Origin of the sequence: Streptomyces sp. NBC_00249 (assembly GCF_026342355.1) — a bacterium.
Classification (GTDB): Bacteria; Actinomycetota; Actinomycetes; order Streptomycetales; family Streptomycetaceae; genus Streptomyces.
The window spans coordinates 452,375-562,100 of record NZ_JAPEMV010000001.1 but is presented as its reverse complement, the minus strand read 5'-3'; the positions used below and the strand labels follow the sequence as shown (position 1 = coordinate 562,100).

111 protein-coding genes, 1 tRNA gene and 1 riboswitch (2 of these 113 cut by a window edge) are annotated in these 109,726 nt (G+C 74.0%); of the genes, 67 read left to right on the top strand and 45 right to left on the bottom strand.

Annotated features, from left to right (window positions below):
* From OOK31_RS02660 to OOK31_RS02630, 7 genes are all read left to right on the top strand, one after another.
* Window positions 1-39, top strand: the 3' portion of a protein-coding gene (locus OOK31_RS02660) for an alpha-ketoglutarate-dependent dioxygenase AlkB (RefSeq protein WP_267010681.1). 588 nt of this gene lie to the left of the window's left edge; the window shows 39 of its 627 coding nt (coding positions 589-627); its start codon lies off the left edge, out of view; it ends in the stop codon at window positions 37-39.
* Window positions 40-73: 34 nt separating this feature from the next.
* Complete coding sequence (locus OOK31_RS02655; RefSeq protein ID WP_267010680.1) at window positions 74-1,015, top strand: tellurite resistance/C4-dicarboxylate transporter family protein; 942 nt, start codon at window positions 74-76, stop codon at window positions 1,013-1,015.
* Between the two features lie 23 nt (window positions 1,016-1,038).
* Complete coding sequence (locus OOK31_RS02650; protein WP_267010679.1) at window positions 1,039-1,473, top strand: VOC family protein; 435 nt, start codon at window positions 1,039-1,041, stop codon at window positions 1,471-1,473.
* A 48-nt stretch (window positions 1,474-1,521) separates the two neighbouring features.
* Window positions 1,522-2,229 (top strand): epimerase, encoded by a 708-nt coding sequence (locus OOK31_RS02645; protein WP_267010678.1) that lies wholly within the window; start codon window positions 1,522-1,524, stop codon window positions 2,227-2,229.
* Between the two features lie 62 nt (window positions 2,230-2,291).
* Window positions 2,292-3,500, top strand: coding sequence for an RNA ligase (locus OOK31_RS02640; RefSeq protein ID WP_267010677.1), 1,209 nt, complete (start codon window positions 2,292-2,294; stop codon window positions 3,498-3,500).
* 3 nt (window positions 3,501-3,503) lie between these two features.
* A complete protein-coding gene (locus tag OOK31_RS02635) occupies window positions 3,504-4,460 on the top strand; it encodes an AAA family ATPase (RefSeq protein ID WP_267010676.1) in 957 nt (318 codons plus the stop codon).
* 5 nt (window positions 4,461-4,465) lie between these two features.
* Window positions 4,466-4,837 (top strand): NTP pyrophosphohydrolase, encoded by a 372-nt coding sequence (locus tag OOK31_RS02630; protein WP_267010675.1) that lies wholly within the window; start codon window positions 4,466-4,468, stop codon window positions 4,835-4,837.
* A 19-nt stretch (window positions 4,838-4,856) separates the two neighbouring features.
* On the opposite strand, the gene OOK31_RS02625 is transcribed toward OOK31_RS02630, so the two are convergent.
* Window positions 4,857-5,360: an SH3 domain-containing protein gene (locus OOK31_RS02625; protein WP_267010674.1), complete on the bottom strand. Its 504-nt coding sequence runs from the start codon at window positions 5,358-5,360 to the stop codon at window positions 4,857-4,859.
* 259 nt (window positions 5,361-5,619) lie between these two features.
* Between OOK31_RS02625 and OOK31_RS02620 the strand changes: the two genes are divergently transcribed.
* Entirely contained in the window at window positions 5,620-5,853 is a 234-nt protein-coding gene (locus tag OOK31_RS02620) for a DUF397 domain-containing protein (protein ID WP_267010673.1), read from the top strand.
* 90 nt (window positions 5,854-5,943) lie between these two features.
* Entirely contained in the window at window positions 5,944-6,864 is a 921-nt protein-coding gene (locus OOK31_RS02615; RefSeq protein ID WP_267010672.1) for a helix-turn-helix transcriptional regulator, read from the top strand.
* A 15-nt stretch (window positions 6,865-6,879) separates the two neighbouring features.
* Here OOK31_RS02615 and OOK31_RS02610 read toward each other — a convergent pair whose 3' ends face one another.
* Complete coding sequence (locus OOK31_RS02610) at window positions 6,880-7,701, bottom strand: SAM-dependent methyltransferase (protein WP_267010671.1); 822 nt, start codon at window positions 7,699-7,701, stop codon at window positions 6,880-6,882.
* Between the two features lie 143 nt (window positions 7,702-7,844).
* Here OOK31_RS02610 and OOK31_RS02605 point away from each other — a divergent pair, with 143 nt between their 5' ends.
* Both OOK31_RS02605 and OOK31_RS02600 read left to right on the top strand, forming a co-directional pair.
* Window positions 7,845-8,219 carry a YbjQ family protein gene (locus OOK31_RS02605; protein ID WP_267010670.1) on the top strand — a complete coding sequence of 125 codons (375 nt, stop codon included), beginning with the start codon at window positions 7,845-7,847 and terminating at the stop codon, window positions 8,217-8,219.
* Between the two features lie 73 nt (window positions 8,220-8,292).
* Window positions 8,293-8,922: a bifunctional 2-polyprenyl-6-hydroxyphenol methylase/3-demethylubiquinol 3-O-methyltransferase UbiG gene (locus OOK31_RS02600; RefSeq protein ID WP_267010669.1), complete on the top strand. Its 630-nt coding sequence runs from the start codon at window positions 8,293-8,295 to the stop codon at window positions 8,920-8,922.
* On the opposite strand, the gene OOK31_RS02595 is transcribed toward OOK31_RS02600, so the two are convergent.
* Window positions 8,901-9,881 (bottom strand): EamA family transporter, encoded by a 981-nt coding sequence (locus tag OOK31_RS02595; RefSeq protein WP_267010668.1) that lies wholly within the window; start codon window positions 9,879-9,881, stop codon window positions 8,901-8,903. The genes OOK31_RS02600 and OOK31_RS02595 overlap by 22 nt on opposite strands.
* A 29-nt stretch (window positions 9,882-9,910) precedes the next feature.
* On the opposite strand from OOK31_RS02595, the gene OOK31_RS02590 reads away from it, so the two are divergent.
* From OOK31_RS02590 to OOK31_RS02575, 4 genes are all read left to right on the top strand, one after another.
* Entirely contained in the window at window positions 9,911-11,389 is a 1,479-nt protein-coding gene (locus OOK31_RS02590; RefSeq protein ID WP_267010667.1) for a PLP-dependent aminotransferase family protein, read from the top strand.
* A gap of 351 nt (window positions 11,390-11,740) precedes the next feature.
* Complete coding sequence (locus tag OOK31_RS02585; protein WP_267010666.1) at window positions 11,741-12,658, top strand: nitroreductase/quinone reductase family protein; 918 nt, start codon at window positions 11,741-11,743, stop codon at window positions 12,656-12,658.
* Window positions 12,659-12,817: 159 nt separating this feature from the next.
* On the top strand, window positions 12,818-13,327 hold the full coding sequence (locus tag OOK31_RS02580; RefSeq protein WP_267010665.1) for an LAETG motif-containing sortase-dependent surface protein: 510 nt from the start codon (window positions 12,818-12,820) through the stop codon (window positions 13,325-13,327).
* Between the two features lie 8 nt (window positions 13,328-13,335).
* Complete coding sequence (locus OOK31_RS02575) at window positions 13,336-14,007, top strand: RNA polymerase sigma factor (RefSeq protein WP_267010664.1); 672 nt, start codon at window positions 13,336-13,338, stop codon at window positions 14,005-14,007.
* A 241-nt stretch (window positions 14,008-14,248) separates the two neighbouring features.
* Here OOK31_RS02575 and OOK31_RS02570 read toward each other — a convergent pair whose 3' ends face one another.
* Both OOK31_RS02570 and OOK31_RS02565 read right to left on the bottom strand, forming a co-directional pair.
* Complete coding sequence (locus OOK31_RS02570; protein ID WP_267010663.1) at window positions 14,249-14,497, bottom strand: hypothetical protein; 249 nt, start codon at window positions 14,495-14,497, stop codon at window positions 14,249-14,251.
* A gap of 66 nt (window positions 14,498-14,563) precedes the next feature.
* Window positions 14,564-15,913: an AMP-binding protein gene (locus tag OOK31_RS02565; protein ID WP_267010662.1), complete on the bottom strand. Its 1,350-nt coding sequence runs from the start codon at window positions 15,911-15,913 to the stop codon at window positions 14,564-14,566.
* A gap of 146 nt (window positions 15,914-16,059) precedes the next feature.
* On the opposite strand from OOK31_RS02565, the gene OOK31_RS02560 reads away from it, so the two are divergent.
* Together OOK31_RS02560 and OOK31_RS02555 are read left to right on the top strand one after the other, a co-directional pair.
* Window positions 16,060-16,554, top strand: a complete 495-nt coding sequence (locus OOK31_RS02560) for a MarR family winged helix-turn-helix transcriptional regulator (protein ID WP_267010661.1) — start codon at window positions 16,060-16,062, stop codon at window positions 16,552-16,554.
* Window positions 16,551-17,018 carry a MarR family transcriptional regulator gene (locus OOK31_RS02555; RefSeq protein WP_267010660.1) on the top strand — a complete coding sequence of 156 codons (468 nt, stop codon included), beginning with the start codon at window positions 16,551-16,553 and terminating at the stop codon, window positions 17,016-17,018. The genes OOK31_RS02560 and OOK31_RS02555 overlap by 4 nt, the downstream gene beginning before the upstream one ends.
* 86 nt (window positions 17,019-17,104) lie before the next feature.
* Here the strand turns inward: OOK31_RS02555 and OOK31_RS02550 are convergent, their stop codons facing one another.
* Window positions 17,105-17,566 (bottom strand): MarR family winged helix-turn-helix transcriptional regulator, encoded by a 462-nt coding sequence (locus tag OOK31_RS02550; protein ID WP_267010659.1) that lies wholly within the window; start codon window positions 17,564-17,566, stop codon window positions 17,105-17,107.
* 208 nt (window positions 17,567-17,774) lie between these two features.
* On the opposite strand from OOK31_RS02550, the gene OOK31_RS02545 reads away from it, so the two are divergent.
* The 3 genes from OOK31_RS02545 (at window position 17,775) to OOK31_RS02535 (ending at window position 21,185) form a co-directional block, all read left to right on the top strand.
* Entirely contained in the window at window positions 17,775-18,980 is a 1,206-nt protein-coding gene (locus OOK31_RS02545; protein WP_267010658.1) for an MFS transporter, read from the top strand.
* A gap of 33 nt (window positions 18,981-19,013) precedes the next feature.
* The gene (locus OOK31_RS02540; RefSeq protein WP_267010657.1) at window positions 19,014-19,457 is read left to right on the top strand and encodes a heme-binding protein; all 444 of its coding nucleotides are present in this window, start codon (window positions 19,014-19,016) and stop codon (window positions 19,455-19,457) included.
* A 75-nt stretch (window positions 19,458-19,532) separates the two neighbouring features.
* Window positions 19,533-21,185: a glycoside hydrolase family 20 protein gene (locus OOK31_RS02535; RefSeq protein ID WP_267010656.1), complete on the top strand. Its 1,653-nt coding sequence runs from the start codon at window positions 19,533-19,535 to the stop codon at window positions 21,183-21,185.
* 33 nt (window positions 21,186-21,218) lie between these two features.
* On the opposite strand, the gene OOK31_RS02530 is transcribed toward OOK31_RS02535, so the two are convergent.
* Window positions 21,219-22,037, bottom strand: a complete 819-nt coding sequence (locus OOK31_RS02530) for an endonuclease I family protein (protein WP_267010655.1) — start codon at window positions 22,035-22,037, stop codon at window positions 21,219-21,221.
* 218 nt (window positions 22,038-22,255) lie between these two features.
* Here OOK31_RS02530 and OOK31_RS02525 point away from each other — a divergent pair, with 218 nt between their 5' ends.
* Both OOK31_RS02525 and OOK31_RS02520 read left to right on the top strand, forming a co-directional pair.
* On the top strand, window positions 22,256-22,822 hold the full coding sequence (locus tag OOK31_RS02525; protein ID WP_267010654.1) for a DJ-1/PfpI family protein: 567 nt from the start codon (window positions 22,256-22,258) through the stop codon (window positions 22,820-22,822).
* 174 nt (window positions 22,823-22,996) lie between these two features.
* Complete coding sequence (locus tag OOK31_RS02520; RefSeq protein ID WP_267010653.1) at window positions 22,997-23,959, top strand: SMP-30/gluconolactonase/LRE family protein; 963 nt, start codon at window positions 22,997-22,999, stop codon at window positions 23,957-23,959.
* Here OOK31_RS02520 and OOK31_RS02515 read toward each other — a convergent pair.
* Window positions 23,943-24,755, bottom strand: coding sequence for a glutamate ABC transporter substrate-binding protein (locus tag OOK31_RS02515; protein WP_267010652.1), 813 nt, complete (start codon window positions 24,753-24,755; stop codon window positions 23,943-23,945). The two genes, OOK31_RS02520 and OOK31_RS02515, sit on opposite strands and share 17 nt — an antisense overlap.
* Before the next feature lie 219 nt (window positions 24,756-24,974).
* On the opposite strand from OOK31_RS02515, the gene OOK31_RS02510 reads away from it, so the two are divergent.
* Window positions 24,975-26,075, top strand: coding sequence for a hypothetical protein (locus OOK31_RS02510; RefSeq protein WP_267010651.1), 1,101 nt, complete (start codon window positions 24,975-24,977; stop codon window positions 26,073-26,075).
* 117 nt (window positions 26,076-26,192) lie between these two features.
* Window positions 26,193-26,738, top strand: coding sequence for a TerD family protein (locus tag OOK31_RS02505; protein WP_267010650.1), 546 nt, complete (start codon window positions 26,193-26,195; stop codon window positions 26,736-26,738).
* A gap of 202 nt (window positions 26,739-26,940) precedes the next feature.
* Here the strand turns inward: OOK31_RS02505 and OOK31_RS02500 are convergent, their stop codons facing one another.
* The gene (locus tag OOK31_RS02500; protein ID WP_267010649.1) at window positions 26,941-27,567 is read right to left on the bottom strand and encodes a TetR/AcrR family transcriptional regulator; all 627 of its coding nucleotides are present in this window, start codon (window positions 27,565-27,567) and stop codon (window positions 26,941-26,943) included.
* Between the two features lie 209 nt (window positions 27,568-27,776).
* Here OOK31_RS02500 and OOK31_RS02495 point away from each other — a divergent pair, with 209 nt between their 5' ends.
* The 7 genes from OOK31_RS02495 to OOK31_RS02465 all read left to right on the top strand — a co-directional run bounded on the left by OOK31_RS02495 (window position 27,777) and on the right by OOK31_RS02465 (window position 33,896).
* Window positions 27,777-28,604, top strand: a complete 828-nt coding sequence (locus OOK31_RS02495; protein ID WP_267010648.1) for a phosphatase PAP2 family protein — start codon at window positions 27,777-27,779, stop codon at window positions 28,602-28,604.
* Entirely contained in the window at window positions 28,601-29,464 is an 864-nt protein-coding gene (locus OOK31_RS02490; protein ID WP_267010647.1) for a hypothetical protein, read from the top strand. The genes OOK31_RS02495 and OOK31_RS02490 overlap by 4 nt, the downstream gene beginning before the upstream one ends.
* Before the next feature lie 5 nt (window positions 29,465-29,469).
* Complete coding sequence (locus OOK31_RS02485; protein WP_267010646.1) at window positions 29,470-29,781, top strand: hypothetical protein; 312 nt, start codon at window positions 29,470-29,472, stop codon at window positions 29,779-29,781.
* 77 nt (window positions 29,782-29,858) lie between these two features.
* Window positions 29,859-30,344, top strand: a complete 486-nt coding sequence (gene rraA, locus OOK31_RS02480) for a ribonuclease E activity regulator RraA (protein WP_267010645.1) — start codon at window positions 29,859-29,861, stop codon at window positions 30,342-30,344.
* Window positions 30,345-30,442: 98 nt separating this feature from the next.
* Window positions 30,443-32,071, top strand: coding sequence for a peptide-N4-asparagine amidase (locus OOK31_RS02475; protein WP_267010644.1), 1,629 nt, complete (start codon window positions 30,443-30,445; stop codon window positions 32,069-32,071).
* A gap of 95 nt (window positions 32,072-32,166) precedes the next feature.
* Complete coding sequence (locus tag OOK31_RS02470; protein WP_267010643.1) at window positions 32,167-33,117, top strand: squalene/phytoene synthase family protein; 951 nt, start codon at window positions 32,167-32,169, stop codon at window positions 33,115-33,117.
* 146 nt (window positions 33,118-33,263) lie between these two features.
* Window positions 33,264-33,896: a DinB family protein gene (locus OOK31_RS02465; RefSeq protein WP_267010642.1), complete on the top strand. Its 633-nt coding sequence runs from the start codon at window positions 33,264-33,266 to the stop codon at window positions 33,894-33,896.
* Here the strand turns inward: OOK31_RS02465 and OOK31_RS02460 are convergent.
* From OOK31_RS02460 to OOK31_RS02450, 3 genes are all read right to left on the bottom strand, one after another.
* A complete protein-coding gene (locus OOK31_RS02460; protein ID WP_267010641.1) occupies window positions 33,890-34,570 on the bottom strand; it encodes a LysM peptidoglycan-binding domain-containing protein in 681 nt (226 codons plus the stop codon). The two genes, OOK31_RS02465 and OOK31_RS02460, sit on opposite strands and share 7 nt — an antisense overlap.
* A gap of 389 nt (window positions 34,571-34,959) precedes the next feature.
* Window positions 34,960-35,568 (bottom strand): hypothetical protein, encoded by a 609-nt coding sequence (locus OOK31_RS02455; protein WP_267010640.1) that lies wholly within the window; start codon window positions 35,566-35,568, stop codon window positions 34,960-34,962.
* Window positions 35,569-35,611: 43 nt separating this feature from the next.
* A complete protein-coding gene (locus OOK31_RS02450; RefSeq protein ID WP_267010639.1) occupies window positions 35,612-36,538 on the bottom strand; it encodes a dihydrodipicolinate synthase family protein in 927 nt (308 codons plus the stop codon).
* A gap of 71 nt (window positions 36,539-36,609) precedes the next feature.
* Here OOK31_RS02450 and OOK31_RS02445 point away from each other — a divergent pair, with 71 nt between their 5' ends.
* The 5 genes from OOK31_RS02445 to OOK31_RS02425 all read left to right on the top strand — a co-directional run bounded on the left by OOK31_RS02445 (window position 36,610) and on the right by OOK31_RS02425 (window position 41,834).
* Window positions 36,610-37,605, top strand: coding sequence for a LysR family transcriptional regulator (locus OOK31_RS02445; protein ID WP_267010638.1), 996 nt, complete (start codon window positions 36,610-36,612; stop codon window positions 37,603-37,605).
* A 79-nt stretch (window positions 37,606-37,684) separates the two neighbouring features.
* Window positions 37,685-38,770 carry an S-(hydroxymethyl)mycothiol dehydrogenase gene (locus OOK31_RS02440; RefSeq protein WP_267010637.1) on the top strand — a complete coding sequence of 362 codons (1,086 nt, stop codon included), beginning with the start codon at window positions 37,685-37,687 and terminating at the stop codon, window positions 38,768-38,770.
* Window positions 38,771-38,930: 160 nt separating this feature from the next.
* Entirely contained in the window at window positions 38,931-39,761 is an 831-nt protein-coding gene (gene nadE, locus OOK31_RS02435; RefSeq protein WP_267010636.1) for an ammonia-dependent NAD(+) synthetase, read from the top strand.
* 420 nt (window positions 39,762-40,181) lie between these two features.
* Window positions 40,182-40,946, top strand: coding sequence for a PIG-L deacetylase family protein (locus tag OOK31_RS02430; RefSeq protein WP_267010635.1), 765 nt, complete (start codon window positions 40,182-40,184; stop codon window positions 40,944-40,946).
* A gap of 54 nt (window positions 40,947-41,000) precedes the next feature.
* Window positions 41,001-41,834, top strand: a complete 834-nt coding sequence (locus OOK31_RS02425; protein ID WP_267010634.1) for an enoyl-CoA hydratase/isomerase family protein — start codon at window positions 41,001-41,003, stop codon at window positions 41,832-41,834.
* 9 nt (window positions 41,835-41,843) lie between these two features.
* Here the strand turns inward: OOK31_RS02425 and OOK31_RS02420 are convergent, their stop codons facing one another.
* The 4 genes from OOK31_RS02420 to OOK31_RS02405 all read right to left on the bottom strand — a co-directional run bounded on the left by OOK31_RS02420 (window position 41,844) and on the right by OOK31_RS02405 (window position 46,486).
* On the bottom strand, window positions 41,844-43,661 hold the full coding sequence (locus tag OOK31_RS02420; protein WP_267010633.1) for an SMI1/KNR4 family protein: 1,818 nt from the start codon (window positions 43,659-43,661) through the stop codon (window positions 41,844-41,846).
* A gap of 57 nt (window positions 43,662-43,718) precedes the next feature.
* Window positions 43,719-44,345, bottom strand: a complete 627-nt coding sequence (locus tag OOK31_RS02415; protein ID WP_267010632.1) for a TetR/AcrR family transcriptional regulator — start codon at window positions 44,343-44,345, stop codon at window positions 43,719-43,721.
* Between the two features lie 50 nt (window positions 44,346-44,395).
* Complete coding sequence (locus tag OOK31_RS02410) at window positions 44,396-45,295, bottom strand: SDR family oxidoreductase (protein WP_267010631.1); 900 nt, start codon at window positions 45,293-45,295, stop codon at window positions 44,396-44,398.
* 63 nt (window positions 45,296-45,358) lie between these two features.
* The gene (locus OOK31_RS02405; protein WP_267010630.1) at window positions 45,359-46,486 is read right to left on the bottom strand and encodes a hypothetical protein; all 1,128 of its coding nucleotides are present in this window, start codon (window positions 46,484-46,486) and stop codon (window positions 45,359-45,361) included.
* Between the two features lie 313 nt (window positions 46,487-46,799).
* Between OOK31_RS02405 and OOK31_RS02400 the strand changes: the two genes are divergently transcribed.
* Genes OOK31_RS02400 through OOK31_RS02375 form a run of 6 tightly spaced genes read left to right on the top strand, consistent with a single transcriptional unit; the run spans window position 46,800 to window position 52,084 of the window.
* Entirely contained in the window at window positions 46,800-47,774 is a 975-nt protein-coding gene (locus OOK31_RS02400; protein WP_267010629.1) for an NADPH:quinone oxidoreductase family protein, read from the top strand.
* The gene (locus OOK31_RS02395; protein ID WP_267010628.1) at window positions 47,771-48,970 is read left to right on the top strand and encodes an acyl-CoA dehydrogenase family protein; all 1,200 of its coding nucleotides are present in this window, start codon (window positions 47,771-47,773) and stop codon (window positions 48,968-48,970) included. Before OOK31_RS02400 ends, OOK31_RS02395 begins: the two co-directional genes overlap by 4 nt.
* On the top strand, window positions 48,967-50,103 hold the full coding sequence (locus tag OOK31_RS02390) for an acyl-CoA dehydrogenase family protein (protein WP_267010627.1): 1,137 nt from the start codon (window positions 48,967-48,969) through the stop codon (window positions 50,101-50,103). Before OOK31_RS02395 ends, OOK31_RS02390 begins: the two co-directional genes overlap by 4 nt.
* A gap of 12 nt (window positions 50,104-50,115) precedes the next feature.
* A complete protein-coding gene (locus tag OOK31_RS39335; protein WP_323188172.1) occupies window positions 50,116-50,796 on the top strand; it encodes a TRIC cation channel family protein in 681 nt (226 codons plus the stop codon).
* Between the two features lie 36 nt (window positions 50,797-50,832).
* Window positions 50,833-51,198 (top strand): tyrosinase family oxidase copper chaperone, encoded by a 366-nt coding sequence (locus OOK31_RS02380; RefSeq protein ID WP_267010626.1) that lies wholly within the window; start codon window positions 50,833-50,835, stop codon window positions 51,196-51,198.
* Between the two features lie 22 nt (window positions 51,199-51,220).
* Window positions 51,221-52,084: a tyrosinase family protein gene (locus tag OOK31_RS02375; RefSeq protein ID WP_267010625.1), complete on the top strand. Its 864-nt coding sequence runs from the start codon at window positions 51,221-51,223 to the stop codon at window positions 52,082-52,084.
* Window positions 52,085-52,152: 68 nt separating this feature from the next.
* On the opposite strand, the gene OOK31_RS02370 is transcribed toward OOK31_RS02375, so the two are convergent.
* Window positions 52,153-52,434 carry a chaplin gene (locus OOK31_RS02370; RefSeq protein ID WP_267010624.1) on the bottom strand — a complete coding sequence of 94 codons (282 nt, stop codon included), beginning with the start codon at window positions 52,432-52,434 and terminating at the stop codon, window positions 52,153-52,155.
* Between the two features lie 94 nt (window positions 52,435-52,528).
* Entirely contained in the window at window positions 52,529-52,858 is a 330-nt protein-coding gene (locus tag OOK31_RS02365; RefSeq protein ID WP_267010623.1) for a hypothetical protein, read from the bottom strand.
* Window positions 52,859-52,978: 120 nt separating this feature from the next.
* On the opposite strand from OOK31_RS02365, the gene OOK31_RS02360 reads away from it, so the two are divergent.
* Window positions 52,979-54,439, top strand: coding sequence for a carboxylesterase/lipase family protein (locus tag OOK31_RS02360; protein ID WP_267010622.1), 1,461 nt, complete (start codon window positions 52,979-52,981; stop codon window positions 54,437-54,439).
* Window positions 54,440-54,446: 7 nt separating this feature from the next.
* On the opposite strand, the gene OOK31_RS02355 is transcribed toward OOK31_RS02360, so the two are convergent.
* The gene (locus OOK31_RS02355) at window positions 54,447-55,421 is read right to left on the bottom strand and encodes an esterase family protein (protein WP_267011805.1); all 975 of its coding nucleotides are present in this window, start codon (window positions 55,419-55,421) and stop codon (window positions 54,447-54,449) included.
* A gap of 636 nt (window positions 55,422-56,057) precedes the next feature.
* Here OOK31_RS02355 and OOK31_RS02350 point away from each other — a divergent pair.
* From OOK31_RS02350 to OOK31_RS02340, 3 genes are read left to right on the top strand one after another with little or no spacing between them, the layout of a single operon-like run.
* Window positions 56,058-56,939, top strand: a complete 882-nt coding sequence (locus tag OOK31_RS02350) for an alkaline phosphatase family protein (protein WP_267010621.1) — start codon at window positions 56,058-56,060, stop codon at window positions 56,937-56,939.
* Window positions 56,940-56,941: 2 nt separating this feature from the next.
* Entirely contained in the window at window positions 56,942-58,204 is a 1,263-nt protein-coding gene (locus OOK31_RS02345) for an MFS transporter (protein ID WP_267010620.1), read from the top strand.
* Window positions 58,205-58,234: 30 nt separating this feature from the next.
* On the top strand, window positions 58,235-59,263 hold the full coding sequence (locus OOK31_RS02340; protein WP_267010619.1) for a hypothetical protein: 1,029 nt from the start codon (window positions 58,235-58,237) through the stop codon (window positions 59,261-59,263).
* 60 nt (window positions 59,264-59,323) lie between these two features.
* On the opposite strand, the gene OOK31_RS02335 is transcribed toward OOK31_RS02340, so the two are convergent.
* Window positions 59,324-60,010 carry a GNAT family N-acetyltransferase gene (locus OOK31_RS02335; RefSeq protein WP_267010618.1) on the bottom strand — a complete coding sequence of 229 codons (687 nt, stop codon included), beginning with the start codon at window positions 60,008-60,010 and terminating at the stop codon, window positions 59,324-59,326.
* A gap of 140 nt (window positions 60,011-60,150) precedes the next feature.
* Between OOK31_RS02335 and OOK31_RS02330 the strand changes: the two genes are divergently transcribed.
* From OOK31_RS02330 to OOK31_RS02315, 4 genes are all read left to right on the top strand, one after another.
* Entirely contained in the window at window positions 60,151-60,957 is an 807-nt protein-coding gene (locus OOK31_RS02330; protein ID WP_267010617.1) for an alpha/beta fold hydrolase, read from the top strand.
* A 116-nt stretch (window positions 60,958-61,073) separates the two neighbouring features.
* Window positions 61,074-62,357, top strand: a complete 1,284-nt coding sequence (locus OOK31_RS02325; protein WP_267010616.1) for an MFS transporter — start codon at window positions 61,074-61,076, stop codon at window positions 62,355-62,357.
* Window positions 62,358-62,369: 12 nt separating this feature from the next.
* Complete coding sequence (locus OOK31_RS02320; RefSeq protein ID WP_267010615.1) at window positions 62,370-62,930, top strand: hypothetical protein; 561 nt, start codon at window positions 62,370-62,372, stop codon at window positions 62,928-62,930.
* Window position 62,931: 1 nt separating this feature from the next.
* Window positions 62,932-63,621, top strand: a complete 690-nt coding sequence (locus tag OOK31_RS02315) for a (2Fe-2S)-binding protein (RefSeq protein WP_267010614.1) — start codon at window positions 62,932-62,934, stop codon at window positions 63,619-63,621.
* A 70-nt stretch (window positions 63,622-63,691) separates the two neighbouring features.
* Here OOK31_RS02315 and OOK31_RS02310 read toward each other — a convergent pair whose 3' ends face one another.
* Both OOK31_RS02310 and OOK31_RS02305 read right to left on the bottom strand, forming a co-directional pair.
* Window positions 63,692-65,458, bottom strand: a complete 1,767-nt coding sequence (locus tag OOK31_RS02310) for a S8 family serine peptidase (RefSeq protein WP_267010613.1) — start codon at window positions 65,456-65,458, stop codon at window positions 63,692-63,694.
* A 797-nt stretch (window positions 65,459-66,255) separates the two neighbouring features.
* Complete coding sequence (locus tag OOK31_RS02305; protein ID WP_267010612.1) at window positions 66,256-67,668, bottom strand: cation:dicarboxylase symporter family transporter; 1,413 nt, start codon at window positions 67,666-67,668, stop codon at window positions 66,256-66,258.
* Window positions 67,669-67,772: 104 nt separating this feature from the next.
* Here OOK31_RS02305 and OOK31_RS02300 point away from each other — a divergent pair, with 104 nt between their 5' ends.
* Window positions 67,773-69,386, top strand: coding sequence for a sensor histidine kinase (locus OOK31_RS02300; protein WP_267010611.1), 1,614 nt, complete (start codon window positions 67,773-67,775; stop codon window positions 69,384-69,386).
* A complete protein-coding gene (locus OOK31_RS02295; protein WP_267010610.1) occupies window positions 69,383-70,087 on the top strand; it encodes a response regulator in 705 nt (234 codons plus the stop codon). The genes OOK31_RS02300 and OOK31_RS02295 overlap by 4 nt, the downstream gene beginning before the upstream one ends.
* On the opposite strand, the gene OOK31_RS02290 is transcribed toward OOK31_RS02295, so the two are convergent.
* Both OOK31_RS02290 and OOK31_RS02285 read right to left on the bottom strand, forming a co-directional pair.
* Window positions 70,042-70,890 carry a tyrosinase family protein gene (locus OOK31_RS02290; protein ID WP_267010609.1) on the bottom strand — a complete coding sequence of 283 codons (849 nt, stop codon included), beginning with the start codon at window positions 70,888-70,890 and terminating at the stop codon, window positions 70,042-70,044. The genes OOK31_RS02295 and OOK31_RS02290 overlap by 46 nt on opposite strands.
* Entirely contained in the window at window positions 70,887-71,282 is a 396-nt protein-coding gene (locus tag OOK31_RS02285; protein WP_267010608.1) for a tyrosinase family oxidase copper chaperone, read from the bottom strand. Before OOK31_RS02285 ends, OOK31_RS02290 begins: the two co-directional genes overlap by 4 nt.
* Before the next feature lie 275 nt (window positions 71,283-71,557).
* On the opposite strand from OOK31_RS02285, the gene OOK31_RS02280 reads away from it, so the two are divergent.
* Window positions 71,558-72,949: a glutamate decarboxylase gene (locus tag OOK31_RS02280; RefSeq protein ID WP_267010607.1), complete on the top strand. Its 1,392-nt coding sequence runs from the start codon at window positions 71,558-71,560 to the stop codon at window positions 72,947-72,949.
* Window positions 72,950-72,956: 7 nt separating this feature from the next.
* Here the strand turns inward: OOK31_RS02280 and OOK31_RS02275 are convergent, their stop codons facing one another.
* The 3 genes from OOK31_RS02275 to OOK31_RS02265 form a co-directional block, all read right to left on the bottom strand.
* A complete protein-coding gene (locus OOK31_RS02275; RefSeq protein WP_267010606.1) occupies window positions 72,957-75,401 on the bottom strand; it encodes a DEAD/DEAH box helicase in 2,445 nt (814 codons plus the stop codon).
* A 129-nt stretch (window positions 75,402-75,530) separates the two neighbouring features.
* Complete coding sequence (locus OOK31_RS02270) at window positions 75,531-77,213, bottom strand: sigma-70 family RNA polymerase sigma factor (RefSeq protein WP_267010605.1); 1,683 nt, start codon at window positions 77,211-77,213, stop codon at window positions 75,531-75,533.
* A gap of 118 nt (window positions 77,214-77,331) precedes the next feature.
* Window positions 77,332-78,108, bottom strand: coding sequence for an IclR family transcriptional regulator (locus OOK31_RS02265; RefSeq protein ID WP_267010604.1), 777 nt, complete (start codon window positions 78,106-78,108; stop codon window positions 77,332-77,334).
* 87 nt (window positions 78,109-78,195) lie between these two features.
* Here OOK31_RS02265 and OOK31_RS02260 point away from each other — a divergent pair, with 87 nt between their 5' ends.
* Window positions 78,196-78,831: a bifunctional 4-hydroxy-2-oxoglutarate aldolase/2-dehydro-3-deoxy-phosphogluconate aldolase gene (locus tag OOK31_RS02260; RefSeq protein ID WP_267010603.1), complete on the top strand. Its 636-nt coding sequence runs from the start codon at window positions 78,196-78,198 to the stop codon at window positions 78,829-78,831.
* A gap of 3 nt (window positions 78,832-78,834) precedes the next feature.
* Entirely contained in the window at window positions 78,835-79,818 is a 984-nt protein-coding gene (locus OOK31_RS02255) for a PfkB family carbohydrate kinase (protein ID WP_267010602.1), read from the top strand.
* Here OOK31_RS02255 and OOK31_RS02250 read toward each other — a convergent pair.
* The gene (locus OOK31_RS02250) at window positions 79,784-80,986 is read right to left on the bottom strand and encodes a serpin family protein (RefSeq protein ID WP_267010601.1); all 1,203 of its coding nucleotides are present in this window, start codon (window positions 80,984-80,986) and stop codon (window positions 79,784-79,786) included. The two genes, OOK31_RS02255 and OOK31_RS02250, sit on opposite strands and share 35 nt — an antisense overlap.
* 102 nt (window positions 80,987-81,088) lie before the next feature.
* A complete protein-coding gene (locus tag OOK31_RS02245) occupies window positions 81,089-82,429 on the bottom strand; it encodes a glycoside hydrolase family 18 protein (RefSeq protein WP_267010600.1) in 1,341 nt (446 codons plus the stop codon).
* A gap of 236 nt (window positions 82,430-82,665) precedes the next feature.
* Here OOK31_RS02245 and OOK31_RS02240 point away from each other — a divergent pair, with 236 nt between their 5' ends.
* Window positions 82,666-83,745 carry a dihydrodipicolinate reductase gene (locus OOK31_RS02240; RefSeq protein WP_267010599.1) on the top strand — a complete coding sequence of 360 codons (1,080 nt, stop codon included), beginning with the start codon at window positions 82,666-82,668 and terminating at the stop codon, window positions 83,743-83,745.
* Window positions 83,742-84,221 (top strand): carboxymuconolactone decarboxylase family protein, encoded by a 480-nt coding sequence (locus OOK31_RS02235; protein WP_267010598.1) that lies wholly within the window; start codon window positions 83,742-83,744, stop codon window positions 84,219-84,221. The genes OOK31_RS02240 and OOK31_RS02235 overlap by 4 nt, the downstream gene beginning before the upstream one ends.
* Before the next feature lie 56 nt (window positions 84,222-84,277).
* Here the strand turns inward: OOK31_RS02235 and OOK31_RS02230 are convergent, their stop codons facing one another.
* Complete coding sequence (locus tag OOK31_RS02230; protein WP_267010597.1) at window positions 84,278-85,933, bottom strand: GMC oxidoreductase; 1,656 nt, start codon at window positions 85,931-85,933, stop codon at window positions 84,278-84,280.
* Window positions 85,934-86,183: 250 nt separating this feature from the next.
* On the opposite strand from OOK31_RS02230, the gene OOK31_RS02225 reads away from it, so the two are divergent.
* Together OOK31_RS02225 and OOK31_RS02220 are read left to right on the top strand one after the other, a co-directional pair.
* Entirely contained in the window at window positions 86,184-86,315 is a 132-nt protein-coding gene (locus tag OOK31_RS02225) for a hypothetical protein (RefSeq protein WP_267010596.1), read from the top strand.
* 54 nt (window positions 86,316-86,369) lie between these two features.
* A tRNA-Trp gene (locus OOK31_RS02220) sits at window positions 86,370-86,446 on the top strand.
* Between the two features lie 100 nt (window positions 86,447-86,546).
* On the opposite strand, the gene OOK31_RS02215 is transcribed toward OOK31_RS02220, so the two are convergent.
* Entirely contained in the window at window positions 86,547-86,771 is a 225-nt protein-coding gene (locus OOK31_RS02215) for a hypothetical protein (protein ID WP_267010595.1), read from the bottom strand.
* Window positions 86,772-86,898: 127 nt separating this feature from the next.
* Window positions 86,899-87,037: riboswitch (cobalamin riboswitch) on the top strand.
* Window positions 87,038-87,069: 32 nt separating this feature from the next.
* On the opposite strand from OOK31_RS02215, the gene OOK31_RS02210 reads away from it, so the two are divergent.
* The 3 genes from OOK31_RS02210 to OOK31_RS02200 are packed head-to-tail and all read left to right on the top strand — an operon-like array spanning window position 87,070 to window position 89,881.
* Window positions 87,070-88,062, top strand: a complete 993-nt coding sequence (locus OOK31_RS02210; protein ID WP_267010594.1) for an ABC transporter substrate-binding protein — start codon at window positions 87,070-87,072, stop codon at window positions 88,060-88,062.
* Window positions 88,059-89,108: an iron ABC transporter permease gene (locus tag OOK31_RS02205; protein WP_267010593.1), complete on the top strand. Its 1,050-nt coding sequence runs from the start codon at window positions 88,059-88,061 to the stop codon at window positions 89,106-89,108. Before OOK31_RS02210 ends, OOK31_RS02205 begins: the two co-directional genes overlap by 4 nt.
* A complete protein-coding gene (locus OOK31_RS02200; protein WP_267010592.1) occupies window positions 89,105-89,881 on the top strand; it encodes an ABC transporter ATP-binding protein in 777 nt (258 codons plus the stop codon). Before OOK31_RS02205 ends, OOK31_RS02200 begins: the two co-directional genes overlap by 4 nt.
* A gap of 3 nt (window positions 89,882-89,884) precedes the next feature.
* On the opposite strand, the gene OOK31_RS02195 is transcribed toward OOK31_RS02200, so the two are convergent.
* Together OOK31_RS02195 and OOK31_RS02190 are read right to left on the bottom strand one after the other, a co-directional pair.
* Window positions 89,885-90,313: a MarR family winged helix-turn-helix transcriptional regulator gene (locus OOK31_RS02195; RefSeq protein ID WP_267010591.1), complete on the bottom strand. Its 429-nt coding sequence runs from the start codon at window positions 90,311-90,313 to the stop codon at window positions 89,885-89,887.
* Window positions 90,313-90,729 (bottom strand): SRPBCC family protein, encoded by a 417-nt coding sequence (locus tag OOK31_RS02190; protein ID WP_267010590.1) that lies wholly within the window; start codon window positions 90,727-90,729, stop codon window positions 90,313-90,315. Before OOK31_RS02190 ends, OOK31_RS02195 begins: the two co-directional genes overlap by 1 nt.
* Before the next feature lie 151 nt (window positions 90,730-90,880).
* On the opposite strand from OOK31_RS02190, the gene OOK31_RS02185 reads away from it, so the two are divergent.
* A complete protein-coding gene (locus tag OOK31_RS02185; RefSeq protein WP_267010589.1) occupies window positions 90,881-92,095 on the top strand; it encodes an IS30 family transposase in 1,215 nt (404 codons plus the stop codon).
* A gap of 79 nt (window positions 92,096-92,174) precedes the next feature.
* Here the strand turns inward: OOK31_RS02185 and OOK31_RS02180 are convergent, their stop codons facing one another.
* The gene (locus tag OOK31_RS02180; RefSeq protein WP_267010588.1) at window positions 92,175-92,555 is read right to left on the bottom strand and encodes a VOC family protein; all 381 of its coding nucleotides are present in this window, start codon (window positions 92,553-92,555) and stop codon (window positions 92,175-92,177) included.
* Window positions 92,556-93,267: 712 nt separating this feature from the next.
* Here OOK31_RS02180 and OOK31_RS02170 point away from each other — a divergent pair.
* Window positions 93,268-94,173: a hypothetical protein gene (locus OOK31_RS02170; protein WP_267010587.1), complete on the top strand. Its 906-nt coding sequence runs from the start codon at window positions 93,268-93,270 to the stop codon at window positions 94,171-94,173.
* Between the two features lie 20 nt (window positions 94,174-94,193).
* On the opposite strand, the gene OOK31_RS02165 is transcribed toward OOK31_RS02170, so the two are convergent.
* Genes OOK31_RS02165 through OOK31_RS02150 form a run of 4 tightly spaced genes read right to left on the bottom strand, consistent with a single transcriptional unit; the run spans window position 94,194 to window position 99,790 of the window.
* Window positions 94,194-96,596, bottom strand: coding sequence for a polysaccharide lyase 8 family protein (locus tag OOK31_RS02165; RefSeq protein ID WP_267010586.1), 2,403 nt, complete (start codon window positions 96,594-96,596; stop codon window positions 94,194-94,196).
* A gap of 49 nt (window positions 96,597-96,645) precedes the next feature.
* Entirely contained in the window at window positions 96,646-97,485 is an 840-nt protein-coding gene (locus OOK31_RS02160) for a sugar phosphate isomerase/epimerase (protein WP_267010585.1), read from the bottom strand.
* Window positions 97,482-98,642 (bottom strand): dihydrodipicolinate synthase family protein, encoded by a 1,161-nt coding sequence (locus tag OOK31_RS02155; RefSeq protein WP_267010584.1) that lies wholly within the window; start codon window positions 98,640-98,642, stop codon window positions 97,482-97,484. Before OOK31_RS02155 ends, OOK31_RS02160 begins: the two co-directional genes overlap by 4 nt.
* Window positions 98,639-99,790, bottom strand: coding sequence for a Gfo/Idh/MocA family protein (locus OOK31_RS02150; protein WP_267010583.1), 1,152 nt, complete (start codon window positions 99,788-99,790; stop codon window positions 98,639-98,641). Before OOK31_RS02150 ends, OOK31_RS02155 begins: the two co-directional genes overlap by 4 nt.
* 186 nt (window positions 99,791-99,976) lie before the next feature.
* Between OOK31_RS02150 and OOK31_RS02145 the strand changes: the two genes are divergently transcribed.
* A complete protein-coding gene (locus tag OOK31_RS02145) occupies window positions 99,977-101,053 on the top strand; it encodes a LacI family DNA-binding transcriptional regulator (RefSeq protein ID WP_267010582.1) in 1,077 nt (358 codons plus the stop codon).
* Window positions 101,050-101,847: a sugar phosphate isomerase/epimerase gene (locus OOK31_RS02140; protein ID WP_267010581.1), complete on the top strand. Its 798-nt coding sequence runs from the start codon at window positions 101,050-101,052 to the stop codon at window positions 101,845-101,847. The genes OOK31_RS02145 and OOK31_RS02140 overlap by 4 nt, the downstream gene beginning before the upstream one ends.
* Here OOK31_RS02140 and OOK31_RS02135 read toward each other — a convergent pair.
* The 5 genes from OOK31_RS02135 to OOK31_RS02115 all read right to left on the bottom strand — a co-directional run bounded on the left by OOK31_RS02135 (window position 101,835) and on the right by OOK31_RS02115 (window position 107,396).
* Window positions 101,835-102,821: a hydroxyacid dehydrogenase gene (locus OOK31_RS02135; RefSeq protein ID WP_267011804.1), complete on the bottom strand. Its 987-nt coding sequence runs from the start codon at window positions 102,819-102,821 to the stop codon at window positions 101,835-101,837. The genes OOK31_RS02140 and OOK31_RS02135 overlap by 13 nt on opposite strands.
* 38 nt (window positions 102,822-102,859) lie before the next feature.
* Window positions 102,860-103,630, bottom strand: coding sequence for a carbohydrate ABC transporter permease (locus OOK31_RS02130; protein WP_267011803.1), 771 nt, complete (start codon window positions 103,628-103,630; stop codon window positions 102,860-102,862).
* Window positions 103,631-103,827: 197 nt separating this feature from the next.
* A complete protein-coding gene (locus OOK31_RS02125) occupies window positions 103,828-104,676 on the bottom strand; it encodes a carbohydrate ABC transporter permease (RefSeq protein WP_267011802.1) in 849 nt (282 codons plus the stop codon).
* A gap of 107 nt (window positions 104,677-104,783) precedes the next feature.
* Window positions 104,784-106,097 (bottom strand): sugar ABC transporter substrate-binding protein, encoded by a 1,314-nt coding sequence (locus tag OOK31_RS02120; protein ID WP_267010580.1) that lies wholly within the window; start codon window positions 106,095-106,097, stop codon window positions 104,784-104,786.
* Between the two features lie 135 nt (window positions 106,098-106,232).
* Window positions 106,233-107,396, bottom strand: a complete 1,164-nt coding sequence (locus OOK31_RS02115) for a LacI family DNA-binding transcriptional regulator (RefSeq protein WP_267010579.1) — start codon at window positions 107,394-107,396, stop codon at window positions 106,233-106,235.
* Window positions 107,397-107,601: 205 nt separating this feature from the next.
* On the opposite strand from OOK31_RS02115, the gene OOK31_RS02110 reads away from it, so the two are divergent.
* On the top strand, window positions 107,602-108,552 hold the full coding sequence (locus OOK31_RS02110; protein ID WP_267010578.1) for an aldo/keto reductase: 951 nt from the start codon (window positions 107,602-107,604) through the stop codon (window positions 108,550-108,552).
* Between the two features lie 147 nt (window positions 108,553-108,699).
* On the opposite strand, the gene OOK31_RS02105 is transcribed toward OOK31_RS02110, so the two are convergent.
* Both OOK31_RS02105 and OOK31_RS02100 read right to left on the bottom strand, forming a co-directional pair.
* The gene (locus OOK31_RS02105) at window positions 108,700-109,575 is read right to left on the bottom strand and encodes an ABC transporter permease (RefSeq protein ID WP_267010577.1); all 876 of its coding nucleotides are present in this window, start codon (window positions 109,573-109,575) and stop codon (window positions 108,700-108,702) included.
* Window positions 109,572-109,726: the 3' end of an alpha/beta fold hydrolase gene (locus OOK31_RS02100; RefSeq protein ID WP_267010576.1), read on the bottom strand. It continues 2,587 nt past the right edge of the window; 155 of the gene's 2,742 nt are visible here — the last part of the coding sequence; its start codon lies off the right edge, out of view; the stop codon is at window positions 109,572-109,574. Before OOK31_RS02100 ends, OOK31_RS02105 begins: the two co-directional genes overlap by 4 nt.

The following is a 109,726-nucleotide window of genomic DNA, read 5'->3' as shown; positions in this document are numbered from 1 at the left end:
CGCATCAGCGTCCAGTTCCGCACCCGCGGGGTGATGTGACCCGGGACGTCTCTTCCGTGCCAACCTGAGCGGCATGAGCCGCGCACCCTTCCGCACCTGGTGGGCCGCACTCCCGCCCGCCGCGGGAGCCGCCGTCATGGCCCCCGGCATCCTCTCCGCCGGACTCGGTCTCGTCGGCCGCCCCTGGCTCTCGCTGGCCGCCCTGGCCGTCGCCGTCACCCTGTGGCTCGTCCTGGCCGCCGACTTCACCGCCCGGCTCCTCGCCGACCGGGGCCGCTTCCGCGCCGAGGCCGACACCCCGGCCGCCCTCACCGCCGTCGCCGCGACCACCGTGATCGGCACCCGGCTCGCCCAGCTCGGCCTGCCGCGCACGGCCGCCGCCTTGCTGGCCCTCGCCGCCGTCCTGTGGCCCGGACTCCTGTGGACCGTCGTACGGCACTGGCGGCGCCGCATGCCCGGCGCGGCCTTCCTCGTGTGCGTCGCGACCCAGGGACTCGCCGTCCTCGCCTCCGCCCTGGCCAACGCCCACCACCTCGACCCGCTCGCCCGGGCCGCGCTGGCCTGGTTCTGCCTCGGCGTCCTGCTCTACCTGTTCGCCCTGCGCAGCTTCGACTTCCGCCAGGTGGTCAGCGGCGCGGGCGACCACTGGGTCGCGGGCGGAGCCCTGTCCATCACCGCCCTCGCGGGCACCGGACTCACCGCCTCACCCCTGTGGACCGGCGCCGCGCACACCGCCCTGCGCACCGCCACCCTGCTCGCCCTCGCCGTCTCCCTCGCCTGGTACGCCGTCCTCCTCGCCGCCGAAGTACGCAGCCCCCGCCCGCGCTACGACGTCCGCCGCTGGTCCACCGTCTTCCCCCTCGGCATGACGGCCACCGCCTGCCTGTCGGCCGCCCCCGCGACCGCGGTGCCCTGGCTGCGCCCGCTGGGGGAGGGCCTGCTGTGGATCGCAGTCGGCGCCTGGCTGCTCACCTTCACGGCCTGGGCCCTGGACCGCCGCCACGGCGCGCGGTAGAGGCGGCCTAGTAAGGTTCCTCCATGGCCTACACGTTCCAGGTGACCTTCGACTCCCCTGCGCCGCACGCCCTCGCCGACTGGTGGGCGGACGCCCTCGGCTGGGAAGTGGAACCCATCGACGAGAAGTTCGTCCGCGGGCTCATCGAGGCGGGCCACGCGCGCGAGGAGGACACCACCACCCACCGCGGCACGCTCGTCTGGAAAGCCGGGGCCGGGATCCGCCACCCCGAGGGCCTGGAGCGCGCGCCGCGCATCCTCTTCCAGTTCGTCCAGGAGCCCAAGACCGTCAAGAACCGCCTCCACCTGGACGTCCGCACCGGCGAGGACGACCCGAAGGCCCTGGTCGAACGGCTCCTCGCCAAGGGCGCCACCTTCCTCCACGAGGCCAGCCAGGGCCCCTCCGCCTGGACCACCCTCACCGACCCCGAGGGCAACGAGCTCTGCGTCTCGCACTGACCCCGCGCCACGTCGGCCCGCCCGCCGGGCACCGCATAGGCTGCGCACGTGAACGTCATCCTCTACGGCGGAACCGGAATGATCGGGCGCGGAGTCCTGCGCGAGTGCCTGCGGGACGACGCGGTCGAGAGCGTCCTCGCGGTCGGGCGCACCCCGCTCGGAGTCAGCCACCCCAAACTCCGTGAACTCGTCCAGCCCGACCCCGCCGACCTCTCCGCGCTCACCGCCGAGCTCCCCGGCTACGACGCCTGCTTCTTCTGCCTCGGCGTCTCCTCCGTCGGCATGAAGGAGGAGGCCTACCGCCGCGTCACCTACGACCTGACGCTGGCCGTGGCCCGCCCCCTGGCCGCCGCGAACCCCGCCCTGACCTTCGTCTACGTCTCCGGCGAGGGCACCGACAGCACCGAGCGGGGCCGCTCCATGTGGGCCAGGGTCAAGGGGAAGACCGAGAACGACCTCCTCCAACTTCCCTTCAACGCCTACATGTTCCGACCCGGCATCGTCCAGCCCGTGAGCGGGATGCCCTCCAAAACCCGGCTCTACCGCACCGCGTACGCCGTCACCGCCCCGCTCTTCCCCGTCCTGCGCCGCATCGCGCCGAACCTCGTCACCACCACCGAGGCCATCGGCCGGGCCATGATCGCGGTCGCCTCCCCGCCCCCCGCGACCGCCCCCGCCGCGGCCTCGGAACCGGCTCCCCGCATCCTGCGTCCGCGCGACATCAACCACCTGGGCCGCGCCCGCGGCCAGTCATAATCGACTACCGGGGCGCCCCTCCCGCACGCGAGAATGAACCATCTCGAACCGGGAGGAAACCCATGAGCCAGGACCGCCTGACTCTTCACGACCTGATGCCCCCGCAGGAACTGGCGGCAGCCATCGAGGCCGGCCACGTGATCCGCAAGCCGCACCCCGAACTGCCGCTGTCCATCTACACGTACACGCGCACCGCGCAGTACGAGCAGGTCTGGAACCAGGTCACCACGCGCTGCCGCGGCCTCGTCGCCGACGACACCACCGGCGCGGTCGTCGCGCTGCCCCTGCCCAAGTTCTTCAACGTCGGCGAGCACGAGTCGGGCCGGCCCTACGCGCCCGCCCTGCCCGACGAACCGTTCGAGGTGTACGACAAGGTCGACGGCAGCCTCGCCGTCGTCTTCCACTACGCGGACCGCTGGCGGGTCGCGTCCAAGGGCTCCTTCACCAGCACCCAGGCGACCTGGGCGCAGCGGCGCCTCGACGCGCGCGACACCGCGGGCCTGGTTCCCGGCGTGACCTACCTCGCCGAGATCCTCTTCCCGCAGAACCGTATCGTCGTGAACTACGGCGACCGCCGCGACCTCGTCCTGCTCGCCGCCTTCGGCCACGACGGCGCCGAGGTGCCCCTCGCCGAAGCCACCGCGCACTGGCGGGAGATCGGCTCCGTCGTCCGGGTCTGGCCCGCGATGCCGCTCGCGGAGCTCGTCGCGCTCACCGAGTCGAACACCCTGCCCGGGGGCGGCCGCGCCACGGGCACCGATGCGGAGGGCTTCGTCCTGCGCTTCGCCTCCGGCGTGCGCGCGAAGGCCAAACTGGCCGAGTACGTACGCCTGCACAAGGTGCTCACCGGGGTCACCGAACGCGACATCTGGCGCGGCCACGGCGTCCAGCGGTTCGCCGGCCTGCCCGCCAAGCAGCTCGCCCAGGGCCTGAACTGCACCGTCGCCGACATCGAGGCCTCCGGCGGCAAGCCGCTGGACGCCCTCCTGGAGCAGGTGCCGGACGAGTTCGACCACTGGGTGCGCGAGGTGATCACCGGCCTCGAGGAGCGGGCCGCCGCGCGCGAGCGGGCCGTCGACGAGGCCTTCCGGGCGCTCGCCCACCTGAGCTCCGACCGGGGCGCCTTCGCCCGGGCCGTACGGGAGATCCCCGACCGGGAGCTCCGCCCGGCCATGTTCCTGCGGCTGGACGGCCGCTCGACCGAGCTCACCACCTGGCGGGCCGTCCGGCCGGAGACGGCCGACCCCTTCACCACCGACGAGGAGAACTGACCCGTGTCCGAAGAGCTCGCCCCGTCCCCGCCCGGGGCACCGGTACGTCCCGTGGTGCACGTCATGACGGGACTGCCGGCCTCGGGCAAGACGACGGCCGCGCGCGCCCTCCAGACGGAGGCCGCCGGCCGCATGCGCCGGGTCAACCTCGACGAGCTGCGCCAGATGCTCGACCTGCCCGATCCCGGACGCGGCCACTCCTACCGGCACGAGCAGACGGTGCTGGCGATCCAGGACGCCGCGGTCCGCGCCGCCGTCGACGACGGGTTCGACGTGGTCGTCGACAACACCCATCTGACCTCGCACATCCCCAAGCGGCTCAAGGCGGCGGTCGCCGGACGAGCGACCTTCGTCGTGCACGACTTCACCGGCGTGCCCATCGAGGAGTGCGTGCGCCGTGACGCCGCCCGGGAGCGCCAGGTCGGAGAGGAGATCATCCGGATACTGGCCGACAAGCACGCCAAGGCCACCAAGGGCGGCTGGCGGCTCACCGCGGAATGGCTCAACGACGAGGCGCCGGTACGCCCCTACGTCGCCGACCCGCAGCTGCCCGCCGCCGTGCTGTGCGACATCGACGGCACGCTCGCGCTCACCGGGGACCGCGGCCCGTACGACTTCTCGCGCTGCGAACTCGACCTGCTGAACGAGCCGGTACGCCACGCCCTGGACGCCTTCCGGCGGGCCGACGGGGACGTCGTCGTGCTGCTGTCCGGCCGGAGCGAGGAGCACCGGCCGCAGACGGAGTCCTGGCTGCGGCGGCACGAAGTCCCGTACGACGAGCTGTGGATGCGCGCCGCTGGGGACACGCGCCGCGACGACGTCGTGAAGGCCGAGCTCTTCGACGCGCACGTGCGCGACCGGTACGCGGTGCGGGTGTCCCTCGACGACCGCGACCGGGTGGTCGCGGTCTGGCGCCGGATGGGCCTGCCCACCTGGCAGGTCAACTACGGGGACTTCTGAGCGCCGTGACCGGGTCGGGAACCGAACGGACGCCCCTGCTCATCGTGGACGGGGCCAACGTCGTCGGCTCCGTCCCCGACGGCTGGTGGCGGGACCGGCGCGGGGCCGCCGAGCGGCTGCGCGACCGGCTCGCACGGCGCGGGGCGGGCGAGGAGATCGTCCTCGTGGTCGAGGGAGCCGCCCGGGGCGTCGAGTCCGTGCCCGGTGTACGGGTGGACCCGGCGCCCGGCAGCGGTGACGACCGGATCGTGGAGCTGGTGGCGGCCCTCGAGGGGCGCCCGTGCGTCGTGGTCACGGCGGACCGGGAGCTGCGGGCGCGGGTGCGGGCGTACGGCGCCGGGTGCGCGGGGCCCCGTACCGTCCGCCCGGCGGACTGACCCGGAGGTCAGCGGCAGGTCAGCGGCACCACTTCACCGGGGTGATGTCCTTGACGTAACGGGCGGAGACCCAGCCCCCCTTGCGGTCGGCGGCCTTGGGGGCGCCGTTCATGCCGTCCTTGCGGCGCTCGTCCAGGCGGTACCAGATCCTGTTGCCGGAGACGCTCTCACCGCGCTTCTTGCACTGGATCGCCACCTTCTCGTGCGGGTGCACCTTGCCCACGACGTACGAGTGGGTGGTGGGGCGGCTGCGGACCTTCAGCGGGCCCCGCGAGATCACCTTGCCGAGGGCGTGCCGGGGCTTGGGGTACACGACGGGGTCGTCGCTCTCGGTGCCGTCCTCGGTGCCGTCCTCGGTCCCGTCCTCGACGCCGTCCTCGTACTCGGGGTCGTCGTCGACCACGTTCACGTAATCGGGCTCGTCCACGGGACCCTCGTCCGCGACCGCGATGCCCGTCCCGGCCAGGCCGAGCAGCAGACTTCCGGCGGCCAGGGCGAGAACGGTCCTGGTGGGCTTCAGCATGAGCCGGCTCCTCTACGAAGACTTCCGCCCGGCCGTGAGGCGCACGGGCCGGGGCGGCAACCGGGCGGCTGCCAGGGACGACTATGACGAGGCCTCCGGCCGCTGCGCGGACGGCGCACCGGCCTTTAGCCCGATCTGCCCAACCCTTTCGGGGGACTCCGGCGCACCACGCATCTGGCTAGCATTCTCATAAGTGCTTGTCGTGCCATCCCATATGGGATTGCGTGATCATGCGCGTCCGACGAGGAGGGGTCCGGTCATGCAGTTACACAATGGCGTCGTGGCGAGTGAGATTCCCGGCGTGACCTGGGTGAAGAGCAGTGCCAGTGTGGGCAACGGCAACTGTGTGGAAGTAGCCGCTCTGGGTGGCGGCGGTGTGGCGGTGCGCAACTCGCGCTTCCCGGACGGGCCGGCGCTGGTGTTCACGGCGGCGGAGATCGGGGCTTTCCTCGACGGCGCGAAACGATCGGAATTCGACGAGCTGACCGGATGACGGTCATATCGTAGGCCAAAGCTTGGAACGGCAGGAGCTGACACTCCATTCTGAATGACCGGGACCCGTCTTCGTCATTCTGGAGTTCTCATGCCTGCTTTCCCCGAGCCGCTCTCCGAGCCGCCGCCCGCCTCCCTCGCACCGGTACTGCCGCTGGGGAGGGAGCCGGGCCGGGCGGCGGCCGGCCGGGTGCTGGGGCAGGCACTCAGAGGGCACCGGGAGGATCGCGGGCTCACCCTGCGCGAGGTCGCGGCCGTGATCCGCAGCTCCGTGTCGAAGGTCAGCCGCCTGGAGCGCGGCGAGAGCCCGCCCAAGGCCCGCGACGTCCACGACCTGATCCGGCACTACGGCCTGGACCAGGAGGAGATCCGGACGATCGAACGGCTCCTGGAATTCGCCCAGGACTGCGAGTGGTACGAGCAGTACAGCGACGTCACGCCCGGCTTCCTGCGCCGCCTGATCCAGCTGGAGGGCGACGCCGAGGAGATCTGCGTCTACGAGAACCTCGTCATACCCGGCATCCTCCAGCTCCCCGAGTACGCCTGGCACATGGTCAGGGCCGTCATGCCCAGCGCCCCCGACGCGGAGATCGAACGCGTCGTCCAGCTGCGCACCCAGCGCCGGCTGCGCCTCATGGAGGGCGAGGCCCCGCGCCTGACCGCCCTGCTGGACGAGGGCGTCCTCAAGCGGCGCTGCGGCAACGCGCGGGTGATGCGGGAGCAGCTCACGTACCTGCTGGAGGCGGGGGACCGGGCCAAGGTCAACATCCGCATCCTCGACATGACCTCGGGCTACGTCGCCGCACCGCCCTACCCGATCACCCACCTCACCTTCCGCGACGGCGGACCGGGCGAGCTCGCGTACGTCGAGCACATCAACGGCGCGAACTACGTGACCCGCCCCCGCGCCCTGGACGACCACCGCAACGCGCTGAGCAACCTGCGCGTCGCCGCGGCCTCCAGGGACCGCAGCCGGGCCATGATCCTGGAAGCACTCGAAGCCTTCCGCTAGGCCGCGGCCCGTCCGCTACCGGAGCCGGCCGACCCCGCCCCACTCGACCCAGTCCTTCGGCCGGCGCTCGGGCGGGGGCGGCATCGCGTCCGGCCGCCAGTCGACCACGTCCACCAGCCGCGGTTCGAGGATGTCCAGGCCGTCGAAGTACCGCTCCACCTCGTGGGTCTCCCGCACCCGGCCCCAATGGCCGTGCGTGGTCACCTCCATGAGGCGGGTCACCTGTTCGCGCACGTCCGCGTCGTCGCTCACGAGCTGGCAGATCACCATGAAGCTGCCCGGCGGGAGCAGGGCGGCGGTGCGGCGGACCACCTCGGCGGGGGAGCGCTCGTCGTCGGTGTCCGGGATGCAGTGCAGGACCGACACGAAGAGCGCGGCGATGGGCTGCTCCCAGTCGAGGAACCGGTCCGTGGCCCGCCGGATCCGCTCCGTCTCGCGCATGTCCTGGGAGATCACCAGGGTGCCGGAGTTGTCGTGCAGGGTGGTCTGGGCGTGGGCCAGGACCATGGGGTCGTTGTCCACGTAGGCGACCCGGCAGCGCGGGTCGGCGCGCTGCGCGACCTCGTGGACGTTGTCCTGGGTGGGGAGGCCGGAGCCGTGGTCGAGGAACTGGCGGATGCCGTAGTCCTCGACGAGGGTGCGCACGACACGGGTGAGGAAGGCCCGGTTGTTGCGGGCCAGTAACTGGGTGCTCGGCGCGATCTCCAGCAGCTTGGCGCAGGCGTCGCGGTCGCTGGCGTAGTTCTCCACCCCGCCCAGCAGCCAGTCGTACATACGGGCCACGCTCGGGGTGTGCATGTCGATGAGAGGCGGCTGCGGGTCCTGGCCTGAGTCCATGTGCCCTCCTGGTGGGAATCGGCTCATGCTAGGGAGTGCTCAGGGCGCCTGCCAATCACTCGGAGGGGTTCCGGCCAAGGTTCCCGCGGGGCCGGCGGCCGCTGCGGATGCGGGGCGCCGCCGGGCGCGCCACAGTGGGCTGCATGGGTATCGAAGACTACGGCGGCGGCCCCGGCGCCCAGCAGACCGGCGTCCTCGTCGTGACGACCAACGACGTCCCCGGCTACCGCGTCGAGCAGGTCATCGGGGAGGTCTTCGGGCTCACCGTGCGCTCCCGGCACCTCGGCAGCCAGATCGGCGCCGGCCTGAAGTCCATGATCGGCGGCGAACTGAAGGGCCTCACCAAGACCCTGGTCCAGACCCGCAACCAGGCCATGGAGCGGCTCATCGAACAGGCCAAGGCGCGCGGGGCCAACGCGGTGCTGATGATGCGCTTCGACGTGACCGACGCCGCCGACGTCGGGACCGAGGTGTGCGCGTACGGCACGGCCGTGGTCCTGGTGCCCTCCTCGGGCTGACCACCGGACCGGCAACAGCCCCTTGCCGCCCGTGAGTTGCCGGTACGGTGGACTTCCGGGACGAGGAGGCGCCATGACGCGACGCGAGAGCGCGGCGGAACTGTTCGACGCGCTGGGCGAGCGCTACGAGGAGCTGTTCGGTCAGGTCCCCGCCCAGCTGGAGGCCCTCGACTGGCTCACGGCCCGGCTGCCCGCCCGGGCCCGCGTGCTCGACGTCGGCAGCGGCACCGGCCGGCCCACCGCCGACGCCCTCGTACGGGCCGGGCACGACGTGACCGGCATCGACGTCTCCGCGGCCATGGTCGAGGCGGCCCGCGCCCGGGTCCCGGGGGCGCGCTTCGAACAGGCCGACGTCCGCACCTACACGCCCCGGGCGGGCGGGTACGACGCCGTCTGCTCCTTCTTCCCCCTCCTGGTCATGGACCAGCCGGAGATCGCCCGGACCCTCGACCGGATGGCGTCCTGGGTCGCGCCCGGCGGACACCTCCTGCTGGCCACCGTGCCGGGCGACATCCGGGGCCTGGACATCGAGTGGATGGGCCACCCTGTCACCGTCAGCAGCCTCTCCACCGAACAGCACCTGGAGCGGCTGGCCGCAGCGGGCCTGGAGGTGCTGCGCCACCACACACAGACCTACCGGCCCGCCGACCCCCTCGCCGGCCCCGAGGAACACCTCTTCTGCTACGCACACCGGCCCGCCTGAGCGGCTCCCGGGCGGGCGGAGGCGGGCGGGCTCCCCCCGCCGTCCTCGGACCCGCTCCCGCCGCGCAGGCCCAGGGCCAGTCCGGCGATCACCACCGCCAGGCCCGCCCACACCGCCGCCCCCGGCGCCCCGCCCCCCGACACGGCCCCGGCGCCCGCCGCCGCGAGCGGGGCGACCCCCGTCAGCAGCCCGGCCCGGCCGGAGCCCACGGCGGCCACGGTGCGGTACCAGAGCAGGAAGGCCACCGCCGTCACCAGCACCGCCAGGTAGCCGACCGCCGCCCACTGGCCCGCCTTGAGCGCCCCCACGGCCGAGGGTGACTCCGTGAACAACGACAGCCCCGCCAGCATCACCGCCCCCATCCACACCGCGTGCACCGACACCCCCCAGGCGCCGTGCCGCCCCAGCACCGGCACCGCGAGCAGCGTGAACCCCGCCTCGCAGGCCAGTGCCAGCACCGCCCAGCCCACCCCGGCGGCATCGGTGCGCCCCGTCCCCTCGACGAGCACGGCCCCGGCGACCACCACGGGCGCGGCCAGCAGCACCCTCCGGCTCGGCCGCCGGCCCTCCAGCAGCGGGCCGACGACCCCCAGCAGGACCGGTACGGACGCCACCGCGACCGCGATCACGGCCGGTTCGGCGTGCGCGACACCCCGTACGACGGCCACGTTGAACAGCACCAGCCCGGTGGCCGCGATCCCGGCCAGCCACAGCCACTCCCCGCCCCGCGGACGCGACAGCGGCACCCGGGCGATCCGGGCGAGCGCGACCAGGATCAGGGCCGCGGCCGCGTACCGGACGGCCTGCGCGGCGAACAGGGGGGCGTCCACCAGGGAACGCGAGACGGTGACGCTGCTGCCGACCAGCGCCATGCCGATGACGCCGGGGGCGAGATCGCGGAAGGAGGTGGTGGCTGTGGTTGTGTCGGCCGGGGCGGCGGAGTCGGTGGAGGTGCTCATGACGTCCAGCCTGGAGGCACAATGGTCCCGTGAGCAGGTCCAAAGACACCGCCGACCAGGGGTCCATAAAGGCCTCCGAGGCCGGATCGGACTTCCTTCAGCTCGACATCCGCCAGGCCCCGCCCGGCGGCCGCACCGAGTGGCTCGCCGACCGGCTGCGCGCCGCCATCGCGGACGGCACCCTGCCCGTCGGGAGCAGACTCCCCGCCGGCCGGGTCCTCGCCGCCGAACTGCGCGTCTCCCGGGGCCTGGTGACCGAGGCCTACCAGCGGCTCGCCGAGACCGGCCAGGTCGCCGGACGCGGCCGCGGCGGCACCGTCGTCGTCGCCGCGCCCCCGCCGCCCCCGGCGGGCGGCCGCCCGCCCGAGGCGGAGCGCGGCGGCCTGGTGGACGCCCTGCGCGCGGTGCCCTGCCGCATCGACCTCTCGCCCGGGGTCCCCGACCTCACCGCCTTCCCGCGTACGGCCTGGCTCCAGGCCGAGCGCCGGGTCCTCGCCGCCCTCACCCCGGCCGACTTCGGCTACGGCAACCCGCAGGGCGCGCCCGCCCTGCGCGAGGCCGTCGCCGGCTGGCTCGCCCGCAGCCGGGGCATCCGGGCGGACCCCGGCGAGGTCGTCGTGGTCGCCGGGGTCGCGCAGGCCCTCGGGCTGCTCGCGCAGGTGCTGCCCGCGCACGGCGTGCGCCGGGTGGCGGTGGAGGACCCCGGCTCGCTCGGGGCGCGCCAGCAGCTGGAGCACGGCGGGCTGGACACCGTAGGAGTACCCGTGGACGGGGCCGGGCTGGACGTGGCCGCGCTGCGGGCGAGCGGGGCGCAGGCGGTGCTCATGACCCCCGCGCACCAGTTCCCCACCGGGGTCGTCCTCGACGGGGAACGCCGCCGGGACCTGCTGGACTGGGCGGCGGCCGGGGGACTGGTCGTGGAGGACGACTACGACGCCGAGCACCGCTACGACCGCGCGCCCGTGCCCGCGCTGCGGGCGCTGGCACCCGAGGGGGTCTGCTACGCCGGCAGCGTCTCCAAACTGCTCGCGCCCGCCCTCCGGCTGGGCTGGCTGCTCGTCCCCGGGCGCCTGCGCGACGAGGTGGTCGCGGCGAAGCGCTACGCCGACCTGGGCAACCCGGTCCTCGCACAGCTCGTGCTGGCCCGGCTGATGGAATCGGGCGAACTGGAGCGCCACCTGCGCTTCGTACGCCGCCGCCACCGACGCCGCCGGGACGCCATGCTGCGGGCGGTCGCCGCCGAACTGCCCGGCGCCCGGGTCCACGGCGCGGCGGCGGGCCTGCATCTGATGGTCACCTTCGACGGCGCCTCCTTCGCGGACACGGACCTCGCGGCCGAGGCCCTGGCCCTCGGCGTCAAGGCCCACCCGCTGTCCTGGCACCGGGTACGGCCCGGCCCGCCGGGCCTGGTCCTCGGGTACGCGGCGGGCCCGGCGGGCGAGATCGAGGAGGGCGTCGCCCTGCTGGGCCGGGCGCTCGCGAAGTGCACGGGCGGCGGGCGGCGTTGAGAGGGCCGCGCCGAAGTCCCCGCGTTGACATCGGCGCCCCGGATGCGTGTAATGGGCAGCGGTGTCGCGTGACGCCGGCCAAAGAGCAGTGGGCCGGCCGGCGGTCGGGCGGAACACCCTTCACCCCCGGGAACCGCCATGAGTTCGTACTCCGCGCCCCGCAGTTGACGTAGGCCGATCCGGCCCCCGCGTCACCTCCCCAGGCACCTTCGCCGTGCCCGGGCCCCGTCATCACCTCCTCGCACGCCGCGCCCCGCCCCCGTTCCGCCGCGCCCCGGCAACTCACCTTGCCGCCAGGGCCCGTCGGGAGGCGGACGGCGTGCCCCGTCACGCCCCGGAGAGAGAAAACCTGTGCCCACGTCCTTCAACCAGTCCGTCATCGAGGAGTTCCGCGCCCGCCAGGGCAAGGTCGGCGGCCCCTTCGAGGGCTCGGACCTGCTCCTGCTGACCACCACCGGCGCGGTCTCGTCAACCGCGCACACCACACCCCTCGGCTACGTCCGCCACGGCAGCGCCCTGCTCGTCGTCGGCTCGAACCTCGGAGCCGCCCGCCACCCCGACTGGTACCACAACCTCCTCGCCCACCCCGAGGTACGGGTGGAGCTCGGCGCCGACACCTTCGAGGCCCTCGCCGTACCCGCCGAAGGGACCCGGCGCGAGGAACTCTTCGCCGAGGTGCTGCGCGTGGCCCCCGGCTACGGCGACTACCAGGACCGGACGGCCAGGCCGCTGCCGGTCGTCGTCCTGGAACCGGCGGAACCCGAAGGCTGGCAGGCCCCCGGCGAGGTCACCACCCTGGCCGGGAAACTGCTGGAGGTCCACACCTGGCTCCGGGCCCAGCTGCGCCACGTGAGCGCCGAGACCGAGGCCCACTTCGCCGCCCGCGCCTCCCACGCGGGCCCGGGGGAGCCGCCCGCGCCCGGCCTCGGACTCCAGATCCGCCAGCGCTGCCTGGCCTTCTGCCGGTCGCTGGAGTTCCACCACACCAGCGAGGACGCCCACCTCTTCCCCGGGATCGCCGTCCACCACCCGCACCTGGCGGGCACGTTCGAGCGGCTGCGGGAGGAACACCGCACCGTCGCCCGGATCCAGGGCGAACTGGTGGCCCTGCTCGGCGACGTCGCCATCGCCGAACCCGAGCGGTTCCGCGCCGAGCTGGCACGGATGACGGACGAACTGACGGCCCATCTCGACCACGAGGAGGAGACCCTGCTGCCGCTCCTCGCGGAGGTCCCCTGGCCTCCGGCGGCGCCGCCCGCGGGGGACTGAACCCCGGGCGGGCGGCGGCGGGCGGGGGACCTCCGCGAGCGGTGCGGCGGGGCGCGCGAAAAGTTTTTCGGAACCGGCGGCAACCGATCGGGCGGTCGCGCGTCGTGCGGGGGTGAAGGGCGTGGTTGTGCGCCCTCGTCCCGACCGTGGAGAACCACTGTGAAGAACCTGAAGCGCCTTCCCCTGTCCGCCCGCCGGGCGGCCGTCGTCGCTGCCGCCGCCGGGGTGGCCGCCGTCACCCTCGGCGGCCCGGCCTTCGCCGCCCAGGGAGGCGCCGCCTCGTCGCAGCCGGCGGTCAGCTCGTCGCCCAGCGCCGCGCCGAGCTCCGTGCCGACCCAGCCGGCGGGCACCACGCCCAGCGCATCGCCCAGCGCCAAGCCCAGCGTCCCGGCCGGTACGAAGCCCAGCCCCTCGGTGTCCACCCCGGCGGGCGCCTCGCCGAGCGCCGCCCCGGCCTCCCCGGCCGGCGGCAAGCCGAGCGTGCTGCCGACCACCCCGGCCGGAGCCACCGCCACCCCGGCGCCCTCCGGCTCCCCCGCCGGGGAGGGCGCCGAGCTCGCGCATACTGGCTCTTCCGCGACCACCGTCGCACTCGCCGCCGGAGCCGCCGGGCTCGTCGCCGTCGGGGCCGGAGCCCTGTACACGGTGCGGCGCCGCGCCAGCAACTGAGGACACCCGTGCTCGACCTCGTACCAGCCGCCGGCCCCCTCATGCCCGGGTCCTCCCGGGCGTGGCGGGGCCTGTGGTGGTGGCTCACGCGCCGCGAGCGGTCCGCCCCGCCCGCCGGTCCCGGCGCGCCCCCGTACGCGTACACGTACGGCCTTTCCTCCGAGGTCCCGGACGGGACCCCGCCCCCGTCGACGCCGCCCACCGTCAGCGAGCTCTACCACGCGCACCGGCTGGGCATGGTCCGTCTCGCGGTGCTCCTCGTCGACGACCTGGCCACCGCCGAGGACGTCGTACAGGACGCCTTCACCGCCCTGTACCGGCGGCACGGCGAGCGGATCACGGAGGTGGACAACGCGCTGGGCTACCTGCGCACCGCCGTCGTGAACACCTCCCGTTCCGTGCTCCGCCGCCGGCGCACCGCACGGGCCTGGATACCGGAGGCCACCGCGGACATCCCCTCCGCGGAAGCCTCCGTCGTCCTGGGGGAGGCGCAGCGCGAGGTGCTGGCCGCGCTCGGCAGACTGACCCCGCGCCGCCGCCAGGTCCTGGTGCTGCGGTACTGGGCGGACCTCAGCGAGGCGGAGATCGCCGAGACCCTCGGCATCAGCCGGGGCTCGGTGAAGTCGAACGCCAGCCGCGGACTGGACGCGCTGGAACGGATTCTGGAGGGACGGGTATGAGCGGTTCTACGGGTACGCCGCCGGGCGGCGAACGCCCCGTGGAGCGGCGGCTGCGCGAGGCCCTCTCCGCGCGCGCGGACGAAGTCACCGTCCGGGTGCTGCGGCCGGCCGCTCCGCCGGGGCCGCACCTGAGACGGCTCACCGTGCGGGCGCTGTGGCGGCGCCGCTCGTCGTGGGCCGTCGCCGGGCTGTCCGGGCTGGCCGCGGCCGCCCTGGCCGGGTACCTCCTGCTCGGTCCGGATCAGCTGGAGCCCCGGCACGTACCGCCCGCCGCGCCGCCCGAGCTGACCTCGCCGACACCGACGCCGACACCGACGCCGTCGCCGTCTCCGGCGAGCCCGTCCGCCTTCCCGTCGGCGAAGCCGCCCACGGTGTCGCCCTCGACGTCCGCGCCGCCGGCCCGGCCCGCCGGTGCGGGCACCCCGACGCCGGGCGCCTCCGCGGCCGGGATGCCCCCGCCGACCTCGACGCCCTCGTCCCGCCCGTCCACGGGGACCCTGCCCACCTCGCCCGCGGGCCGGGCCGCGCCGACACCGTCCGGGAGCGCGCCCGGGAGTTAGGCCGGCGTCAGGTCGCCGTCCGGGGTGCGTCGTACCAGGTGGCCGGTGCGGAACCAGCCGTCGGCGGTGAAGGAGCGCGCGGTGTCCTCGGGGGCCCGGTAGTAGGCGCGCACGGTGTGGGGGCCGCGGGCATGGAGTTCGCCGGGCTCCCCGTCGCGCACGTCCTTGCCGTCGGCGTCGACGACGCGGATCTCGTCGTCGGGGGAGAGCGGGCGGCCCTGCGTGGTGAGCACGGTCTCGTCCGGGTCGGCGGGCCGGGTGAGGGTGAGCAGCCCCTCGGGCATGCCGAAGACCTGCTGGAGGCGGCAGCCCAGTGCGGCGCCCGTCCCTTCGGCGGCAGCCCGGGGCAGGGGCGCGTCGTCGCCGGTCCGCACGATCTGCACGAGGCGCAGGCTGCTCAGGTCGGCCCCGGCCGCGGGAAGCGACTCGAGCCACCGCCCGGCGTCGGCGGGTGTCACCGAGGTGACGGTGACCCGTTCCCGTGCGACGGCCGCGAGACACCCGGCGGGCCCCGCCTCCTCGGCGAGGACGACGGTGCCGCCGACGGACAGGGTGCCGAGGATGCCGGGGGCGCCGAAGGCGAAGTCGGACCCGGCGGGCAGCGCGGCGAGGTACACGTCGTCCTCGGTGAGCGAGATCAGCTCGGCGGCGGCCCGCGCCTGGTAGGCGTAGTCGTTGTGGGTGCGGGGGACGAGCGCGGGTTCGGCGCCGCCCGTGCCCGAGAGCAGCAGGAAGGCCGCCCGGTCGGCGCTCTGCGCGAGCGCGGGCTCGGGCGGGGCGTCGATGGAGTCCAGCGGGCTGTAGTGGCAGTTCGACGGGTCGGTCGTGAGGCCGCCGCCGTACGGGGAGGCGGTGCCGGGCGGCTCGTAGGTGAACACCCGCCGCAGGAACGGCCCCTGGGCCGCGATCTCCGCGGCCATCGCCGTGTGGTCGAAGCCCTCGTACGTCGAGGGGCCGACGTAGCCGACGGCCTGGGTGACCCGCACGAGGTGGGACACCTCGGGGGTGCGGAGCGGGAGCGGGCAGAACACGGGGACCACTCCGGCACGCATCAGCGCGAACACGGTGACGACGAACTCGGGGACGTTCGGCAGCTGGACCACGACCCGCTGTCCGGCCCGGATGCCGCGCAGCCGGATGCCGGAGGCCATGCGGTCAGCGCGCCGGTTCAGGGCCGCGTACGTGAGGCGGGTGCCGCCGTGCACGAGCGCGGTCCGCGGTCCGTACTGCAGGGCCCAGCCGCGCAGCAGGTTGTCCAGGGTGTTGCCACGCCAGTGTCCGGCCGCCCAGTAGCGGTCGACGAACTCCTCGGGCCAGGGTGCACAGCCGTCGAGCATGGGTGTCATTCGCTTCCTTCGGTACGGTCCTGGCCTTGATGATCCAATCCGCCGGCCACCGCGGGAGACAAGGTGCGTACCGAACCACGGACGCCGCGCCCCGTCGGCGGAACATACAGTAGCCATGGACATAATAGCTATGTACTCTATCTGTCATGAGCAAGGCTTCGCCGGACCCCACGCCCGGCTTCCTGGTATGGCGGCTCGCCAACAAATGGCGCGTCGCGGTCGATCGCGCGGTGGCTCCGCTGGGCCTCACCCATGCGCAGTACTCGCTGGTCGCGTCGCTGTACGGCATGCAGCGCGCCGGTGAGCGGCCCAGTCAGCGCCGGCTCGCCGACCACACCGGCCTGGAGGCGCTCTACGTCTCCAAGCTGGCGCGCGCCCTGGAGGCGGCCGGCCTGATCGAGCGCACCCGCGACCCCCGCGACCCGCGCGCCGTACAGCTCGCGCTCACCGAGCGGGGCCTGGCCGTCACGGGTGAGGCCATCACCGTGGTCCAGGACCTGCTCCAGCAGCTGCTGGAGCCGCTCGGCGGCCTCGACGCCCACCGGACGCAGGCGTTCACCGACGAGCTGACCGCCCTGCTCGACGCACCTCTCGCTCCATCCCGACCGAACGACGAGAGCACCCAGGGGACACCATCATGACCACCACCGCACCCACCGCATCCGCGACCGCCGCGCCCGTCGCCGACTCCCGCGCCCTCGGCCTGGCCCACTACGCCGCCCGCGGCCTCCTGGAGCACGTCCTGGCCCGGCACGGCATCACGTTCCAGGGGCAGGTCGCTCTGCGTGCCGCCGTCACCGCCGAGGCGCCGCGGACGCCGGACGCACTCGTCGCCCAGGTCCGGGGCGCGCTCAAGGCCGACCCGGCCGAGGTCCGCGGCACGCTCGACGGGCTGCTGGCCGGGGGGCTGCTCGTCGCGGACGGGGCGCACCTCCTCCCCACGGACGCGGGGCGCGAGCTGCTCGCCGCCGTCGGCGCGGAGACCGCCCCGATCACCGCCCGCGTCTGGGGCGGGATACCCCCGGAGGACCTGGCCGCCGCCGGCCGTGTCCTCGCCCTGGTCGCCGGGCGGGCCGATGCGGAACTCGCGGCCCTGACGGCCTGACCGGGGGAGCGGTACGTACGACGATGGACGACGCCGGCCCGGCTCCGCGAAGGAGCCGGGCCGGCGTCGTCATGTGTTCCCGGGGTTCAGGCCCCTACGGGCCGCGCGTTCTCCACCGCCGCGACCAGGGGCGCGAGCTGCGGGTCGCGGGCGGCCTCGTCCAGGGCCTCGCGCAGGGCGGCGTCGTTGGTGGGGCGGGCCGCGGCCAGCAGGGCCAGGCCCGCTTCGCTCACGTCGGTGTAGATGCCCCGGCGGTCGGTGTCGCAGAGGAAGCGGCTCAGCAGCCCGCGGTCCTCCAGCCGGGTGACGAGGCGGGTCGTCGCGCTCTGGCTGAGCACCACCGAGTCGGCGACCTGGTGCATGCGCAGGTGGCCGCCGACGCCGTCGTGCTGGCGGCTGAGCACGTCCAGCAGGGAGAACTCCCGCACGCTCAGGTCGTGCCCCGTCTGGAGCGCGCGCTCGATGTGCGCCTCGATCCGGCCGTGGAGGAGGGAGAGGGCGCACCAGCCCTGCGCGAGGGCGGTCAGGGCGCTGTCCGTGGCCGTCATGGGCTCCTCCGTCGTCCTCGGGGACTGATCACTGTCTACCGCCAGGATAGGGCACGCCTGCAATAGTCGGCGTTTGCAAATATCCCGCGTCTGCAATTAATGTGAACGAAGGTAAACGGCGCCAGCGGCCGACTCTTCCCGTCGCCCGCCCCGAGCCCCCGCCACCCCTTTCCCCGCACCCCCTCGCACCCTGAAGGGCACCTCCGTCATGCCTCTCGCCCTCCTCGCCCTCGCCATCGGGGCCTTCGGGATCGGCACCACCGAGTTCGTGATCATGGGCCTGCTCCCCGAGGTCGCCGCCGGATACGGCGTCTCGATCCCCACCGCGGGCTTCCTCGTCACCGGCTACGCCCTCGGCGTCGTCCTCGGCGCCCCGCTGATGACCGTCCTCGGCACCCGCGTCCCCCGCAAGCGCATGCTGATGCTGCTCATGGGGCTGTTCGTCGTCGGCAACGTGCTCTCCGCCCTGGCCCCCGCCTTCGGCGTGATGCTCGCCGGACGGGTCGTCGCCTCCCTCGCGCACGGCGCCTTCTTCGGCATCGGCTCGGTCGTCGCCGCGGGCCTGGTGGCCCCGGACAAGAAGGCCGGAGCCATCGCCATGATGTTCACCGGCCTGACCGTGGCGAACGTGGTCGGCGTCCCGCTGGGCACCCTCGTCGGCCAGCACCTCGGCTGGCGGGTCACCTTCCTGATCGTCGCGGCCCTCGGCATCCTCGGCCTGCTCGGCATCGTCCGCCTGGTCCCCGACCTGCCCCGCCCCGAAGGCGTCCGGATCCGCCACGAGCTGGCCGCCTTCCGCAACGTGCAGGTGCTGCTCGCGATGGCGATGACCGTGCTCGGCTTCGGCGGGGTCTTCGCCGCGATCACCTACATCACCCCGATGCTGACGAACGTCGCCGGTTTCGCCGACACCTCCGTCACCTGGCTGCTGGTCCTCTTCGGCCTCGGCATGGTCGCGGGCAACCTCGTCGGAGGCCGGTTCGCCGACCGGGCCCTGATGCCGATGCTGTACGTGACCCTGGGCGCGCTGGCCGTCGTCCTGGCCGCCTTCACCCTCACCGCGCACAGCAAGGCGGGCGCCGCCGTCACCCTCCTGCTCATCGGCGCCCTCGGCTTCGCGACCGTGCCGCCGCTCCAGAAGCGGGTCCTCGACCAGGCCGCCGGCGCCCCCACCCTGGCCTCCGCCGTCAACATCGGCGCCTTCAACCTCGGCAACGCCCTCGCCGCCTGGCTCGGCGGCCTCGTGATCACCGCCGGACTCGGCTGGACCGCCCCGAACTGGGTCGGCGCCGCGCTCGCCGCCTCCGCGCTCGTCCTCGCCGTCGTCTCCGGAGCCCTGGAACGGCGTACGGGACACCGCGCGGCCGTGGCGGTCGTCCGCGCCCCCGCCGTCCCCGCCCCCGCCCACCACTGACCCCCACCCGCCCCCTCTGCACAGGAGCCCCTCATGACCGCCACCCCCTCCCGCCGTACCGCCGTCGCCCCGCTGACCACCGAGGACGCCGAACTGCTCGTCGGCGCGGCCCACGCCGCCGCCGAGGAGGCCGGGGCCACCGTCAGCGTCTCCGTCCTCGACGCCGGCGGGCACCTGCTGGCCTTCCGCCGCGACGACCGGGCCGTCCTGATCTCCGGCGAGACCAGCACCCGCAAGGCCTTCACCGCCCTCCAGCTCGACGCCCCCACCGCCGACCTGGCCGACGCCGTCCGGCCCGACGGCCCCTTCCACACCCTGCCCACCGCCCTGGACAGGCCGCTGCTGTTCATCGCGGGCGGCCTCCCCGTCCACCGCGACGGCCGCCTCGTCGGGGCGATCGGCGTCGGCGGCGGCGCCCCCGCACAGGACCACGCCTTCGCGGCCGGCGCGCTGGACACCCTGAACGCCCTGCGCTGACCTCGCCCCCGGATCCTTCCGGTCGCGCGCCCGCGTCCCCCGTGCCAGGTTGGGTACGGGGGACACGGATGCGCTATGCGGAACACGACCGGGCAGCTACGCAGAGGCCGGGCCATCGCGACGGCAGCGGCCGCCGCCCTGGTCACCTTCGCCGTACCCGCCTGCTCCGCCGGCGCCGACCCCTCCCGCCAGGTCACCGGCTCCGCCGCGGCGTCCTCCGGGGCCTCCCCGGCGGCGAGCCCCGCCGCCAGCCCGGCCGAGCCGACGCCCCCGCAGCCCCCGCCGTCCTCGTACCCGCTGTCCACCGCCCCGCGCACCGTCCCCGCCGTACGGGAGCACGTGCCCGCCCGGGGTCCCGGCTGGAAGCCGGCGCCCGCCGCGCGGGTCCTCGTAGCACCCGCCGACAGAGCGGCCCTGGCCGACGAAGGGAAACTGCTCGCCGGCGAACTGGGCCTCGGGTACGCCGAGTCGGCCGAACCCCGCACCGGTGACGTCCAACTCGCCTTCGCAGCCAAGGACTCGGGGCCACCGGAGTCGTACACCCTCACCGTCGAGGGCGGCCGGGTCAGGATCACCGCCCCCGACGAGGCGGGCGTCTTCTACGGCACCCGCACCCTCAAGCAGGAGATACGCGGGGCCGGTTCGGCCCCCGAGGGCACCGTGAAGGACGCCCCGGCCAAGCCGCAGCGCGGCCTCAACCTCGACATCGCGCGCAAGTACTTCGCCCCCGGCTGGATCGAGGACCGGCTGCGCGAGATGGCCGACCTCAAGCTCAACCAGCTCGGCCTGCACTTCTCCGACGACCAGGCCTTCCGGATCCAGTCCGACAGCCACCCCGAGATCGTCTCCACCCCGCACCTCACCAAGGCGGAGGTGCGCGGCATCACCGCGCTCGCCGCCCGGCTGCACATCGCGGTCGTCCCCGAGATCGACTCGCCCGGACACCTCGGCGCCGTCCTGCGCGCCCACCCCGACCTGCAACTGCGCGACGTACAGGGCCGGGACGTGAAGGGCGCCGTGGACATATCGAAGCCTGCGGCGGCCACGCTCGTGGACCAACTGCTGCGCGAGTTCCTGCCGTTGTTCCCCGCCGGGGCCTGGCACCTGGGTGCCGACGAGTACCAGGCGCTGGTCGTCCGGGACCCGCAGGCCTCCTTCCCCCAGCTCGCCGCCGCGGCCCGGGCCCGCTACGGGGCGGGCGCCCGGGTCCAGGACCTGGCGACGGGCTGGCTGAACGACCGGGCGGCCGTGGTCCGCCCGTCCGGCAAGGCCCTCAAGGCGTGGAACGACGGATTCTTCTCGGGCGGCGTGACCCGGGCCGCCGCGGACATCCAGGCCGAGTACTGGACGGGCAAGGAAATCGGCGCCCGGCCCCCGCTGGAGTACCTGGCGGCGGGCCGCAAGGTGGTCAACCTCAACGACGAGTACCTCTACTACGTGCTCGGCGAGCCGAACCAGTTCACCTACCCCACCGGCCGGCGGATCTACGAGCAGTGGACCCCGCTGGTGCTGCGCGGCACCACCGCCGTTCCGGCCCGCTACGACGCCCAGGTCCTGGGCGCCCGCCTGGCCGTCTGGTGCGACCTGGCCGGGGCCCAGACCCCGGACCAGGTGGCCGCCGGCATCCGCATGCCGCTGGCGGCGCTCGCGCAGAAGACCTGGGACGCGCGCACCCCGCAGGCCCCCTGGACCGCCTTCCAGGCCCTCGTCACCGGGCTGGCCCGGTAGGCGGTCCGGGGGATCGCGGGACTGATCACGGGACTACCAGATGGAGTTGACCCACTCCGGGTGGTCGATGAACGGGTTCCGGTTGTGCTGGTAGGTGTCGAATATGACCTGGTTGCGGCGCTGCTCGAAGGCGTCCGGCGGGTCCATCTGGTTCCACTGCTTCAGCAGGCTGATCTTGCCGAAGAGCGGGGCGGAGCCGTTGTTGACCTTGTCGTTCATCTCCAGGTCGGCGAAGCCGTCGCCGCCGTCGTAGCGGACGGCCATGTAGAGGAGCATGCGCGCCACGTCGCCCTTGACGGCGTCGCGGGGCTCGAAGGAGTCGGCGTCGGTGTAGCTGCCCGGGGCCTCGGAGACCGGGCTGCCGCCCTTGTCGAAGTCCTTGTTGCCGCGCGTGCTGTTGACCGTGACGTCCTCGGGCCGCAGGTGGTGCAGGTCGGTGCCCGGGCCGGTGGCGGTGCCGAAGTCGCCGTGGCTCTTGGCCCAGACGTGCTCGCGGTTCCAGTCGTTGACCCCGCCGCCGTTGGTGCTCTTGGACTGGGAGCGGCCCGAGTAGACGAGGATGACGTTGTTCGGGTTCGCCGGGTCCTGGTCGGTGACCTTCAGCGCGTTCCACACGCCGTCGTAGGTGACCTTGGACTGGGTCTTGATGATGTCGTGCAGCGCCGTCTTCAGCGCGGCGCCGGTCTTGCCCTCGGCGGCCGCGTAGTACGCGTCGACGCTCACGGTCGAAGCCAGGGCGGCGTGGGGAGCCGCCGCCTGCTTCTGCTGGCCCGCCGAGGCGGTGGCCGGGACGAGCAACAGGGCGCCGGCCGCGAGGGCGGCGGCCCAAGGGGCCGTACGGGAGATTCTCATGACGTGGGGGACACCTCTCCACACGCACCGTCCCCACCAGGGCAGTTGGTGGGGTGTCAGGTGGCAGAGCGAGAGTCACATTGTCATGTGCCGAACAGGTGAAAACCATGTGTCGGGTGTGCGGATCTTGGTGTTTGCGGCCTCTGGGCGCTGGGCACGGTTGCGGTGGCCTCGGCGGGGCCCGGGCCGACCGTGAACCACCCTGACTGGAGCAGCCCATGGCAGTGAAGATCCTCATCGTGACCGGGGACGCGGCGGAGTCGCTGGAGGTCCTCTACCCCTACCAGCGCCTGCGCGAGGAGGGGTACGAGGTGCACATCGCCGCGCCCTCCCGCAAGAAGCTGCGGTTCGTGGTGCACGACTTCGAGGACGGCTTCGACACCTACACGGAGAAGCCCGGCTACACCTGGCCCGCCGACCTCGCCTTCGCCGAGGTCGTGCCCGAGGAGTACGCCGCCGTCGTGGTCCCGGGCGGGCGCGCGCCGGAGTACCTGCGCAACGACGCCGACGTACGGCGGATCCTGGCGGCCTTCGCCACCGCCGACAAGCCGATCGCGCAGATCTGCCACGGCCCGCTGATCACCGCCGCGAGCGGCGCCCTGACGGGGCGCCGCGTCACCGCCTATCCGGCGCTGGAACCGGACATGGAGGCCGCCGGGGCCCGGTTCGAGGACTCCGAGGCCGTCGTCGACGGCACCCTCGTCTCCGCCCGGGCCTGGCCCGACCACTCCGCGTGGATGCGGGAGTTCCTGACCGTCCTGCGCGCCAAGGCGCCGCTGGCGTAGCACGCGCGGCCGGTCCGCCTCGCCCTCCGTGCGGCGCCGCCCGGACGATTTCGGCCAGACGCGGACGGCGGGCGAGCGGTTCTGGCCGGATCCGGGACTGCCGTGGCAGGGGTGGTGTGCTGAGGTGTGAGCGTCAACCCATCTGCTGTGCACGTCAGTTGAGAGGATCCCACCGTGACCGGAACCTTGGGGCGCAGGGGCTTCATCGGCGCGGCCGCGGCGCTCGGCGGAGCCGCGCTGCTCGGCCCGCTCGCCCCGCTCGCGCAGGCGCAGGGTGAGCGGGCGCCGGGGGAGGGCCGGCCGGGCCCCGCCGCGATCGCCACGCCGCCCGGTTTCCAGCCCGAGGGCATCGCCGTCTCCGCCCGGGGCGTCGCGTACACGGGCTCGCTGATCGACGGCTCGATCTACCGGGCCGACCTCGCGACCGGCGCCGGCCGGATCCTCACCCGGGGCCAGGGGTCGATGTCGGTCGGGCTCAAGCTCGACGGCCGGGGCCGGCTGCTCGTCGCGGGCGGCGGCAGCGGCCAGATCCGGGTGGTCGACGCGGGCGACGGGCGGGTCCTGGCCGTCCACCAGGCCGCCACCGGGACGACGTTCGTCAACGACGTGGTCGTCGGCTGCGGCGGCGCCTGGTTCACCGACTCCTTCAACGACGTCCTGTACCTCCTGCCCGACGGCGGCCGGCAGGCGCCGCGCGCCGTGCGGCTCGGCGGCGAGTGGGCGCCCACCCCGCCCGGCGGCGCCGACTGGGGCGCCAACGGAATCGAGCGGACCCCCGACGGGCGGGCGCTGCTGGTCGTCCACGACACCGCGCAGGCCCTGTACCGGGTGGACCCGCGCACCGGCGCGGCCACCCGGACCGTGCTCGACGGCGGATCGGTGGCCAACGGCGACGGACTCGTCGTACACGGCCGCACGCTGTACGTCGTACGCAACTGGGACTACGCCGTGGACGTGTTCACCCTCGACGCGGACGGCCGGCGGGGCCGGTTCGTCAAGCGGATCACCGACCCGCGCTTCGACGAGCCGACCACGGCGGCGGTGCACGGCGGGCGCCTCTACGTGGTCAACGCCCGCTTCGACTCCGACTGGTCGGACCCCGCCACCGCCTCGACGATCGTCAGTTGCTCGTTGTGACCTGGGGCGCGGGCTCGTACTTGTAGTTCGCCGGGCCGAAGTTCTTCTTCACGGCCGCGTCCCAGGAGCCGTCCGAGACCATCTTGGTGAGCGCCAGGTTGATCTTGCGCTGGAGGTCGCCGTCGCCCTTCTTGATGCCGATGCCGTAGTTCTCGTTGCTCAGGTTCAGCCCGACCAGCTTGAACTTGCCCTCGTTGCCCTTCCGCGCCGCGTACCCGGCCAGGATGGAGTTGTCGGTGGTCATCGCGTCGACCAGATTGTCCTGGAGGGCGACGAGGCACTCCGAGTACCCGCCGAGCTCCAGCATGCTGGCCTTCGGCGCGAGGTTCTTGCGGAGGTTCTCGGCGGAGGTGGAGCCGCTCACCGAGCACAGCCGCTTGGTGTTGAGGTCCTCGGGCTTGGTGATCGTGGTGTCGTCGGCGCGGACCAGCAGGTCCTGGTGGGCGACGAAGTACGGGCCCGCGAAGTCGACCTTCTCCCGGCGCTTGTCGCTGATCGAGTAGCTGGCGGCGACGAACTTGACCTCGTTGTACTGGATCAGCAGCTCGCGGTCCGAGCTGTAGACCTGCTTGAACTCGATCTCGTTCGCCTTGTAGCCGAGCTCCTTGGCGACGTAGGTGGCCACGTCCACGTCGAAACCGGAGAAGGTGCCGTCGCTCTCGCGCATCCCGATGCCGGGCTGGTCGAACTTGATGCCGACGGAGAGGGGCTCCTTCGGGGCGTCACCACCACAGCCGGAGGCGGTAGCGGCGAGGGCGATCACTGCGGCGACCGCACCGGCCTTGGGAACCTTCATTGCTGCACTCTTTCCTCGGGAACGCGGACCACGGGGGGAAAATTCGCGGGAACGGGGCACACGCGCAACCGCGGGGGCGTCAAGGCACGTGTATGAGGAAGCTAGGAAGGTGACGGGAGTGCCGTCACTAGATCTGAGTAAAACTTGAGGATAACGATCCGGTTCCGCCGAAGGATCTTCGGCGGGACCAGGCGGTCGCGGAAGAAGGGGTCGGGTGCGGTGACGGGGACAGGAACAGGCGCGGCGCGGGTCGAGGGGAATGCGCTCCTGCTGGGCGAAGGGGTACAGGTCCGCTTCATCCGGACATTGCGCCTCCCGGAATCCGGTACGCACGGGCTCCCGCCGGGACTGGGGGAGTTCCCGCTGCGGCGGGTCGAGGACCACCCCGACACCGTCCCGCCCGAGTGGCTGGCGAAGGGCGGGGTGATGCTGCCCGTCTACCTGCGCGAGGCGATGTGGCTCAGCTTCGCGGGCTCGCGGGAGCCCGCCGCGCTCCAGGTCGGTGTCGGCAAGGTGTGCGCCGTCTCCGGCGAGCGGTGGACCGGGCGCCCGGCCCGCTCCCCGCAGAACTACGTGGTGCTGCCCCGGCAGCCCTGGCTCGACGGGATCAATTCGGGCGACGGCACGGTGCGCCAGTTCGTCGCCGTCCCGCTCGGCCTCGGGGCGACCGTCGAGGGACAGGTCACCGGTGAGGAGACCACGGGTGGGGTGCAGCTCCAGGCCTTCCCGCTGAACCCGGCCGAGCTGCGGCGCTGGCGGGAGGCCGAGCGGGCGCGCCCCGTGCCGCCCCCGCCGCCCGCGCCCGGCGGCATGCCCGCCCCGGGCGGCTTCGCCGGCTACGGCGGTCCCGTCCCGCCGCCGATGGCGGCCGCACCCCCGGGCGGCCCGGCGCCGGCTGGAGGGGCCCCGGCCCGGGCCCGCCGCGCCGCGGCCCCGGCGATGGGCCTGGGCGTCGGCGGCTCGATGCGCCAGGAGGTGTACCGCGACGAACGGGAGCTGTCCGCCTGGGCCGAGGAGCCGGCCGCGCGGATCTTCGTCCACCTGGTGACCCCGCCCGAGTGGCGCCGCATCACCGGCGAGCAGGCGCCGCCCTCGCCCGTGGACCGGGCCGCCTACACGAAGGCCGGACTGCCCTGGTTCGACTACTACGACGAGGGCGGCGCGGACCTGCCCGCCGCCGGGCCGCTGAGCGCGGTGAAGCCGGTGGGGGAGTGGCTCGGCGACGACCACACGCCGTGGGTCCCCCCGGTCCCGGGCCAGATCGTCCCGCTCGGTGACGCGCCCCTCCCGGGCGCCCCGGTGCAGGACGGCGACTGGTAGCCGCGCCGGGTTCCCCGACTGGCCGGGAACGTACGGTCGTTCGCGCGCCGGTCACCGGCCCGTGACAGCATGGCGGGGCAAGGCGGCCCGAAGTGGCCGAGGCGGAGGGGGAGTTCGGTGAGCGGAGTACGCAAGAGCCTGGCCAAGGTGGAGATCGCGCTGCGCTGGGACCCCAGCGCGGCAGGTCTTCCCCCGCACGACCTGGACATCGTCGCCGCGGTGTACGCCACCGCGGACCCGTACGGGGAGCCGCTGTACCTCGTGCACTTCGGCAGCCGCTCCCCCGACGGCACCATCACCCTGGGCCGTGACAGCCGTACCGGGCAGGGCTTCGGCTTCGACGAGGTGATGACCCTCGAACTGGACCGGATGGCGCCCGAACTGGGCCGTGTGGTGGTCGGCGTCGTCATCCAGGACGCGGGCGCGGGCGGTCCCGTGTCCGGACGCAAGCCCTTCGCCGCCGTGCCCGGTACCGGTGTGCGGATACGCGCCGGCTACGAGGAGCTCGCCGCCGGCGACCTCTCCGAGGTCGCGGACGCCACGGCCGCCACGGTCGCCGAGTTCCACCGCGAGGCCGCGGGCGGCTGGTCGCTGGACACCCGGGTACGGGGCTTCGAGGCGGATCCGGAGGAGTTCGCCCGGGTCATGGGCGCCGCACGCTGATCACGCGGATCCGGTCCTCGCACAGATCCGGGGCGCTGATCGGGGGCGCTGATCCGGTGCGCCGGGAGCCGTACGGACCGGGCGGCGGTCACCCTGCTCGGGAGTGACCGCCGCCCCGTCCGGATGGCGCGCTGCCGCCGTCCCCACGAGGCAGCGCGAGCGGGGGCCGACGTCCGGTCATCGAGGACGGCGGCCCACCGGTTCAGGGGGTTCTCGGGGCCTCGGCCCCGGGGGTAATGCCGAGGGCGGGGAGCACGGCCGCGTCGACGAACCTGACCAGGTAGTCGGCGTCCGCGTACTGCCCCTCCAGCACCGGCCGGATCCGCAGGACACCCATCAGCTGCGCGGGCAGGAACTCCACGGCCGGATGGTTCGCGGCGAGCTCGCCCCGCGCCACCGCCCGCGCCACCATCGCGTCGATCGCGGCCAGCTCGGGCTCCACCAGGGCTTCGCGCAGCGCGCCCTGGAGCTCCTCGTCGCTGAGCACGGCGTGCCCGAGCGCCTGGGTCAGCCGGGTGTCGCGCCCCGAGGTGCAGGCCGCGATCCGGGCGGCCTCCCGCAGGTCGCCCACCAGGGTCCCGGTGTCCACGCTGGCCAGGGTCCGGTCGCTGCGGCTCGCGCGCAGGGCGGCCGCGACGAGCCGGGGCTTGGTCCGCCACTGCCGGTACAGCGTGGACTTCCCGCAGCTGGCGCGGGCCGCGACGCCCTCCATGGTGAGGGCCTCGTACCCGTGCTCGCGCAACTGCTCCAGGACGGCGTCGTAGAACTCCTTCTCGCGCTCCGGCGAGATCTTGGAGCGGCGCGCGGTGACCTGCGGCGTCGACGTCATGGGGGTGCGGCTCTCCTCGCTGGCTCCTGGGGCGGGTGGCTCCGTGCTGCCGAGTGTACGGCTACGGAAGCGTATCGGTACACCAGCGTATCGATACGGGAATGTATCGATACACTGGCGTGTCGATACAAGGCGGATCCGGACCGACGGCAGCACCACGGCCGTGGACCGCCCGAAGCAGCCCGACCCGAAAGAAGTGAGACCGGGGGATGACCGCCCACACCACACCCGCCCGGCCCCCGGACGCCCGCCGCCGGCTCATACGCGAGCTGCTGCTCGTCGCGGGCCTGTTCGCCGTCTACAAGGCGGGCCGCACGCTCTCCACCGGCCGCACCGAGGAGGCTTTCCGCAACGCCGCCCGCGTGTGGGACGCCGAGCGAGCCCTGCACCTGCCCGGCGAGGGCGCCGTCCAGCGGCTGCTGCTCCACTCGGACGCCGTCGTCCACACCGCGAACACCTACTACGCGGCCGTGCACTTCCCGGCGACCGCCCTGTTCCTGATCTGGCTCTACCTGCGCCGCCCCCGGCACTACCTGTGGACCCGCAGGGTGCTGGCCGTCCTCACCGGCGCCGCCCTCGTCCTGCACCTCTCCTTCCCCCTCGCGCCCCCGCGGATGCTCGGCGCCGCGCACCTCGTGGACACCGGCCAGGTCTACGGCCCCACCGTCTACGGGGCCGCCCCCGCCACCGACACCATGGCCAACCAGTTCGCCGCGATGCCCTCGCTGCACTTCGGCTGGGCCCTGATGCTGGCCCTCGGGATGATCGCCGCCACCCGGTCCCGGTGGCGCGCCCTGTGGCTGCTGCACCCCCTCGCCACGCTGCTGGTGGTCGTCGGCACCGCCAACCACTACTGGGTCGACGCGATCGTGGCCACCCTGCTCCTGGGCGCCGCCCTCCTGCTGGTCCCGCGACCGGCCGCCGCCCCGCCCGCCGGGCCGGTCCTGCGGAGCCTGCCGCGCCCGCGCCCGGAGACCGCACGGGAGACCGCCCCGGAAGCCGCCCCGGAGACCGCCACCGCCGGGGCCGGACGATGAACGCCACCGTCCTCGCCGTCGCGCTGTGCCTGGCCGCCGCCGTGACGTACGCGGCGGCCGCCGTCGCCCAGGAACGGCTCGCCCGCCGCGCCGTGGCCCGCAGCGCCAAGGCCCTGCTCGGCAACGGCGCCTGGTGGTGGTCCGCCGGCCTGAACGCCGCCGCGGCCCTGCTGCACGCCGCCGCCCTGCGCTACGGGCCGCTCACCCTGGTCCAGCCGCTCGGCGCCCTCACCCTGGTCGCCGCCGTCCCGCTGGGCGCGCACGGAGCCGGACGGCGCGTCGCCGCCACCGAGTGGCGGGGCACCCTCGCCACCGTCACCGGGCTCGGACTGCTGCTGCTCCCCGCCTCCGGACCCGCCCCTGACGACACCCTCACCCTCGCCGAGGCCCTCGCAGTCAGCGGCGCCACCGTCGCCGCGATCCTCCTGCTCACCGCCCGCAAGGACCCCCGCTCGGGGCTGCGGCACGCCACCGCCTCCGGCCTGGCCTCCGCCGTCGCCTCCGCCCTGACGCAGACCGTCGCCGTCGCGGGCGGCCGGGGCGGGGCCCTGCTCAGCCTCCGGGTGGTCTCGGTGGCCCTGCTCGTGGTGGTGTTCGCCGTCGGCGGGATGCTGCTCTCGCAGCGGGCCTACCGGGGCGGGCTCGGAGCCCCGCTCGCCGTGGTCAACCTCGCCAACCCGCTCGCCGCCGCCGCCATCGGCATGATCCTGCTCGGCGAACGCCTCCAGGGCGGCGCGCTCGGCATCCTCCTCGCCGTCGCCGGAGCCCTCGCCGCGACCCGCGGGGTGCTGCTGCTGACCCGCACCGCGCCCACGACCTCCGAGAGCGGCCCCGTACCGGCGGGGCATGTGGCAGCCTGATCCCCATGACCGACCGCTCGTACCTCTCCCTGTGGTCCAGGAATTCGGTGCTGTCCGTCGCCTCGGTGGGCTCGGTGCTCTCCATCGGCTCCGCCGGCAGCGTGCTGTCCGTCGGATCCCTCGGCTCGGCGCTCTCCGTGGGCTCCACGGCCTCCTGGCTGAGCGCCGGCTCGGCCTTCTCGGCGCGCTCCACCCGCTCCCTGTTCTCCTACCGCTCCGACGGCGGTTTCGCCGCACGGCGGGCGGGAGCGGGCGCCTGCGCCGTGGCCGCCGCCGTCACCGCCGCCGCGCTGCTGGTCCGCGCCCGTACCCGCTGACCCCGGAACCGCCGGCCGTGCGGGCCCACCGCCTACGCTGGGCCCGCACGGCGCGAGCACTAGGAGCCCCGAACCACATGAGCGTCACCCCCGTCCCCACCGCCGACCTGTACGACGAGTACGGCGAGGCCCTCGGCATCTGCGCCACCGCCTTCCGCACCGTCGGCGGCCGCCGGCTCTTCGCCGGGCCCGTGCGCACCGTCCGCTGCCACGAGGACAACGCCCTGCTGCGCGAACTCCTCCACACCCCCGGCGAGGGCGCCGTCCTCGTCGTCGACGGCGCCGGCTCGCTGCGCACCGCCCTCGTCGGCGACCTGATCGCAGGGGCCGCGCAGCGCTCCGGCTGGGCCGGGCTGATCGTCAACGGGGCCGTCCGCGACAGCGTCGCCCTGGGCGGGCTCGCCCTGGGCGTCCAGGCGCTGGGCACCTGCCCCCGCAAGAGCGGCAAGACCGGCGCGGGCGCCGTCGACGAACCCGTCACCATCGGTGGCGTCACCTTCCGCCCCGGGGACACCGTGTACGCGGACGACGACGGCGTCGTGGTGCTGCCCGCCGGGCACTGACCGGAGCCCCGTCCCCGCCGGCGCGGCGGCGGGTTCACGCCACCCGCGGACCACGGGCCCTGGCGGCGGGCGGCCCGGAGGGGTTTCACTGCGGGCCCATGAGACGACACAGGATCACGGGCCTGCTCGGCGCGCTCACCCTCGCCGCCGCGACGCTGACCGCCGCGACCCCGGCGCTCGCCGCTTCCGGTGCCTCGGGCGCCCAGGCCGCCGACCCCGCCCCGCCCGCCGAATTCGGCACCGACTGGCACGACCCCCTCACCGTCGCCCCGCCCGTCACCCGGCCCGCGACCCGGTCCTGCCAGGTGACCCTGGCCGAGGCCCGGTTCCGGGACTTCACCCCGTACCGCGGGACGTACGCCCCGCCCGCCGGCTGCGGCCGCTCCGCCTGGGCCAAGGTCGTCCTGCGCCTCGACGGCACGGTCAAGGGCCGCCAGTACGACCGCCTCGGCAACCTCACCCTCGGCGGGGTGGAGATCCTGCGCACCTCCACCCCGCAGCCCTCGCCCGACGGCATCGCCTGGTCCGTGGAGAAGGACGTCACCCGCTACCGCGACACCCTCGCCCGCCCGCAGCCCGTCGAGATGCTCATCGGCAACGTCGTCGACGACACCTACACCGGGGTCATCGACGTCAAGGTCACGCTCACCTTCTACGCCGCCGAAGGCCGCACCGGCCCCGCCGACACCCCCGACCTGGTCCTCCCGCTCACCACCCCCGCCGTGACCACCCCGAGCAACACCGAGCGGCTCCTCGCCGAGGTGTACGCCACCGGCTCGGGCGGCGGATGCGAGGAGTACTGGTACATGACCGTCCCCGAAGCGGCCCCCTACTCCTGCAAGGCCGAAGGGGGCCCCTACCGCGAGGTCCGGGTCTCGGTCGACGGGCGGCTCGCGGGCGTCGCCGCGCCCTTCCCCACCGTCTGGACGGGCGGCTGGTCCAACCCCTTCCTCTGGTACGTCACCCCGGGCCCGCGCGCCTTCGACGTCCAGCCGATCCGCTACGACCTCACCCCCTGGGCGGCCCTCCTCAACGACGGCCGCCCGCACCGGATCGAGGTGTCCGTCGCCGGGGTCCCGGCCGGCCAGAGCGGCTGGAGCACCCCCGTCAACCTGCTGCTCTGGCAGGACCGAGGCCGCCAGGTCGTCACCGGAGCCCTCACCCGCCACGAGGAGAGCGCCCCGACCGGCAGCTCCCGCTGGACCCCCGGCACCGAGCACCGCCTCGACACCGAGGGCGGCCACCGCCTCACCACCGCCGGGTACCTCGACACCTCGCACGGCCGGGTCACCACCACCGTCACCCGGGCCGTGACCAACACCTCCGCGCACCGCTGGACCGACGGCGAGGCACGGGACGCGCTCACCGCCGCCTGGAGCGACGAGGAGAGCGTCACGCGCGGCTCCACCACCACCCGTACGGCACGCGCCTACACCATGGACGGCGAGACCACCCTCGGCGCCGGCGACCGGCTGCGCACCGCCCTGACCCTCGGGGACCGCGCCGACACGGTCACCCTGCGCGGCGGCCGCCAGGTCGACCGCGTCCGCTCCGAGGACCGGTACACGGGCGACGCCACCTACACGGCGAACGTCCCGCGCGACCAGCGGCACGCCGTCGGCACGACGACCGTCCGCCACCAGGAGTACGGGACCGGCGACGGCTGCTACGACCGCACGGCGACCACCGCCCAGGGCACGGTCACGGCCGACCGCCGCCGCTGCTGACGACCGGGACCGGCCGAGGCGGGGGCCGTGCCTCCTGAGATCGTGTAGCCCTGCAACACGTACGGTCCGACACGGTTCAAGGGAGCACGGCCACCATGCCCAGCTGGCGCAACACCCTCACCGGGGCCGGGATATCCGACCCCGGCCTCAGGGACGACTACACCCACGCCGCCCGCCGCGTGCTGCGCCGTGAACCGGCCCCCTACCTCGCGCTGCGCCTGCTGGCCGCGCCGCCGCTGGTGCCCTGGCTCGCGGCCGGACTGGCGTTCATGAACCTGGTCGACGACGTCGCCGAGACCGGCAGCGCGCAGCGGCGGGCGGCCGCACTCGCCGCCCTCACCGGGCGCGTCGAGGCGGCCCTCGCCTCCGGTCCGGGGGAGGGTCCCGACCCGCTGCTGCGCGCGTACGCCCATGCCGCGCGTACCCGGGGCCTCCCCGGCCACTGGATCACCCGCTTCCTCCAGGGCGCCGCCACCGCCGAGGCCGGCTTCGACGGTTTCGCGGCCGAGGAGGACTTCCAGGCGTACCTCGACGCCTACGCCTGGCCCGGGGTGCTGGTCTTCACCGGCCTCCAGTACGAGGGCGGCCCCGACGCCGAACAGGCCGCCGGGTGGCGCGCATTCGTGGACGCCGCCCAGCGCGTCGACTTCCTCGCCGACCTCTCCGGGGACCTCGCGGAAGGCAGGCTCTGCATCCCGCGCGCCCGCCTCGACGAGCACGGCGTGACCCGGGCCGATCTGGAACGGGCCCGCGACACCCCGGCCGTACGCGGCCTCCTCGCCGCCGAGTGCCTGCGCGCCCGTACCGCCCTGGCCGCCACCGACGGCATCCTCGACCTCGCCGCCCCTGGCCTGCGCCCCGTGGTCGCGACGATGACCGAGCTGATGGCGCACCAGCTCACCGCCGTGGAACGGGCCGGCTCCGCTGCCCTGCGCCGCGACATCGGCTACGGCTTCGCGGCCCCGCTGCGCACCCTGGCCCGCGCCCGCCGCGCCCGCTCACGCGCCGGGCTCCGGCCGCCCGCAGGCCCGGGGGCCCGGGCCTGAGGGCGGGGCGGACCGGCACCGCCGGCTCCCGGGCACCTTCGACTCCCCCGAAAACCGGGACGCGGTGGGGGCGCCGGCTGTGGCAAGGTGGCGGGTCGCAAGATCGTCCCGCCGCCGTGTTCCGGCCGTACGCACAGGAGCGTCTCGTGACCCCACCCCGACTGATACCGCTGCTGGAACAGTTCGACTTCGCGCGGGAGCGCCTCGCGGGCCGGATGGCCGGGCCCGTCATGGACAGCGGTGACGGGACGGACACCGTGGTCGGCCCGATGAGCGACGAGGAGTACCTCTGGGAGCCGGTGCCCGGCTGCTGGTCGGTGCGCCGGCGTACGGACGGGCCGGGGTCCCGGGCGACCTTCCTGGCCGGCGCCGGTGACTGGGGGCGCGACGCGGCGGCGTACCCGCACCCCTGGCCGCCGCCGTTCACCACGCTCGCGTGGCGCCTGAGCCACCTCGGCGAGATGCTGACCCTGCGGGCCGACCACACCGCCGGAACCCGCACCCTGACCCGGGACGTCCACCCCGTGCAGGGGGACGCCCGGGGCGCGGTGGCGGCGTTCGAGGCGGGCGCCGAGGCCTGGCGGAAGGCTCTGCTCGGCGTCGACGACGCCGCGTTGGACACCGTCGGGTACTGCACCTACCCCCACGGCAGCGACGCGGAGGAGCCGTTCCTCGACATCGTGTGGTGGGTCAACCAGGAACTGCTGCACCACGGGGCCGAGATCGCCCTGCTGCGCGATCTGTACCGCGAGCGGCAGGGCCGGCGACTGCCTCAGTAGGCCCCGTTGACGTTGTCGATCGAGCCGTAGCGCGCGGCGGCGTAGTTGCAGGCCGCGGTGATGTTGGCGACCGGGTCGTAGGAGTCCATCGGCGTACCGGGGACGTGATAGGTGCGGAAGGTCGGGTCGATGACCTGGAGGAGTCCCTTGGAGGGGATTCCGGCGGCCGCGTTGGAGTCCCAGTTGTTGATCGCCAGGGGATTGCCGGAGGACTCGCGCATCACATTGCGGTGAATCCCGTTGTAGGACCCGGGAATTCCGTGGCGGGCCATCACGTCCAGGGACTCGCGGATCCAGCCGTCGAGATTGTTCGGGTACGAGGCGGCGGCCGGCTCGGCCGCGGCCTGCACCGCGCCGGCCGTCTTCGCGGCGGCGCCGAGCCGGAGGGTGGTACCCGGGCGGATCACCGACGGGTTGTCGCCGACGACGGTCCGGTTCGCGGCGTACAGCTGCTGCCAGCCGCCGCTCACGGAATGCTCCGCCGCGATCTTGGAGAGGGTGTCTCCCGCGACCACGGAATAGGTGGTGGGGGCCTTGGCGGTCTCCACCGCCCCGGCACTGGTGGCGCTGATCAGCGGCAGGGCCAGGACGGCCGCTCCGCCGGTGCCGGCGAAGGCCAGGCGGCGGGCGATCGGGTTCTGCTTCGGCCGGCGGTGCTTACCCGTTGCGGGCATGGCGCTGTTCCTCACGTGGGGGTACGGGAGAGCCCCGGCGGCGGCCGGATTCGGCATTCGGCCGCCGGGAATGAGGGTGACCGTAGGCGAGTGCGCGGGGCCGGAACAAGACGCGAATTCCGCCCGGAGATCGACTTCCCGCAGGCTGTGCGGTAAATGACCATGAAGCCTTCTGCGGGCAAGGGTCGATTTCCTTTCCGGGAAAAGGGAACCGGCCTATTCGGGGAAATTGATGTTGACCCGCCGTGCGTGACCCACATCACGGTTTAAAGGGCCTCCCGGTCGCCCGGCCCAATACGGGCAATTCGCGGGCCGATACGGCCGATCCGGGCGCATCGCACGATGGCCCCAAATCGCCCACAAGGGGCTCTTTCCGGCGCGTTCGCCATTCAGGTGCCGACCGGCAGCAGCGCCCTGACCGCCGCCGCGGCCTCCCGTGCCGCGTCGGCGTGCCAGTGGACCGTCCGCACCTGCCGGCGCCGCCCCCACAGGTCGACGGCGGTGACCGGCCGGACCAGCTCCAGGGTCACCGAGGTCTGGGAGGCGACCGCCAGGTCCAGGACCCCTTCCTGCTGGGTGTTCGCGTCGGGGAAGCGGGCCCCGTGCCGCACGGAGGCGATCAGCTCCAGCGGTATCCGCAGGTCGAAGCCCGCACCCCGGCGCACCCGCACCCCGCCGGCCCCCACCACGTGCGGCCGGGTGACCGCCGCCGCGTGCAGCCCGAGCGTCACGAGCAGCAGGTAGAGGTCCACGACGAGCATCACCAGGTGCGCCACCGGATACGCGGCGAGCATGAAGGGCGCCGCGACCGTGTCGACCGCGCACACGAAGATCAGCCCGTACGAGGCCGGGGCCTGGGCGCGCGCGTACCCGAAGGCGGTGTCCCCGTCCCCGACGCCGTGGCGGCGCCGGGCCGCCCACAGGGCGAGGCTCACCGCCCGGCGCCGCTCGTGCTCCGCCAACCGCCGTGTCCACCTGCCGAGTTCCTTGATCCTCATGGCCTCCAGTCAAACACGGTGCGCTCAACTCCCCCCGCAACCGTCAGATTTCGGCCAACTCCTTGAGTGCGGCAGCCACCGCCGCCTCCGAGGCCGGCAGCAGCGGCAGCCGTACGTCGGGCGTCGGGATCCGCCCGAGGGCGTGCAGCACCCCCTTCACCACCACCGGGTTCGGCTCCGCGAAGACCGCCGCCGACAGCCGCGCCAGCGCGTGCCCCAGCGTCCGGGCGCGCGCCACGTCACCCTCCCGCCAGGCCGTCGCCAGCTCCACGAAACGCCCGGTCGCCAGGTGCGCGGAGGCCAGGATCCCGCCCGCCGCGCCGAGCGCCAGCAGCGGCGACACGTACGCGTCGTCCCCGGCCAGCACCTGGAACCCCTCCGGCGCGTCGCCCAGCAGGGCCACCGTGTCCTGGTCGATCCCGCCGGCCGCGTACTTCACCGCGGCCACCCCGGCGAGGGACCCCAGCGCCCGCAGCGCGGCCGCGTCCAGCGGCTGCCCCGTCCGGTACGGGATGTGATACACGACCAGCGGTACGGGGCTCACCTCCGCCAGCCGCGCGAAATGGGCCGCCGTGCCCGCCGCCGAGGGCCGTACGAAGGCGGGTACCGTCACCAGCGCCGCCCGCGCCTCGGGCCACCGCGCCAGCCGGGCGAGGGAGGCCTCGGCCGCCCGGGTCCCGCTCGCCCCGGCCCCCACGGTGAGCAGGGCCCCCCGCTCCCGGCAGACCCGGGCACAGACCCCGGTGACCAGGTCCCGCTCCGCCTCCTCCAGGGTGGCCGTCTCGGCGGTGGTGCCCAGCGCCACGATCCCGCTCGCACCCGCGTCGAGCACCTCGTGGGCCAGTGCCTCCAGCGCCTCGGCGGCGACCTCCCCGGTCCGGGTGAAGGGGGTGACGAGCGGTACGTGGATCCCTTCGAGGTCGAGGTCGAGGTCGTGCCGCATGGGTTCTTCTCGGATGTCCTGTCGCATGGGAACGAGCCTCGCCCGCCGCGAGCATCGAATCCAGTTCGCGTTTCTTCACCAAACCGTAAGCTGAGCCGATGCTCGACGTACGCCGCCTGCGGCTCCTGCGGGAACTCGCCCGCCGCGGCACCATCGCCGCCGTGGCCGAGGCCCTGGCCTTCAGCCCCTCCGCCGTCTCCCAGCAGCTCTCCGTCCTCGAACGCGAGGCCGGGCTGCCGCTGCTGGAGCGCACCGGCCGCCGGGTCCGGCTCACCCCGGCCGCGCAGAACCTGGTCCGGCACGCCGACGCCGTCCTGGAGCGGCTGGAACAGGCCGACGCCGACCTCGCCGAGGCCCGCAGCGGCCTGGCCGGGGCCCTGCGGATCGGGGCCTTCCCCACCGCCACCCGGGCCATCGTCCCGGCGGCGCTGGTCGATCTGGCCCGGCGGCACCCGGGACTGGAGCCGATGGTCCGGGAGACCGACCCGGCGGCGGTCGCGCACGCGCTGCGCGCCGGGGACCTGGACGTGGCCCTGGTCCACGAGTACGACTTCGTCCCCGCCCCGCCGGAGCCGGGGCTCGCGACCCGGCCGCTCTACACGGAGGCGATGTACCTCGCGGAGCCCGCCGCCACGGCCGGCGTGCGCGCGCGGGACTCCGTACCGGCGCCGCACCCCGGACCCGGCCAGGACCCGGCGCGGGCAGCCGAGGCAGCGGCGCAGGCCCAGGACGCGGTACTGCGGGCCCACCAGGACGCCCCCTGGATCACCGCCACCCCCGGCACCCTCTGCCACGCCATGACCGTACGGGCCTGCCAGGCGGCCGGTTTCGCCCCTCGGATCCGGCACCAGGTCGACGAGTTCGCCACCGTCCTCGCCCTGGTCGCGGCCGGGCAGGGGGTGGCCGTCGTACCGCAGCTCGGGGTCACGGGGCCGGCGGACCCGGCCGTCTCCCTCACCCGGCTGCGCATGGAACGCCGTACGAAGATCGCCTTCCGCAGCGGGGCCGCCGCCCACCCCGCCGTGGCCGCCTTCGCCGCCTCGCTCCGGGCCGTCGTACCGTCCGGTCCGGCCGCACCGCCTGCGGGAACCTGACACAACTCCCTTACCGGTCGGCGTCCGTGTACGTTCGATGATCCGGATACCGACCGACCGAATCAGAACGGGGTACGAAGTGACACATCGCGTACGAGGCGTCATCGCACGGAGCAAGGGCGCACCGGTGGAGACGACCACGATCCTCGTGCCCGACCCGGGGCCCGGCGAAGCCCTGGTCAAGGTCCAGGCCTGCGGGGTCTGTCACACCGACCTGCACTACCGGGAGGGCGGCATCAACGACGAGTTCCCCTTCCTCCTCGGCCACGAGGCGGCCGGGATCGTCGAGTCCGTCGGCCCGGACGTCACCTCCGTCGCCCCCGGGGACTTCGTGGTCCTCAACTGGCGTGCGGTGTGCGGGACCTGCCGGGCCTGCAAGCGCGGCCGCCCCTGGTACTGCTTCGCCACGCACAACGCCACCCAGCCCATGACCCTGGAGGACGGCACCCCGCTCTCCCCGGCGCTGGGCATCGGGGCCTTCGCCGAGAAGACCCTCGTCGCCGCCGGACAGTGCACCAAGGTGGACCCGGCCGCCTCGCCCGCCGCCGCCGGACTTCTGGGCTGCGGGGTGATGGCGGGCCTCGGCGCCGCCCTGAACACCGGCAACGTCGGCCGGGGCGACTCGGTGGCCGTCATCGGCTGCGGGGGAGTGGGCAACGCGGCCGTCGCCGGAGCCCGGCTCGCGGGCGCGTCGAAGATCATCGCCGTGGACCTGGACGACCGGAAGCTGGAGTGGGCGCGCGGCCTCGGAGCCACGCACACGGTCAACGGCAGCAAGCAGGACGTGGTCGAGGCGATCCAGTCGCTGACCGGCGGGAACGGCGCGGACGTGGTCATCGACGCCGTCGGCCGCCCCGAGACCTACCGGCAGGCCTTCTACGCCCGCGACCTCGCCGGCACCGTGGTGCTCGTCGGCGTCCCCACCCCGGAGATGAAGCTCGAACTCCCGCTGCTGGACGTCTTCGGACGCGGCGGAGCGCTCAAGTCCTCCTGGTACGGGGACTGCCTGCCCGAGCGCGACTTCCCCCTCCTGACCGACCTCTACCTCCAGGGGCGGCTCGACCTCGACGCGTTCGTCTCGGAGACCGTCGCGCTCGACGAGGTCGAGGACGCCTTCGCCCGCATGGAGCGCGGCGAGGTGCTCCGCTCGGTGGTCCAGTTCTGACCCCCTGACCCCCTGAGCCGGTACCCACCCCACCGGCGGCGGCCCGCACGGCGCCGGTGGGGTGGTCGGGCGGGCCCGCGCGGACCCCCGCCCGGCGGTGTCGACTAGGGTCTTCCCCACAGCGAACCGCGTACCGCACGCACGACCCCGAGGAGCAGCCGTGACCGAGTCGGCGTCCACCGCCCTGCAGCAGGAGATCGCCCGCGAGCTGCTGGTGAGCGAGACCTTCGACGCGCAGCGCGAGATCGAGCGCCGGGTGGCCTTCCTCACCGAGCGCCTCACCTCGACCGGCCTGCGCTCCCTGGTCCTCGGCATCAGCGGCGGCGTCGACTCCACCACCGCCGGCCGCCTGTGCCAGCTCGCCGTGGAGCGGGCCCGCGAGGCGGGGCACGAGGCCACCTTCTACGCCATGCGCCTGCCCTACGGGGTCCAGGCCGACGAGAAGGACGCCCAGCTCGCCCTGTCCTTCATCAACGCCGACCAGGTCCTCACCGTCGACGTGAAGCCGGCCAGCGACGCCGCGCTCGAGGCCTCCGTCGCCGGCGGGGTGGCCTTCCGCGACGCGCACCACCAGGACTTCGTCCAGGGCAACATCAAGGCCCGCCAGCGCATGATCGCCCAGTACGCGGTCGCCGGCGCGCACGACGGCCTGGTCGTCGGCACCGACCACGCCGCCGAGGCGGTGTCCGGCTTCTTCACCAAGTTCGGTGACGGAGCCGCCGACCTCGTCCCGCTGACCGGCCTGACCAAGCGCCGGGTGCGCGCCGTCGCCGACGCCCTGGGCGCCCCGGCCGAACTGGTGTGGAAGGTGCCGACCGCCGACCTGGAGACCCTCGACCCGGGCAAGGCCGACGAGGACGCGCTCGGTGTCACCTACGACGACATCGACGACTTCCTGGAGGGCAAGCCGGTGGACGGCCGCGCCTTCGAGATCATCGCCCGCCGCTACCGGCTCACCGAGCACAAGCGGCAGCTGCCGATCGCCCCGTAGCGCCGTCCCGTGTGCCCCGGAGGCCTGAGCCCCGGGGCACACGGCACAGGCCCGGCCCGTCGGCTTCGCGGTCTCCAGCGGCAGGTGCGGGGCCTTCAGCTCGGTCCACTCCCCGGGCAGGAACAGGGTCCGGCCCGACCGGGCCCGCTCGGCCTCCACCACCGCGCCCGTCGCCAGCAGTTCCGCCCGGACCTCCGTGTGCCGCCCGGGCTGCCAGCCGTTCCACCGCCGTACGCTGCTGCACGCCGTGCGGGCCGTTCCGACCGGATCGTGAAGGGGGCCTGCGCCCGGGGCCGTTGAGGCGGTCCGGGGCCCGGACGTGGTGTGTCCGGCCCGTGCGTGCGGCTGCCCGCCGTGCGGCCGCGCGGCCCGGGAGGTCTGCGCGGGCCCGTGTCCGTCCGTTCGCCTAAGGTGCGAACCATGAGCGAAAAAGCTGATCAGCCCGCCCCCCTGCAGCCCATGCCCGCCGACTGGAGCCGCGCCCTCGCGGTGGTCGCCCACCCCGACGACCTGGAGTACGGCTGCGCGGCGGCCGTCGCCGACTGGACCGACGGCGGCCGGGAGGTCGTCTACCTCCTCGCCACCCGGGGCGAGGCCGGCATCGACGGGATCGCCCCGGCCGAGTGCGGCCCGCTGCGCGAGGCCGAGCAGCGCGCGAGCGCGGCGGTCGTCGGGGTCTCCGCCGTCGAGTTCCTCGACCACCGCGACGGGGTCGTCGAGTACACCCTCGGCCTGCGCCGCGACATCGCGGCGGCCATCCGGCGCCACCGCCCCGAACTGGTCGTCACCCTCAACCACCGCGACACCTGGGGCGGCGTCGGCGGCGGTGGCTACTGGAACACCCCCGACCACCGCGCCGTCGGCCGCGCCACCCTGGACGCGGCGGCCGACGCGGGCAACCGGTGGATCTTCCCGGAGCTCATCTCCGAGCAGGGCCTGGAGCCGTGGAACGGCGTGCGCTGGGTCGCGGTGGCCGGTTCCTCCACCCCCACCCACGCGGTCGACGCGGGCCCGGGCCTGGAGCGTTCCATCGCCTCCCTGCTGGAGCACAAGGCGTACATCGAGGGCCTGACGGACCAGGACCCCGAGGAGTACGTACGGTCCTTCCTCACCGGCAACGTCCAGCAGGCCGCGGCCCGCTTCGGCGGCCGTCCGGCGGTGCCGTTCGAGGTGTTCCCCCGCTGAGCCCCCACCCCTAAGCTGACGATCCGTCAGTTATCAACGGGGGTGCGGTACACGGTGATCGACACTGTCTCCACACAGATCGGCGAGGGCGAGGAACGGATCCGGCTGGAGGTCGCGGACGGGATCGCGGTCCTCACCCTCTGCCGCCCGGACCGGCTCAACGGCTGGAGCTGGGAGTCCACGCGCCAGCTCGGCCTACTGGCCGACCGGATCCGCTTCGACCCCTCGGCCCGGGTGGTCCTGCTGCGAGCGGAGGGCCGGGCCTTCTGCGCGGGCATCGACGTGAAGGCACCCGGCGGGGCCGTCACGGGGGAGTCCGCCGCCGAACGGACCCGGAACTACTACGAGGGCATCCGCTGGGTCCACGAGCGCTTCGCGGTCCTGTCCCGGCTGCCGCAGCCGGTCGTCGCCGCCGTCCAGGGCTACTGCCTCGGCTTCGGCTTCGAACTGGCGCTGATGGCCGACATCCGCGTCGCCGCCGAGGACGCCGTCTTCGCCCTCCCCGAGGCCCGCCTCGGGGTGGCCGTCGACGCGGGCGGGGACCTGCGGATCGCCCGGGACGCGGGGGCCGGCTGGGCCAAGTTCCTGGCCCTGACCGGCCGCCGCATCGACGCCGCAACCGCCGAACGCCTCAACCTCGTCCAGCTGGTGGTCCCCGGGAGCGAACTGGACGCCGCCTCCCGCGCCCTGGCCGCCGAGATCGCGGCCAACGCCCCGCTCGCCGTCCAGGGCATCAAGCGCGCCGTCGACTCCTACGCCGATGCCGCCCTGCCCGCCGCCCTCGACGGGGTCGCCCTGACGGCCGCCCTCACCCTCACCTCCGAGGACTCCCGCGAGGGCTACGGCGCCCAGGCGGCCCGCCGGGAGCCCCGGTTCAGGGGAGCGTGAGCGCGGATCTCAGCCGCGCTCCCAGAACGTATGGGTGCCGTCCGTCGGCCGGACTTCCGGCCGGGCGACGCTGAGGAAAGGCAGCCGCTCGCGCCGGGCCGTGCACGGGGTGAGGTACAGCCCGAAACGCCGGGCGACCACCGCCACGAGCCCCGGGTCCCGCCCCACCACGAGTCCGTCCGCGCGCAGCAGGCCCGCCCCCGCCAACTCGGCGTCCAGCAGCCCCGGATCGGCGCCGCCGCGCACCACGGGGCCGTCCGCGTCGTACGGCCCCTCGGGGGGAGCCGTCAGCGACCAGACGACCCGGCCGTCCTGGTCGGCGTACCGTACCTGGACCGGCTCGTCAGGGTACGTGCGCCACAGGCTGATCCCGGGGACGGGCGGCTCGGACGGGGCCACGGGTCTGGCCGAAGCTTCCGCGACGAAGCTCCAGCCTCCGGCGGCGACTCCGAGGTGCAGCATGCTCCGGTCCGGACGGTCCGTGCCCTCGGGACGGAAGAACAACGCCGCGCCGAGGCTGTCCGGGGACGGCCGCACGGGCTCCGGTCCCGCGCCCAGCCGGATCGCCAGCTTCCGTGGCTCGGTGGCGCGGGCGAAGGTCAGGCAGACGGCGGAGGTGTGCCACCCGCCCTCCAGCAGCCCGGACGGGTCCTCCGACGCGGCCTCGGCGGGACCCGCCGCGACGGCCGTCCCCGGGCGTGGAGTCGTCAGGATGCGCCGGGCTCGCTCCGGAGTGATCAGCGGGGCCAGAAAGGGGTCGGCCATCAGCTCGACGGGGGCCACGTGGTGGTCGCCGACCGGCGTCCACCCGGGCAGCGCCTCCGTGGCCAGCACTTGCCAGGCCGCCTCCGGGTCACCCCACTTCGCCAGCTCCCGGGCCCGGTCGAGAGCCTCGTCGGCCCAGGGCTGCCACGGGCCTTCGCGGAAGCGCAGGCGGTGGCCGCCGAGTGCGTTGTCAGGGACCTGATGGGAAGTCGACCGCTGCTCGGTGACAGCAGCCAGGACCGGCAGGACGGCACGGGCCAGCAGGGGGTCGCCCTTCGTGAGTGAGGCCCGGGCCTCGGACAGTGTGGAGTGGTCCCCACGCAGCCCCCGGATCTGGCTCAGGTACACGGCCGCCGCCGGGAGGCGGAACTCGTGCGCGTCCGCCAGCTGTGACTCCGCCTCGTCGAGGCGCCCGGCGAGGAGGTCCGTCCTCGCCCGCTCCACCTGCGCCGCCAGCCGCCGACGCGTCTCGCCGGGCGGCTTGCGCAAACGGTGGAAGCTCCGAAATTCCTCGTGCATGAGCTCGCCGAAGGACGCGTGCCGGTCCGGTCCCTCCCCGCGCCAGCTGGAGTACCTGTACGCCGCCCACTCGCCCCGGTCGTCGACGTCACCCGGGTCGAGGAACAGCCAGGTCTGGTCTCCCTCCAGGGAGATCTGGACGGCCCGCTGCCACTGCTCGCTCGTCCAGTTCTCCTCGTCCTCCTCCGTCCAGGCCTCGATCTCCTCCTCGTCCATCTCCTCGACGTCTTCCTGGTCCCATATCTGCAGGCTGTCCCGGAGCGAGGGCGTCAGGTCCCGCATCAGCCCCACCCGCTCCGTCCCGGCGAGCAGGTACACGGACTCCCCGGCCCAGCGCCACCCGTCGGTCACGGCCAGGAACGACCGGTACGAGGGCGGCAGCCGGGCCCCCAGCCGTGCTTCGAGCGCCTCGATCCGCTCCGCCGGGGCCGGTTCGAAGCCCAGCCAGCCCAGGGGCTCCACCGAAGGGTCCTCGGCGCGGACGGCGGCGTCGCGCTCGGTGCTCCAGGTACGCAGGAAGGGTTCCCAGTCGTCGATCATCATGCTCCTGATGGTGCCTCAGGCCACTGACAACGGCCCCGCCCCGCACACCGGGAGGGCCTACTCCGCCACCCTCAGCAGCGCCAGCGCCCGCGCCGAGACCTCGTGCAGCGGCTCGCGCCCCTCCTCGGCGGCCCAGTGCTCCAGCGCGACGGTCACCGCGTCGATCAGCACCGCCGCGAGCACCCGGGTCTCCAACGCCGACTCCGCCCGGCCGGTGCGCGCCGCCAGCACCGGGACGAGGCGGTCCTGCATGGCCCGCGCGACCGCGAGCCAGCGCAGCCGGATCTCCGGCACCCGGCTCATCACCTGGATCAGCCGCACCGTCTGGCCCGGCTGCGCGTACCGGTCGCCCGCCGTCGCCGTGACGAAGGCGGCCTGGACCGCCTCGGTGACCGGTTCCGCCGCCGGGCGCAGGGCCAGCTGCTCCACCAGCTGCGCGACCCCGGCCGTCAGGACGGGGGTGAGCGCATCCTCCTTCGTAGGGCAGTAGCGGTAGAAGGTGCGCAGGGAGATCCCGGCGGCGCGCGCGATGTCCTCCACCGTCGTGGCCTCGTAGCCGCGTTCGGAGAACAGGGCGGCCGCCGCCTCGGCGATCTCCGAGCGGGTGGCCGCTCTGCGCCGCTCCGTCAGCGAGGGGCGTCCCGTCGGACCGGCCCCGCCGTGCGCTTCCCGTACCGGACTCACTGCAACACCTCCGGGGCCAATCTGCCACACGCCCCTCGGACGCGGCCGGTTCACGGGCTGAACGGCCCGCGCCCCAGCTGCTCGCGCACCGGCACCACCTCGGGGTTGACCAAGGCCCGCCGCTGCCAGTTCGCGCCGTCCACCACCAGCGTGTGCCCGGTGACGAAACGGGCGTACGGGGAGGCCAGGAAGGTGGCGGCCCAGCCCAGTTCGCGGGGTACGCCCACCCGCAGGGCGGGCTGCCGGGCGGCCCGGTCGGCGGGCGCGGCGCGCTCCAGGCCGCCCCGGATGTCCTCGGTCATGTCGGAGTGCGGGAACAGCCCCGGCACCAGGCCGTTGATCTGGATGCCGTACGGGCCCCACTCCACGGCGAGCGTCTCCACCAGGTTCTTCACCCCGGCCTTCGCGGCGGCGCTGTGAGCGAAGCCGGGTCCGCCCGTCCAGGCGTAGGAAGCGCCGATGCTGACGATCGACCCGGGCGTGCCGGCCGCGAGGTGGCGCCGGCCGAACTCCCTCGTGGCGAACCAGGTTCCGGTCAAGGTGGTGTCCACCACCGCCCGCCAGGCGTTCGGGGACAGGTCCTCCGCCGGGCAGGGGAAATTGGCGGCGGCGTTGTTGACGAGGACGTCCGGCACCCCGAGCGCCGCCTCGGCCGCGTCGAAGACCTCGGCGACCCGCTCCGGGTCCCGGATGTCGCAGACGGCGGCCGTCACCCGGCCCGCTCCGGGAACGGCCGTCAACTCCTCGCAGGCCGCCTCCAGTTGCCCGGCCCGGCGGCCCGCGATCACCAGGTCGGCGCCGAGCCGGGCGAACTCGGCGGCGATGGCCTTGCCCAGCCCGGTGCCGCCGCCGGTCACCAGGACCACCTGCCCCCCGTACGTACCGGGGGGCAGGGCGGCGGCGCCGAGCGGCGGCGGCGCGGGCAGCCCGCGCGGGGCGTTGTCCGTCATGGGGCATCGATAGCGTGCGGACGCTCAGATCGCCATGCTCATGACGGTCCCGCTGCCTCGCCACTACTGCGGCAGGTACGCCTGCTTCGTCGCGCAGGTCCAGATCACCGGCTTGAGCTTGCCCTTGGCGTTGACGGCGGCGCCGCCGACCCGGCCGTCGTCGGAGACGGCCTCGGCGATGCTGGCCTTGCCCGCCGCGAGCCGCGGCAGCGCGAGCACCGGACCCGTACCCGGCCACAGCTGCGCCTGATCGGCCAGCGTCGTCTCGTCCGGGTGGAACTTGGCGGTGCCGACGGTGACCTTGGTGGTGGGGCTGATCGCCTCGAACGTCCCGTACGGGTGGGTGTTCAGCACGCCGGGGGAGGTGCCGGGCGTGGTGTACGGGGGCGTCCAGGTCCACGGCGTGAACTGGTATCCCGGCCCGTACCAGTCGTAGCCGACGACGGAGCCGCTCTCGTCGAGGTCCTGGACGTAGCTCTCCTGGTACAGGCCGCCGCCGCTGGGGGCGAGGGACTTCGCCGGCCCGCCGTCGGCGGGCCAGAGCACCGGGAAGACCTCCCACCTCTGCTGGTCGGAGTCGTCGATGTGGTTCAGCTTGGCCGTGCCGAGGATGTCGCCCTTGTTGTTGATACCGGTGACGAGGTCGACGCGGGTGTGCGCCGGGGTGTCCGCCGGCGGGGCCAGCTCGCGCACCTTCTGGCCGTCCTTCCAGACCAGGCCCACGCCCGCCTGGTTGCGCGAGACGACGTACCCGGCGTCGTTGACGTCGGCCTCGCCGTACGCGTAGTCGCTGCCCGGCAGCGGGGTGACCGCGGCGGCGCCCGCCCGGAAGGTGAACACGTAGCCGGCGGAGCCGTGGACGATGCCCACCATCAGGCCGCCCTTGTTCACGGCGACCAGTTCGCCCGACTGGCCGGCGGGCAGCGGGACCTTGCGGAGCGTGGTGCCGGTCCAGTACACGGGCAGCCCGCCCGAGGTGCCGACCGACAGGTTGCCCGGGCCGAGGTCGTGGACGCCCTCCGCCTGCGGGTTGCCGGGGTTGTAGATGCTCTCGCCCAGGGAGCCCAGCACCTGGAGCCTGGGCGTGCAGGTGGTGGCGGCCGTGGCGGGGCCGGCGGCGGTGACGATTCCGGCGAGGACGATCGCGGCGGCGGCGGCCGAGGCGGCCCGTCTCACGGGTGTGCGGTTCATGGCTCGATTCCCCCTGTGGTGTGCGGGTGCGGCGCAGACGCGCGCCCGGAGCGTCGTGTGCTCCGGGCGCGCGGAATCCCCTGTTGCGTCATATGCCCTGTGAGAGCGGCGTGTTGATGCTATCTCCCGGTATCCCCGTTCACCTGTTGTTCGTGCGTGCGATTTCCGGGAGTCCCGGCCGGGGTGCGCGGGGGGCGCCGGCCGCTGCGGGCGCGGGTGTACCTAGCTGGCTGGACCGAGGGTTCCCAAGGGGGCAAGCGACCGCTTAGTATGCCGCCGAGCGTGGTTCCTCGACGGCGGCTGGAGGCCCCGGATGCAGGCATGGCGAGTACACACCCTGGGCGAGCCCCGCGAGGCCATGCGCCTCGAGGAGGTCCCCGAACCGGTGCCCGGCGAGGGTGAGGTGAGGCTCAAGGTGCTCGCGGCGAACGTCAACTTCCCCGACGCCCTCCTCGTGCGCGGCCAGTACCAGATCAGGCCCCCGCTGCCCTTCACCCCCGGCGTCGAGATCTGCGGTGAGACCGAGGACGGCCGTCGCGTCATCGCCAACCCGAGCCTGCCCCACGGCGGCTTCGCCGAGTACGTCACCGCCCCCGCGCGCGCCCTGCTCCCCGCCCCGGAGTCCCTCGACGACGCCGAGGCCGCCGCCCTGCACATCGGCTACCAGACCGGCTGGTTCGGACTGCACCGCCGGGCCCGGATCCAGGCCGGCGAGACCCTCCTCGTGCACGCCGCCGCCGGCGGGGTCGGCAGCGCAGCCGTCCAGCTCGGCAAGGCCGCCGGAGCCACCGTCATCGGCGTCGTCGGAGGCAAGGCCAAGACGCGCACCGCCGAGGAACTCGGCTGCGACCTCGTCATCGACCGCACCTCCGAGGACCTCGTCGCCCGCGTGAAGGAGTTCACCGGCGGCCGCGGCGCCGACGTGGTCTACGACCCGGTCGGCGGGGACGCCTACACCGCCTCCGCCAAATGCGTGGCCTTCGAGGGCCGGATCGTGGTCGTCGGCTTCGCCGGCGGCACCATCCCCGCGCCCGCCCTCAACCACGCCCTGGTGAAGAACTACGCGATCCTCGGCCTGCACTGGGGCCTCTACGCCGCCAAGGACCCCGCCGCCGTCCTCGCCTGCCACACCGAACTCACCCGCCTCGCCGCCGAGGGAACCGTCAAACCCCTCGTCAGCGAACGCGTCCCCCTCACCGGCGCCGCCGACGCCGTCCAGCGCCTCGCCGACGGCGCCACCACCGGCCGGCTGGTCGTCGTACCGGCCCACGACGGAGGACCCCGATGAGCGCCCCCGCACCCACCCCCGAGGACCTCCGCACCCGCGTACGGGACCTGCTCGCCGCACACCGGCCCGCCACCACCGCCCGCGCCGACTTCCTGCGCGCCCGCTTCGACGCCGGACTCGCCTGGGTCCACTACCCCGAAGGCCTCGGCGGCCTCGCCGCCCCCCGCACCCTCCAGGCCGTCGTCGACGCCGAACTGGAGGCCGCCGCAGCCCCCGACAACGACCCCCGGCGGATCGGCATCGGCCTCGGCATGGCCGCGCCCACGATCCTCGCGTACGGCACCGAGGAGCAGAAGCAGCGCTTCCTGCGCCCGCTGTGGGTCGGCGAGGAGGTCTGGTGCCAACTCTTCAGCGAGCCCGGCGCCGGCTCCGACCTCGCCGCGCTCGGCACCCGCGCCGTCCTCGACGAGGCCACCGGCGAGTGGGTCGTGGACGGCCAGAAGGTGTGGACCTCCAGCGCCCACACCGCCCGCTGGGCCATCCTCATCGCCCGCACCGACCCCGCCCTGCCCAAGCACCAGGGCATCACCTACTTCCTGTGCGACATGCACGCCCCCGGCGTGGAGGTCCGCCCGCTGCGCCAGATCACCGGCGAGGCCGAGTTCAACGAGGTCTTCCTCACCGGGGTCCGCATCCCCGACGCCCACCGCCTCGGCGCCGTCGGGCAGGGCTGGGCCGTCGCCCGCACCACCCTGATGAACGAACGGGTCTCCATCGGCGGCATGCGGATCCCGCGCGAGGGCGGCATGATCGCCCCCGTCGCCGCCACCTGGCGCGAACGCCCCGCCCTGCGCACCCACGCCCTGCACCAGCGCCTGCTGGAACTGTGGGTCGAGGCCGAGGTCGCCCGCCTCACCGGCGAGCGGCTGCGCCAGCAGCTCGCCGCCGGCCAGCCCGGCCCCGAGGGCAGCGGCATGAAACTCGCCTTCGCCCGCCTCAACCAGGAGATCAGCGGCCTGGAGGTGGAACTCCTCGGTGAGGAAGGCCTGTTGTACGAGGACTGGACCATGCGCCGCCCCGAACTCGTCGACTTCACCGGCCGCGACGCCGGATACCGCTACCTGCGCGCCAAGGGCAACAGCATCGAGGGCGGCACCAGCGAGATCCTCCTCAACATCGTCGCCGAACGCGTCCTCGGCCTGCCCGCGGAACCGCGCGACGACAAGGACACCGCCTGGAAGGACCTGGCCCGATGACGACAGCACCGCCCCAGGGCGCCGCCCTCGACCTCCTCTACACCGACACCGAGGAGGAACTCCGCTCCGCCGTACGGTCCTTGCTCGCCGACCGCTGCGACGCCGCGGCCGTCCTCGCCCGCGCCGAGACCGGCCGCCCCCACGACCCGGAGCTGTGGCGCACCCTCGCCACTGGCATCGGCGCCGCCGGCCTCCTCGTCCCCGAGAAGCTCGGCGGGGCGGGCGCCGGGCACCGGGAGGCCGCCGTCGTCCTGGAGGAGCTGGGCCGCGCCGTCGCCCCCGTCCCGTACCTGACGAGCTCCGTCCTCGCGACGGAGATCCTGCTGGGCTGCTGCGACACCGCCACCGGCCCCGAAGTGGCCGCGCTGCTACGGGAACTCGCGGCCGGCGACCGGATCTGCGTCCCCGTGCTCCCCCTCACCCTGGCCCCGGGCGCCCCCCTGCCCGCCCCCGCCCACGACACCGGCGGCGGGACGCTGACCGGCACCGTCACCTCCGTCGCCGACGCGGTCGCCGCGGACGTCCTGCTGGTCCTCGCCGACACCGGACTCCACGCCGTTCCCGCCGCCTCCGCCACGCTGACGGCAGCCGTCCCCCTCGACCTGACCCGGCCGCTGGCCACCGTCACCCTCGACGCCGCCCCCGGCACCCGGCTCGCGGACCCCGCCACCGCCCGCGCCGCGATCGCCGGCGCCCTGCTCTCCGGCGCCGGGCTGCTGGCCTCGGAGCAGCTCGGCATCGCCGAGTGGTGCCTCACCGAGACCGTCGCCCACCTGCGCACCCGCCACCAGTTCAACCGGCCCGTCGGCTCCTTCCAGGCCCTCAAGCACCGCCTGGCCCGGCTCTGGCTGGAGGTGGCCTCCGCCCGCGCGGCGGCCCGCGCCGCCGCCGACGCCCTCGCCACGGCCTCGCCCGACGCCCCGCTGACGGTCGCCGTCGCGCAGGCCTACTGCTCCGGGGTGGCCGTCCGCGCCGCCGAGGAGTGCGTACAGCTCCACGGCGGCATCGGCATGACCTGGGAACACCCCGCCCATCTCTACCTCAAGCGCGCCAAGGCCGACTCCCTGACCCTGGGCACGGCGGGCCATCACCGGGGCCTGGTGGCGGACTTCGCGGAACTTCCCGCGCCTTAGAGGGGGCTGCGGGTGGGGCCGGGGTCGGGGACGGGGTGGGGTGCCGTCCGGGATAGGCATGATTTATGGCGCCCCGTCCGGTGCTTCGTCGGGTGGGGCGGCACCGCGCGCCAACAAATCACGTTTTACATCCCGGACGACACCCCACCCCGTCCCCGACCCCGGCCTGGTGGCGCAGCCCGGCCGTTCGGCCGAGGTGGGGACCGGCCGGACGGGCGATGTGGGTGGGGGCGGAGTAGGGGAGTCTCGACTGGTCGTCCAGCCCCTGAAGGAGGCGCCGTGCTGCACGTCCTCGCCGTCGGCCTGTCCGTGGTCACCGTCATCGGCGCGCGTGCAGCCCTCGACGCCCACGTCACCCCGGTCGCCGTCCTGATCCTCGCCGTCCTGACCGGGGTCACCGGCGAGGTGGTCCGCGACGTGCGGGGAGTTCCCGCCGCTGCTGCTCCGCGAGGAGATCTACGCGACCGCGGCGCTGGCCGGCGCGGCCTGCTACCTCGTCCTGGACCGGGCCGGAGCCCCCGGGACCCTGAACACCGGCGTCAGCGCCGCTCTCGTCCTCGCGCTGCGGCTGGCCGCGGTCTTCCGCGACCTCCACCTGCCCCGGCTCCGGCACGCCCCCGGCTGATCCCCCACCACCCTCTTCTGCAAGCACCCGGCGCGGGAGAGGTGACCTCGCCCCGCACCCCGCGTTAGACCGCGTAGCGCGGACCGCCGAGCGAGGGAGACCGTATGGACGCCGCACCCGCACCACTGACCCGTCGCGCGGCACTCCGTACGGCCTTCACCGCGGCCGTGCTCGCCGGCACGGCCGCGGCTCTGGGCCCCGTACTGCGCGCCCGGCGGCCCCGCCAGACGCTGACCCCGGCCCCGCTCGCCGAGGAGACGTACCGGGGCCGGCACATCACCGTCGACCTGGCCGCGGCGGCCGTGCACATCGACGGCCGCCCCTTGCACGTCATGCGCCGCGCCGACGGCAGCTACCTGAGCGGCATCAACCACTTCCAGTCCTACGACACCCCCCTGGAGCTGGCCCGCGCCGCCGTCGACGAACTCGGCACCAACCAACTGGCCCTCACCGCCCCGCACCACGGCTGAACGGAAGGGGAGGAGCCCCGCGTTGTACACCCGGCAGAACCAGAAGAACCTGACCCGCGCCCAGAAGAAGCGGTTCACGGCGGCCGTCCTGGAGGTCAAGCGCAACGGCACCTACGACGCCTTCGTGCGCACCCACGACAAGTACTTCGTGCCCGACCGCGACCGCAAACTGCGCGTCGGGCACATGTCCCCGTCGTTCTTCCCCTGGCACCGGCGCTACCTGCTGGAGTTCGAGAGGGCGCTCCAGGCAGTGGACCCCGGCGTGTCCGTCCCGTACTGGGACTGGACCACCGACTCCAGCCCCGTCTCCGGCCTCTGGGCCGAGGACTTCCTCGGCGGCACCGGCCGCGAGAGCGACCGCAAGGTGATGACCGGCCCCTTCGCCTACGACAACGGCAACTGGACGATCACCGTGGGCGTCACCGAGGCCCGTTTCCTCACCCGCAACCTGGGCCGCCCGGGCAACCCGATCCGGCTGCCCACGGCCGCCGAACTCCAGGGAGCGGTCGACGACCCCGTCTACGACACCTCGCCCTGGGACTCCACGAGCACGGCCGGCGGCTTTCGCAACCGCCTGGAGGGCTGGGCCGCGCCCAAGAGCGAGCGCTGGCGCAACCACAACAAGGTCCACCAGTGGATCGGCGGCCACATGACGGGCGGCACCGCCCCCAACGATCCGGCGTTCTGGCTGCACCACGCCTTCATCGACCTGGTCTGGGACCGCTGGCAGCAGCGGCACCCGGACTCCGCCTACCTGCCCGCCGCACCCCTGGCCCTCGGCGACCTCCAGCGCGGCCGGGTCATCTCCCTCGACGAGCCGATGCCCCCGTGGGACGTCACCCCGCGCGAGATGCTCGGCCACCGGGGCGTCTACCGCTACGAATAGCCCGCCGGGCACACGGGAAGGGCCCCCGCCGTACGGCGGGGGCCCTCCTGGACCGGGTGGGGAGGCGATCAGCCGCCGTAGCCCTCGGTGTGGTGCTTCCCGTGGCCGCCCGACGCGTTGACGCAGGTGTTGCCGAAGGCCGGGTTCAGCAGACCGATCACGTTGACGGTGTTGCCGCAGACGTTGACCGGGACGTGAACCGGAACCTGGACCAGGTTGCCCGACAGGACACCGGGGGAGCCGACCGCCGCACCGTGCGCTCCGGCATCGGCAGCAGCCAGACCCGCGCCGGCGGCCAGGGCGCTACCGGCGGCAGCGGTGATGACGAATGCCTTCGCGATACGCGACATCAAGATCTCCTCGTGAGATGTGGGGCGCCGCATCTCTGCGGCATTTGACATGGCATACAACGCGGCGGACGCCCAGGGGTCACGGCCGCTGCGCCTACCTGGTGACGGCGAAGTGGGCCGAGGCGAAATAGGGACGCACCTGGGTGACGGTCCCGGGGTTCAGGACGGCCACGGCCGCGCCCTTGCAGTGCGGCTCGCGGTAGAGGGTCGCCGTGCCCCGGGTGTGGTTGGTGACGGCCCGGCCGCTGCCGCCCTCGGCCTCGACGCAGCCCTTCGGGGAGCTCAGGCCGTGGACCCGGTCGTCCTGGCCGACGTACTGGAAGTCCGGTCCGGCGGCCAGGGCCGGGGCGGCGGGAGCGGCGGCGGCCGCCAGCAGCAGGACGGACAGGGCGCGCAGGGCGCGGGGGGAGGGGATGGCTCGCATGCCCGGCCCAACCCGGACCGCCCCGGCGGGGGTCACGCCTTGTCACCCGTTGGACGGTTGTGCGACCGTGCCCGGAAGGCAGGAGAGCGCAGCAGCGGATCCGGATCCAGGAGAGCACGTATGAACGCAGCGGGCGGCCAGCGGCCCCGGGCCGGCACCCGGTACGGCACGGTGGAGGGCCGGTGGGAGAACGGCCGGGTCGCCGTCTTCCGGGGCGTCCCCTACGCCGCCCCGCCCGTCGGCGCCCGCGCCTTCGCGGCGCCCGGGCCCCCGGCCGCCTGGGACGGCGTGCGCGACGCCGGGGCCTTCGGGCCGACCGCGCCCAAGGTGCCCTACCCGCAGACCTTCGCGGCCCTGCTGCCCGACCCGGTGATCCCCGGCGACGACTGCCTGAACCTCAACGTGTGGACCCCCGACCCGGCCCCCGGGGCCCGGCTGCCGGTGATGGTGTGGATCCACGGCGGCGCCCACACCCGCGGCTCCTCCGCCGTCCCCGTCTACGACGGCTCGGCCTTCGCTCGCGACGGGGTCGTGCTCGTCTCGGTCAACTTCCGGCTCGGGGTCCTCGGCTACGGCCTGTTCCCCGACGCCCCCGCCAACCGCGGCCTCCTCGACCAGATCGCCGCCCTCAGCTGGGTCCGCGACAACATCGGGGCCTTCGGCGGCGACCCGGACCGCGTCACCGTCTTCGGCGAGTCCGCCGGAGCCATCAGCATCGGCGCCCTGCTCGCCGCACCCCGCGCCGCCGGCCTGTTCTCCCGCGCCGTCCTGCAGAGCGGCGCCCCCGAGGCCCTGCCCCGCGACCGGGTCCGGGCCATGGTCCGGCGGATGGCCTCGCTGCTGAAGGTGCCCGCCACCGCCGCGGCCTTCGGGGAGGCCGGCCCGGCCGCACTGCTCGCCGCCCAGGCCGCCGTGCTGCGCCGCTCCTCCCCGCTGCTCGGCGGCCCCGCCTTCGGCCTGGTCACCGACCCCGGCACGCTCCCGGCCGACCCCCTGGAGGCGGCGGCGGACTCCGGCGTACCGCTCCTGGTGGGCTGGACCGCCGAGGAGCACCGGCTGTGGCTCGCGCCGACCGGGGGGATGCGGACCCTGGACCGGCTCGGCCCGCTGACCGTGGCGCTGGGCCGCCTCCGCAGCGGCAAGGACCGGGCCGCCGTACGGGCGCTGCGGGCCGCGCTGCCCGGGGCCGGAGCGGGGGACCTGGCCGGGCACCTGCTCACCGACCGGCTGCTGCGCGACCCGCTGCGCCGCCTCGCCGGGGCCCGGCGGGCGGCGCCGAGCCACCTCTACGAGTTCCGCTGGCCCAGCGGCGTACCGGGCCTCGGTGCCTGCCACGCCCTGGAGCTGGGCTTCGTCTTCGACACCCTCGCAGTGCCGGAGGCCTCCTGGCTGGCCGGGCCCGGCGCCCCGGAGCAGCTGGCCGACGAGATGCACGCCGCCTGGGTCCGCTTCGCCGTCACCGGGGATCCCGGCTGGGCGCCCTGGGACGGCAACGGCCCGCCGAAGGTGTTCGGCGGGCCGGAGCGGGAGACGGCGCGGGGCGTGGAACGGCCGGGCGCCGGGGCGGTGCTGACGCCCTGACGGGCCGCTACTCCACGGGGCCTTCCATGACCTTGCTGATGAACTGGATCGGGCCCTCGCCCATGTTCGGCACGTAGGTCTTGGCGTTGTGCTGGCCGCCCGGGATCACTCTCAGGCTCGTGTGGATCGGGCCCTTGGTGAAGTTCTGGACGAACTTCTGCACGTCCGGGAGCGTCTTCTTGTTGTTCTCGTTGTCCCCGACCTGGAAGGCGAGGTAGACCTCGGGGCCCTTCTTGTCGATGAGCTGCTTGGCGAGCAGCTCCGGGTTGTTCTCGGCCTTCTCCTTGTCGTGGCCCTTCCACAGGGAGGAGTCCGGGACGATGTCGGGGCCGGAGGCGATGACGGCCTTGAACTTGTCCGGGTGCTTGAGCACGGCCTTCAGGCCGGCGAAGCCGCCCGTGGAGGAGCCCATGAAGGCCCAGCCGTCACGGGACTTGACGGTGCGGAAGTTCTCCCGCATCAGGTCCGGGACGTCCTCGGTCAGCCAGGTGCCCATCTTGGGCTGGTCCGGGATGTCGGATCCGTCCCAGTAGATGCCCTTGTCGTCCGGCGCGGGGTTCAGCACGGGCATCGCCAGGATGAAGGGCTTGCTCTTGCCCTCGGCGTACCACTTGCTGATGCTGCTCTGGAGGCCGAGGTCGGTGCCCATCCAGTAGTTGTTCGGGAAGCCCGCGCCGCCGGGCAGGGCGATCATGACCGGGAAGCCGCTCTTGGCGAACTTGGGGTCGTTGTACTCCTTGGGCGCCCACACCCAGACCTTGCCGGTGAAGCCGGACTTCTTGCCGGTCACGGTGGTGACGGCGACGTGCGTGCCGTCGCCCAGGGTCGTCGAGTTCTTGAAGTCGGCCTGCGGACCCGTCGGCATCGACATCTTCGAGTTCGCCGCGGGCTTGGCCGCCTCGCCCTTCTTGCCGCCGGGGGTCTGGCCGAAGGACACGGCCTTGCCCTTGTCGGTGAAGGGGGGTATCTCGAAGTGGTTCATCACGAGCGCCGCGGCGCCCGCGAGTGCCAGGACGACGCCACCGCCGATGAGCCAGCGCTTGAGCTTCGACTTGCGTCGCGGCTCTTCCTCGTACGGCTCGTACTGGTCGTACTGCGGCTGCTCGAAGCGGGGCTGCTGCTGCGTGGCCTGCTGCCCGTACTGCGGCTGCCCGTACGGCTGGCGGCCCTGCTGCGGCGGCTGCCCGTAAGGGGGTCGGCCGCCCGGGGCCTGCGGCGGCGGGGGCGGCTGGCCCTGGGGGGCGTACGGCGGCTGGCCCTGCTGGCGGCCCTGCTGCTGGCCGTAGGGAGGCTGCTGCGGGTACTGCCCTTCCGGCCGGGACGGCGGCTGGTACTGCCCGTTGGGTGAGTTGGACATCTGCGGTGGCTCTCCGGCTGTTGCTGCCCCGCTCGGGGGGAGGACTGCTTCCGTTCGAATGATGAACGAAACTACCCGGGGGTTCCGCATTTTTCCTTCTCTTGGCCTTTCTCTGGTGATGCCATTACCCATCACCGGCACGGCCTGCGGAGTTCCCGTTCTGTTAGCCGAGTATCCCTGGCCCATGCACATGCCCCTGGGTATGGTGCGTCCGCGCCGCCCCCAGAGCCCCCCCGCCCGGAGGTACCCCCCGTGTTTGGCATGCCCACCTCATGGAATCGCCGTAAGGCCGCCCTCGCCACCGCCTTCGGTTTCACCGTCGCCGGCACGGCCCTGTGGGCCGGCCTCGGAGCCGCCCAGCCCGCGCACGCGGCCGGCCTGCCCGCACCCGACCACGTCGTCGTCGTGGTCTTCGAGAACCACGCCTACAGCCAGGTCATCGGCAGCTCCAGCGCCCCCTACCTCAACTCCCTCAAGGCCGGTGGCGCCAACCTCACCAAGTCCTACGGCATCACCCACCCCAGCCAGCCGAACTACCTCCAGCTCTTCTCCGGCTCCCACCAGGGAGTCACCGGCGACAGCTGCTACACCCCCGGATTCAGCTCCGCGCCGAACCTGGCCTCCGAGCTGATCGCCGCGGGCAAGAGCTGGGCCAGCTACAACGAGACCCTCCCCAGCCAGGGCTCCACCACCTGCTCCAGCGGCAAGTACGCCCGCAAGCACAACCCCTGGTTCGCCTTCTCCAACGTGCCCACCAGCACCGCGAAGACCATGACCCAGTTCCCGACGGACTTCACCACCCTGCCCAAGGTGTCCTTCGTCGTCCCGAACCTCTGCAACGACATGCACGACTGCTCGGTCGGCACCGGTGACACCTGGCTGAAGAACAACCTCAAGGCCTACGCGGACTGGGCCAAGACCCACAACAGCCTGCTCGTCGTCACCTTCGACGAGGACAACCGGCTCGCCGGCAACCAGATCCCGACCGTGTTCTACGGCCAGCCCGTCACGCCCGGAAGCACCACGTCCACCACCTACAACCACTACGACGTGCTGCGCACCCTGGAGGGCCTGGCCGGGCTGACCAGCCACGCCGGGAACGCCGCCACCGCCAAGGACATCACGGGGATCTGGGCTTCCTGACCATGTACGTCGCGGACAGTCGCGGTAACCCCGCGCCCGGCGGGCCCCCCGAGCCGCAGGCCGCCGCCCCGGGCACCCGCCCGGGGCGGCGCGCCGCCCTCGCCCCCACGGTGCTCGCCCTCGGCACGGTCAGCCTGATCACCGACATCTCCTCCGAGATGGTCACGGCCGTGCTCCCCCTCTACCTCGTCGCCGGCCTCGGCCTCTCCCCGCTCGGCTTCGGCCTGCTCGACGGCGTCTACAACGGCGTCAGCGCCCTCGTCCGGCTCACCGGAGGCCACCTCGGCGACCGCTTCGGCCGCCACAAGGCCCTCGCCGGCATCGGCTACGGCCTCTCCGCCCTGTGCAAACCCCTCCTGCTGCTGGCGCACACCCTCCCCGCCATCGGCGCCGTCCTCGCCCTCGACCGCACCGGCAAGGGCCTGCGCACCGCCCCCCGCGACGCGCTGATCTCCCTCGCCGCCGCCCCCGAGGACCGGGGCCGGGCCTTCGGCGTGCACCGGGCCATGGACACCGCCGGCGCGCTGATCGGCCCGCTCCTCGCCTTCGTCATCCTGCGCGGGGCCGCCGACGGGTACGACGCCGTCTTCACCGTCAGCGCCTGCGTCGCCGCGCTCGGCGTCCTCGTCCTCCTCCTCTTCGTCCCGGGCCGGCGGACCGTGCCCTCCGCCGCCGCGGAACCGGTCTCCCTGAAGGCCTCCCTCGGCCTGCTGCGCCGCCGGGACCTGCGCCGGACCAGCCTGTGCGCCCTGCTGCTGGGCCTGTGCACCGTCAGCGACGCCTTCGTCTTCCTGCTGCTCCAGCGCGCCACCGGCATCGCCGACCGCTGGTTCGCACTGCTCCCGCTGGGCACGGCCGCCGCGTTCTTCCTGCTGGCCCTTCCGCTCGGCCGGCTCGCCGACCGCATCGGACGCCGCCGCGTCTTCCTCGGCGGCCACCTCGGCCTGCTCGCCGTGTACGGGCTGCTCCTCACCGGCGGCCACCATCCGGCACTGCCCTACGTGGTGCTCCTGCTGCACGGCGCCTTCTACGCCGCCACCGACGGCGTGCTCATGGCCGAGGCCGCCGGAGCCGTCCCCGAGGAGCACCGCGGCGGCGGGCTCGCACTCGTCCAGACCGGCCAGGCGCTCGCCCGGTTCGCCGCCTCCCTCGGCTTCGGCGCCGCCTGGACCGTGTGGGGCGCCCGCCCCGCGCTCGCCGTGGCCGCCGTACTCCTCGCCCTGGCCGTCGCCGGCTGCGTCCGGCTGCGCCCGGACGAGGCCTGATCCCCGCGAAGAGAAGGACCCGAAGCCCCCATGACCCTCCAGCGCCGCATCCTGATCCTGGCCACCGCCGTCGTGCTCCTCGCGGCCGTCGGGGTCTTCGCCGTCCTGCGGGCCTCCTCGCGCGCCGACGAGAAGAACCAGGCACAGCCCGGCGGCCCGCGCATCACCCCCGGCCAGGTCTCGCTGGGCCCGGGCGACGGCGGCCCGCGGATCGTCTTCCGCAACATGGCCTGGGGCCCGCACCGCGACGAACTCGCCACCGCCCCCGCCGACGGACCCGAGGGCGCCCGTACCGCCTCCGGGGTGAGCTGCCTGCGCTTCCACTCCGCCGCCGGCACCGGGATCTGCCTCCAGGCGGACAAGGGCGCCGTCGGCGAGAGCTACCGGGCCGTCGTCCTCGACGCCCACCTCAAGGAGGTCTCCGCGCGCCCGCTCGCCGGGATCCCCACCCGCGCCAGGGTCTCGCCCGGCGGGCACCTCGCCGCCTGGACGGTCTTCGTCGGCGGGGACTCGTACGCCGGGACGAACTTCTCCACCCGGACCTCGCTGCTCGACCTGCGCACCGGCCGGTACGACGCCTCCCTGGAGGACTTCACCGTCCGCAAGGACGGCAAGGAGTACCGCAACGCCGACGTGAACTTCTGGGGGGTCACCTTCGCCGCCGACGAGAAGACCTTCTACGCGACCCTCGCCACCGGCGGCCAGACCTACCTGGTCAGGGGCGACCTCGCCGAACGCACGGTGACCACGCTGCGCGAGAACCTGGAATGCCCCTCCCTCTCGCCCGACGGGACCCGCCTGGTCTTCAAGAAGCGGGTGCCCGGACTGTCGGCCGACGCGCCGTGGCGGCTCCACGTCCTCGACCTCGCCACGATGCGCGAGACCCCGCTCGCGGAGGAGCGCAGCGTGGACGACCAGGTGGTGTGGGTGGACGACCGGACGGTCGTCTACTCGCTGCCCGGGGACTTCGGCGCGGACCTGTGGTCCCTGCCCGCCGACGGCAGCGGCGCCCCGGCCCGCTTCATGACCTCGGCCCTCGCCCCCGCCTTCCTCGGCTGAGGGCCGGGGAAGGCGGGGCCGGTACGGGCCGGTCAGGCGGGACGGGGCGCAGCAGGACCGTTACGCCGGGATCAGCGTCTTGCGCCGCCGCTTGCGGGGCGCGGCCCCGGAGAGCCGCAGCTCGATGACGGAGCGCACGGTGGGCCACTCCTCGTCGAGCACCGAGTAGAAGGCCGTACTGCGCACCGCGCCGTCGAGCCCCCGCGAATGGGCCCGGCGGACCCCCTCGCAGGTGAAGCCGAGACGTTCCATCGCGGCGCGGGAGCGGCCGTTGCGGGCGTCGGCGCGCAGCGAGATACGGCGTACGCCCCAGGTCTCGAAGGCGTGGCGGAGCATGAGCAGCTTCGCCTCCGTGTTGATGCCGGTGCCCTGGGCGCTCGGGGACAGCCAGGTGTTCCCGATCTCGGCGGCGTCGGGGACGGCGGTCGCCGGATCGCCGAAGGGGACCCCCGGCACGGCGGGCCACACCAGCGGACCTTGCCAGTAGTCCAGATCCAGGAACCGGGTCGAACCGACGACCCGCCCATCGATGGCTCTGACGACGGCGAACGCTAGCGATCGACCCGCCGCCTGATCGGCGACGGCGCGGTCGATGTACTCGTGGGACGCCTGCAGCCCGTGCGGCACGGGAGTGAAGGCGTAAGTCGTACGATCCTCGGCCCCGGCCACGGCCAGGGCCTCGGTGTGGTGGGGGGCGAGGGGCTCGAGCCGCACGGAGCGGCCGGCGAGGAGTACGGGTACGGGCACGGAGCCTTCGGTCCTTCTGGGCGGTGGGGTGGTTGCACAGTCTGCGCTCCTGACGTCACCCCCCGCGCAAAACGCGGGTGAAAGGCAACGGGCTGTCAGGTGAACGCGAGTGGCTCAATGTAACTCCTTAAAGTGCTCTCATGAACCCCCAATTCGGCAATGACGCGGATACGTTTTTCGATGACTTCGGTCCCCGTGACGGGACTCCCGTCATCCTGATCCACGGACACCCGTTCAACCACTCGATGTGGGCTCCCCAGGCGGCCGCCCTGGCCGCCGCCGGCTACCGGGTGATCACCCCTGACCTGCGGGGATACGGCCGGAACCCGGCCGTGGAGGACAAGACCCCGCTCGGCGTCTTCGCGGATGACGTGGCCGCTCTGCTGGAGCGCCTGGGCATCGAACAGGCGGTCGTCGGTGGTGTGTCCATGGGCGGGCAGATCGCGCTGGAGGTCAGGTTGCGCCACCCGGGTCTGGTACGGGCCCTCGTCCTCTCCGACACCTCCCCGGTCCCGGAGACACCGGAGGGCGTCGCCTTCCGCCTGGAGGTCGCCGAGCGGCTCCTCGCGCAGGGCATGGCGCCCTACGCCGAAGAGGTGATCGACAAGATGCTCGCCCCCTACAACGTCACCGGGCAGCCCGAGGCGGCCGCAAGGGTGAGCGCCATGATGAAGGCCACCGACCCCCGCGGGGCGGCCGCCGCCCTGCGCGGGCGGGCCGAGCGCCCCGACTACCGGCCCGTGCTGAGCGCGCTGCCCGCCTCCGTGCCCTGCCTGGTGCTCGTCGGCGCCGACGACGTCTACACCCCCGTCGCGGAGGCCGAGGCCATGTGCGCGCTGGCGGCGCACGCGAAGCTCACCGTGATCGAGGGGGCCGGGCACCTGCCGGGCGTCGAGCGGCCCGAGGCCTTCAACCGGTCGCTGCTGGAGTTCCTCGGCTCCCTCTGAGCCGTCGGGGCGGTCCGGGCCATCCGAGGACGGGTGTCCGGGCCGCCAAGTGGTCCGTCCGATCCGCCGCCGATTGGACCAGGGGAGCGGGCCACCCCGGTGATCCCATGGACCGCGTGACGACACGGTTCCTTCCCCCGCCCGGAGCGCCGCGCCGACTGGCCGCCGCACAACTGAGCAACTCCGTCGGCGACGGGGCGTACTACGTGTGCTCCGCGCTCTACTTCAGCCGGGTGGCCGGCCTCTCGCCCGCACAGATCGGGCTCGGCCTGACCCTGGCCTGGGCCGTCGGGTCCGTCGCCGGGGTCCCGCTCGGGGCGCTCGCCGACCGGCGGGGCCCGCGCGGCGCCTCGGTGCTGCTGGCGCTCGCCACCGCCGCGTCGGTGGCCTCGCTCCTGTTCGTCCGGTCCTACGGCGCCTTCCTGTGCGCCGTCGTCCTCTACGCCGTGTCCCAGTGCGGGCTGGCCGCCGCCCGGCAGTCGCTGCTCGCCGGGCTGGTCGCCCCCGGGGAGCGGACCGGGGTACTGGCCCACCTGCAGGCCACGCTCAACGCCGGACTGGCGCTCGGCGCGGCCCTCGGCGGGCTGGCCCTGGGCGCCGGCACCGAGCGGGCGTACCTGGTGGTCCTCGCCCTGGACGCGGTGGGCTTCCTGGTCTGCGCCGCCCTGCTGCGGGGGCTGCCCGTCGTGGCGCCGGCCCCGGGCCGGACGGCGGGGGAGCCGCGGCTCGCGGTCCTGCGCGACCGGCCGTACGCGCTGGTGACCCTGCTGAACGCCGTCCTGCTGCTGCGGATGCCGCTGCTGAGCCTGGCCCTGCCGCTGTGGGTGGTCCAGCGCACGGCGGCTCCCGGGTGGCTGGTGTCGGCGCTGTTCGTCCTCAACACCCTCGCCGTGACCCTGTTCCAGGTGCGGCTGGCCCGGCCGGTGCGGGACCTGGAGAGTGCCGGGCGGGCGCTGCGGGTGTCCGGGCTGGTGACGGCCCTGTCCTGCGCCGTGTTCGCGGCCGCCGCGCTGCCCGGCTCCGGGTGGGCCGCCGCCGCGCTGCTGCTGGTGGGGGCCCTGCTGCTGTCCGACGGGGAGATGCGGCAGTCGGCCGGGTCCTGGCAGATCGGCTTCGCGCTGGCCCCCGCCGGGCGGACGGGCCAGTACCAGGGCTTCTTCGGGACGGGGGTGCCCCTCGCCCGCACCCTGGGACCGGCGCTGCTGACGGCGCTGCTCCTGCTGTGGGGCGTCCCCGGGTGGCTGCTGCTGGGCGGGCTCCTGCTCGCGGCCTCGTACGCGATGGGCCCGGCGGTGCGCCGGGCCCGCTCCACGGCCGGTACGGGGCGGGCGCCCGACGGGGGGAGCGGCCTGGCCGCCGGCGACCTGGCACCGCGGGCGGGCGCCGGGCCGGCCGCCTGAGATCATCCTCGGATGGAATTCGTCAGGGAACTCGCCCGCCTCGCCGCCACCGGCCGCTTCGGGGCCTTCCACGCCGGCGTCCACCTGAGCGAGGTGGTGGCCGCCTACGGAGAGCCCGAGTGGAGCGGGCGCGTGGACCGGGAGGAGCGCTGGCCCCACTGGTTCGGCTACGGCGGTCTCCAGCCCGTCTTCTGCCGCTGCCGCCGGCTGGACGCCCTGTATGTACCGGCCCGGCACGAGGAACTGACCCTCCCGGGCCCCGGCCGGGGAGAATCCCGCTCCGCGTCCCTGCCGGTCACGGGGACGCAGCTCACCGCGGCGCTGGAGGAGGCCGGGGCCACCTTCCGGACGCGGTGGAGCGAGGACGCGCCCGACGAACTGCCCGACCAGTGGACCCTGTACGCCGAGCCCGCCCCGCACACGGTCGTGACCTTCACCTTCTGGAACCGCGACCCCGAGGAGGGCACGCCCAAGGAGGACTGGCCCCTCTACCAGGCGGGCCTGTCGGGGTCGGACCATACCGAGTGCCCGGAGCCCGACCGGAGCCTGCCCGACGACGGATACGGAGCCTGACATGGAACCCGGGATGGGTGACGTACTGCGCCGGCTGGCCTCCGTAGGGCCGTTCTTCGCCGTGCCCCACGGCGCGGAGCCGCCCGGACCGGGCTTCCGGCCGCTGAGCGAGCTCTACGGGGAGCACCTCACCCCCTACGTCGCCGAGGTGGGGCGGCGCATCGGCAGCGGGCCGGACCGGGTCGCCGCCTCGACCGCGCAGTTCGGGATCGCCTCGCGGCTGTGGTCGCTCGGCCTCGGCTGCGCGGCCCTCGCCGGCCGGATCCCCGACCTGGCCCCCGACCGGCTCCACTGGCGGATGCCCGAGGCCGCCTCGCTGGAGCTGTGGCTGCCCGCACCGGCCGCCACGCTGCCCGCCGAGGCGCTCGGGGAGAGCGTCCTGAAGAACCTGGCCCTGCTGGAGGCCCCGCTGCGCGAGGGGTTCGGCGTCTCCGCGAAGGTGCTGCGGGGCAACGCCGCCTCCGGGCTCGTCGGCGCCCTGCGCGTCCTGCTCGACCGGGTCCCGGGGGAGAAGGCCGTGGAACTGGCGGGCGCGCTGCTCGCCGACGGCGGGGCCCTCGCCGGGACCGGCACCTTCATCCACGAGGAAGGGCTCGGGGTGGCCTTCGTACGGCGCAGCTGCTGCCTCTACTACCGGGTGCCCGGCGGCGGGCTCTGCGGGGACTGCGTCCTGCGCACCCGGGGTACCTGAGAACGGACGGGGGCCATCGGGGAACAGGCGAGCTGTTCCCCGATGGCCCCGACGGCTCCGCGGGTCCCGACTAGAAGGTCAGGTTCCAGGAGTCGATCTTGCCGGTGTCGCCGCCCGCGTTGTCGTTCACGCGCAGCTTCCAGGTGCCGTTCGCCACCTCGGAGGAGGCGTTGACCGTGTAGGTCTGGCTGATGTTGTCGGCGCTGCCGCCGGCCCGGTTGTGGACCGTGTACACGGTGCCGTCCGGGGCGATCAGGTCGACCTTGAGGTCACCGGTGTAGGTGTGCACGATGTTCACGCCGACCTTCAGCGTGGCCGGCGCGTTGCCGGTCACCCCGCTGACGGCGATCGGGCTCTCGACGGTCGTGTTGTCGCCGATGGCGAAGTCGCCGAGGTTCTCGAAGTACTTGCCCGCGGGCGGGGTGCTGCCACCGACCGCCTTCAGGGCGTCGACCTGGCCCTCACCGAAGAACGCGTTGTTCGCCGCGGTCCCGGTGCAGCGGCCGTCGGCCGGGCAGGGGATGTCGTTGGCCTGGGTGGCCAGCTTGTCGCGCAGCTGCGCCGGGGTGATGCCCGGGTTGGCGCTGGCGAGGAGCGCCGCGACGCCCGCCACGTGCGGGGTGGCCATCGACGTACCGCTCTTGGAGCCGTACTTGCCGCCCGGGAGGGTGGAGTAGATGTCGCTGCCGGGCGCCGCCACGTCGATGACGCCCTGGCCGAAGTTGGAGAACGAGGCCTTCGTGACACCGGTGCCGTTCGCCGCGACCGTGACCACGCCCGGGAGCTCGGTCGGGATGTCGAGGCAGGCGTTGGTGATGGTGCGGGTGACCGGGGTCGAGTCGTTCGGGCTCGCCGAGTCGGTCGTCTTGTGCGCGAGGTCGTAGTTCTCGTTGCCCGCCGCGGCGACCTGGAGCGAGCCCTTGCCCTCGGCGTACTCCTGGGCGCGCTTGACGCCCTCGATGATGGTGGCCTGGTCGATGTTGTCCGGGCAGTTGAACTGCCACGGGTCCGTGTAGTAGCTGTTGTTGGTGACCTTGAAGCCGTGGTCACCGGCCCACACGAAACCGCAGATGGTGTTCTCGGCGAAGAAGAACGAGTTGCCCGGCTCGGCGACGCGCACGGCCGAGATCTTCACGCCCGGGGCCACGCCGATGACGCCCTTGCCGTTCTTGGCGGCTGCGATGGTGCCCGCCACGTGGGTGCCGTGGGTGTCCACGTCCCGCCAGGCACCCGTGCGGGTGTCGGGCTTGCCGTAGGCGCAGGAGACGGAGTCCGCCGCGTTGAAGTTCGGTGCCAGGTCCTGGTGCTGGTCGTCCACACCGGTGTCGAGGACGCCGACCTTCACGGAGGCGGAGCCGGGGGTGACGGCCCAGGCCTGGTCCGCCTTGATCTGGCTGATGTCCGCGCGGACCGGCTCGCCGGCCGGGGTGGTGGACTGCGCCGGGTTGGCGGGCAGCGCCGGGTTGTAGGCGTCGGCCGGGACGTCCGAGGTACGGGTCGCCCCGACCCCCTGGACGCCGCTCACGCCGCGCATCGTGGTGGCGAAGGTGCCCGAGGAGGAGTGGGCGACGATCACGCCGATCTGGTCGAAGGACGAGAAGACCGTGCCGCCGTTGGCGGTGACGGCCGAGCGCACGGCCGAGCTGTCACCGGGCGTGGTGAGGACGAGGTAGGCACGGGTGCCGGCAGCCCAGGTCGCACTCTGGGAAGCCGGGGCCGCAGCCTTGGGGGCCGCCGCCGCGGGAGCGGAGGGGGCCGAGGGGGAGACGGGAGCGGTGCCGGCGAGCGCGGCGGGAGCTCCGAAGGTGAGGGCGGCGCCGAGAGCGGCGGCCAGCACCAGGGCACGTCGGGGTCGGCTGGATATGTGGGGTATCAATGCGTCCTCCGATGACCCGGTGGTGCTGGTGGCACCTACCGGGTCGTACGAAACGAGTGGTGGACGCAAGATGTCAGACGTCCAGCCCCGTAGGGAAGTACCTTTTGGTGCAGCCCGGTTATTGGCCGCATGGCTGAAAAGAGACGGTGGGGAGCGGGTGTCGGGCGTTGTGCCGGGTTCGCCGGACTTGCCCGCCCCCGACACCCGGCCGCGGGCCCGGGCTCAGCGTTTGACGCGGCCGCGCACCGCCGGCACCGCGAGACCGGGGAGCAGCGCTTCGGCGAGCCGCGCCCCGGTGAGCCGCACCGACGGCGGACCCGTCCTCGGGCAGCCCTCGGAGCGTCATCACCACGACGGTCGCGGCCACCGACAGCAGCAGCCCGGCGCTCGCCGCCTCGATGGCGACGGGCGATCCGAACGTGGCGGCGGACAGGTCGAGTTCGCGCGCGCGGACCACGGGCCCAGGGCGGGGGTGGCCGGGAAGGAGGCGTGGCCGAACTGTGCGTCGCGGTGGAGGGCGGCGCCGGCGAACCAGGCCCCGCCGTCGTCCCGGGAGGACTCGGCCGTCCCGAACCGGGGCCGCCCGGTGTCCGGCTCCCGTACCGCGCCGAGGAGTTGACCGAGCAGCTCCTCCGCGAAGGAACGCCGGCCCCGCACGGGCGGTTCCGGCGTTCCTTGCGGTCGTGGTGCGCGGGCCGGCCGGTCTGGGCACCGTGGGGGCGAACCCTGGCCGGCCGGCCCGCGCGGGGGTGCTCCGGCTAGGCCGGGACCCCGTCCTTGGCGCCGGCCGGCGGGTCCGCCGCCTGGCCGGCCGTGGGGCTCGGCGACGGGCCGGGGACACCGGCGGCCGCGGCCCCGGCTCCGGCCGGCTCCGCCGCGTGCCCGTCGTCCACCAGCGTGCTCTCGTCGAACGGGAGCCGTCCGGCGAGCACCTCCCCGGCCCGCTCGCGGTCGAACTCCTTCGTCCACGTGCCGATCAGGACCGTGGCGACCGCGTTGCCCGCGAAGTTCGTCAGGGCCCGCGCCTCGCTCATGAACCGGTCGATGCCCACGATCAGGCCGACCCCGTCGACCAGCTCGGGCCGGTGCGTCTGGAGTCCCCCGGCGAGGGTGGCCAGACCCGCCCCGGTGACCCCGGCGGCGCCCTTCGAGGCCACGATCATGAAGAGCAGCAGCGAGATCTGCTCGCCCAGCGCGAGGGGTTTGCCCATGGCCTCCGCGACGAACAGGGAGGACATCGTCAGGTAGATGGCGGTGCCGTCCAGGTTGAAGGAGTAGCCGGTCGGCACGGTGATCCCGGTGACCGGACGGGACACCCCGAGGTGCTCCATCTTGGCGATCAGCCGCGGCAGCGCCGACTCCGAGGAGGAGGTCGACAGGATCAGCAGGAACTCCCGGCCCAGGTAGCGCAGCAGCGAGAACACGCTGATCCCCGTGCACAGCCGCAGCAGCGTGCCCAGCACGACGAAGACGAAGAGCAGGCAGGTCGTGTAGAAGCCGATCATGATGACGGCCAGGGACTTCAGGGCGTCGATGCCGGTCGCGCCGACCACTGCCGCGATCGCCCCGAACGCACCCACCGGAGCCGCCCACATGATCATCGCGAGCACCCGGAACACCAGCTTCTGCACGTGCCCGATCCCGCGCAGCACCGGCTCGCCCGCCGCCCCCATGGCCTGGAGCGCGAACCCGCACAGCAGCGCCACCAGCAGGGTCTGGAGCACCTGGCCCCCGGTGAAGGCCGACACCAGCGTGGTCGGGATGATCCCGAGCAGGAACTCCGGGGTGCTCTGCGCCCCGCCCGCCTTGGCCTGCGCCTCGCCCGCGTGGCGCGCCGCCTCCGTCAGGTGCAGTCCGCTGCCGGGCTCCAGCAGGTTGCCGACCAGCAGGCCGATGGCCAGGGCCACCGTGGACATCACCATGAAGTAGCCGAGGGCCAGCCCGCCCACCGCGCCGACCTTGGCGGCCTTGCGGACCGAGCCGATGCCCAGCACGATCGTGCAGAAGATCACCGGGGAGATCATCATCTTGATGAGGTTGACGAAGCCGGTCCCGAGCGGCTTGAGCTCGACGGCCACGCCGGGCGCGGCGAAGCCCACGACGATGCCGAGCAGCACCGCGGCGATCACCGCGATGTAGAGATAGTGGGTTCTGTCGTGCCTGGCGGCCACGTCGCCTCCTGGTGGTGAATGCGTTCCGGGAGACCATCGCCCACCCTGTGACCCCGGTCACCCTTGCGTTCATTGAGTTCACGGCCCGGTGCACACTGAGCGCCATGTTCCGCTTCCCCAGGTCGCCCCGCAGCCTCGCCGGCCAGCTCTTCGCCATGCAGGTCCTGCTGGTCGCCCTCGTCGTGGCCGGCTGCGCCGTCTTCGCGTACGCGACCGCCCGGGACCAGGCCGAGGAGGCCGCCCGGCGCCAGGCCCGGGCCGTGGCGCACGCCGTCGCCGACTCGCCGTCCGTCCGCGAGGCCGTACGGGCGGCCGCGCGGGGGAGCGCGCCCCGGGACCCCTCGGCCGTCCTCCAGCCCTACGCCGAGCGGGTCCGCGCCGACTCGGGCGTGGACTTCGTGACGATCATGGCCCCCGACGGGCGGCGCTGGACCCACCCCGACCCGCGCCGCATCGGCGAGCTCTACATGGGCAACACCGCCCGCGCCCTGCGCGGGGAGACCTTCGGCGAGACCTACACCGGCACCCTCGGCCCCTCCCTGCGCGTGATCACCCCGCTCACCGAGGAGGACGGCCGGATCGTCGGCCTGGTCAGCGCCGGGATCACCGTCCGCGCGATCAGCGACCGGATGGCGGCGCAGCTCTCCGCCCTGGCCTGGGTGGCGGCCGGCGCACTGGCCCTGGGCGGGGTGGGTACGTACGTGGTGAACGCCCGGCTGCGCCGCCACACCCACGGCATGAACGCCGCCGAGCTGAGCCGGATGTACGACTACCACCAGGCGGCCCTGCACGGGGTCCGGGAGGGGCTGCTGATGCTCGACGGCCACCGCAGGATCACCCTCGTCAACGACGCGGGCCGCGAACTGCTTGGCCTGCGGGGGGAGATCACCGGCGCGGGCGTCGCCGACCTCGGGCTGCCCGCCCCGCTGACCGGGGCCCTGCTCGCGGACCGGCCCCGGGTGGACGAGGTGCACCTCACCGCCGAGCGGGTGCTCGTCGTCAACAGTTCACCCGTCGCGGGAGGCGGCCGCCGGGGCACCGTCATCACCCTGCGCGACCACACCGAACTCCAGGGCCTGGCAGGCGAGTTGGATCACGAACGCGGTTTCACCCAGGCCCTGCGCTCGCAGGCCCACGAGGCGGCCAACCGGCTGCACACGGTGGTCTCCCTCATCGAACTGGGCCGCTGCGAGGAGGCGGTGGAGTTCGCCACCGCCGAACTGGAGCTGGCGCAGGCGCTGACCGACGAGGTGGTCACCGCCGTGGGCGAGCCGGTGCTCGTCGCCCTCCTGCTCGGCAAGGCCGCGCAGGCGCACGAGCGGGGCATCGAGCTGGTGGTGGACCCCGGCGGCGGGGCGATCGACGGCGGGCCGGGGCTGCCGCCCGCCCGGGACCTCGTCACCGTGCTCGGCAACCTCGTCGACAACGCCCTCGACGCCCTCACCGGCGTCCCCGGCGGCCGGGTCCGAGTGAGCGTCCGCCGGGACCCCGGGGAGCTGCTGCTGCGGGTCGCGGACAACGGCCCCGGGCTCCCGGAGGGCGTGGACGTGTTCCGGCGCGGCTGGTCCGGCAAGGGGGAGGACAGGGGGCTCGGCCTTGCCCTGGTCCGCCAGGTGGCGCAGCGCCACGGCGGCGACGTGGCCGCGGCCCGGCCTGCGCACGGCGGCGCCGAGTTCACCGTACGGCTGCCGCTCGCGCGGCCGGGCGGAGCGGCGTGAGCGCCCCCGAGGTACGGGTGCTGGTGGTCGAGGACGACCCCGTCGCCGCCGACGCGCACGCCCTCTACGTCGGCCGGGTGCCCGGCTTCACCGCCGTGGCCGCCGTCCACTCCCTCGCCGAGGCCACCCGGGTGCTGGAGCGGACCCGGGTCGACCTGCTGCTGCTCGACCTCACCCTGCCCGACGGCCACGGGCTGCGCTTCGCACGCGGACTGCGCGCCGCCGGGCACCCCGTCGACGTGATCGCGGTGACCTCCGCGCGGGACCTGGCGGTGGTCCGCGAGAGCGTCTCCCTGGGCGTCGTGCAGTACGTACTGAAGCCCTTCGCCTTCCCCACCCTGCGCGAACGGCTCCTGCGCTACGCCGAGTTCCGCGCGACGGCGGGCGAGGCGGCCGGCCAGGACGACGTGGACCGGGCGCTCGCCGCACTGCGCGCGCCCGGTCCTGCGGAACTCCCCAAAGGGCTCAGCGCCCCGACCCTGGACAGGGTCGCGGCGCTGCTGCGGGCGGCGCCCGAAGGGCTGACCTCCGCAGGGGCGGCCGTGGCGGCCGGGATCTCGCGGATCACCGCCCGCCGGTACCTGGAACACCTGGTGGACACCGGCCGCGCGGACCGCACTCCGCGCTACGGGCAGGTCGGCCGCCCCGAGCTGCACTACCGCTGGCTGGGGGCGGCCGCCGGCTCGGTGTCGAAGGTGTAGAACTTGCGGTGGTCCAGCATGTCGGCCGGGGTCACGTCGTTCCACGGGCGCATCGTGTCGCGCAGGTCGACCACGTTCGCGGTGCCTGCGGCCGGCAGGTACGTGGACTGCGGGTGCAGCGCCTGCCAGTCGGCCCACAGCTTGTCGATGTAGGCGTGGTGCATCCAGAACACCGGGTCGTTGGGCGAGACGCCGGTGGCCATCTGGCCGCCGACCCACACGTGCACCCGGTTGTGCAGGTTGGCCCCGCGCCAGCCCTCCAGGTTGTTGCGGAAGCCGTTCGAGGAGCTGTTCCAGGGGGCCATGTCGTAGACCGGCATGGCGAGTACGGCGTCGACCTCGGCCTTGGTGGGCAGCTGGGCCACGCCCTCGCCGAGGGCGCGGCGCAGGTAGGAGCGCCCGTCGACCCGTACGCTCACCTCCCACTTGCCCGTCGCGTACGCGAAGGGGCCGTCGAGGACCTGCCCGTCGCGGGCCCGGCCGGTGCCGCCGAGGAAGTCGGCGGCCCAGAGGGAGGAGCGGGTGGTGCGGTCGGCGGTCCAGTCCCAGTACGGGATCGAGACGTTCTTGTCCACCGCCTGAAGAGCCGCCTCGAACTCGAGCAGAAAGCGGCGGTGCCAGGGGAGGAAGGAGGGGGAGCGGTGGCCCACCCGGTCGCCCGAGTCGGTGTCGCTCATGATGAAGCCGTTGTGGGTGGTGACGAAGCGGTCGTAGCGACCGGTGCGCTTCAGTTCGAGGAGCGCGTTGGTGAAGGCGCGCTTCTCCTCGGGGGTCAGCGCGGCCTGGTTCTTGCGGACGGTCATGCCGTGCCACCCATCTGCATCGGGGCAAGCTGCGAGCCCTGGAGCTCGCGCACGGCGGCGCGGGCCAGCGACGCGGGGTCCGCGAAGGTTTCGTAGTGGTTGACCACGCTGATCCAGGTGCCGTCGGCGTTGCGCATCACGTGCAGTTCGCGGCCGTCGATGCGGACGGTGGGCATTCCTGCGCCGCCGTGGTGGCCACCGTGGTGGCCGCCTCCGGTGGCGGGGGCTATCTGGATGCGTCGGCCCTGGTACACCTCGTCGACCGTGCCGGCCGGGGTGGTGGCCGCGCGGGAGTCGGTGGCGGCTGCGTGCGCGGTGGCGCCTGCGATGCCGAGGACGGTGAGTGCGCCGGCAGTGGTGCCCAAGGCCTGCCTGCGGGTGATCTTGTTCATGGCCGAAGAACTATCAGGGCCATGACAGGAGTTGACCGCTATCCGGACATCGGCGGATAAGTTGTGCGTAGAACGAATTGGATGATCTTCCCGTCCGGACCGGCTCCAGTGGCCCGGACGGGAAGATCTGCATCAAAAATACTACCCGACAGTAAGTTTTTCGGTGAATCGGGGGTCGTATGGACGGGGTCACACCGCAGAGTCGGCCGGAAGCTGTGTGTCACCTGAGGTCGTCGGAGCCGGGATTGTAATGATCTGGCTCGTATAGTCCCGATATGGCTCTTCATGAGACGAAGGACGCGCACGCCCGGGACGCCGACACGGACGTGTTCGCGTCCGCCCTCAGTGGCGAGATCCTCCCCAAGTACCGGATCCCCGAGGACCACTCACCCTCCGAGGTGGTCTACTCGCTCCTGCACAACGAGCTCCTCCTCGACGGCAACGCCGCCCAGAACCTGGCCACCTTCTGCACCACCTGGTCGGACGACGGCGTGCACCGTCTGATGAACGAGTGCCTCGACAAGAACATGATCGACAAGGACGAGTACCCGCAGACCGCCGAGATCGAGTCCCGCTGCGTCAACATCCTCGCCGACCTCTGGAACGCCCCGCCCGGCACCGCCGGCGCCGGCTGCTCCACCACCGGCTCCAGCGAGGCCGCCATGCTCGGCGGACTCGCCCTCAAATGGCGCTGGCGCGAACGCCGCCGCGCCGAGGGCCGGCCGACCGACCGCCCCAACCTCGTCTGCGGTCCCGTCCAGATCTGCTGGGAGAAGTTCGGCCGCTACTTCGACGTCGAGATCCGCCAGGTCCCCCTGGAACCCGGCGCCACCGGACTGCGCCCCCACCAGCTCGCCATGCACGTCGACGAGAACACCATCGGGGTCGTCGCCATCCTCGGCGTCACCTACACCTGCGACTACGAGCCCGTCGCCGAGATCGCCGCCGCCCTCGACCGGATCCAGGCCGAGCACGGCTGGGACATCCCGGTCCACGTGGACGCCGCCAGCGGGGGCTTCGTCGCCCCCTTCCTCCACCCCGAGGTGGTCTGGGACTTCCGCCTGCCGCGCGTGGCCTCCGTCAACACCTCCGGCCACAAGTACGGGCTCGCGCCGCTCGGCGTCGGCTGGATCGTCTGGCGCACCGCCGACCTGCTCCCCGCCGACCTCGTCTTCAACGTGGACTACCTCGGCGGCGACATGCCCACCTTCGCCCTGAACTTCTCCCGCCCCGGCGGCGAGGTCATCGCCCAGTACTACCTGTTCCTGCGCCTGGGCCGGGGCGGCTACCGGCGCGTCCAGCAGGCCTGCGCCGACACCGCCCAGTACCTCGCCCGGGAGATCGCCGCCCTCGGCCCCTTCACCCTGCTCTACGGCGGGCAGGGCGCCCTGCCCGCCGTCTCCTACACGCTCACCGACCCGGCCGGAGCGGGCTTCAGCCTCTACGACCTCTCCGACCGGCTGCGCATGCGCGGCTGGCAGGTGCCCTCGTACCCGCTGCCCGCCGACCGGCAGGACACCGTCATCCAGCGCGTCCTGGTCCGGCACGGAGTGACCCGCGACCAGATCGCCCTGCTCGTCGCCGACCTGCGCCGGGCCGTCGACCACCTCACCGCCACCCCGCAGCCCGTCCCCGCCGCCGAACCCCGGTCGGGCTTCCACCACTGACAGCGGATCAGCGCGACGCCGACCAGCGCATCCCCAGCTCCGACAGGGCCGCCACCCGCTCCGGGGCCAAGGCGGACGCCCGGGAGCGCTGGTTGGCGATCCACGCACCGAGCCGCAGCTCCTGACCGCCGACCGGCTCCACATGCGTACGCGGCACCCGCAGATGCCCCTCACGGGCGTGGAAGCGACGGGCCGCCTCCAGGTGCCCCGCCCAGGCGGCGGCATGGCTGCGGCGCGGCGCCGGCCGCTCCGCCTCCGTCGCCGGGGCGAGCCCCAGCGCGTGCTCCAGCAGCCACCGCTGCGCCCACGCCAGCCGCTCCCAGCCGAGGCGCTGCGTGCGCACCCACATCCCCAGGTCCTCGCCCTGCACCAGCACCTCGCCCGGCGCCCGCGGCAGCCGGCCGCCCGCGTCCAGGTGCACCCGCGTCAGGTGGAAGGCCCGCTGCCAGCCGATGTCCCACGCCGGGCACCAGGACGGGTCGATCTCCTCCAGGGCCTCCCGCCGCTCGCGGGCCAGCGCGCCCGGCCCCTCCCGGCGGGCGGCGGCCCGGTTGTTCTTCATCCACACCCCGACCGGGGCCCCGTGCCAGCTCGCCTCCACCGGCGGCAGCAGGTGCCCGTGCTCCGCCGCCCAGACGCGGGCCGCCGCGAGCCCCTCCTCGAAGGCCACGTCGAAATGGCTCCACACCATGCCGAGTTCGTCGAGCTCCATGGTCCGCTCCCGGCCCAGCGCCCCCCTGCGGTACGTACGCCGCGCGTCGGCGATCCACTGGCCCAGCGGGAAACCCGCCAGGCCGGCCGGCCACTCCTCGCCCGTCGCGGGAACCTTGTAGCCGAAGGGCACCTTGAGGTCGCCGGCCGTCGCGGCGTAGATCCGGGCCGCCTCCGCCCCGCGCCGCCACTGCGCGTGCTCCGGATTGAGCACCCGCAGCCGGATGAAGGCCGCCAGCAGGGCGGGGTCACGGGGCGTGGAGAAACTCAGCAACGCGCGGGCGTCCGGCCCCGGACCCATGCCCGTCCCCGGGCGGCCCGCCGGGCCCGCCGCCGCGTGGCTCGGAGCCTGCGGCTGCGCCAGGGCCTCCACGAGCCGGGAGTCGTGGGCCCGCAGCGCCTCCAGCAGCCGCGCGAGGTCCCCGTACGCCCGGGAGGTCAGCATCGTGTCGGGGGTCTCGCCCGGCCCCAGCAGCACCGGCACCACCAGCGAGGCCACCTTGCCCTCGCCGGGCCGGATCCGCAGCGCCCGGCCCACCGCCTGCACCAGGTCCGGCATGGAACCGCGTACGTCGGCCCAGAAGACGGAGTCGCACTCCTTGGTGTCCACCCCCTCGCCCAGCACCCGCACACTGCCGAGGAAGGCCTTGTCCGCGACCCGGTCCGCGGCGAAGGCGTCCAGCACCCGCCGCCGGTGGGCCGCCGTGTGCTGCCCGCACAGCCAGTCCGCCCACACGGTGCGCGGATACGGCGGCAGCGGGTCCCGGCTGGTCAGCCGCAGCCGCGCCGCCACGGCGGGCAGCCCCGCCGCGAACGCCTCGGCCTCCCGGGTCAGGTGATGGAACACCAGCGTCCGCCGGAAGCCCTGGTCGGCGGCCGCCTTCACCAGCGCCGCCTGGAGCGCGGCGAGCCGGATACCGCGCACCCGGTCCGAGCGCCCGTCCGCGCCCAGCAGCAGCGCCGCGCGGAAGCCGGGGTCGCTGACGTCCACGCACACCACCCGGTACGGGGCGCAGATCCCCCGGTCGATGGCCTCGGACAGCGCCAGCGTGTAGCAGCGGGCACCGAAAGGGCCTTGCGGATCGTCCTCCATGGAGGCCACCAGCTCACCCCCGGACCCCGTGGCCCCGCCCTCCTGAGCCTGCGCCTCCTCCTCGGGCTCCTCGCCGTCCCGCCACACCCGGGGGGTCGCCGTCATGTACAGCCGCCGCACGGACGGGATCCGCGTGTTGTCGTGGACCACCGCCCAGGGCTTGCCGATCCGCCCCGACGTGCGGTGCGCCTCGTCGACCACGACCAGGTCCCAGGACGGCAGCCCCGCCAGGTGCGCGCGCTCGATGGTGCCGAGCCCGAGGGAGGCGTACGTGGCGAACACGGTCACCCGCTCGAGCGGCCGGGCGCCCCAGCGGGCCAGTTCACCCGGATCGGTGGTGGTCGGCACCCCCGCGTCCTCACCGCGCAGCGAGCACACCGCGACGGCCCGCCCGGTGCGCCCGCCCTCCCGCCACGCCGCCACGCTCTGCACGAGCAGGTCGAGGGACGGGACGAGGACCAGCACCCGGCCGGCCCGCAGCTCCTCCGAGGAGCGCACGGCGACCAGGGACTTCCCCGACCCGGTCGCCATGATCACCTGGGTCCGCAGGCCCCGCTCCGGTACCCGGCCCGTGGCGGGTACCTGGAGTGCGCGGACGACGGCGTCGACCGCCTCGCGCTGGTGGGGGCGCAGCTCCCGCTTCGGCATCCCGCGCACCTCCTCCCCGCTGATCTGCCCGTTCGGCTCCAGGTCCTATCTTGCCTGGATTCTGAATCAGCGGGGGACCTGCGGCGGAGTCCGTCAGGTCGGGTCGCGGCCGGGCGCCCGGCGGGTCCGTCAGCGGGCGCCGAAGTTCTGCGTCCACCAGGGCCCGCCCGCGCCCTGGTGGATGCCGACGCCGATGTCCTTGAAGGAGCAGTTGAGGATGTTGGCCCGGTGCCCCGGGCTCTTCATCCACGAGTCCATCACCGACTGCGCGGTCTGCTGGCCCTTGGCGATGTTCTCCCCGTACGTCGACCAGCGGTACCCGGAGGCCGTGGTCCGCGCGCCCGGGTCGGCGCCGTCGGGGTTGGTGTGCGAGAAGAAGTCACGCGCCGCCATGTCGTCCGAATGCCCCTGCGCGGCTGTACGCAGCTGCGAGTCCTCCTTGAGCGGTCCGCAGCCGGCCGCCGCCCGCTCGGAGTTGACCAGCGCCACCACCTGCCCGGCCACGCCCTGCGGCGCGGGCGCCGGAGCGGGGGCGGAGGGACGCGGGGAGGGCGGGTTGCTGCGGGTCCGCTCCGGCGCCGGGGCGGAGGCGCTGCTCGTGGACGGCGAGGGGGACGGGGAGGCGGAGGCCGAAGGGGAGGGCGAGGCGGACGCGGACGGCGAGGGCGAGGGCGAAGGGGAACCGGAGGGTGAGGGCGCCGCGGAGTCCGGAGCCGACAGGGCGGCCAGCGGGGACGCGGACGCGGCGCCACCCGCCTCGGTGTGCCCGGCGCCGGGCAGCGTGCCGAGGTAGACCAGGCCGCCGCCCACCACACAGGCGGCGATCACGGCGCCGCCGACCGCCCGGCGCCGGTTCTGGCGCCGCCGGCGCTCCGCCCCGCGCCCGCCGGCCGGGCCGTCCCCGTCGGCCTCGCCCTGGTCGCCCGCGCGCCGCCGCGCGGCGCGCCCCGGGCCGGACACCACCGGGGACAGCTGGGTCGCGGCGTCGGCGAAGGAGGCGGCCGCGGGCGCGTACCCCGAGGCCACGGCGGACCGTACGCCCGCCAGCAGCGCCGCCCCGACGGGGACCAGCGCCAGCCCGGCGAGCAGCCCCTCGGCCGGGACCAGCCCGCTCCACAGGCCGGAGCAGCGCAGGCACTCACGGGCGTGCCGGGCTATTCGCTTGCGCCACAGCGCGGAGGGCCGCCCGTCCCAGGTGCCCGTCATCGCCCGCAGCCCCTCGCACGGCGGCTGGGCCTCCAGCGCCCGCTCCACCACTCGGGCCGACTCCAGCTGGGCCTTCATCCGCTGCACCCGCACCGCCGTGTGCTGCGGGGTCAGCTCCAGGGCGGCCGCCATCTCGGCCCGGGTCAGCTCCCCGGCGCACTCCAGCCACCACAGCGACAGCAGCCCCCGGTCGTCGGGCTCCAGCCAGCGCGTGGCGCGGGCCGTCTCCCGGCGCTGGCCCGACAGGTGGAGGCGTACGACCGTCAGGTCGGCGAAGTCGGCGCCGGGGTCGGCGACGTCCTCGGCGGCCTCCAGCCCGCTCGCTCCGGGGCCGCTGCTGCGGGCCTGCCAGTGCGCCCGTACCCGGTTCATCGCGATGGCCACCAGCCAGGAGCGGAAGCTCTCGTCCGAGCGCAGGCCCGCCAGGCCGTCGAGGGCCCGGAGCATGGTGTCCTGCACCACGTCGTCCACGTCGTGGGACCCGTTCAGGGCCCGGCCGACGATGTTGTAGACGAGCGGCAGGTGGGCGCTGACGAGCTCGTCCTGCGCGCGGGGATCGCCCGCGCGGGCCGCTGCCACCAGTGCTGCCGTGTGCTGTGTACTCATGTGATGTTCCCTGTCCGTACCGGCGGTCGATGATGCCCAATAACTGGGGGACCGTCGAGGGGGGACCCCGATAACACTTATCCCGAAAAAGTTTTCGGCGCCCGCTCGGGGGCCGCCCTCACAGCAGCGGGGACAGGGCGCGGGCGGCCTCCAGCAGGGCGGGCGCGTACGACTCGATCTCCTCGCGGGAGACCAGGAAGGTGACGGTGGTGACGGAGACCCCGCCGGCCGGGCGCCCGCCGGGGCCGGGCACGGCCGCGCCGAGGCAGCGGATCGTGGGCTCGTTCTCCTCGTCGTCCAGGGCGAAGCCCCGGGCGCGGACCGCCTCAAGCTCCGCCGCGAGGGCCTGCGGGGTGGTGAGCGTGCCCGGCGTCCGGCGGGGCAGGCCGGTGGCCGCGATCAGCTCCTGCACCTCACCCGGGGGCAGCTGGGCCAGGACGGCCTTGCCGATGGCCGTCGAGTGCAGCGGCATCCGCATGCCGGTGCGGGAGGCCGTCCTGAAGGGCTGGTCGCTCTCCAGCTTCCGGATGTAGGTGATGGTCTCCCCGGTGTGCAGGGCCAGATGGACCGTCTGGCCGGTGGCCCTGCGCAGCTCGTGGAGGATCTCGTCGACTCCGGCGGGCTCCGCGCCCGCCACCGCGGCGGACAGTGCGCGCAGCCGCGGGCCCGGGCCGTAGCGGCCCTCCCCGTCGGCGCGTACGTAGCCCTGTTCGGCCAGGGCCGCCAGGATCCGGTGGGTGCTCGACTTCGGCACCGCCGCGGCCGCCGCCACCTCGGTCAGCCGGTGGGGGCCGCCGGGCGCCGCGACCGCCTCCAGGATCCGCATCGACTTCTCCAGCGCCGAACCGGCCGCCGAGGTACGGCCGCCCGTGCGCGGTTCCCGCTCCGTTGACACGCCGTCTCCCCGGATGTGTAAGGTCTGGACCACTGGTTCCGGCACACGATACCAAGTTCCATTACGTGGAACGCATCGGAGGGTCCGTTGTCCTGTCACCCGTACGCAGTCATAGCCGCCCAGCGCCTGCTGCCCGTACTGCGCGACCCCGACGCCGACACGGCCGTCCGCCGCACGCGGGCCCTCCTCGCCGCCGGCTGCCGGGCCGTCGAGCTGACCACCTCCACCCCCGGCTGGGCCGGGGCCCTCGCCCGTACCGCCCCGCTCGCCGACGCGCTGGGCCGCCCCGCGCTGATCGGCGTGGGCACCGTCACCACCACCGCGCAGGCCGAGGAAGCCCTCGACGCCGGCGCCGCCTTCCTCGTCTCCCCCTACCCGGCGCCCGAGGCCCGCGCGGTCGCCGCCCGGCGCGGGGCCGTCCTCGTCGAGGGCGGCTTCACCCCCGGGGAGATCGCCGACGCCGCCCGCCGCACCGGCGCCGCCAAAGTGTTCCCGGCCCATGTCGGCGGCCCCTCCTTCGTCCGCTCCCTCAAGGCGGTGCTGCCCGACGCCCTGCTGGTCCCGACCGGCGGCATCCGGCCCGGGGAGGTCCACGCATGGCTCGCCGCGGGCGCGAGCGCCGTCGGCATCGGCGGCGGCCTGCCCGAGGACCCGGCCGAACTGGCCGCCGTCTTCGCCTCGCTCGCCCGCCCCTGCTGCGCCGACTGCGCCCGGGAGCGCTGAGCCGTGCCCGCCCCGGACCGCTACGACGTCCTCGTGCTCGGCGAGGTCCTGGTCGAGATCCACGCCGACACCGCCCCGCACGAGGCCGCCGACGGCACCCCGGCCCGGATCTCATACTCGGGCGACGCCCTCAACGCGGCGGCCGCGGCGGCCGCCGCCGGAGCCCGTACCGCCCTGCTGGCCGTCGTCGGCGAGGACGAACTCACCGTCCCGCTGCTGCGCCGGGCCGCCGCACTGGGCGTGGACGTCTCCCACGTCCGCCGCGCACCGCGCCCCAACGGCGCGTACCTGCTGTGCGCCGACCCCGAGGGCGACCGGGCGTTCGTCTACTGGCGCACCCACAGCGCCGGTTCCACCCTCTCCCCGGCCCACGTCGAGTCCTGGCGCCCGCTGCTGACCGGCGCCCGGTCCCTGATCACCAGCGGGATCACCGGCGCGCTCTCGGACGGGGCCCGCGAGGCCGTCCTCGCCGCCGCCGAGGCCGTCCACGGGGCCGGCGGGCACCTCACCTACGACCCCAACTACCGCGCCCGGCTCACCGGCCGGGAGCAGGCCCGGGAACTGCTGGCGCGGATCGCCCCGCTGACCGGGCTGCTGAAGACCTCCTGCCCGGCGGACGCGCTCGCCCTGGTCGACACCGCCGACCCGCGCACCGCCGCGGCCCGCTACCGGGCGCTCGGCGCCCGCGCCGTGGCGGTCACCGCCGGGGCGGACCGGCTGCTGCTGGACGAGGGGGGCGAGGTGGCGTACCTGCCCGTACCGGTCGACCCGGCGCCCGTCGACGCCACCGGCGCCGGGGACTGCTTCACCGGCACCGCCACCGCCCGGCTCGCACTGGGCGACCCGCTGGCGCGGGCGGTGGCCTACGGGGTGGCGGCCGCCGCCCTCTCGGTGTCCGGACGCGGTGGCACCGGGCACGTCCCGTCCTTCGCCGACACCGCCGCGCTGGCGGCTACTGCGCGTCCGGGTGGAGGAGCGGGTCCGTGACCCAGCCCGCCGCCAGGACCAGGCGTGAGGTCCGGTGGACGGCGGCGAAGCCGAAGGGGCGGTGGAAGCGGACCGCCACCCGGCGGGTGCGGTAGCGGATCCGGGGCGGCACGCCGCAGCCGGCCGCGCCGCCGACCGCCGTCACCGCGGCCGCCTCGAACCCCGTCGCGTGGAAGCGGCCCAGGGCCTCCTGGCGGGCCGAGCCGACGGCGAGGGGCTCCGGGCTGATTCCGGGGAAGTGGCCGGAGCGGGCGTCCGCGGCGCTCTCCAGGCCGAACAGCCGGGCCCGGCCGAGGAGGTCGTGCTCGGCCCGCACCTCGAAGGCGGGCGTCTGGATGTCGAGGCGCGGCTCGGGGGACAGGGCCAGCACGGTCCCCGCGTACAGCCCGGGGCCCGGTTCGCCGTCCGGGAGCAGGCTCGCGCCCGTGACGGGGCGCGTCCGGGTGGCGGCCTCGATCCCGGTGGCGAGCACCTCGCCGGGCGCGGCCCCGGGCTCGCCGAGCATCAGGTGGACGTCCACGCCGGCGTTCCCGACGACCTGCAGGAGGGTGACCGCGCCGGCCGGACCCCGTGTCACACCGGCTCGGTCGAGGAGGCTGGTGGAGCGGCGGAGCATCAGCAGGGTGCGGTCGGCCCAAGGGCCCTCCTGCGTCAGCCCGTACATCTCGGTGAAGGGCTGGATCCACTTCAGCCCCAGGGTGAGCGCCGAGGCGAGGACCAGCCTGGTGTCGGCCGGCGGCTCGGGCAGGGTGACGGGCATCCGCTCGATCGCCCCGTCCGTCCGCTCGGCCGCCCATGCGTCGAGGGCCCGGCCGTCGGCGTCCGGGTCGCCGCTCAGGGTGCCCCGGGTGCCCTCGGGGAGGCCGGCCGTCCACCGTGGTGCCAGGGGGAGGTCCGCCTTCGTCCACAGTCCGGTCGCCGCGCGCAGGCCCCGTACGCCGTCCAGCGCGGCCAGCAGTTCCCGGGCGGTGGCGGCGGCCCGGTCGGCGGGTATGCCGAGCGCCTCGGCCAGTTCCGTACGGGCCGGGCCGTCCGCGCCGTCCGCGAGGAGGGCGAGCAGCGGCCACACCCCGGCCGCCGTGAACACCGTGCCCGTGTCCCCGCCGGGGGCCACCGCGGCCCAGCGGGTCGTGAGGCGGTTGGCCGCCCGTACCGTGGAGTTCTTCATCGGGGGAGCCTACGTGGTGGGGCGCCGCCGGGCCGGGCCGTTTTCCGCGGCCCGGCGGCCCGGCGGCGCCGGTCCGGTGCGGGCAGGTCTGGTGCGGGCAGGTCAGTGGCCGCGCAGGCCCTGGTCCACCGCGGCCGTCAGCTCCCCGTCGGCGGTGTCGGCGTCCAGGGACCAGAACATGGCGCCGCCCAGGCCCTGTTCGCGCACGTACCGGGCCTTCGTGCGGAGCACCTGCGGGTCGTCGTACGTCCACAGGGTGCTGCCGTCGAACAGCCAGGCGTGCCCGCCGCGCGCGTCGCGGTGCAGCCGGTAACTTCCGGACGCGGCCAGGGCCTTGAGCTCCTTGTAGTCCGCGTACCCGTCCGCCCAGGCGGCCGGCGCCGGGCCCGTCGCCGGCTGGCCCATGCCGTCCCCGCCGCCGGTGACCCCGGTCCAGCCCTGTCCGTAGAACGGCATGCCCACGACCAGCTTGCGCGCGGGCGCCCCGCGCCGCTCCCACGCCCGTACGGTGCCGTCCACGCTGAAGTCCTCGCGGGCGTACAGCGCGGACTGCTGGGCGGTGCTCTTCTCGACGGAGACGTGGAAGTCGTAGCCCTGGAGGTTGACGAAGTCGAGGGAGCGCATGATGCGGCGGACGTCGAAGCCCGCGTCGATCTTGGCGGGGGCGGTCGGGACGAACGCCGACAGCTCGTAGGTGCGCCGCTGCTGGCGTCCGTAGGCGTCGAGCTGGGCGCGGAACTCCTCCGCCAGCAGCGCGAAGTTGCGCTTGTCCTCCGGCCGGAACTTCGTGTCGCTGTCCCCGGCCGAGCCCGGCCACTCCCAGTCGAGGTCGATGCCGTCGAAGAGCCCGGCGGCGGCGCCCGCCCCGCCCCGGGCGCCGTCCTGCGGCAGGTTGCCCTTGATGTAGAGGTCGAGGCAGGAGCGCACGAACTCCTTGCGGGAGGCGGCGGTCAGGGCCGCGTCCGAGAAGTGCGTGGACCAGCTCCAGCCGCCGAGCGAGATCATCACCTTCAGCCCCGGGTGCTCGGCCTTGAGCTCGCGGAGCTGGTTGAAGTTGCCCGCGAGGGGCTGCTCGGCGGTGTCGGCCACCCCGTCGACGGAGTTCGCGGCGTCCAGCGGGCGGACGTAGTCGGCCCAGGCGTCGGCCTCGCCCGGCACGCTCCCCGTGAAGCACCTGCCTTCGGCGCTGACGTTGCCGAAGGCGTAGTTGAGGTGGGTGAGCCTGGCGGCGGTGCCGTTCGCCTCCAGGTCCTGGACCTGGAAGTCGCGCCCGTAGACGCCCCATTGGGTGAAGTACCCGACCTTCTTGTACGCGCGGCCGTGGCCGCCCGCCCCGCCCTCGGCCCCGCTGGTCCCGGCGGCGGCGCCGGGTGCGAAGGCGGTCAGCAGGGAGAGGGAGCAGGCGGCGGCGACGGCGAGCCTGCCGAAGGTGCTGCGGCGCATGGGCTTCCTTTGCGGATGCGGGGGAGTGGTGCTCCTGAGCCGTGCGGGAACGCGTGGGCGGTGCCGGTACGCGCGCGTCGTGCGGGAGCGCGTGGGCTGCCCCACCCGGAAACTATTGGTCTGGACCAGCTGGGTCAAGGGGGCGCTCACCCCGGGTTCCGCCCGGCCGGCTGTCCGTCCGAAAAACATCGTTCACGGCTCTGGGCACCTCCGGGCCCCCTCGTTACCCTCCGCGCATGATTCCCACGGTGGTCTGGGGCACCGGCAACGTCGGCCGCGCGGCGATCCGCGCCGTCGAGGCCCACCCGGCGCTCGAACTCGTACACGTCATCGTCCACAACCCCGCCAAGGTCGGCCGCGACGCGGGCGAACTCGCGGGCCTGGACCGCCTGCTGGGGGTGGCCGCCACCGACGACGCCGAGGCGGTGCTCGCCGCCCGCCCCGCCGCCGTCGTCTACGCCGCGTCCGGGGACGTACGCCCCGACGACGCGCTCGCCGACATCACGCGGGCGGTCGCGGCCGGAGCCGTCGTCGTCAGCCCCGCCCTCTACCCCCTCTACGACCACCGCAACGCCCCGCCCGAGTTCCGGGACCCCGTGCTGGCGGCCGTCGCGGAGGGCGGCGGCTCCCTCTTCGCCTCCGGCGTCGACCCCGGCTGGGGCAACGACGTCCTGCCCCTGCTGCTCAGCGGACTCGGCACCACCGTCGACGTGATCCGCTGCCAGGAGATCTTCGACTACTCCACGTACGACCAGCCGGACTCCGTCCGCTACCTGGTCGGCATGGGCCAGCCCATGGACTTCGAGCCGATGATGCTCATGCCCTCGGTCCCCACCATGGTGTGGGGAGGGCAGATCCGCATGATGGCCCGCGCCCTCGGCGTCGAACTCGACGAGATCCGCGAGACCTCGCAGCGCCGCGCCCTGGACACCACCGTCACCACCCGCACCATGGGGGAGTTCGAGGCCGGCACCCAGGGCGCCATCCGCTTCGAGGTGCAGGGCATCGTCGAGGGCGAAGCCCGCATCGTCATCGAACACGTCACCCGCATCCACCCCTCCTGCGCCCCCGACTGGCCCACCCCGCCGGACGGGGCCGGGGCCCACCGGGTGGTCATCGAGGGCCGCCCCCGCATCGAGGTCACCGTCGAGGCCACCGACGAGGGCGAGAACCGCTCCGCCGGCGGCAACGCCACCGCCGTCGGCCGGCTGGTCGGCGCCATCGACTGGCTCGTCGCGGCGGAACCCGGACTCTACGACGCGCTCGACGTCCCGCTGCGTCCCGCAGTCGGCAAACTCGGAAGGAAGCAGCCATGAGGATCGACGTTCCCGAAGGTCAGCACCCGATCGAGTACGTGTGGGGGGACCTGGTCCCCGGCATCGGCATGGCCGCGGCCAACTTCTCCCTCTCCGTCTACGCCCACACCACCCTGGGCCTGCGCGAGTTCGAGGCCGCCCGGCTGCGCGTCGCCCAGATCAACGGCTGCGTCTTCTGCCTCGACTGGCGCACCGACCGGGACGGCGAGAAGGTCGAGGAGGGGTTCGCCGAAGCGGTCACCGAGTGGCGCACCACCGAGGACTTCGACGACCGCACCCGGCTGGCCGCCGAGTACGCCGAGCGGTACGCCCTGGACCACCACAACCTCGACGAGGAGTTCTGGGAGCGGATGACCGCGCACTACAGCCAGGTGGAGATCGTCGAGCTCAGCATGAGCATCGGGTCCTGGCTCGCCTTCGGCCGGCTCAACCATGTGCTGGGCCTCGACAGCGTCTGCGTCCTGCCGGGCCACTGAACGGGCCCGGGTGCCGCCCGGTGTGTCCGGGCGGCACCGGGACCCGGCCGCCGCCGTCAGAGGTCGGTGGCGATGATCTTCTCGATGTTCCGCTCGGCGAGCGCCGTGATCGTCACGAACGGGTTCACGCTGGTGTTGCCGGGGATCAGCGCTCCGTCGATGACGTACAGACCCGAGTACCCGTGCAGCCGGCCGTAGTTGTCGGTGGCCTTGCCCAGGACCGCCCCGCCGAGGGGGTGGTAGGTGAGGTGGTCGCCCCAGATCTTGTTGGTGCCGAAGAGGTCGGTCCGGTAGATCGTCCCCTCCTTCGAGTTGATCTTGTCGAAGATGGTCTTCGCCATGTCGATGGACGGCTGCTTCCAGGCCGTCTGCCAGTCCAGCTCCACCTTGTTCGCCGCGGCGTTCCAGGTGAACCGGGCGCGGTTCGGGTTCTTGGTGATCGAGAGGTAGAAGGAGGCGTACGTCTCGATCCCCGTCGGCAGCGGGGCCACCTCGGCGAAGGCGCCGCCCGCGTCCCAGTTGTCGATGCCGCCGCAGGGGATGGAGGCCTGCACCTTGCCGGTGGGGTCCCACATGTGGTTGGCCCGGCCGCACATGACGTTGCCGTTGTCGCCCCAGCCCTTGCCGATCTCCCCGTTCAGGTTCGCCAGCGCGCCGGTCGCCTTCAGGCGGACCAGCAGCTTGCTGGTGCCGACGCTGCCGGCGGCGAAGAACACCCGGTCGGCGGTGACGGTCTTGGTGGCGACGGTGTCGCCGGTGGTGTTCAGCTGCTCGATGGCGACCGTGTAGCCGCCACCGCCCGAGGGGGAGACGGTGGTGACCCGGTGCAGGGGGGAGACGGTGACCTTGCCGGTGGCCCTGGCGGCCGCGATGTAGGTCTGCTGGAGGGACTTCTTCCCGGCGTTGTTGCCGTAGAGGATCTCGCCGTCCACCGCGGACTTGGGGACGGTGCCGGCCACCTCCTGCTTCATGTAGTCCCAGTCGTAGACGTCGGGGACGAAGACGAAGGGGAATCCGGAGCGCTGGGCGTGCTTGCGGCCGACGCGGGCGAACTGGTAACAGTCCACCGTCTCGAACCAGTTGGGGTCGATGAGGCCGACGCCGAGAGCGGCGTTGGCACGCGGGTAGTAGGTGCTGTACATCTCCTCCGCGTCCACCGTGGGCAGGATGGCGGAGAAGTTCTGCCGCTTGGGCGTCACGGCCATGCCGCCGTTGACGAGCGAGCCGCCGCCGACGCCGCGGCCCTGGTAGACGATGATCCCGCCCATCTCCTCGGCGTCCAGGATGCCCGTGTACCGGGGGACGTCCTTGTCGATGGGGAAGCCGAGGAAGTTGCTGAGCGGCGCCTTGGTCCTGGTGCGCAGCCAGTACGAACGGTAGTCGGGCTTGGTGGTGTTGGCGAAGATCTTGCCGTCGCTGCCGGGGGTGTCCCAGGCCATGCCCATCTCCACCATGTGGACGTCGACGCCCGCCTGGGCGAGGCGCAGCGCCGCGACGGAGCCGCCGTAGCCGGAGCCGATGACGAGCACCGGGACGTGGGCGCCGGAGCCGATGGGGGTGTCGGAGGCCGCGGCCGCGGCGGTGGTGGCGGCCCGGGCGGGAACGGTGTTCACGGCCAGGGCCATGGCTCCAAGAATGGAACCAGTTCCAGCAAGGAATCCGCGCCGTGAGACACCGTCAGAAACCTTGCTGTTCAGGCTTTTGTCACTCATGTGACCTTCCTCACTCTCGACGGAGTGGGAACAAGTTCTACTGTCGAACGCCTGGTAAGTCACTACACGCGTCGAGGTAACTTGTGGCTGATTCCGCTTGCTGTGGCTCCTGGGTCCAGGGGTGGGCGGGCGGCCGGGGCGGACCCTCCCCGGGGCCGACCGCGAATCGCCGCGGGAGAACACCAGCGCCTTCTGGGGTGCCTGTCACGGAGGCCGGCTGTCCACGGCGGAGTACCCCTTGTCTCAAGGGGTGGACATCAACTGGCTCGGCCATGACGGCGCGACCCCGCTGGACATCGCCCTGACCAGCGGAAACACCCGCCTGGTGGAAGGGCTCCACGCGCAGGGCGCCTGGAAGGCATCTGAAATTCCGCTCAGTTGACCCAGGAATTCGGTGGATCTTCGGGCCGAGCCGTGTCATGGTTGGTCCCACCGAAGGGGTGTAGCTCAGCTGGCCAGAGCAACGGTCTCCAAAACCGTAGGTCGCAGGTTCGACTCCTGCCGCCCCTGCCACGGGAAAACCCGAAGGCCCCCGTCCCGCGCACCACGCGCGGGACGGGGGCCTTCGGCGTTCCCGACTGTGGTGCCGAGTGCGCCTGAGCCCGCGCCAGGGCTATCTCTTGCCGTCCGCCTCGTCGCGGATCTGGTGGCGGTGCTGTTCGTACACGAGGCGGGCGTCGTCGCTCGGGAGGGCGCCCGTGTCGAGGCCGCAGGCGCAGGTCACGACGGTCGCGCCGGAGTGGCTGCGGCGGGCGTGGCCCGCGGGGCTCGGGGGTGCCTCGCCCTCCAGGTCGGTGAAGCGGAGGTTGTGACGGGGGGCCGGCCGCGTGTCGCTCATGGCTCCATCATCGCTGGTCCCGGCCCCGCACCCGTCAGCGACGGCCTCGGTGGCGCTCGCGCCGGGCCGGTGGTTCGCCCGACCGGCGGCGTGACCACGGCCCACCGGGAGGGGTAAACGCGGCATCTGGCAGACTTGACCGGGTTGTCCCAGGCGGTGCAGGACAGGAAACCGGTGCGAATCCGGTGCGGTCCCGCCACTGTGACCGGAAAACCCCCTCAGGGCCTTCCGGGAGTCAGACACTGACGCACCGCCTTCACTTCGACCGGGGACGAGGATCCCCCGGAGAGGCTTCGCCATGTCGCGTTCCCGCGCAGCCCTGCGCACCGTCCTCCCGCTCACCCTCCTGATACCGCTCGCCGCGTGCACCGGCTCCTCCGGGGCGGACGACCGGCCCGGCGGCGCCGCGAAGGCCGCGCCCGGGTTCCCGTACACCGTCACCAACTGCGGTGTCAGCGCCACCTACCAGGCCCCGCCCGAGCGCGCCGTCACCATGAACCAGCACGCCACCGAGATCATGCTCGCCCTCGGGCTGGAGGACCGGATGGCCGGTACGGCCTACCTCGACGACTCCGTGCTGCCCGCCTACCGGCCCGCCTACGACCGGATCAAGGTGCTGGCGAAGGAGTACCCCTCCAAGGAGGTCCTCCTCGGCGCCGACCCCGACTTCGTCTACGGGGGATACTCCAGCGCCTTCGACAAGGGGCAGGGACGCGACCGGGAAGGTCTGGCCAAGGCCGGGATCAACTCCCGGCTGAGCGTGGAGTACTGCACCCAGGGCCCGGTCGGACTCGCCCAGCTGAAGACCGAGATCACCGAGGTGGCCCGGACCTTCGGCGTGCCCGAGCGCGGCGCCGCCCTCGTCGAGGACGAGCAGCGTCGTGTCGACGCCGTCACCGCCCGGGTCAAGGACAGGGCCCGGCCGGCCGTCTTCGTCTACGACTCCGGCGAGGCCTCCGCCTTCACCTCCGGCGGCCAGGGCATCGGCAACGAGATCGTCTCCCTCGCCGGGGGGACGAACGTGTTCGCCGACCTCCAGGACACCTTCGGCGACGTGTCGTGGGAGAAGGTCATCGAGCGGAGGCCCGAGGTCGTCCTCATCTACGACTACGGCGGCACCTCCGTCGAGGCCAAGAAGCAGCGCCTGTTGAACGATCCGGCGCTGGCGCAGGTTCCCGCGATCAGGAACCAGCGGTTCGTCGTGCTCCCGCTGTCCTCCGCCGTGCTCGGTGTGCGCGTCGCCGACGCCGTCGAGTCCCTGGGCCGCCAGCTGCACCCCGACGCCGCGTGAGCCGGCGCCGTACGGCGGCCGTCCTCGCCCTCCTCGGCGCCGCGCTGGCAGCCTCCGCGGTCGCCGGGCTCGCCCTGGGACCCGTACGGATCGCCCCCGGACGGGTGCTCGACATCGTGCTCGCCGGACCCTCGCCGACGGCGTCGCCGGGCAGCGGGCGCGGGGCGTTCCACTCCATCGTGTGGGACGTACGGATGCCGCGCGTCCTGCTCGGGGCGGTCGTCGGCGCGGGCCTCGCGGTCACGGGCACCGTGCTCCAGGCCCTCGTACGCAACCAGTTGGCCGACCCCTTCCTGCTGGGCGCCTCCTCGGGCGCCTCGACGGGAGCGGTCCTGGTCATCGTCTTCGGCGCGGGCGCCGCCCAGATCGCGGGCGGGGCCGGACTGCCGCTGGCCGCCTTCGCAGGCTCCATGGCCGCGCTCGTCGCCGTCTACGCGATGGCCCGGCGCGGCGGGACCATGACCACCGGCCGGCTCATCCTGGCCGGGGTCGCTGTCCAGTACATCCTGTCCGCCCTCACCAGCCTGGTGCTGGTGCTGTCCGCGCACCCCGACCAGATCCGTTCCGTGCTGTTCTGGACCCTGGGCGGACTCGGCGGCGCCCGCTGGGACGAACTCGCCCTCCCGGCCGCCGCGCTGCTCCTGGGCAGCGGCCTGCTCGTCGCCCTCGCCCGGCCGCTGGACCTGCTGCTCGCGGGAGAGGAAGGGGCGCGCACCCTGGGCCTGGACACCGGACGCTTCCGGGCCGCCGTCTTCGTCCTGGCCTCCCTCGTCATCGGGGTGCTGGTGGCCTACAGCGGGGCGATCGGCTTCGTGGGGCTGATGGTTCCGCACGCCGCCCGGATGGTGGTGGGCGCCGGGCACCGTGCGGTGCTGCCGGTGGCCGCGCTGGGCGGGGCGGTGTTCCTGACCCTCGCCGACCTGCTCGCCCGTACGGCCGCCGCGCCCGAGGAGATACCGGTCGGCGTGGTCACCGCGCTGGTCGGCGGGCCGTTCTTCCTGTGGATGCTGCGCAGGTCCACCCGGGCCGAAGGAGTCCCCGGATGACGGGCCGTCCGCTGGAACTCGCCGTCGAGGCCGTCCGTTACGAGACCGACGGGCTCACGCTGCTGCACGGGATCGGCCTCACCGCCCGGCCGGGCGAGACGGTCGGTGTCGTCGGCCCCAACGGCAGCGGCAAGACCACCCTGCTGCGCTGCGTCTACGGCACCCTGCGGCCCACCGCCGGACGGGTGCTGCTCGACGGGGCCGACGCCGGCGCGCTCGGGGTCAAGGAGCGCGCCCGGCGGGTCGCCGTCGTCCCGCAGGACGCGGCCGGCACCTTCGGGCTGACGGTCCGCGAGGTCGTCGCCATGGGCCGCAGCCCGCACAAGCGGTTCTGGGAACAGGACGGCCCGGACGACGCGCGCCGCGTCGCCGAAGCCCTGGAGACGGTCGGCGTGGCCGCCTTCGCGGGCCGCCGCTTCGACGAGCTCTCCGGCGGCGAGCGGCAGCGCGCGCTGGTGGCCCGCGCCCTCGTCCAGGAACCGGGCCTGCTCGCCCTCGACGAGCCGACCAACCACCTGGACATCCGCTACCAGCTGGAGATCCTCGGCCTGGTCCGCGACCTGCCCGCCACCGCCCTGCTCGTGCTGCACGACCTCAACCTGGCCGCGTCCTTCTGCGACCGGCTGTACGTACTGTCGGGCGGCCGGGTCGCGGCGGACGGGCCGCCGGGCGAGGTCCTCACCGAGGACCTGCTGGCGCGGGTGTACGGGGTGCGCACCCACATCTCTCCGCACCCCACCACGGGCGCCCCGAACATCGTCTACCTGCCGTAGGCGTCAGTCCCCGGGCCGGGCCAGGCGCCTGAGCAGGGTGACGGCCTCGTCGACCGGGACCGGGAGGAAGAACCGGGCGTCGGCCTCCTCCACGGCGGCGATCGCCCGGGGCGCCAGTTCGGCCCCGGCGGCCGTCACGCGCAGCCGCTTGGCCCGCGTGTCGTTCGGGTCGACCTCCCGCTCCACCAGGCCCTTCTGCTCCAGGGCGCGCAGGACCTGCGAGGTCATCTTGACGTCGGTACCGGCCTGGCGGGCGAGGGCCAGCTGGTTGGGGTGCTCGCCCTGGGAGTTGAGCCACCAGGCGCAGGCCAGCAGCACGAACTGCACGTGGGTGAGACCGAGCGGGGCGAGGGCCGAGGCGATCTCCCGCTGCCAGCGCAGGGTGGCGTGCCAGAGCAGGAAGCCGGGGCTGTCGCCGGGGCTCAGCGGCATCAGCGCGCTGCCAGCTTCGCCAGCGCCGCCATGGTGTCCGGCCAGTCGGCCGTGATGGCCGGGCCGATCTCCGGTCCGGCCTGGTCCGAGCCCGCGCCGGAGATCTCCATCCGGTAGGTCACCCGGGTCAGCTCCGGACCGAGTGCGTCGATCCGGTGGCTGGTGCGCAGCAGCAGGTCACCGAACCGGGCCTCGTCGACGAAGAGCGCGTCCTCGCGGACCTCGGCGAGGGTCAGTTCCACCGGGTCGTCCCCGGGCGGGGTCATGGTGATCCGGGTGCCCGGTGCGAAGGGGCCGTCGATCTCGATCTTCTCGATCTCGGCGTTCCAGTCGGCCCAGTTCTCCACGTCGGCCCACAGTCGCCAGATCGCCCCGGGGGTGGCGGTGGTCTCGACGCTGTGCTCGTAGTCCCACATGGGGGTCTCCTTCTTCGGCCAAATGATGTGTCCATAGATTATCTGCGCACAGACTATCTGTCCAGCGGGGGGGGTGCGCGGGGTGTGACAAAGGCCCGCGGCGCATCTTGGGTTCTAGGAGTTGTTGCAACACCCCAGCTCAAGGGGTGCGATGGACTTCGATGTCCGGGTCGACCGTAAGCCGCAGGGAGCCAAGAAGCTCTCTGCGGAGCGGGCGGCATACTCCCAGCTCATGCGGCAGGGACTGAACAACAAGGAAGCGTGCCGGATCGTCGGGATCAACCCGAAGACCGGTAGACGCTGGCGCAACGGACGCAATCCGTCCGGCGGGAACAAGGCGGCATCACCGATACACGCGGTGGTGCCGCCTCCCGTTTCCTCGCGCTACCTGTGCGAGGCCGATCGCATCCACATCGCCGACCGGCTGCGGGAGAAGGCCACCATCCGCGCGATCGCGGCGGAACTGGGCCGCAGTCCCTCCACCGTCAGCCGGGAGGTCCGCCGCAACCGGCACCCCGGCAGCGGGCAGTACCGGCCCCACGCCGTCCAGGCCCGCGCCGATGCCCGCCGTCCGCGCCCCAAGCCGTCCAAGACCGGCCGGAACCCCGAACTGCGGGCAGCAGTCCAGGCCGGCCTGGACCAGCGGTGGAGCCCGGAACAGATCTGCCAGGCTCTGCGCAGAACCTTTCCCGACCGGCCGGAGATGCACGTGGTCCACGAGACCGTCTACCAGGCTCTCTACGTCCAAGGACGCGGAGAGCTACGCCGCGAGCTCGCCGGCGCCCTGCGCAGTGGCCGCGCCCGCCGCAGACCGCAGCGCCAGGCGAACTCCCGCCAGCCCCGCTTCACCGACCCGATGGTCATGATCAGCGAGCGGCCCGCAGAAGCGGCAGACCGGGCCGTGCCCGGTCACTGGGAGGGCGATCTGATCATCGGCAAGGACGGCAGTTCGGCGATCGGCACGCTCGTCGAACGCGCCACCCGCTACGTCATGCTCCTGCACCTGCCCGACGGCCGCAGCGCCGAACACGTCCGCGACGCGCTCATCGCCACGGTCCAGGCCCTGCCCTCCCACCTCAAGCGGTCCCTGACCTGGGACCAGGGCTCCGAGATGGCCTCACACCGCTCCTTCACCACCGCCACCGACGTCCCGGTCTACTTCTGCGACCCGGCCAGCCCCTGGCAGCGCGGCTCCAACGAGAACACCAACGGACTGCTGCGGCAGTACTTCCCCAAGGGCACCAACCTGGCCGTCCACACCCGCGACCGCCTCGACGCCGTCGCAGCCCAGCTCAACGGTCGCCCACGCAAAACGCTCGACTGGGAAACCCCAGCCGAGCGCCTGCATAAACTCCTCGCGGCCTGATCAAACCGACCACGTGTTGCAACGACCCCTAGAAACCGCCAGGGGGTGCGGGCCCTTGGGGTGGTTCGGGATGGTGTCGCTAGCCGCCGTACGGGCGGGTGATGATCTCCATCGCGTGGCCGGTGGGGTCCAGGAAGTAGACCCCGCGGCCGCCGTCGTTGTGGTTGATCTCGCCGGGCTGCTTGCGGTGCGGGTCGGCGAAGTACTCGACGCCCGCCGACCGGATCTTCTGGAAGGCCGAGTCGAACTCTTCCTCGGAGATCAGGAACGCGTAGTGCTGCACGGCGATGGACTCGGCCGGGATGGTCGCGAAGTCCAGGGTGACCCCGTTGTCGGTGGACACGGGGATGAACGGCCCCCATTCGGGGCCGACCTCCAGACCGAGGATGTGCGCCAGGAACTCGGCGGACTCCCGGTTGTCACGGGAGTGGACGATCGTGTGGTTCAGCTGTACTGCCATGGGTGAATGCCTCCGCAAGGCACGTCACGGACACCTCCATGCCTCACCCGGTCGGTGACCGACACGCGATGCCGTCATGTGATCCTAAACAGCCCAACCGGGTGAGGTCCACGGATATCCCTCCATCCCTCCCCGAGTCCCGCCCTCCCGGTACCCGCCCTCACGGCCCCCGTACCCGCCGCGACGTTGTCCTGCGGCGGGTACGTCCAGCCCGCCGGGCCCGCCGCGAAGACCCGCAGCAGGTTCTCCGTCGCCCGGGTGGTCAGCGCGCCGGAGCGGGGGTCCAGGCCGCGGTTCGCGCCGACCCGCCCGTCGCCGGAGGCGCCGAGGGCCTCGCCCCAGCGCATCGTGCCCGTCATGAACACCGCCGCCCCGCCCGCGACGGCACGGGACGCACCGGCCCTGGTCACCTGCCAGTCGGCGTTCCCGGGCCGGGCGTTCTCGGCCTTGACGTCCGGCGCCGACGGTGAACCGCCCGGCCCTCGGACGGGCCGCTCACGCCCCGCCCCCGCCGCCCGCGCAGCCGGCCGCCGCGGCCGCCCCCGTCGCGACGGCGGGGAAACGCCGCCTGCCCGGGCCTTCGACGCCCGGCACGCTGTGCGACCTCACCCGCCCCTCCCGTACAGGCCCCGCCATCGGGCGCGCCCGGCATGCCGCCGCCTATGCTTCCTCTCGCACAGGAGATCGCCAACTGGACACGGGGGAGCGGAAGATGACGTACGGAACACCGGCCGGCGAGACCCACGAGTTGAGCACGGCCCGACAGCTGTGGCAGCTGCTGGAGCCCCTCCACGCGATCCTCTACTACGCCCCCGAGTCCTACGAGGAGGCTGCCTCCCTCGGGCACGCGACCGACGAACGCTGGCCCCTGTACTTCTCCTTCCGCGCCGCCCCGCTCGGAGCGGCCTCGCCCGGGCTCGTCGGCGCGCTCTTCTACTCCTTCGCCCCGCCGATGGTGGAGCGCTACGTCACGGAGACCTGGCGCACCGCCCCGCCGGCCCGGGTCCTCGAGGCCCGCGCCGCCGCCACCGACCGCGCCCTGCGCACCCTCCTCGGCCCGCGCGCCGACTCCCCGGAACTCGCCGAGGCCGCCCGGCTCGCCCGGCGCGCCGCCGAGGCCGCCCCCACCGCCGGCCGGCCGCTCGCCGCCGCCAACGCCGCGCTGACCTGGCCCGAGGCCCCGCACACCGTGCTCTGGCACGCCGCCACGATCCTGCGCGAGCACCGCGGCGACGGCCACCTCGCCGCCCTCCAGGCCCACCACCTGGACCCGGTCGAGGCCCTGGTCCTGCACTCCGGAGCCGGGGCCGCCCCGGCCGAGGTGTTCGAGAGCCGCCAGTGGTCCCCGCAGGAGTGGAGCGAGGCCCGCGGGCGGCTCGTCGCCCGGAAGCTGCTCGACGAGGACGGCGCCGCCACGGCGGACGGACTCGCGCTGCACACCGCGGTGGAACGGCTCACCGACGAACTCGCCACCGCCCCCTGGTCCGCGCTGACCCGCCCGGAGACGAGCCGCCTCGCCGAACTGCTGCTGCCTCCCGTCCTCGACGTCGTCGCCACCGGCCTTCTCCCCTCGCAGGGCACCCTGGGCATCGGCATGACCTACGACTACCAGGCCTGACCCCCGCCGCGCGCCCACGCTCAGCCCAGTCGCACCACCACCTCCTGGCCCGCCCCGGCGGTGCTGGTGAGGTTCCCGAAACCGAGCCGCAGCCGGGAGCCCGTGGCCGTCGAGAGCAGGCTCGGCGGCCCGGACAGCACCTGCTCCACGGGACGGTCCCACAGCAGGGTCAGCGCGGTCAGGGCGCGCGCCGGGTCGGCCACGCACACCGTGGCCGTACCGTCGGCCCTCTCCCGGACCGTCACCGAGCACGGGGCGTTCGCCTCCAGCGGGCCCGCGACCGCCGCCCGCCAGAAGTTGGCGCCGGTGAAGCCCAGGGAGGGCACCGACACCCCCTGGACGGCCTCCGTGTTGGTGAGCACGCTGTGCCACCCCGGCGTCGCGGCCCGTGCGGCGGTCCGCTCCGCCGTGGCCCCGGGCAGCATCTGGTAGGCGTACCCGGCGCCGGACGGGTCCGTCCCGTGGTCGTACCAGAGGGTCAGGTAGCGCCGGGTCAGCGCGGTCGTGGAACCGCCCCGGTTCACCTCGCTCCACCGGCCGGTGCGCGCCTCCCGCAACGCCCTGAAGGCGCCGGGACCGTGGAGCACGTACCCGCCGAAGCCCGCCAGGTGCGCCCAGCCGGGGGCGGGGAACGCCGCGGACCAGCCCGGTACGGCAGGCTGGACGACGCCGCCCACGGTCAGCGCATGGGTGCCGGACGCGCCCAGGTTGCGGTTGTCGACGACCGACTCGACCGCCACCCCGTCCGAGGCGCGGATCCCCGCCCCCAGACACAGGATCGTGTCCGCGAGGAAGAACCAGGACTTGCGGGCCTGGAGGGTACTGCCCAGCCCGCGCAGGTGCTGGCCCACCGAGGCGAACTCCCCGTCGGTCGTCCCGCCCACCCAGACGGCATCCGGCCGGGAGGCGCCCCAGTCGCCGCCGGCTCCGTCGGCCAGGGCCTTGCGCGCCACGGTGGTGCCCGGCAGCCGGTACGGGTCGACCGTGGGCCAGAAGGCGTCCGAGTACTGGCCGTTGCCGTAGGAGGAACCCCACCAGACGAGCATTCCGCTGCCGGTGTGCCACCCCCGCAGGTTCTCACCGTTGCCCGTCTCGTAGTGGGCGATGCGCCGGGAGGCCATGGAAAGCGAGGCCGCCCACTGCGGGCGCCGGTGCGTGGCCCGGTCCATCGAGGAGAACAGCCGGTGCCCGACGGGCTCGGGCAGCGCGCCCACCGAGCTGTCGGCCTCGACCTCCGCAAGCCGGGCCAGCGAGGACAGGCCGAGCGTACGGTCGGCCAGGGGACGGCTGTAGTAGTCCCGCGCCGACCAGCCCTTCACCAGCCCCCGCCAGCGGGCCCGCTCGGCCTCGCCCGCCCCCTCCGCGAGCAGCAGGATCCCGGCCAGGACCGCGTGTCCCCGGGTGTGGTCGTCGGCCTGGATCCGGCGGGGGTCCGAGGCCGTCAGGCCACGGCTGACCGCCCGCCCGGACACCGCGTCCATCACCAGCCCGTTGAACAGGAAGGGCGCCCAGGCCCCCTCCACGGCGTCCAGGACGATCCGCGCCGCAGGATCCGTGACCTGCCAGGGCGTCCCCCGCAGCAGGGCGAACAGCAGCCCCAGCCCGCCCAGCAGGACCGCCCCGTACGTCCCCGTGTACGGCACCCACGTGTGCTGCACGAACGACCCGTCCCGGTAGAGCCCGTCGCCGCTGGTGACGTACGGGAAGACCGGCGCGAGCGCGTCCCGGGCCAGGGCCGTCTTCGCCGGATCCGCGCCGACCACCCCGCGCAGGGCCAGGACCCTGCACAGGTCGACCCGGTTGGCGCCGGTGCTGGTCCCGCTGTACGAGGCGACGGCGGAGTCCGGCACGAAATGGTCGACGGCCGCGCAGTACTCGGCCCGCCGGGCCGCGGACAGCTCCTCGTACAACAGGACGCACACGTCCAGCAGGGCCTGCGGGGCACCGATCTGCCAGCAGTACCAGTTCCCGTACCGCACCTGGCCCGCGTGGTACACCCGCGTGTGCAGATGGTCCAGGCCCCTCAGCAGCGCCGAGAGGAGGGCGGCGTCCCCCGTGAGCCCGGTGCCCTCGCGGACGTAGGCCTCGGCCATGGTCCGCAGCCGGTAGAAGCTCTGCGCCATCATCTCGGGGTCCGTGGTGAAGTCCTGGTCCGGCCAGAGGGAACCGGGCGCCGGAGCCATCGCCGCGGCCCAGCCGCCCGCCTCCTGCCCGAGCTCGGCCAGCCGCGAGCGGAACGGCTCGGCCGTCGCGGAGAACCCGCCGCCCAGGAGCAGCCCCCGCCACACCGCGCGCATCGCGTCATGGACCTCACCCGCGCCGTGCGCCGGCCCGGCGTCCGCCCCGGCCGGAGGCGTGCCGGCCAGCAGCGCACCCCCGCCCGCGACGGAGAGGAAGGCACGCCGGCTCCACAGGTGCGTCATCACATTCTCCCTTTCCGATCCGTTCCGGTCCCTACAGGCCTGTCCCGTCTCACTCGACGTGTTCGCGGTAGCGCTCGATCACCTCCCGCAGCACCTCCGAGCCGTCCCGGGCCCACAGCCCCGGATGGAAGATCTCCACCTCCACCGGCCCCCGGTAGCCCGCCGCGTCGGCGAGCCCCCGGAACGCCCGCAGGTCGACGCATCCGTCGCCCAACTGGCCCCGGCCCAGCAGCACGCCCTCGGGCAGCGGGGTCACCCAGTCCGCGACCTGCACGGACACGATCCGCCCGCCAGCTCCGGCCCTGGCCAGCCCGACGGCCAGGGCGTCGTCCCACCACAGGTGGTAGGAGTCGGCGACCACCCCGACCTGCTCGGCGGGGAACTGCTCGGCCAGGTCCAGCGCCTGACCCAGGGTGGAGACCACACAGCGGTCCGCCGCGAACATCGGGTGCAGCGGCTCGATCCCCAGCCGCACCCCGTGCCCCGCCGCCCACGGCGCCAGCTCGCCCAGGACACCGGCGATCCGGCGCCGCGCCTCGGCGAGGTCCCGCTCGCCCCCGGCCAGCCCGCCCGACACCAGGACCAGGGTGTCCGCGCCGAGTTCGGCCGCCTCCTCCACCGCCCGCCGGTTGTCCTCCAGCGCGGCCGCCCGCCCCGCCGGATCGGCGGCCGTGAAGAAGCCGCCCCGGCACAGCGAACTGACCTTGAGCCCTGCGCCGGCGACCAGCTCCGCCGTCCGCCGCACCCCGAACCGCCCGACGGGCTCACGCCACAGCCCGACCGCGCCCACCCCGGCCTCGGCGCACCCGGCCACCAGCTCGGGCAGCGACCACTGGCGGACCGTCTCCTGGTTGAGGCTGAGGCGGACCGGCGCCGTCGGCCCGCTCACGCGGCCACCCCGTACACCGAGAGCAGCTCGCGCATCCTGCCCGCCGCACGCTCCGGGTCGGGGAACAGCCCGAGCCCGTCGGCCAGTTCGTACGCCGTCGCCAGATGGGGCAGCGAGCGCGCCGACTGCATCCCGCCCACCATCGCGAAGTGCTCCTGGTACCCCGCCAGCCAGGCCAGCAGCACCACCCCCGTCTTGTAGTGGCGGGTCGGCGCGGCGAACAGGTGCCGCGACAGCTCCACCGTCGGATCCAGCAGCGCCCTGAAGCCCGCCGGATCCTCCCGGTCCAGGGCCTGCGCCGCACGCGCCGCGATCGGCGCGATCGGGTCGAAGATCCCCAGCAGGGCGTCACCCACCCGCTCCCCGTCCCCGGCGATCAGCTGCGGATAGTGGTGGTCGTCGCCCGTGTAGCAGCGCACACCCGTCGGCAGCCGGCGCCGCAGGCCGATCTCCAACTCCGCGTCCAGCAGCGAGACCTTGATCCCGTCCACCTTCCGCGGGTACTCCGAGACCAGCTTCAGGAGGACCTCCGCCGCCTCCCCGGGATCCTCGTGCCCCCAGTAACCGGCCAGCTCCGGATCGAACACCGGCCCCAGCCAGTGCAGGACCACCGGCCGCTCGCTCTGCCGCAGCAGCGCCCCGTACACCTCCAGGTAGTCCTCGGGGCCCCGGGCGGCCGCCGCCAGCGCGCGGGACGCCATCAGCACCGCCCCCGCCCCGCACCCCTCGGCATGCGCGAGCTGCTCCTCGTACGCGGCGGTGATCGCGGCGAGGGAGTGCGCCCGCCCGGCGGGCAGCTGGTCCGTCCCGGCGCCGCACACGATCCGGCCGTCCACCGCGCGGGCCTCGGCCGCGGAGCGGCGGATCAGCTCCGCCGCCGTCGGCCAGTCCAGGCCCATCCCGCGCTGGGCGGTGTCCATGGCCTCCGCGACCCCCAGACCCTGCGCCCAGAGCCGGCGGCGGAAGGCGAGCGTGGCCTCCCAGTCGACCGACGGCCCGGCCTCGGCCGACGCGGCCAGCGGGTCGGCGACCACATGCGCCGCCGCGTACAGGACCCGGCTGCGGGCCGGGCGGCAGGCGAACGGCCCGAGCGGCGCCGTGGACGGCCGGTACCGGCGCAGCCTTCCGTCCGCCGAGGGAAGCAGGATCCCGCTCACAGGGTCACCTCCGGCACCGGCAGGCGCCGGCCCTCGGCCGAGGAGCGCAGACCCAGAGCGGCCAGCTGCACGCCGCGCGCCCCGGCCAGCAGATCCCACCGCCAGGGCTCGTCCCGGACGACGTGCCGCAGGAAGAGCTCCCACTGGGCCTTGAAGCCGTTGTCCGCAGGGTTGTTGTCCGGTACCTCCTGCCACTGGGCGCGGAAGGGCTCGCTCTGCGCGAGATCCGGATTCCACACGGGCTTCGGTGTCGCCGCCCGGTGCTGGATCCGGCACCCGCGCAGTCCCGCCACCGCCGAACCGAGCGTCCCGTCCACCTGGAACTCCACCAGCTCGTCGCGGTGCACCCGCACCGCCCAGGAGGAGTTGATCTGGGCGACCGCCCCGCCCTCCAGCTCGAAGATCCCGTAGGCCGCGTCGTCCGCGGTGGCCTCGTACGGCTTGCCCTCCTCGTCCCAGCGGCGGCCGATGTGCGTGCGGGTGAGGGCCTGCACCGAGCGGACCCGGCCGAACAGCTCGTGCAGCAGGTACTCCCAGTGCGGGAACATGTCGGCGACGATGCCACCGCCGTCCTGCGCCCGGTAGTTCCAGGAGGGCCGCTGCGCGGGCTGCCGGTCACCTTCGAAGACCCAGTAGCCGAACTCGCCGCGCACGGAAAGTATCTCGCCGAAGAAGCCGCCCTCGATCAGCCGTCTCAGCTTCAGCAGGCCCGGCAGGAACAGTTTGTCCTGCACCACGCCGTGCTTGACCCCGGCCCGGTCCGCCAGCCGGGCCAGCTCCAGCGAAGCGGCGAAGGTCAGGGCGGTCGGCTTCTCGCAGTACACGTGCTTGCCCGCGGCGACGGCCTGACGGACCGCCGCCTCGCGGGCGCCGGTCACCTGGGCGTCGAAGTAGACCTCCACCTCCGGATCGGCGAGCACCGCCGTCAGGTCGGTGGAGAAGTGCTCCAGGCCGTGCCGTTCGGCGATGGACCGCAGGGCCGCCTCCCGGCGCCCGACCAGCACCGGTTCGGGCCACAGCACCGTCCCGTCGCCGAGGTCCAGCCCGCCCTGCTCGCGCAGGGCCAGCAGGGACCGGACCAGGTGCTGGCGGTAACCCATCCGGCCCGTCACGCCGTTCATGGCGATCCTGATCGTCCTGCGCTCCACGGTGTCCCTCCTTCGGTCTTCGGCGTCGTCCGTTCACACGGACCGGAAGACGCTCGATAGAAAGCGCTTTCCATGCGTTCAGGCTAGGCCTCGAAATCTCATCCCTGCAAGACACGTTCGGGTGATAGAAAGCGCTTTCCCCATCGGGCACTATGGAGTTCCACACACCAGGAGGAGGGGTTCGGGATGGCGGTCACTCTCGCCGAAGTGGCGGCGCACGCGGGCGTGTCGCCCGCCACGGTCTCGCGCGTGCTCAACGGCGGGTACCCGGTGGCCGGGGGCACCCGCACCCGCGTCGAACAGGCCGTCGAGGAGCTCGGCTACATCGCCAACGGCCCGGCCCGCGCGCTCGCCGCGGCCACCTCCGACCTCGTCGGCGTCCTCGTCCACGACGTCGCCGACAGCTTCTTCGGCATCCTCGCCGGCTCCGTGCAGAGCGCCCTCGACCCCACCGGGCACGCCGAGCCGCGCCGGCTGGCCGTGGTCTGCAACACTGGGGGGTCCCCGGCCGCCGAGATCGCCTACCTCACCCTCCTCGAAGGCCAGCGCGCCGGAGGCATCGTCCTCACCGGCGGCGCCGTCGAGGACCCCGGCCACACCGCCGCCCTGGCCGCCAGGACCGCCCGGATAGCGGGCACCGGAGCGCCCGTGGTGCTGTGCGGGCGGCCACCGCTGCCCCTGCCCGCCGGACTCCCCGTCGCCACCCTCGTGTTCGACGACCACGGCGGCGCCTTCCGCCTCGCCGAACACCTCCTGACGCTCGGGCACCGCCGCATCGCCTACGTCGCCGGCCCGCCCGGACTGAGCACCAGCCGGGAGCGGCTCTCCGGGCACCGCGCCGCCCTGCGGCGGCACGACCCCGTGCTGGCCGACGCCTGCGCCCCGCTCACCCTGCACGCAGGGTTCGAGCGCTCCGCCGGCTATGACGCAGCCCGCGAACTGCTGCGCCGGGGCAAGCCCTTCACCGCGGTCGCCGCCGCCAACGACACCGTCGCCACGGGCGTGGCCGCCGCCCTGCGCGAACAGGGCCTGCGGATCCCCGAGGACGTCTCCGTCGCGGGCTTCGACGACCTGCCCTTCTGCGCCGACACCGCCCCCGCCCTCACCACGGTCCGGGTACCGCTGCGCGAGGCGGGCACCCTCGCCGCCCAGCTGGTGACCGGCCGCCGGGCCACGCCCCCCGGCGGCATCACCACCCTGCCCACCGAGCTCATGGTGCGCGCCTCCACCGCACCGCCACCGGCCGGGCGGAGGAGACGATGAGGTACGCCTTCTCCACCCTCGGCCTGCCCGGCACCCCGCTCGCCGACAGCGCCGCACTGGCGGCCGGGCACGGCTACCACGGCCTCGAACTGCGGGCCCACCCCGAGGAACCCCTGCATCCGGGCAGCACCGCGGCGGACCGGGCGGCGGGACTGCGCGCCGTCACCGCCGCCGGTGCCACCGTCCTCGGTGTGGCGGGCTACGCCCGGGTCGCGGCCCCCGGCGAGGACGGCCCCGTCCTCGCCGAGCTGCGCGAGCTGGTCCGGCTCGCCGCCGACCTCGAAGCCCCGTACGCACGGGTCTTCCCCGGCGGCGGCACCTTGCCGGCCGCCGAGGCCGACGCCAACGCCGTGCGCCGGCTGCGGGAGGCCGCCCCCTTCGCCGAACGCCACGGGGTGCGGATCCTGCTGGAGACCCACGACTCGCACCGCACCGCGGCGGACACCGCCCGCGTCCTCGACGCCGTCGGCCATCGGGGCGCGGGCGCGCTGTGGGACGTACTGCACACCTGGCTGGCAGGTGAGACACCCGAAGCGTCGCGCCGGAGCCTCGCGGACCATCTGGGATACCTCCAGGTCAAGGACGTGGCGTCCGCGCGGGAGCTGACCCCGCTCGGGCTCGGCGCCGGAGTGCTGCCGCTCGCCGAGGCGGTGGCCCAGGCCCCGGCGGGGGGCTGGCTGTGCTGGGAGTACGAGAGACGCTGGTACCCGGCGGCCGCCGACCCGGCGGGCCTGCTCACCCGGGGCCGGGAGCATCTGGAGCGGCTGGTCGCCCCGGGCCGTCAGGCGGAGTAGGCCAGGCGGGCCGGGTCGACGCGGTGGCGGAAGCCGAGGCCGCGGGCGTACCGCTCCAGCTCCGCGACGGCTGCCGCCGCCAGCCGCTCCAGCTCCCCGCCCAGCGAACCGGCCACATGCGGGGTGAGCAGGACGTTGGGCAGGTTGAACAGCGGTGACGTCGCGGGCAGCACCTCGGGCTCGGTGTGGTCGAGCACCGCGTGCAGCCGCCCCGCGACCAGCTCCTCGGTCAGCGCCACCGTGTCGACGAGCGAGCCCCGCGCGGTGTTGACGAGGGTCGCACCGTCCGGCATCAGCGCCAGCCGGGACGCGTCCAGCAGGTGCCGGGTCTGCGGCAGCGCGGGCGCGTGCAGGCTCACCACGTCGCTCCGGCGCAGCAGTTCGTCCAGGGCGCAGGCCTCACCGCCGAGCGCCGCGAGCTCGCCCGGATCGGCGTACGGATCGTGCACGAGCACCCGCAGGTCGAAGGGGCGCAGCAGCTCCAGGACGCGCCGGCCGATCAGGGAGGCGCCGACGACCCCGACCGTACGCCGGTAGTTGCCGACCTCCGGATAGCGCTCCAGCAGGTCGATCGGGCCGCGCGCGGCGCGGTAGGCGTGCGCGGACTGCAGTACGCGCTTGTTGGCGAACAGGATCGCGGCGAGCGTGTACTCCGCGACCGGCAGGGCGTTGGCGGCCGCCGCGCTGGACACCAGCAGCCCGCGCTCCCAGCAGGCCTCGGTCACGTGCTGCTTGACGCTGCCCGCGGCGTGGACCACCGCGCGCAGCCGCGGCATCCGGCGCAGGGCCTCCGCGTCCACGGGCGGGCACCCCCAGCCGGTGAACAGCACCTCGGCGCGGGCCAGCCGCCCGCCCAGCTCGGGATCCACCCGGCCGAAGTCGGTGACCAGCAGGTCGGGGTCCACGTCGGCGACGCGCAGCAGTTCGGGCAGGACACGGGTGCCCAGGACGGCGGCCCGGGTTCCGGGACTCATCGCCAGCACCGTGGCGGGCCGGGAGGAGTGGAGGTGGGTCACTTGACGGCTCCTGCGGTGAGACCCGAACGCCAGAACCGCTGGAGGCCGAGGAAGGCCAGCACGAGCGGGACGACGGCGACGAGCGAACCGGTGATCACCAGGGGGTACAGCTCGGGCTGCTGGTAGACACTGCGGTTCCACATGAACAGGCCGAGGCTGACAGGGTAGAGCCGCTGGTCGTTCAGCATGGTCAGAGCGCCGTAGAAGTTGTTCCAGATGGCCGTGAAGGTGAACAGGAAGATCGTCACAAAGCCCGGCCACAGCATGGGGAACGACACGTGGGTGAAGACCCGCAGTTCACCCGCCCCGTCGACCCGGGCCGCGGCCAGCACCTCGTCGGGGACGTACCCCTCGGCGAACACCCGGGCCAGGTAGACCCCGAAGGGGTTCACGAGGGCCGGGACCAGGTACGCGCCGTAGGTGTTCACGGTGCCGGTGGCCGAGGCCATCAGGTAGAGCGGGAGCTGGAGCACGGTGGCGGGGACCAGGACGCCGGCGAGGACGACCGCGAAGAGGGCCTCCTTGTGCCGGAACTCGTACGCGTGGAAGGCGTATCCGCAGGCCACGCTGATCAGGGCGGAGAGGGTCGAGCCCACCACCGTGTACAGCAGGCTGTTGCCGAGCCAGCGTCCGAAGATGCCGTCGTCGTACGTGAAGAGTTCGGCGAGGTTGGTGAGGAGGTGGAACTCGCCGGGGGCGTAGGGGTCGGTGGCGAACAGGTCGCGGCGGTTCTTGGTGGCGGCGAGGAGCAGCCAGGCCAGGGGCATCAGGGTGTAGGCGGCGACCAGGAGCAGCGCGGCGTTGACGGCGGTCCGGGAGAGCAGGCCCCGGGAGAGCCCGGCGCGGCGGACACCGGCACGGGGCCGACGGGTGCCGGGCCGACGGGTGCCGGGCGGACGGCTCCGGGGTGCGCGGGCGCGGGATGTGCGCGCCGGGGCCGGTGCGGCGGGCGGCGCGGTGGCGTTCACGCGGACCTCCAACGGTTGCCGAGGGCGGTGACCACGTACGAGGCGGCCCCCGCCACGAGGGCGAGGAGCAGCGCGCTCGCGGCGGCCAGCCCGTAGTCGTGGCGCTTGAACGCGGCGCTGAAGACGTACATGGTCGGGGACCACGACTCCCCCATCCCGGACGCGCGGAGCTGGAGCAGCTGCGGGGCGTCGAAGAGCTGGACGGCGCCCACGCAGGTGAACAGCACGGTCAGCACGAGGGTGGGCCGGATGCTCGGCACCTTGACCTGGAAGGCCGTCCGGATGGCACCCGCGCCGTCCATGGTGGCGGCCTCCAGGGTCTCGCGGGGGACGGCCTGGAGCCCGGCGAAGAAGACGATCATGTTGTAGCCGGTCCACTGCCAGGCCGAGATGTTGACCACCGAGAACAGCGCTTCGTCGCGGCCGAAGAAGTCCCAGGACAGACCGGCGGCGCCGAGGAATTCGAGGACCGGGCTGAGCCCGGGTGTGTAGAGGTACAGCCAGATCATCGCCGCGATCAGACCGGGGACGGCGTGCGGGAGGTAGAGGGCGATCTGGAAGAACCGCTTGGCGCGGGCGAGGGCGGAGTCGAGGAGCAGGGCCAGGACGAGGGCTCCGCCGACCATGACGGGGATGTAGAGGAGGCAGTAGACGGCGATGTGCCGGAACGAGGCGAGGAAGAGGGGATCGGCCAGGGCCTCGGCGTAGTTCCCGATCCCGCTGAACACCCGGCGGGTGCCGCCGAAACCGAGGCCGGACTGCTCGTCGCGGAAGAGGCTGAGGTAGGCCGCGTAGCCGACGGGGGCGACGGTGACGAGCGCGAAGAGGAGGAAGAACGGGGCCATGAACAAGGCCGGGGCCCGCGCCGGGCGGCGGGGACGGGCGAGGGCGCGGGCCCCGGGGGAGGGGAGGGCGGGCGAGGGCAGGCCGGTGCGCGGCGTGCGGGCCGGCATCAGCCGGCCAGGCCCAGGCCGCGGTCCTTGACGGCCTTCACCGCGGCCGCCTGACCCTCCGACAGGGCCTTGACCAGGTCCGCCCCCGCGGCCCCCTGCGCCGAACTCACCTGGAGGTGCACCGGCCCCCAGGTCCAGCCGGGCACGATCGTCCCCGCCGCCTCGCCCGCGACGGCGTACGGGTCCTGCCCCTCGAAGTACGAGGCGTCGAACAGCTTCGCCGCCTCCGCCCGCATCTCCGGATTGGCCGGCAGGGCGCTGCTCGGAGCCTTCAGGGAACTCAGCCGGGCCCGTATCGCCTCCGGCTCTGTGGTGACCCAGCGGATGAACTCCGCGGCCGCCACCGTGTGCTTGCTGCCCTTCGGCACGACGTAAGAGGTGCCCCCGTACATGCCCGTGGCGGGCTTCCCGTCCCACGTGGGCAGCGGGGCGATGCCCCACTTCCCCTTCAGGTCCGGGTAGTTCACGAGGAAGGTGCCCGCCGTCCACGCGGCGCCGATCACCGTCGCGACCTGCCCCGAGCTGCGCTCCTTGGCCTCGCCCTCACCCCACAGCGGGGTCTTCGAGGCGACGCCGGAGGCCATCAGCCCGTTCCAGTACTCGGCGACCCTCCTCGACGCGGGGTCGTCGACGGCGATCTTCCACTTGTCGCCCTCGGTTCCGTACCACCGGGCGCCCGCCTGCCAGGAGAGCCCGGCCAGGACCGCCGGGTCGCCGCCGCCGAAGTTGGTGACGCGCACCGAGGGATCGGCCTTGTTGATCTTCTCTCCGGCCGCCTTGTACTCCTCCCACGTCCTCGGCACGGCCACCCCGTGCTTCTCGAAGATGTCCTTGCGGTAGAAGAGTTCGAGGGGGGTGACGTCGAAGGGCACCGCCCACGTCCGGCCGCCCAGCTTCACGAGGGACTGGACCGCCGCCGGGAACTTCTCCGACACCAGCTTCCCGGAGGTCGCGGTGAGGTCCTCCAGATTGCCGCCGCTCGCGAACTCGGGGAGCGCCGAGTAGTCCATCGTCGCGAGGTCGGGGGCGTTCCCGCCCTTGACGGCGTTCGCCAGCTTCGCGGCCCCGTCCGGACCGCCCGGTACCGCCGAGAACTTCACCTGGATGTCCGGGTGCGTCTTGTTGAAGGCGTCCGCCGTCTGCTGCGCGCCCGCCGACGAGGACCAGTACGTGAGGGTGACCGGCTGACCGGAGGCCCCCGGAGCCCCGCCCGCCGCAGGCTCCGCCTCCCCGCCGCACGCGGTGGCGAGGAGGACGAGGGAGGCGACCGAGGCGGTGAGGACGAGGCGGGGGACACGGGGGCTGCGCGTCATGATGCGGCTCCTACGGACGACCGCCGAGGCGGCGGATGGGAGAACGCGGCCCATCTTTTGTGCGAACCGGCACACCGTCAAGAGCGAACGCACAACTCGATCGAATCGATCAGTCCAGCGGGTCCGAACCGTCCGTCATGAGCGAATTTTCAGACGCGGCAGCAGTTCCAGGTGCTGGCGCGGCGCCTCCTCGCCGCCCCGTGCCGACAGCCGTTCCAGCAGCAGGGCCGCGGCCCGCGCGCCCACCTCGCGCTTGGCCGGGGCCACCGCCGAGAGAGGTACGTCGGCCAGCCCGGCCACCTCGTCGTCGTACGTGATCACGGCCAGGTCCTCCGGCACCCGCACCCCCCGCGCCTGGAGCCGGGGGATCAGCATGATCGCGTCGGTGTCGCTGTGGATCAGCGCGGCGGTGACCCCGCCCGAGGTCACGGCCGCGCACAGGTACTCCAGGGACCGGGCGAAACGGTCCGCCACCGACCCGCCGCCCACCGACCCCCCGCCCGCCGGCTCGCCCCCCGCCGCCCCGCCGTCCCCCGTCCCCCCGGCCGCCGGCCACGGCGGGGCCGGCTCCAGCCCCAGCGCGGCCACCGCCGCCTCGTACCCGGCCCGCAGCCGCGCCGTCGTCGGGGTCTCCTGGCTGGCCAGCGCGATCCGCCGGTGCCCCTTGTCCACCAGGTGCCGCACCGCCTGCGCCGCCCCGTGCGCGTGGTCCGACACCACCCGATCCAGCCCGGCCGCCGCATGCCCGGCCGGGGCCCACCGCTCCACCAGCACCGTCGGCACCGGCAGCTCCGCCGTCCACGCCCCCTCCCCGGGACCGGGCGACCCGGCCTCCCAGTTCGGGGTCAGCAGCAGCCCGTCCGCCCCGGTGGACAGCAGCCGGTCGGCCTGGGTCCGGTCCTCGCCCGGCAGGTACCGGGTCAGCCCCACGGTCAGCCGGGCCCCGCGCGCCTCCACCACCTCGCGAGCCCCGCGCACGACGTCGGCGTAGTAGTACTCGGTGGTCGGCACGACCATCCCGACCACCAGCCCCGCCGCGCCGGCCCCGCCGCCGGAGGCCGTCCCGGCCGCCGGTCCCGCCGCCGGCCCGGCGGCCTGCCCGGCCCGTGGGGCGTCCAACCGGCTGATCACCCCGTGCATCCGCAGGATCTCGCCCCGGGCGGCCATCGCCTCGACGTCCCGGCGCAGGGTCACCGGCGAGATGCCGAGCTCCTGCGCGAGGTCCGCCACGCGCACGCTGCCCCGCGCCCGCACGAGCGCGAGGACCTGCGCCTGCCGCTGGTCCACATGTGCTCTCACGTCGTCCCCCTGAGGTCTGTCCGTCGTTGCCGCCATCATAGGCAAAGGACCATCGAAACGATCGATCCGATCGAGTCGATCGGATCCCGTCAACCGGTCGCCGACGGCGTGATCGACCGGGAACGCCCCCCGCCCGTTCGACCGCCGTGCCTAGACTGGCGACTTCGTCGATCATGTGCCGGACACGTGTGGAGGAAGAACCCGTATGCGCTATCTCCCCCTGGGCAGTTCAGGTCTGCAGGTCTCCGCCGTCGGCCTCGGCTGCAACAACTTCGGCGGCCGCCTCGACGCCGGGGCCACGCGCGCCGTCGTCGACGCGGCCCTCGACGCGGGCATCACCCTCCTCGACACCGCCGACATCTACGGCGGCGCCGGAGGTTCCGAGAGCCACCTCGGCCAGGCCCTCAAGGGCCGCCGCGACCAGGTGGTCCTCGCAACCAAGTTCGGCTACGACGGCGTCGACATGGGGTACGGCCCCGCCGCCGGATCCCGGGGCGGCCGCGCGTACGTCCGGCGCGCCGTCGAGGCCTCCCTGCGCCGCCTGGAGACCGACCGCATCGACCTCTACCAGCTGCACAGCCCCGACCCCGCCACCCCCGTGGCCGAGACCCTCGCCGCGCTCACCGAGCTCGTCACCGAGGGCAAGGTCCGCTACATCGGGCACTCCAACCTCAGCGGCTGGCAGCTCGCCGAGGCCGCCCACGTCGCCCGCGAGACGGGAGCGGCCCCCTTCGTGTCCGCGCAGAACGAATGGTCGCTGCTCCAGCGGTCCGCCGAACGCGAACTGGTACCCGCCGCCCGGCACTACGGGGTCGGCGTCCTGCCGTACTTCCCCCTCGCCAACGGCCTGCTCACCGGCAAGATCCGCCGGGGCGCCCCCGTACCGCCCGGCTCCCGCCTCGAAGGCCGCGACTCCTACGTCACCGAGGAACGCCTCGACACCGTCGAGGCCCTCGCCGCGATCGGCGAGAAGTACGACCGCAGCGTCCTGGAGCTCGCCATCGGCTGGCTCTCCGCCCAGCCCGGCTGCTCCTCCGTCATCGCGGGCGCCACCTCTGCCGAGCAGGTACGCGCCAACGCGGCCGTCGCCGACCGTCCGCTGGAGGCGGAGCTCCTGGCCGAGATCGACGCCGTCGCGCGCCCGTCCGCGTCCTGACGCGGGAACGCCCCGGCGGGGCCCTCCACGAGAGGAGGACCCCGCCGGGGCGGGCACCGACCGGCGGCACGGGTCAGGACGGCGGTACAGCAGGACGCCGGTACAGGACGCCGGTTCAGGGCATCGGGTCAGGCCACCGCCACCGGGTCAGGACACGATGTCCTTGCGGGAGAACCCGCGGAAGGCCAGCGCGAACAGCACCACCGCGTACGACACCGACACCGCCGCGCCCTTGACCATCCCGCCCCACTCCAGCTGCGGCTGCAGGGCGTCGGCCCAGGCGAACTGCCAGTGCGCGGGAAGGAACTCCCGCCACGAGCCCAGCGCGGTCACCGCGTCGAGCACGTTGCCCACGATGGTCAGCCCGACGGCCCCGCCCACCGCGCCCAGCGGCGCGTCGGTCCGCGTGGACAGCCAGAACGCCAGCCCGGCCGTGACCAGCTGCGACACGAAGACGAAAGCGGCGGCCAGCGCGAGCCGCGGCACCGTGTCCGCGGCCGCCAGGGCCCCGCCCGTCGGCAGCCGCAGCGGCCCCCACCCGTACGCGGCCGTACCCGCCGCCAGCGCCACCACCGGCAGCAGCACGATCGCCGCCAGGCTGAACCCCAGCGCCACCACCAGCTTGCTCCACAGCAGCCGCGCCCTCGGCACCGGCGAGGCCAGCAGGTAGCGCAGCGAGGACCAGCCGGCCTCCGAGGCCACCGTGTCCCCGCAGAACAGCGCCACCGGCACCACCAGCAGGAAACCGGCCGACACGAACAGGCAGGTCGCCGCGAAGTTCGCCCCCGAGGCCGTCGCCGTGTCGATCAGGCTGACGCGGCCGTCGCGGCCGTCGCGGCCGCCGGGGCCGCCGTCCGGGCCGCCGCCCACCGCGAACGCGATGATCATGATGAAGGGCAGGGCGGCCAGCACCCCGGCCATCACCAGCGTCCGGCGCCTGCGCCACTGCCGCAGCGCCTCCACGCGCAGCGGCAGCGTCCGGTTCGCCCGGTAGCCGGGCGCGGTCTCCTGTACGGCGCTCACGCCGTACCTCCGATCAGGGTGAGGAAGGCGTCCTCCAGCCTGCGGTGGGGGCCCACCGCCGACACCGGCACCTCCAGCCGTACGAGTTCGGCGATCAGCACGGCGGGGCTCGCCCCGTCCAGCCGGACGAGCAGACCGTCGTCGGTGGGCA

What these genes read in the sequence shown, in the direction of transcription:
- OOK31_RS02655 (WP_267010680.1), top strand. Translation starts at nt 74, where the DNA reads ATGAGCCGCGCACCCTTCCGCACCTGGTGGGCCGCACTCCCGCCCGCC.
- OOK31_RS02650 (WP_267010679.1), top strand. Translation starts at nt 1,039, where the DNA reads ATGGCCTACACGTTCCAGGTGACCTTCGACTCCCCTGCGCCGCACGCC.
- OOK31_RS02640 (WP_267010677.1), top strand. Translation starts at nt 2,292, where the DNA reads ATGAGCCAGGACCGCCTGACTCTTCACGACCTGATGCCCCCGCAGGAA.
- OOK31_RS02625 (WP_267010674.1), bottom strand. Translation starts at nt 5,360, where the DNA reads ATGCTGAAGCCCACCAGGACCGTTCTCGCCCTGGCCGCCGGAAGTCTG.
- OOK31_RS02620 (WP_267010673.1), top strand. Translation starts at nt 5,620, where the DNA reads ATGCAGTTACACAATGGCGTCGTGGCGAGTGAGATTCCCGGCGTGACC.
- OOK31_RS02615 (WP_267010672.1), top strand. Translation starts at nt 5,944, where the DNA reads ATGCCTGCTTTCCCCGAGCCGCTCTCCGAGCCGCCGCCCGCCTCCCTC.
- OOK31_RS02610 (WP_267010671.1), bottom strand. Translation starts at nt 7,701, where the DNA reads ATGGACTCAGGCCAGGACCCGCAGCCGCCTCTCATCGACATGCACACC.
- OOK31_RS02605 (WP_267010670.1), top strand. Translation starts at nt 7,845, where the DNA reads ATGGGTATCGAAGACTACGGCGGCGGCCCCGGCGCCCAGCAGACCGGC.
- OOK31_RS02600 (WP_267010669.1), top strand. Translation starts at nt 8,293, where the DNA reads ATGACGCGACGCGAGAGCGCGGCGGAACTGTTCGACGCGCTGGGCGAG.
- OOK31_RS02595 (WP_267010668.1), bottom strand. Translation starts at nt 9,881, where the DNA reads ATGAGCACCTCCACCGACTCCGCCGCCCCGGCCGACACAACCACAGCC.
- OOK31_RS02565 (WP_267010662.1), bottom strand. Translation starts at nt 15,913, where the DNA reads ATGACACCCATGCTCGACGGCTGTGCACCCTGGCCCGAGGAGTTCGTC.
- OOK31_RS02560 (WP_267010661.1), top strand. Translation starts at nt 16,060, where the DNA reads ATGAGCAAGGCTTCGCCGGACCCCACGCCCGGCTTCCTGGTATGGCGG.
- OOK31_RS02555 (WP_267010660.1), top strand. Translation starts at nt 16,551, where the DNA reads ATGACCACCACCGCACCCACCGCATCCGCGACCGCCGCGCCCGTCGCC.
- OOK31_RS02550 (WP_267010659.1), bottom strand. Translation starts at nt 17,566, where the DNA reads ATGACGGCCACGGACAGCGCCCTGACCGCCCTCGCGCAGGGCTGGTGC.
- OOK31_RS02545 (WP_267010658.1), top strand. Translation starts at nt 17,775, where the DNA reads ATGCCTCTCGCCCTCCTCGCCCTCGCCATCGGGGCCTTCGGGATCGGC.
- OOK31_RS02540 (WP_267010657.1), top strand. Translation starts at nt 19,014, where the DNA reads ATGACCGCCACCCCCTCCCGCCGTACCGCCGTCGCCCCGCTGACCACC.
- OOK31_RS02535 (WP_267010656.1), top strand. Translation starts at nt 19,533, where the DNA reads ATGCGGAACACGACCGGGCAGCTACGCAGAGGCCGGGCCATCGCGACG.
- OOK31_RS02530 (WP_267010655.1), bottom strand. Translation starts at nt 22,037, where the DNA reads ATGAGAATCTCCCGTACGGCCCCTTGGGCCGCCGCCCTCGCGGCCGGC.
- OOK31_RS02525 (WP_267010654.1), top strand. Translation starts at nt 22,256, where the DNA reads ATGGCAGTGAAGATCCTCATCGTGACCGGGGACGCGGCGGAGTCGCTG.
- OOK31_RS02515 (WP_267010652.1), bottom strand. Translation starts at nt 24,755, where the DNA reads ATGAAGGTTCCCAAGGCCGGTGCGGTCGCCGCAGTGATCGCCCTCGCC.
- OOK31_RS02500 (WP_267010649.1), bottom strand. Translation starts at nt 27,567, where the DNA reads ATGACGTCGACGCCGCAGGTCACCGCGCGCCGCTCCAAGATCTCGCCG.
- OOK31_RS02495 (WP_267010648.1), top strand. Translation starts at nt 27,777, where the DNA reads ATGACCGCCCACACCACACCCGCCCGGCCCCCGGACGCCCGCCGCCGG.
- OOK31_RS02490 (WP_267010647.1), top strand. Translation starts at nt 28,601, where the DNA reads ATGAACGCCACCGTCCTCGCCGTCGCGCTGTGCCTGGCCGCCGCCGTG.
- OOK31_RS02485 (WP_267010646.1), top strand. Translation starts at nt 29,470, where the DNA reads ATGACCGACCGCTCGTACCTCTCCCTGTGGTCCAGGAATTCGGTGCTG.
- rraA (WP_267010645.1), top strand. Translation starts at nt 29,859, where the DNA reads ATGAGCGTCACCCCCGTCCCCACCGCCGACCTGTACGACGAGTACGGC.
- OOK31_RS02475 (WP_267010644.1), top strand. Translation starts at nt 30,443, where the DNA reads ATGAGACGACACAGGATCACGGGCCTGCTCGGCGCGCTCACCCTCGCC.
- OOK31_RS02470 (WP_267010643.1), top strand. Translation starts at nt 32,167, where the DNA reads ATGCCCAGCTGGCGCAACACCCTCACCGGGGCCGGGATATCCGACCCC.
- OOK31_RS02460 (WP_267010641.1), bottom strand. Translation starts at nt 34,570, where the DNA reads ATGCCCGCAACGGGTAAGCACCGCCGGCCGAAGCAGAACCCGATCGCC.
- OOK31_RS02455 (WP_267010640.1), bottom strand. Translation starts at nt 35,568, where the DNA reads ATGAGGATCAAGGAACTCGGCAGGTGGACACGGCGGTTGGCGGAGCAC.
- OOK31_RS02450 (WP_267010639.1), bottom strand. Translation starts at nt 36,538, where the DNA reads ATGCGACAGGACATCCGAGAAGAACCCATGCGGCACGACCTCGACCTC.
- OOK31_RS02445 (WP_267010638.1), top strand. Translation starts at nt 36,610, where the DNA reads ATGCTCGACGTACGCCGCCTGCGGCTCCTGCGGGAACTCGCCCGCCGC.
- OOK31_RS02430 (WP_267010635.1), top strand. Translation starts at nt 40,182, where the DNA reads ATGAGCGAAAAAGCTGATCAGCCCGCCCCCCTGCAGCCCATGCCCGCC.
- OOK31_RS02420 (WP_267010633.1), bottom strand. Translation starts at nt 43,661, where the DNA reads ATGATGATCGACGACTGGGAACCCTTCCTGCGTACCTGGAGCACCGAG.
- OOK31_RS02410 (WP_267010631.1), bottom strand. Translation starts at nt 45,295, where the DNA reads ATGACGGACAACGCCCCGCGCGGGCTGCCCGCGCCGCCGCCGCTCGGC.
- OOK31_RS02405 (WP_267010630.1), bottom strand. Translation starts at nt 46,486, where the DNA reads ATGAACCGCACACCCGTGAGACGGGCCGCCTCGGCCGCCGCCGCCGCG.
- OOK31_RS02400 (WP_267010629.1), top strand. Translation starts at nt 46,800, where the DNA reads ATGCAGGCATGGCGAGTACACACCCTGGGCGAGCCCCGCGAGGCCATG.
- OOK31_RS02395 (WP_267010628.1), top strand. Translation starts at nt 47,771, where the DNA reads ATGAGCGCCCCCGCACCCACCCCCGAGGACCTCCGCACCCGCGTACGG.
- OOK31_RS02390 (WP_267010627.1), top strand. Translation starts at nt 48,967, where the DNA reads ATGACGACAGCACCGCCCCAGGGCGCCGCCCTCGACCTCCTCTACACC.
- OOK31_RS02380 (WP_267010626.1), top strand. Translation starts at nt 50,833, where the DNA reads ATGGACGCCGCACCCGCACCACTGACCCGTCGCGCGGCACTCCGTACG.
- OOK31_RS02370 (WP_267010624.1), bottom strand. Translation starts at nt 52,434, where the DNA reads ATGTCGCGTATCGCGAAGGCATTCGTCATCACCGCTGCCGCCGGTAGC.
- OOK31_RS02365 (WP_267010623.1), bottom strand. Translation starts at nt 52,858, where the DNA reads ATGCGAGCCATCCCCTCCCCCCGCGCCCTGCGCGCCCTGTCCGTCCTG.
- OOK31_RS02360 (WP_267010622.1), top strand. Translation starts at nt 52,979, where the DNA reads ATGAACGCAGCGGGCGGCCAGCGGCCCCGGGCCGGCACCCGGTACGGC.
- OOK31_RS02355 (WP_267011805.1), bottom strand. Translation starts at nt 55,421, where the DNA reads ATGAACCACTTCGAGATACCCCCCTTCACCGACAAGGGCAAGGCCGTG.
- OOK31_RS02350 (WP_267010621.1), top strand. Translation starts at nt 56,058, where the DNA reads ATGCCCACCTCATGGAATCGCCGTAAGGCCGCCCTCGCCACCGCCTTC.
- OOK31_RS02345 (WP_267010620.1), top strand. Translation starts at nt 56,942, where the DNA reads ATGTACGTCGCGGACAGTCGCGGTAACCCCGCGCCCGGCGGGCCCCCC.
- OOK31_RS02340 (WP_267010619.1), top strand. Translation starts at nt 58,235, where the DNA reads ATGACCCTCCAGCGCCGCATCCTGATCCTGGCCACCGCCGTCGTGCTC.
- OOK31_RS02330 (WP_267010617.1), top strand. Translation starts at nt 60,151, where the DNA reads ATGAACCCCCAATTCGGCAATGACGCGGATACGTTTTTCGATGACTTC.
- OOK31_RS02320 (WP_267010615.1), top strand. Translation starts at nt 62,370, where the DNA reads ATGGAATTCGTCAGGGAACTCGCCCGCCTCGCCGCCACCGGCCGCTTC.
- OOK31_RS02315 (WP_267010614.1), top strand. Translation starts at nt 62,932, where the DNA reads ATGGAACCCGGGATGGGTGACGTACTGCGCCGGCTGGCCTCCGTAGGG.
- OOK31_RS02300 (WP_267010611.1), top strand. Translation starts at nt 67,773, where the DNA reads ATGTTCCGCTTCCCCAGGTCGCCCCGCAGCCTCGCCGGCCAGCTCTTC.
- OOK31_RS02290 (WP_267010609.1), bottom strand. Translation starts at nt 70,890, where the DNA reads ATGACCGTCCGCAAGAACCAGGCCGCGCTGACCCCCGAGGAGAAGCGC.
- OOK31_RS02285 (WP_267010608.1), bottom strand. Translation starts at nt 71,282, where the DNA reads ATGAACAAGATCACCCGCAGGCAGGCCTTGGGCACCACTGCCGGCGCA.
- OOK31_RS02280 (WP_267010607.1), top strand. Translation starts at nt 71,558, where the DNA reads ATGGCTCTTCATGAGACGAAGGACGCGCACGCCCGGGACGCCGACACG.
- OOK31_RS02275 (WP_267010606.1), bottom strand. Translation starts at nt 75,401, where the DNA reads ATGCCGAAGCGGGAGCTGCGCCCCCACCAGCGCGAGGCGGTCGACGCC.
- OOK31_RS02270 (WP_267010605.1), bottom strand. Translation starts at nt 77,213, where the DNA reads ATGAGTACACAGCACACGGCAGCACTGGTGGCAGCGGCCCGCGCGGGC.
- OOK31_RS02250 (WP_267010601.1), bottom strand. Translation starts at nt 80,986, where the DNA reads ATGAAGAACTCCACGGTACGGGCGGCCAACCGCCTCACGACCCGCTGG.
- OOK31_RS02245 (WP_267010600.1), bottom strand. Translation starts at nt 82,429, where the DNA reads ATGCGCCGCAGCACCTTCGGCAGGCTCGCCGTCGCCGCCGCCTGCTCC.
- OOK31_RS02240 (WP_267010599.1), top strand. Translation starts at nt 82,666, where the DNA reads ATGATTCCCACGGTGGTCTGGGGCACCGGCAACGTCGGCCGCGCGGCG.
- OOK31_RS02235 (WP_267010598.1), top strand. Translation starts at nt 83,742, where the DNA reads ATGAGGATCGACGTTCCCGAAGGTCAGCACCCGATCGAGTACGTGTGG.
- OOK31_RS02230 (WP_267010597.1), bottom strand. Translation starts at nt 85,933, where the DNA reads ATGAGTGACAAAAGCCTGAACAGCAAGGTTTCTGACGGTGTCTCACGG.
- OOK31_RS02215 (WP_267010595.1), bottom strand. Translation starts at nt 86,771, where the DNA reads ATGAGCGACACGCGGCCGGCCCCCCGTCACAACCTCCGCTTCACCGAC.
- OOK31_RS02210 (WP_267010594.1), top strand. Translation starts at nt 87,070, where the DNA reads ATGTCGCGTTCCCGCGCAGCCCTGCGCACCGTCCTCCCGCTCACCCTC.
- OOK31_RS02200 (WP_267010592.1), top strand. Translation starts at nt 89,105, where the DNA reads ATGACGGGCCGTCCGCTGGAACTCGCCGTCGAGGCCGTCCGTTACGAG.
- OOK31_RS02195 (WP_267010591.1), bottom strand. Translation starts at nt 90,313, where the DNA reads ATGCCGCTGAGCCCCGGCGACAGCCCCGGCTTCCTGCTCTGGCACGCC.
- OOK31_RS02190 (WP_267010590.1), bottom strand. Translation starts at nt 90,729, where the DNA reads ATGTGGGACTACGAGCACAGCGTCGAGACCACCGCCACCCCCGGGGCG.
- OOK31_RS02185 (WP_267010589.1), top strand. Translation starts at nt 90,881, where the DNA reads ATGGACTTCGATGTCCGGGTCGACCGTAAGCCGCAGGGAGCCAAGAAG.
- OOK31_RS02180 (WP_267010588.1), bottom strand. Translation starts at nt 92,555, where the DNA reads ATGGCAGTACAGCTGAACCACACGATCGTCCACTCCCGTGACAACCGG.
- OOK31_RS02170 (WP_267010587.1), top strand. Translation starts at nt 93,268, where the DNA reads ATGACGTACGGAACACCGGCCGGCGAGACCCACGAGTTGAGCACGGCC.
- OOK31_RS02165 (WP_267010586.1), bottom strand. Translation starts at nt 96,596, where the DNA reads ATGACGCACCTGTGGAGCCGGCGTGCCTTCCTCTCCGTCGCGGGCGGG.
- OOK31_RS02145 (WP_267010582.1), top strand. Translation starts at nt 99,977, where the DNA reads ATGGCGGTCACTCTCGCCGAAGTGGCGGCGCACGCGGGCGTGTCGCCC.
- OOK31_RS02140 (WP_267010581.1), top strand. Translation starts at nt 101,050, where the DNA reads ATGAGGTACGCCTTCTCCACCCTCGGCCTGCCCGGCACCCCGCTCGCC.
- OOK31_RS02135 (WP_267011804.1), bottom strand. Translation starts at nt 102,821, where the DNA reads ATGAGTCCCGGAACCCGGGCCGCCGTCCTGGGCACCCGTGTCCTGCCC.
- OOK31_RS02130 (WP_267011803.1), bottom strand. Translation starts at nt 103,630, where the DNA reads ATGCCCCTGGCCTGGCTGCTCCTCGCCGCCACCAAGAACCGCCGCGAC.
- OOK31_RS02125 (WP_267011802.1), bottom strand. Translation starts at nt 104,676, where the DNA reads ATGGCCCCGTTCTTCCTCCTCTTCGCGCTCGTCACCGTCGCCCCCGTC.
- OOK31_RS02120 (WP_267010580.1), bottom strand. Translation starts at nt 106,097, where the DNA reads ATGACGCGCAGCCCCCGTGTCCCCCGCCTCGTCCTCACCGCCTCGGTC.
- OOK31_RS02110 (WP_267010578.1), top strand. Translation starts at nt 107,602, where the DNA reads ATGCGCTATCTCCCCCTGGGCAGTTCAGGTCTGCAGGTCTCCGCCGTC.